At 64.4% G+C, this 111963-nt stretch carries 111 protein-coding genes and 1 tRNA gene (2 of these 112 only partly in view); 58 read left to right on the plus strand and 54 right to left on the minus strand.

Annotated features, from left to right (window positions below; all coding sequences use genetic code 11):
* From gcvT to trxC, 5 genes are all read left to right on the plus strand, one after another.
* Positions 1 to 875: the 3' portion of a glycine cleavage system aminomethyltransferase GcvT gene (gcvT, locus tag D1012_RS01655; RefSeq protein ID WP_118149586.1), read on the plus strand. 262 nt of this gene lie to the left of the window's left edge; the window shows 875 of its 1137 coding nt (coding positions 263-1137); its start codon lies off the left edge, out of view; it ends in the stop codon at positions 873 to 875.
* Positions 876 to 884: 9 nt separating this feature from the next.
* Entirely contained in the window at positions 885 to 1244 is a 360-nt protein-coding gene (gene gcvH / locus D1012_RS01660; RefSeq protein WP_118149587.1) for a glycine cleavage system protein GcvH, read from the plus strand.
* A gap of 76 nt (positions 1245 to 1320) precedes the next feature.
* The gene (gcvP, locus tag D1012_RS01665; protein ID WP_118149588.1) at positions 1321 to 4161 is read left to right on the plus strand and encodes an aminomethyl-transferring glycine dehydrogenase; all 2841 of its coding nucleotides are present in this window, start codon (positions 1321 to 1323) and stop codon (positions 4159 to 4161) included.
* A gap of 112 nt (positions 4162 to 4273) precedes the next feature.
* Complete coding sequence (locus D1012_RS01670; RefSeq protein ID WP_118149589.1) at positions 4274 to 4591, plus strand: DUF3775 domain-containing protein; 318 nt, start codon at positions 4274 to 4276, stop codon at positions 4589 to 4591.
* A gap of 59 nt (positions 4592 to 4650) precedes the next feature.
* Positions 4651 to 5112, plus strand: coding sequence for a thioredoxin TrxC (gene trxC, locus D1012_RS01675; protein WP_118149590.1), 462 nt, complete (start codon positions 4651 to 4653; stop codon positions 5110 to 5112).
* Positions 5113 to 5160: 48 nt separating this feature from the next.
* On the opposite strand, the gene D1012_RS22310 is transcribed toward trxC, so the two are convergent.
* The 4 genes from D1012_RS22310 to D1012_RS01690 all read right to left on the minus strand — a co-directional run bounded on the left by D1012_RS22310 (position 5161) and on the right by D1012_RS01690 (position 8545).
* A complete protein-coding gene (locus tag D1012_RS22310) occupies positions 5161 to 5595 on the minus strand; it encodes a hypothetical protein (RefSeq protein ID WP_147335606.1) in 435 nt (144 codons plus the stop codon).
* Positions 5596 to 5668: 73 nt separating this feature from the next.
* The gene (locus D1012_RS01680; RefSeq protein WP_118149591.1) at positions 5669 to 6484 is read right to left on the minus strand and encodes a metallophosphoesterase family protein; all 816 of its coding nucleotides are present in this window, start codon (positions 6482 to 6484) and stop codon (positions 5669 to 5671) included.
* Positions 6485 to 7390, minus strand: a complete 906-nt coding sequence (locus D1012_RS01685; RefSeq protein ID WP_118149592.1) for a diacylglycerol/lipid kinase family protein — start codon at positions 7388 to 7390, stop codon at positions 6485 to 6487. It abuts the gene before it with no gap.
* 36 nt (positions 7391 to 7426) lie between these two features.
* The gene (locus tag D1012_RS01690; RefSeq protein WP_118149593.1) at positions 7427 to 8545 is read right to left on the minus strand and encodes a zinc-binding metallopeptidase family protein; all 1119 of its coding nucleotides are present in this window, start codon (positions 8543 to 8545) and stop codon (positions 7427 to 7429) included.
* 231 nt (positions 8546 to 8776) lie between these two features.
* Between D1012_RS01690 and D1012_RS01695 the strand changes: the two genes are divergently transcribed.
* Positions 8777 to 8941 carry a CTP synthetase gene (locus D1012_RS01695; RefSeq protein ID WP_435530887.1) on the plus strand — a complete coding sequence of 55 codons (165 nt, stop codon included), beginning with the start codon at positions 8777 to 8779 and terminating at the stop codon, positions 8939 to 8941.
* Positions 8942 to 8951: 10 nt separating this feature from the next.
* On the opposite strand, the gene D1012_RS01700 is transcribed toward D1012_RS01695, so the two are convergent.
* Positions 8952 to 9725 (minus strand): alpha/beta fold hydrolase, encoded by a 774-nt coding sequence (locus D1012_RS01700; RefSeq protein WP_118149594.1) that lies wholly within the window; start codon positions 9723 to 9725, stop codon positions 8952 to 8954.
* A gap of 90 nt (positions 9726 to 9815) precedes the next feature.
* On the opposite strand from D1012_RS01700, the gene D1012_RS01705 reads away from it, so the two are divergent.
* Positions 9816 to 10187, plus strand: a complete 372-nt coding sequence (locus D1012_RS01705; protein WP_233516985.1) for a hypothetical protein — start codon at positions 9816 to 9818, stop codon at positions 10185 to 10187.
* Here D1012_RS01705 and D1012_RS01710 read toward each other — a convergent pair.
* Positions 10131 to 11039, minus strand: coding sequence for a DUF817 domain-containing protein (locus D1012_RS01710; protein ID WP_118149596.1), 909 nt, complete (start codon positions 11037 to 11039; stop codon positions 10131 to 10133). The genes D1012_RS01705 and D1012_RS01710 overlap by 57 nt on opposite strands.
* Before the next feature lie 76 nt (positions 11040 to 11115).
* A complete protein-coding gene (gene glyA / locus D1012_RS01715; RefSeq protein ID WP_118150019.1) occupies positions 11116 to 12411 on the minus strand; it encodes a serine hydroxymethyltransferase in 1296 nt (431 codons plus the stop codon).
* Positions 12412 to 12893: 482 nt separating this feature from the next.
* Here glyA and D1012_RS01720 point away from each other — a divergent pair, with 482 nt between their 5' ends.
* Positions 12894 to 13658, plus strand: a complete 765-nt coding sequence (locus tag D1012_RS01720) for an NAD kinase (RefSeq protein WP_118149597.1) — start codon at positions 12894 to 12896, stop codon at positions 13656 to 13658.
* A gap of 28 nt (positions 13659 to 13686) precedes the next feature.
* On the opposite strand, the gene D1012_RS01725 is transcribed toward D1012_RS01720, so the two are convergent.
* The 6 genes from D1012_RS01725 to D1012_RS01755 all read right to left on the minus strand — a co-directional run bounded on the left by D1012_RS01725 (position 13687) and on the right by D1012_RS01755 (position 21346).
* Entirely contained in the window at positions 13687 to 15087 is a 1401-nt protein-coding gene (locus D1012_RS01725; RefSeq protein WP_118149598.1) for a sigma-54-dependent transcriptional regulator, read from the minus strand.
* On the minus strand, positions 15084 to 15599 hold the full coding sequence (locus D1012_RS01730; protein ID WP_118149599.1) for a hypothetical protein: 516 nt from the start codon (positions 15597 to 15599) through the stop codon (positions 15084 to 15086). Before D1012_RS01730 ends, D1012_RS01725 begins: the two co-directional genes overlap by 4 nt.
* Before the next feature lie 94 nt (positions 15600 to 15693).
* On the minus strand, positions 15694 to 17586 hold the full coding sequence (locus D1012_RS01735; protein ID WP_118149600.1) for a propionyl-CoA synthetase: 1893 nt from the start codon (positions 17584 to 17586) through the stop codon (positions 15694 to 15696).
* Positions 17587 to 17912: 326 nt separating this feature from the next.
* The gene (locus D1012_RS01745; protein WP_118149602.1) at positions 17913 to 18413 is read right to left on the minus strand and encodes a GNAT family N-acetyltransferase; all 501 of its coding nucleotides are present in this window, start codon (positions 18411 to 18413) and stop codon (positions 17913 to 17915) included.
* Between the two features lies 1 nt (position 18414).
* Entirely contained in the window at positions 18415 to 18678 is a 264-nt protein-coding gene (locus tag D1012_RS01750) for a YjhX family toxin (RefSeq protein ID WP_118149603.1), read from the minus strand.
* Positions 18679 to 19066: 388 nt separating this feature from the next.
* A complete protein-coding gene (locus tag D1012_RS01755) occupies positions 19067 to 21346 on the minus strand; it encodes an NADP-dependent malic enzyme (protein ID WP_118149604.1) in 2280 nt (759 codons plus the stop codon).
* A 139-nt stretch (positions 21347 to 21485) separates the two neighbouring features.
* On the opposite strand from D1012_RS01755, the gene D1012_RS01760 reads away from it, so the two are divergent.
* From D1012_RS01760 to D1012_RS01790, 7 genes are all read left to right on the plus strand, one after another.
* Complete coding sequence (locus D1012_RS01760) at positions 21486 to 22571, plus strand: cupin domain-containing protein (RefSeq protein WP_118149605.1); 1086 nt, start codon at positions 21486 to 21488, stop codon at positions 22569 to 22571.
* A 65-nt stretch (positions 22572 to 22636) separates the two neighbouring features.
* Positions 22637 to 23029, plus strand: coding sequence for a cytidine deaminase (locus D1012_RS01765; protein WP_118149606.1), 393 nt, complete (start codon positions 22637 to 22639; stop codon positions 23027 to 23029).
* Positions 23029 to 24336, plus strand: coding sequence for a thymidine phosphorylase (locus tag D1012_RS01770; protein ID WP_118149607.1), 1308 nt, complete (start codon positions 23029 to 23031; stop codon positions 24334 to 24336). Before D1012_RS01765 ends, D1012_RS01770 begins: the two co-directional genes overlap by 1 nt.
* The gene (locus tag D1012_RS01775) at positions 24336 to 25532 is read left to right on the plus strand and encodes a phosphopentomutase (protein WP_118149608.1); all 1197 of its coding nucleotides are present in this window, start codon (positions 24336 to 24338) and stop codon (positions 25530 to 25532) included. Before D1012_RS01770 ends, D1012_RS01775 begins: the two co-directional genes overlap by 1 nt.
* Positions 25529 to 26500, plus strand: a complete 972-nt coding sequence (locus D1012_RS01780) for an adenosine deaminase (protein ID WP_435530888.1) — start codon at positions 25529 to 25531, stop codon at positions 26498 to 26500. Before D1012_RS01775 ends, D1012_RS01780 begins: the two co-directional genes overlap by 4 nt.
* 2 nt (positions 26501 to 26502) lie before the next feature.
* On the plus strand, positions 26503 to 27135 hold the full coding sequence (gene upp / locus D1012_RS01785; protein ID WP_118149609.1) for a uracil phosphoribosyltransferase: 633 nt from the start codon (positions 26503 to 26505) through the stop codon (positions 27133 to 27135).
* 67 nt (positions 27136 to 27202) lie between these two features.
* The gene (locus tag D1012_RS01790) at positions 27203 to 28423 is read left to right on the plus strand and encodes an SPOR domain-containing protein (protein ID WP_158569160.1); all 1221 of its coding nucleotides are present in this window, start codon (positions 27203 to 27205) and stop codon (positions 28421 to 28423) included.
* Between the two features lie 56 nt (positions 28424 to 28479).
* On the opposite strand, the gene D1012_RS01795 is transcribed toward D1012_RS01790, so the two are convergent.
* Entirely contained in the window at positions 28480 to 29526 is a 1047-nt protein-coding gene (locus D1012_RS01795) for a M48 family metalloprotease (protein ID WP_233516986.1), read from the minus strand.
* Positions 29527 to 29684: 158 nt separating this feature from the next.
* Here D1012_RS01795 and D1012_RS01800 point away from each other — a divergent pair, with 158 nt between their 5' ends.
* The gene (locus D1012_RS01800) at positions 29685 to 30623 is read left to right on the plus strand and encodes a DMT family transporter (RefSeq protein WP_118149611.1); all 939 of its coding nucleotides are present in this window, start codon (positions 29685 to 29687) and stop codon (positions 30621 to 30623) included.
* A gap of 20 nt (positions 30624 to 30643) precedes the next feature.
* On the opposite strand, the gene D1012_RS01805 is transcribed toward D1012_RS01800, so the two are convergent.
* The gene (locus D1012_RS01805) at positions 30644 to 31222 is read right to left on the minus strand and encodes a thymidine kinase (protein WP_118149612.1); all 579 of its coding nucleotides are present in this window, start codon (positions 31220 to 31222) and stop codon (positions 30644 to 30646) included.
* A 339-nt stretch (positions 31223 to 31561) separates the two neighbouring features.
* On the opposite strand from D1012_RS01805, the gene D1012_RS01810 reads away from it, so the two are divergent.
* Positions 31562 to 32014 carry a hypothetical protein gene (locus tag D1012_RS01810; protein ID WP_118149613.1) on the plus strand — a complete coding sequence of 151 codons (453 nt, stop codon included), beginning with the start codon at positions 31562 to 31564 and terminating at the stop codon, positions 32012 to 32014.
* Here D1012_RS01810 and D1012_RS01815 read toward each other — a convergent pair.
* Positions 32007 to 33350, minus strand: a complete 1344-nt coding sequence (locus D1012_RS01815) for a DEAD/DEAH box helicase (protein ID WP_118149614.1) — start codon at positions 33348 to 33350, stop codon at positions 32007 to 32009. The two genes, D1012_RS01810 and D1012_RS01815, sit on opposite strands and share 8 nt — an antisense overlap.
* Positions 33351 to 33789: 439 nt before the next feature.
* On the opposite strand from D1012_RS01815, the gene D1012_RS01820 reads away from it, so the two are divergent.
* Positions 33790 to 34776: a serine hydrolase domain-containing protein gene (locus tag D1012_RS01820; protein ID WP_118149615.1), complete on the plus strand. Its 987-nt coding sequence runs from the start codon at positions 33790 to 33792 to the stop codon at positions 34774 to 34776.
* A gap of 49 nt (positions 34777 to 34825) precedes the next feature.
* Here D1012_RS01820 and D1012_RS01825 read toward each other — a convergent pair whose 3' ends face one another.
* Complete coding sequence (locus D1012_RS01825; protein ID WP_118149616.1) at positions 34826 to 35410, minus strand: c-type cytochrome; 585 nt, start codon at positions 35408 to 35410, stop codon at positions 34826 to 34828.
* Positions 35407 to 36669, minus strand: a complete 1263-nt coding sequence (locus D1012_RS01830; RefSeq protein WP_118149617.1) for a PQQ-dependent sugar dehydrogenase — start codon at positions 36667 to 36669, stop codon at positions 35407 to 35409. The genes D1012_RS01825 and D1012_RS01830 overlap by 4 nt, the downstream gene beginning before the upstream one ends.
* A gap of 305 nt (positions 36670 to 36974) precedes the next feature.
* Here D1012_RS01830 and D1012_RS01835 point away from each other — a divergent pair, with 305 nt between their 5' ends.
* The 7 genes from D1012_RS01835 (at position 36975) to D1012_RS01860 (ending at position 44039) form a co-directional block, all read left to right on the plus strand.
* A complete protein-coding gene (locus D1012_RS01835) occupies positions 36975 to 38507 on the plus strand; it encodes an acyl-CoA carboxylase subunit beta (RefSeq protein ID WP_118149618.1) in 1533 nt (510 codons plus the stop codon).
* Between the two features lie 83 nt (positions 38508 to 38590).
* Positions 38591 to 38998 (plus strand): DUF6497 family protein, encoded by a 408-nt coding sequence (locus D1012_RS01840; protein ID WP_233516987.1) that lies wholly within the window; start codon positions 38591 to 38593, stop codon positions 38996 to 38998.
* A gap of 211 nt (positions 38999 to 39209) precedes the next feature.
* Positions 39210 to 39350 carry a hypothetical protein gene (locus tag D1012_RS22770; RefSeq protein ID WP_199489424.1) on the plus strand — a complete coding sequence of 47 codons (141 nt, stop codon included), beginning with the start codon at positions 39210 to 39212 and terminating at the stop codon, positions 39348 to 39350.
* A gap of 252 nt (positions 39351 to 39602) precedes the next feature.
* A complete protein-coding gene (locus D1012_RS01845; RefSeq protein ID WP_118149619.1) occupies positions 39603 to 40001 on the plus strand; it encodes a hypothetical protein in 399 nt (132 codons plus the stop codon).
* A 319-nt stretch (positions 40002 to 40320) separates the two neighbouring features.
* Entirely contained in the window at positions 40321 to 40563 is a 243-nt protein-coding gene (locus tag D1012_RS01850) for a YMGG-like glycine zipper-containing protein (RefSeq protein ID WP_118149620.1), read from the plus strand.
* Between the two features lie 153 nt (positions 40564 to 40716).
* Complete coding sequence (locus D1012_RS01855; protein WP_118149621.1) at positions 40717 to 42717, plus strand: acetyl-CoA carboxylase biotin carboxylase subunit; 2001 nt, start codon at positions 40717 to 40719, stop codon at positions 42715 to 42717.
* 98 nt (positions 42718 to 42815) lie between these two features.
* Entirely contained in the window at positions 42816 to 44039 is a 1224-nt protein-coding gene (locus D1012_RS01860) for a Y-family DNA polymerase (RefSeq protein ID WP_118149622.1), read from the plus strand.
* Positions 44040 to 44044: 5 nt separating this feature from the next.
* Here the strand turns inward: D1012_RS01860 and D1012_RS01865 are convergent, their stop codons facing one another.
* Positions 44045 to 44536: a DUF4174 domain-containing protein gene (locus tag D1012_RS01865; RefSeq protein WP_118150023.1), complete on the minus strand. Its 492-nt coding sequence runs from the start codon at positions 44534 to 44536 to the stop codon at positions 44045 to 44047.
* Positions 44537 to 44618: 82 nt separating this feature from the next.
* Here D1012_RS01865 and scpA point away from each other — a divergent pair, with 82 nt between their 5' ends.
* Positions 44619 to 46748: a methylmalonyl-CoA mutase gene (gene scpA / locus D1012_RS01870; protein WP_118149623.1), complete on the plus strand. Its 2130-nt coding sequence runs from the start codon at positions 44619 to 44621 to the stop codon at positions 46746 to 46748.
* 143 nt (positions 46749 to 46891) lie between these two features.
* On the opposite strand, the gene D1012_RS01875 is transcribed toward scpA, so the two are convergent.
* The 9 genes from D1012_RS01875 to D1012_RS01915 form a co-directional block, all read right to left on the minus strand.
* On the minus strand, positions 46892 to 47245 hold the full coding sequence (locus tag D1012_RS01875) for an AAA+ family ATPase (RefSeq protein WP_118149624.1): 354 nt from the start codon (positions 47243 to 47245) through the stop codon (positions 46892 to 46894).
* A 24-nt stretch (positions 47246 to 47269) separates the two neighbouring features.
* Positions 47270 to 48403 carry an endonuclease/exonuclease/phosphatase family protein gene (locus D1012_RS01880; RefSeq protein ID WP_435530889.1) on the minus strand — a complete coding sequence of 378 codons (1134 nt, stop codon included), beginning with the start codon at positions 48401 to 48403 and terminating at the stop codon, positions 47270 to 47272.
* Positions 48370 to 49086: a molecular chaperone DjiA gene (locus D1012_RS01885; RefSeq protein WP_118149625.1), complete on the minus strand. Its 717-nt coding sequence runs from the start codon at positions 49084 to 49086 to the stop codon at positions 48370 to 48372. Before D1012_RS01885 ends, D1012_RS01880 begins: the two co-directional genes overlap by 34 nt.
* A gap of 31 nt (positions 49087 to 49117) precedes the next feature.
* Complete coding sequence (locus D1012_RS01890) at positions 49118 to 49603, minus strand: GNAT family N-acetyltransferase (protein ID WP_118149626.1); 486 nt, start codon at positions 49601 to 49603, stop codon at positions 49118 to 49120.
* The gene (locus D1012_RS01895; RefSeq protein WP_118149627.1) at positions 49600 to 50205 is read right to left on the minus strand and encodes a VOC family protein; all 606 of its coding nucleotides are present in this window, start codon (positions 50203 to 50205) and stop codon (positions 49600 to 49602) included. Before D1012_RS01895 ends, D1012_RS01890 begins: the two co-directional genes overlap by 4 nt.
* Positions 50192 to 51769: a Ppx/GppA family phosphatase gene (locus D1012_RS01900; RefSeq protein WP_118149628.1), complete on the minus strand. Its 1578-nt coding sequence runs from the start codon at positions 51767 to 51769 to the stop codon at positions 50192 to 50194. Before D1012_RS01900 ends, D1012_RS01895 begins: the two co-directional genes overlap by 14 nt.
* Positions 51770 to 51895: 126 nt before the next feature.
* Entirely contained in the window at positions 51896 to 54070 is a 2175-nt protein-coding gene (locus D1012_RS01905; RefSeq protein WP_118149629.1) for an RNA degradosome polyphosphate kinase, read from the minus strand.
* A gap of 46 nt (positions 54071 to 54116) precedes the next feature.
* Complete coding sequence (locus D1012_RS01910; protein ID WP_118149630.1) at positions 54117 to 54794, minus strand: P-loop NTPase family protein; 678 nt, start codon at positions 54792 to 54794, stop codon at positions 54117 to 54119.
* Positions 54791 to 55906, minus strand: a complete 1116-nt coding sequence (locus tag D1012_RS01915; protein WP_118149631.1) for an AI-2E family transporter — start codon at positions 55904 to 55906, stop codon at positions 54791 to 54793. The genes D1012_RS01910 and D1012_RS01915 overlap by 4 nt, the downstream gene beginning before the upstream one ends.
* 543 nt (positions 55907 to 56449) lie before the next feature.
* Here D1012_RS01915 and D1012_RS23140 point away from each other — a divergent pair.
* Positions 56450 to 56584: a hypothetical protein gene (locus tag D1012_RS23140; RefSeq protein WP_267897815.1), complete on the plus strand. Its 135-nt coding sequence runs from the start codon at positions 56450 to 56452 to the stop codon at positions 56582 to 56584.
* A 113-nt stretch (positions 56585 to 56697) separates the two neighbouring features.
* On the opposite strand, the gene D1012_RS01920 is transcribed toward D1012_RS23140, so the two are convergent.
* From D1012_RS01920 to parE, 10 genes are all read right to left on the minus strand, one after another.
* Positions 56698 to 57111, minus strand: coding sequence for a c-type cytochrome (locus tag D1012_RS01920; protein ID WP_118149632.1), 414 nt, complete (start codon positions 57109 to 57111; stop codon positions 56698 to 56700).
* Between the two features lie 72 nt (positions 57112 to 57183).
* The gene (locus D1012_RS01925) at positions 57184 to 57873 is read right to left on the minus strand and encodes an ABC transporter ATP-binding protein (RefSeq protein ID WP_118149633.1); all 690 of its coding nucleotides are present in this window, start codon (positions 57871 to 57873) and stop codon (positions 57184 to 57186) included.
* Positions 57866 to 59149 carry a lipoprotein-releasing ABC transporter permease subunit gene (locus D1012_RS01930; protein ID WP_118149634.1) on the minus strand — a complete coding sequence of 428 codons (1284 nt, stop codon included), beginning with the start codon at positions 59147 to 59149 and terminating at the stop codon, positions 57866 to 57868. Before D1012_RS01930 ends, D1012_RS01925 begins: the two co-directional genes overlap by 8 nt.
* A gap of 97 nt (positions 59150 to 59246) precedes the next feature.
* Positions 59247 to 59909 (minus strand): PAQR family membrane homeostasis protein TrhA, encoded by a 663-nt coding sequence (gene trhA / locus D1012_RS01935; RefSeq protein WP_118149635.1) that lies wholly within the window; start codon positions 59907 to 59909, stop codon positions 59247 to 59249.
* Between the two features lie 115 nt (positions 59910 to 60024).
* Complete coding sequence (locus D1012_RS01940) at positions 60025 to 60978, minus strand: WcbI family polysaccharide biosynthesis putative acetyltransferase (RefSeq protein WP_147335607.1); 954 nt, start codon at positions 60976 to 60978, stop codon at positions 60025 to 60027.
* Positions 60979 to 61023: 45 nt separating this feature from the next.
* Positions 61024 to 62364 carry a proline--tRNA ligase gene (proS, locus tag D1012_RS01945; RefSeq protein WP_118149637.1) on the minus strand — a complete coding sequence of 447 codons (1341 nt, stop codon included), beginning with the start codon at positions 62362 to 62364 and terminating at the stop codon, positions 61024 to 61026.
* A gap of 202 nt (positions 62365 to 62566) precedes the next feature.
* Positions 62567 to 63364, minus strand: coding sequence for a hypothetical protein (locus tag D1012_RS22315; RefSeq protein WP_147335608.1), 798 nt, complete (start codon positions 63362 to 63364; stop codon positions 62567 to 62569).
* Between the two features lie 76 nt (positions 63365 to 63440).
* Positions 63441 to 63734 carry a helix-turn-helix domain-containing protein gene (locus tag D1012_RS01950; RefSeq protein WP_118149638.1) on the minus strand — a complete coding sequence of 98 codons (294 nt, stop codon included), beginning with the start codon at positions 63732 to 63734 and terminating at the stop codon, positions 63441 to 63443.
* Entirely contained in the window at positions 63731 to 64066 is a 336-nt protein-coding gene (locus D1012_RS01955; RefSeq protein ID WP_118149639.1) for a type II toxin-antitoxin system RelE/ParE family toxin, read from the minus strand. Before D1012_RS01955 ends, D1012_RS01950 begins: the two co-directional genes overlap by 4 nt.
* A gap of 39 nt (positions 64067 to 64105) precedes the next feature.
* Entirely contained in the window at positions 64106 to 66061 is a 1956-nt protein-coding gene (gene parE, locus D1012_RS01960) for a DNA topoisomerase IV subunit B (RefSeq protein WP_118149640.1), read from the minus strand.
* 152 nt (positions 66062 to 66213) lie between these two features.
* Between parE and D1012_RS01965 the strand changes: the two genes are divergently transcribed.
* A complete protein-coding gene (locus D1012_RS01965; RefSeq protein ID WP_118149641.1) occupies positions 66214 to 67110 on the plus strand; it encodes an NAD-dependent epimerase/dehydratase family protein in 897 nt (298 codons plus the stop codon).
* 172 nt (positions 67111 to 67282) lie between these two features.
* Here D1012_RS01965 and D1012_RS22320 read toward each other — a convergent pair whose 3' ends face one another.
* The gene (locus D1012_RS22320; RefSeq protein WP_147335609.1) at positions 67283 to 67939 is read right to left on the minus strand and encodes a glutathione S-transferase family protein; all 657 of its coding nucleotides are present in this window, start codon (positions 67937 to 67939) and stop codon (positions 67283 to 67285) included.
* A gap of 159 nt (positions 67940 to 68098) precedes the next feature.
* Between D1012_RS22320 and D1012_RS22325 the strand changes: the two genes are divergently transcribed.
* The 6 genes from D1012_RS22325 (at position 68099) to D1012_RS01995 (ending at position 73555) form a co-directional block, all read left to right on the plus strand.
* A complete protein-coding gene (locus D1012_RS22325) occupies positions 68099 to 68752 on the plus strand; it encodes a DUF1007 family protein (protein WP_158569162.1) in 654 nt (217 codons plus the stop codon).
* On the plus strand, positions 68740 to 69672 hold the full coding sequence (locus D1012_RS01975; protein ID WP_233516988.1) for a nickel/cobalt transporter: 933 nt from the start codon (positions 68740 to 68742) through the stop codon (positions 69670 to 69672). The genes D1012_RS22325 and D1012_RS01975 overlap by 13 nt, the downstream gene beginning before the upstream one ends.
* A gap of 39 nt (positions 69673 to 69711) precedes the next feature.
* Entirely contained in the window at positions 69712 to 71088 is a 1377-nt protein-coding gene (locus D1012_RS01980) for an MATE family efflux transporter (protein ID WP_118149643.1), read from the plus strand.
* 137 nt (positions 71089 to 71225) lie between these two features.
* The gene (gene hisD, locus D1012_RS01985) at positions 71226 to 72527 is read left to right on the plus strand and encodes a histidinol dehydrogenase (protein WP_118149644.1); all 1302 of its coding nucleotides are present in this window, start codon (positions 71226 to 71228) and stop codon (positions 72525 to 72527) included.
* 75 nt (positions 72528 to 72602) lie between these two features.
* Positions 72603 to 73082 carry a UPF0262 family protein gene (locus D1012_RS01990; protein ID WP_118149645.1) on the plus strand — a complete coding sequence of 160 codons (480 nt, stop codon included), beginning with the start codon at positions 72603 to 72605 and terminating at the stop codon, positions 73080 to 73082.
* Between the two features lie 5 nt (positions 73083 to 73087).
* The gene (locus tag D1012_RS01995) at positions 73088 to 73555 is read left to right on the plus strand and encodes an arsenate-mycothiol transferase ArsC (RefSeq protein WP_118149646.1); all 468 of its coding nucleotides are present in this window, start codon (positions 73088 to 73090) and stop codon (positions 73553 to 73555) included.
* A gap of 10 nt (positions 73556 to 73565) precedes the next feature.
* Here the strand turns inward: D1012_RS01995 and D1012_RS02000 are convergent, their stop codons facing one another.
* Positions 73566 to 73970, minus strand: coding sequence for a winged helix-turn-helix transcriptional regulator (locus tag D1012_RS02000; protein WP_118149647.1), 405 nt, complete (start codon positions 73968 to 73970; stop codon positions 73566 to 73568).
* Positions 73971 to 74061: 91 nt separating this feature from the next.
* Here D1012_RS02000 and D1012_RS02005 point away from each other — a divergent pair, with 91 nt between their 5' ends.
* The 9 genes from D1012_RS02005 to D1012_RS02045 all read left to right on the plus strand — a co-directional run bounded on the left by D1012_RS02005 (position 74062) and on the right by D1012_RS02045 (position 79297).
* Complete coding sequence (locus D1012_RS02005; protein WP_118149648.1) at positions 74062 to 74904, plus strand: SDR family oxidoreductase; 843 nt, start codon at positions 74062 to 74064, stop codon at positions 74902 to 74904.
* A 161-nt stretch (positions 74905 to 75065) separates the two neighbouring features.
* A complete protein-coding gene (locus tag D1012_RS02010; RefSeq protein WP_118149649.1) occupies positions 75066 to 75476 on the plus strand; it encodes a ketosteroid isomerase-related protein in 411 nt (136 codons plus the stop codon).
* On the plus strand, positions 75473 to 76081 hold the full coding sequence (locus D1012_RS02015) for a GNAT family N-acetyltransferase (RefSeq protein ID WP_233516990.1): 609 nt from the start codon (positions 75473 to 75475) through the stop codon (positions 76079 to 76081). The genes D1012_RS02010 and D1012_RS02015 overlap by 4 nt, the downstream gene beginning before the upstream one ends.
* The gene (locus D1012_RS02020; RefSeq protein WP_118149650.1) at positions 76078 to 76947 is read left to right on the plus strand and encodes a carbon-nitrogen hydrolase family protein; all 870 of its coding nucleotides are present in this window, start codon (positions 76078 to 76080) and stop codon (positions 76945 to 76947) included. Before D1012_RS02015 ends, D1012_RS02020 begins: the two co-directional genes overlap by 4 nt.
* A gap of 153 nt (positions 76948 to 77100) precedes the next feature.
* A complete protein-coding gene (infA, locus tag D1012_RS02025; RefSeq protein WP_054005112.1) occupies positions 77101 to 77319 on the plus strand; it encodes a translation initiation factor IF-1 in 219 nt (72 codons plus the stop codon).
* The gene (locus D1012_RS02030) at positions 77320 to 77895 is read left to right on the plus strand and encodes a Maf family protein (protein WP_118149651.1); all 576 of its coding nucleotides are present in this window, start codon (positions 77320 to 77322) and stop codon (positions 77893 to 77895) included.
* A complete protein-coding gene (locus tag D1012_RS02035) occupies positions 77892 to 78941 on the plus strand; it encodes a ribonuclease E/G (protein ID WP_118149652.1) in 1050 nt (349 codons plus the stop codon). The genes D1012_RS02030 and D1012_RS02035 overlap by 4 nt, the downstream gene beginning before the upstream one ends.
* Positions 78938 to 79117 carry a DNA gyrase inhibitor YacG gene (locus tag D1012_RS02040; protein WP_118149653.1) on the plus strand — a complete coding sequence of 60 codons (180 nt, stop codon included), beginning with the start codon at positions 78938 to 78940 and terminating at the stop codon, positions 79115 to 79117. Before D1012_RS02035 ends, D1012_RS02040 begins: the two co-directional genes overlap by 4 nt.
* A gap of 104 nt (positions 79118 to 79221) precedes the next feature.
* Positions 79222 to 79297 (plus strand) — tRNA-Phe (locus D1012_RS02045).
* Positions 79298 to 79450: 153 nt separating this feature from the next.
* On the opposite strand, the gene polA is transcribed toward D1012_RS02045, so the two are convergent.
* On the minus strand, positions 79451 to 82261 hold the full coding sequence (gene polA, locus D1012_RS02050; protein ID WP_118149654.1) for a DNA polymerase I: 2811 nt from the start codon (positions 82259 to 82261) through the stop codon (positions 79451 to 79453).
* Between the two features lie 39 nt (positions 82262 to 82300).
* Here polA and D1012_RS02055 point away from each other — a divergent pair, with 39 nt between their 5' ends.
* Positions 82301 to 82774 carry a hypothetical protein gene (locus D1012_RS02055; RefSeq protein ID WP_118149655.1) on the plus strand — a complete coding sequence of 158 codons (474 nt, stop codon included), beginning with the start codon at positions 82301 to 82303 and terminating at the stop codon, positions 82772 to 82774.
* Between the two features lie 235 nt (positions 82775 to 83009).
* Complete coding sequence (locus tag D1012_RS02060; RefSeq protein WP_118149656.1) at positions 83010 to 83486, plus strand: GNAT family N-acetyltransferase; 477 nt, start codon at positions 83010 to 83012, stop codon at positions 83484 to 83486.
* Positions 83487 to 83495: 9 nt separating this feature from the next.
* Here D1012_RS02060 and D1012_RS02065 read toward each other — a convergent pair whose 3' ends face one another.
* The 4 genes from D1012_RS02065 to D1012_RS02080 all read right to left on the minus strand — a co-directional run bounded on the left by D1012_RS02065 (position 83496) and on the right by D1012_RS02080 (position 86007).
* Complete coding sequence (locus D1012_RS02065; RefSeq protein WP_118149657.1) at positions 83496 to 83681, minus strand: zinc-finger domain-containing protein; 186 nt, start codon at positions 83679 to 83681, stop codon at positions 83496 to 83498.
* 177 nt (positions 83682 to 83858) lie between these two features.
* Positions 83859 to 84635: a hydroxypyruvate isomerase family protein gene (locus tag D1012_RS02070; RefSeq protein WP_118149658.1), complete on the minus strand. Its 777-nt coding sequence runs from the start codon at positions 84633 to 84635 to the stop codon at positions 83859 to 83861.
* Positions 84636 to 85223 carry a DUF1285 domain-containing protein gene (locus D1012_RS02075; RefSeq protein ID WP_118149659.1) on the minus strand — a complete coding sequence of 196 codons (588 nt, stop codon included), beginning with the start codon at positions 85221 to 85223 and terminating at the stop codon, positions 84636 to 84638.
* A gap of 139 nt (positions 85224 to 85362) precedes the next feature.
* Entirely contained in the window at positions 85363 to 86007 is a 645-nt protein-coding gene (locus D1012_RS02080) for a GntR family transcriptional regulator (protein ID WP_118149660.1), read from the minus strand.
* Between the two features lie 230 nt (positions 86008 to 86237).
* On the opposite strand from D1012_RS02080, the gene rsgA reads away from it, so the two are divergent.
* The 6 genes from rsgA (at position 86238) to D1012_RS02110 (ending at position 93270) form a co-directional block, all read left to right on the plus strand.
* Positions 86238 to 87272 carry a ribosome small subunit-dependent GTPase A gene (rsgA, locus tag D1012_RS02085; RefSeq protein WP_118149661.1) on the plus strand — a complete coding sequence of 345 codons (1035 nt, stop codon included), beginning with the start codon at positions 86238 to 86240 and terminating at the stop codon, positions 87270 to 87272.
* A gap of 102 nt (positions 87273 to 87374) precedes the next feature.
* Positions 87375 to 87851, plus strand: a complete 477-nt coding sequence (locus D1012_RS02090; protein ID WP_118149662.1) for a formate dehydrogenase subunit gamma — start codon at positions 87375 to 87377, stop codon at positions 87849 to 87851.
* Complete coding sequence (locus D1012_RS02095) at positions 87848 to 89365, plus strand: formate dehydrogenase beta subunit (protein WP_118149663.1); 1518 nt, start codon at positions 87848 to 87850, stop codon at positions 89363 to 89365. The genes D1012_RS02090 and D1012_RS02095 overlap by 4 nt, the downstream gene beginning before the upstream one ends.
* Entirely contained in the window at positions 89362 to 92241 is a 2880-nt protein-coding gene (gene fdhF / locus D1012_RS02100) for a formate dehydrogenase subunit alpha (protein WP_118149664.1), read from the plus strand. The genes D1012_RS02095 and fdhF overlap by 4 nt, the downstream gene beginning before the upstream one ends.
* Before the next feature lie 2 nt (positions 92242 to 92243).
* On the plus strand, positions 92244 to 93062 hold the full coding sequence (gene fdhD, locus D1012_RS02105; RefSeq protein WP_435530890.1) for a formate dehydrogenase accessory sulfurtransferase FdhD: 819 nt from the start codon (positions 92244 to 92246) through the stop codon (positions 93060 to 93062).
* The gene (locus D1012_RS02110) at positions 93052 to 93270 is read left to right on the plus strand and encodes a formate dehydrogenase subunit delta (protein ID WP_118149665.1); all 219 of its coding nucleotides are present in this window, start codon (positions 93052 to 93054) and stop codon (positions 93268 to 93270) included. Before fdhD ends, D1012_RS02110 begins: the two co-directional genes overlap by 11 nt.
* 29 nt (positions 93271 to 93299) lie before the next feature.
* On the opposite strand, the gene D1012_RS02115 is transcribed toward D1012_RS02110, so the two are convergent.
* Positions 93300 to 95153, minus strand: a complete 1854-nt coding sequence (locus D1012_RS02115) for a sigma-54-dependent Fis family transcriptional regulator (protein ID WP_118149666.1) — start codon at positions 95151 to 95153, stop codon at positions 93300 to 93302.
* A 229-nt stretch (positions 95154 to 95382) separates the two neighbouring features.
* On the opposite strand from D1012_RS02115, the gene D1012_RS02120 reads away from it, so the two are divergent.
* Positions 95383 to 96453, plus strand: a complete 1071-nt coding sequence (locus D1012_RS02120; protein WP_118149667.1) for a 2,3-butanediol dehydrogenase — start codon at positions 95383 to 95385, stop codon at positions 96451 to 96453.
* A gap of 54 nt (positions 96454 to 96507) precedes the next feature.
* Positions 96508 to 98307 (plus strand): flavin-containing monooxygenase, encoded by a 1800-nt coding sequence (locus D1012_RS02125; protein WP_118149668.1) that lies wholly within the window; start codon positions 96508 to 96510, stop codon positions 98305 to 98307.
* Between the two features lie 45 nt (positions 98308 to 98352).
* Here D1012_RS02125 and D1012_RS02130 read toward each other — a convergent pair whose 3' ends face one another.
* Positions 98353 to 99885, minus strand: coding sequence for an MFS transporter (locus D1012_RS02130; protein WP_118149669.1), 1533 nt, complete (start codon positions 99883 to 99885; stop codon positions 98353 to 98355).
* Between the two features lie 92 nt (positions 99886 to 99977).
* Here D1012_RS02130 and D1012_RS02135 point away from each other — a divergent pair, with 92 nt between their 5' ends.
* Complete coding sequence (locus D1012_RS02135) at positions 99978 to 100511, plus strand: TetR/AcrR family transcriptional regulator (RefSeq protein ID WP_118149670.1); 534 nt, start codon at positions 99978 to 99980, stop codon at positions 100509 to 100511.
* 187 nt (positions 100512 to 100698) lie between these two features.
* Here D1012_RS02135 and carB read toward each other — a convergent pair whose 3' ends face one another.
* Positions 100699 to 104082 (minus strand): carbamoyl-phosphate synthase large subunit, encoded by a 3384-nt coding sequence (carB, locus tag D1012_RS02140; protein WP_118150028.1) that lies wholly within the window; start codon positions 104080 to 104082, stop codon positions 100699 to 100701.
* A 363-nt stretch (positions 104083 to 104445) separates the two neighbouring features.
* Here carB and D1012_RS02145 point away from each other — a divergent pair, with 363 nt between their 5' ends.
* The 3 genes from D1012_RS02145 to D1012_RS02155 all read left to right on the plus strand — a co-directional run bounded on the left by D1012_RS02145 (position 104446) and on the right by D1012_RS02155 (position 107130).
* On the plus strand, positions 104446 to 105585 hold the full coding sequence (locus D1012_RS02145) for an aminodeoxychorismate synthase component I (protein WP_118149671.1): 1140 nt from the start codon (positions 104446 to 104448) through the stop codon (positions 105583 to 105585).
* Complete coding sequence (locus D1012_RS02150; RefSeq protein ID WP_199489425.1) at positions 105543 to 106154, plus strand: aminotransferase class IV family protein; 612 nt, start codon at positions 105543 to 105545, stop codon at positions 106152 to 106154. Before D1012_RS02145 ends, D1012_RS02150 begins: the two co-directional genes overlap by 43 nt.
* 124 nt (positions 106155 to 106278) lie before the next feature.
* Positions 106279 to 107130 carry a DMT family transporter gene (locus tag D1012_RS02155; protein WP_354002023.1) on the plus strand — a complete coding sequence of 284 codons (852 nt, stop codon included), beginning with the start codon at positions 106279 to 106281 and terminating at the stop codon, positions 107128 to 107130.
* Here the strand turns inward: D1012_RS02155 and D1012_RS02160 are convergent.
* Genes D1012_RS02160 through mce form a run of 3 tightly spaced genes read right to left on the minus strand, consistent with a single transcriptional unit; the run spans position 107106 to position 108270 of the window.
* Positions 107106 to 107588, minus strand: coding sequence for a GNAT family N-acetyltransferase (locus tag D1012_RS02160; RefSeq protein ID WP_118149673.1), 483 nt, complete (start codon positions 107586 to 107588; stop codon positions 107106 to 107108). The genes D1012_RS02155 and D1012_RS02160 overlap by 25 nt on opposite strands.
* Positions 107585 to 107869 (minus strand): DUF1467 family protein, encoded by a 285-nt coding sequence (locus tag D1012_RS02165; RefSeq protein ID WP_118149674.1) that lies wholly within the window; start codon positions 107867 to 107869, stop codon positions 107585 to 107587. Before D1012_RS02165 ends, D1012_RS02160 begins: the two co-directional genes overlap by 4 nt.
* Complete coding sequence (mce, locus tag D1012_RS02170; RefSeq protein ID WP_118149675.1) at positions 107866 to 108270, minus strand: methylmalonyl-CoA epimerase; 405 nt, start codon at positions 108268 to 108270, stop codon at positions 107866 to 107868. Before mce ends, D1012_RS02165 begins: the two co-directional genes overlap by 4 nt.
* A gap of 187 nt (positions 108271 to 108457) precedes the next feature.
* On the opposite strand from mce, the gene D1012_RS02175 reads away from it, so the two are divergent.
* Positions 108458 to 109183, plus strand: coding sequence for a response regulator (locus D1012_RS02175; protein ID WP_118150030.1), 726 nt, complete (start codon positions 108458 to 108460; stop codon positions 109181 to 109183).
* Between the two features lie 8 nt (positions 109184 to 109191).
* Here D1012_RS02175 and D1012_RS02180 read toward each other — a convergent pair whose 3' ends face one another.
* The 3 genes from D1012_RS02180 to D1012_RS02190 form a co-directional block, all read right to left on the minus strand.
* On the minus strand, positions 109192 to 109908 hold the full coding sequence (locus D1012_RS02180; RefSeq protein WP_118149676.1) for a GNAT family N-acetyltransferase: 717 nt from the start codon (positions 109906 to 109908) through the stop codon (positions 109192 to 109194).
* Positions 109909 to 109998: 90 nt separating this feature from the next.
* Positions 109999 to 111204 carry a DUF1501 domain-containing protein gene (locus tag D1012_RS02185; protein ID WP_118149677.1) on the minus strand — a complete coding sequence of 402 codons (1206 nt, stop codon included), beginning with the start codon at positions 111202 to 111204 and terminating at the stop codon, positions 109999 to 110001.
* Between the two features lie 6 nt (positions 111205 to 111210).
* Positions 111211 to 111963, minus strand: partial view of a DUF1800 domain-containing protein gene (locus tag D1012_RS02190; RefSeq protein ID WP_118149678.1) — the 3' portion only. 609 nt of this gene lie beyond the right edge of the window; 753 of the gene's 1362 nt are visible here — the last part of the coding sequence; its start codon lies beyond the right edge, outside the window — the gene reads right to left on this strand; the stop codon is at positions 111211 to 111213.

A 111963-nucleotide genomic window follows, 5' to 3' on the forward strand; every position in this document is an offset into this window, starting at 1 on the left:
GGCTGGCCGAGGGGCGGCAGCGCTATGGCCTGTTCACCAATGAGACCGGCGGCATATCGGATGACCTGATGTTTGCCAACCGGGGCGATCATCTGTTTGTCGTGGTCAACGCCGCCTGCAAGGAGGCGGATGTTGCCCATATGCAGGCGCATCTGTCGGCGGTGGCAACGGTCGAGCATATCACCGACCGCGCGTTGCTGGCATTGCAGGGGCCGCGGGCCGAGGCGGCTCTGGCCGCATGGGTGCCCGGCGTGACCGAGATGCGCTTCATGGATGTGCGGGTGTTTGACACGCTTTATGGCCCGATGTGGGTCAGCCGGTCCGGCTATACCGGCGAGGACGGGTTCGAGATTTCGGTGCCGGAAGCCGGGGCCGAAGACCTTGCCCGCTCGCTTCTGGCGGTCAATGGGGTGATGCCCATCGGCCTTGGCGCGCGCGACAGCCTGCGGCTGGAGGCGGGGCTGTGCCTCTATGGCCATGACATCGACACCACGACGACGCCAGTGGAAGCGGGCCTGACCTGGGCGATCCAGAAGGTGCGCCGCACGGGCGGGGCGCGCGCTGGTGGCTTCCCCGGTGCCGACCGTATCCTGCGCGAACTGACGGAGGGGCCGGAACGTCTGCGCGTCGGCCTGTTGCCGCAGACCCGCGCGCCGATGCGCGAGGGCACGCAGCTTTTTGATCAGGGTGGCACGCCGCTGGGCGAGGTCACCTCGGGCGGCTTTGGCCCTTCGGTTCAGGCCCCCGTCGCCATGGGCTATGTCGCCGCCAGCCACGCCACCCCCGGCACGCTGCTGGAGGGCGAGGTGCGCGGCAAGCGCCTGCCCGTCACCGTGGCCCCGCTTCCCTTCCATCCCACCACCTACAAACGCTGAGGCACTGCGATGAAATACACCAAGGAACACGAATGGATGCGCGTCGAGGGCGATCTGGTCGTCGTCGGCATCACCGAACACGCTGCCACCCAACTGGGCGATGTCGTGTTCGTGGAACTGCCCGAAACCGAGACGATGGTCGCCGAGGGCGATGAGGTCTGCGTGATCGAAAGCGTCAAGGCAGCAAGCGACATTCTGGCCCCGCTGGATGGCGAGATTGTCGAGGTCAACACCAAGCTGGTGGATAAACCGGCACTGGTGAACGAAGACCCGACCGGCGAGGCGTGGTTCTTCAAGATGAAGATCGACGATCTGTCGGCGCTGGATGACTACATGGACGAAGACGAATACGCCGATTTCATCGGCTAACCCTTCCCCCCGCTTTGAGAACAGACGGTGGGCGCAGCCACGCGCCCGCCCAAGCGCTGACAGTCGCAGGCAAGCCATGACCTATACCCCCGTCGCCTATAATCCGTATGATTTCGCCAACCGCCGCCACATCGGCCCGTCGCCCGCCGAGATGGAGGCGATGCTGCAGGTGGTGGGCGTGCCCACGCTGGACGCGCTGATTGACGAGACCGTGCCAAAGTCGATCCGCCAGAACACGCCCCTGAGCTGGGCCCCGCTGGCCGAGCATGAGCTGCTGGACAAGATGCGTCAGGTCGGCAAGCGCAACACGGTGATGACCAGCCTGATCGGGCAGGGCTATTACGGCACGGTGACGCCGCCCGCGATCCAGCGCAACATTCTGGAAAACCCGGCGTGGTACACCGCCTATACCCCCTATCAGCCCGAAATCGCCCAGGGCCGGCTGGAGGCTTTGCTGAATTATCAGACCATGGTGGCCGATCTGACCGGGCTGCCGGTCGCCAATGCGTCCTTGCTGGACGAGGCAACAGCGGCGGCCGAGGCGATGACCATGGCCGAACGCAGCGCCAAGTCAAAGGCCAAGGCGTTCTTTGTCGACCGCAACTGCCATCCGCAGACCATCGGCGTGATCCAGACCCGCGCCGCGCCCCTGGGGATCGAGGTGATCATCGGCGACCCGGCCAAGCTGGACCCCGCTGCAGTGTTCGCCGCGATCTTCCAGTATCCCGGCACCTATGGCCATGTGACCGACTTCACCGACCAGATTACCGCGCTGCACGCTGCCAAAGCCCTGGCCATCGTGGCGACCGATCTGCTGGCGCTGTGCATGTTGAAAGAACCGGGCGCGATGGGGGCCGATATTGCCGTCGGCTCGGCGCAGCGCTTTGGCGTGCCGATGGGCTATGGCGGCCCACATGCCGCCTTCATGTCCTGCCGCGACGATCTGAAACGCTCGATGCCGGGGCGCATCGTCGGCGTGTCCATCGATTCGCGCGGCAACACGGCCTACCGGCTGTCGCTGCAAACCCGTGAGCAACACATCCGCCGCGAGAAAGCCACGTCGAACGTCTGCACCGCGCAGGCGCTGCTGGCGGTGATGGCCAGCATGTATGCCGTGTTCCACGGCCCGCTGGGCCTGCGCGCCATTGCCGAACGCGTGCATTTCGGGGCCAACCGTCTGGCCCGCGCATTGCAGGCGGCCGGGGCCAAAGTCTCGCCCGCCGCCTTCTTTGACACCATCACGGTCGAGGTGGGCGTCGGCCAGACCGGCATCCTCGCCGCTGCCCGGCACGAGGGGCTGAACTTCCGCAAGATCGGCACCGACCGTGTGGGCATCGCGCTGGACGAGACCACGGACGAACGGGTGCTGGCCCGCATCCTGCGCGCCTTTGGCATCGAAGGTGCGCCCCCGCACCGCGCACAACTGGGCTTCCCCGAAGACATGGTGCGCACGACCGAGTATCTGACCCACCCGGTGTTCCACATGAACCGGGCCGAGTCGGAAATGATGCGCTACATGCGCCGCCTGTCCGACCGCGATCTGGCACTCGACCGCGCGATGATCCCGCTCGGCTCCTGCACGATGAAGCTGAACGCAGCGGCAGAGATGATGCCGATCACCTGGCCCGAATTCGGGTCATTGCACCCCTTTGCCCCCGCCGATCAGGCGCTGGGCTACAAGGAGGCGATTGACGATCTGTCGGCCAAGCTGTGCGAGATCACCGGCTATGACGCAATGTCGATGCAGCCCAATTCCGGCGCGCAGGGCGAATATGCCGGGCTCTTGACGATCCAAGCCTATCACAAATCGCGCGGCGATACCCAGCGCACGGTCTGCCTGATCCCGACCTCGGCGCATGGCACCAACCCGGCAAGCGCGCAGATGGTGGGCATGCAGGTGGTGGTGGTGAAAACCGCGCCCAACGGCGATATTGATGTCGAGGATTTCCGCGCCAAAGCCGCTGCCGCAGGCGACCGGCTGGCGGCCTGCATGATCACCTATCCCTCTACCCATGGTGTGTTTGAAGAAACCGTGCGCGAGGTCTGCCAGATCACCCATGATCACGGCGGGCAGGTCTATATTGACGGCGCGAACATGAACGCGCTGGTCGGTCTGGTGAAACCGGGCAAGATCGGCGGCGATGTCAGCCACCTGAACCTGCACAAGACCTTTGCCATCCCGCATGGCGGCGGCGGTCCGGGCATGGGGCCGATTGGCGTCGGCGCGCATCTGGCGCCGTTCCTGCCGGGGCATAATGAGCTGGGCGGAGGCGAAGGCCCCGTCAGCGCAGCCCCCTATGGCTCCGCCTCTATCCTGCTGATTTCATGGGCCTATTGCCTGATGATGGGCGGTGAGGGGCTGACGCAGGCGACGCGTGTGGCGATCCTGAACGCCAATTACATCGCCGCACGTCTGGCGGGCAGCTATCCCATCCTGTTCATGGGCAACAAGGGCCGGGTGGCGCATGAGTGCATCCTCGACACCCGCGCCTTTGCCGATGTGGGCGTGACCGTCGATGACATTGCCAAGCGCTTGATCGACAACGGTTTTCACGCGCCGACCATGAGCTGGCCGGTGTCAGGCACGCTGATGGTGGAGCCAACCGAGAGCGAGACCAAGGCCGAGATCGACCGCTTCATCACAGCGCTGCTCGCCATCCGCGAAGAAATCCGCGCGGTGGAAAAGGGCGAGATCAGCGCGGAAGACAGCCCGCTGCGCCACGCGCCCCACACGGTCAACGACCTCGTCGCCGACTGGGACCGCAAGTACACGCGTGAGGCCGGATGCTTCCCGCCGGGGGCGTTCCGGGTCGACAAATACTGGCCCCCGGTGGGCCGCGTTGACAACGTTTACGGCGACCGCAACCTGATCTGTACCTGCCCGCCGGTCGAAAGCTACGCCGACGCGGCGGAGTGACACAGCTTTGCCCCGCGCCTGACTGGCGCGGGGCACTTTCCGGGGCGCCACCTCACCTCAGCCTTGCACCCAAAGCCACAACAGCGCAGCATGGGGGACAGGGGGAAAGACCATGCCAGACATCAGCACATCCAAAGTCGTTCAGATCATCTTTCAGCACCGCGAAGGCCCTGTTGCCGCCGCCGAGCTTTATGCGTTTATCGAAAACCTGAACGAGGATGAAAAGGCCCACCTGACCGCCATCGCCTGGGTCGGGCGCGGCGCGTTTGAACCCGAAGACTATGCCGAGGCCCTGACCACCGCCTATACCCAGGCCACCACCCCGACTGCCGATTACCTGACCGGCATGCCGCATCTGGCGGAGAACCTTGAGGCCGGGCTGGAGGCGATGGGGATTGATGTGACGGGTGAGGAAGAAGATCTGCTCTGACCCCTTGCAGTCGCGGGTCAGCGGACAAATGTATTCAGTATGATGAATATGGGGCCGACATGACCGCCAACACCGCGACCAAGGACAGCCTGAAACTCACCTGCACCACCTGCGGCCAGATCAACCGCATCCCCGCCACACGCGCCGGAGACCGCCCCAAATGCGGCAGCTGCGGTGATGTGCTGGTGTCGGACAAGGTGGCGGAACTTGACGCCACCAGCCACGACAAGGCCACCCGCAATGACGACCTGCCCCTGCTGGTCGATTACTGGGCCCCATGGTGCGGTCCCTGCCGGATGATGGCCCCGGAGTTTGCCAAAGCCGCCAAGGCGCTTGCACCCCGCGCCCGGCTGGTCAAGCTCAACACCGAAGATCACCCCGCCGTCTCCCAACGCGCCGGCATCCGCGGCATCCCGGCGCTGATCCTGTATCACCGGGGGAGGGAGGTTGGCCGGTTGGCCGGGGCGAGGCCCGCGGCAGAGATTGTGGCGTTTGTGCAGGGGAATGTGGGGAAGGGGTGAGATGATTCGAGTGTCTGCTTTGCGGACGGAGCTGCCGTTGCTGCACCCTCACGGACGGCGAATTGCCCTGCGTCTTAATCTTCCGAGGTGGTCAAGCTCCATCACACGGCGGGCCGGAACACCTTGAAAGTCGGTTTCTGTAATCCGCCCCGTGTTATCCTCAACAACCAGTGTAAATTCTTGCGTGATCGGGGTCGTGTGGAAATGAGCCAAAGCTCTTCGGCAGTCGCTTCGTGCCAATCCCTTCGCGCTGCAGAGGCGGTCAAACTCTTTGGGAATGCGTAGGACAGCGGATGCAACATCAGTAGATGGCGTTCCCGTGACTACCCTGCCGTTCAACAGATCGACGGTCAGAACCCCGTCTTCAGAACGCATCGCATCTTCATAGATCCGCAGATCGTAGAAACCCGTCAATAGACTGACACCGCAAGCCAAGGAGTCTGCAATGCTGTGGGCAACGGACCTGAGTTGACCGTGTTTCATAGGCCTCCCTCCGCTTCTCTTGAGACAATATCCGTTGAATGATCGTCCGCAAAGGGCTCAAAGCGACAAGCCTCTAAATCTCCCCCTCTCTCCCCCACCCCACATCCGCGTTATCCTGCTGATACCGCGTCACATTGTCGGATGTATAGTCCAGCGTATCCCCCACCGTCCGCCACCGCGTTACCGTGACCAGACCCTGATCGAAGTCGATCACGTTCAGGTCGTTGTCCTCGCCGCGCAGGCGGGAGGACAGGGTGGTGCCGGCCTGGACGCAGAGCATGGACCGCGCGCCTTTGTGCAGGGCAAAGGGCGCGGCGGCCCAGAGGTGGAGGTGGCCGCTGAGGATCACATCGGCCCCGGCGCGGGCGAGGGCCTCGGGCCCGGCATCGGCCCCGCGCATCGGGGTCTTGCCGGTCGCGGGGGGCGTGGTCAGTGGATGGTGCAGGGCCACCACGCGCAGCTGGCCGGGACGGGCGCGGGCGAAGGTATCTGCCACCCGGCGCAAGGACGCTTTGCGCAACACCCCGCGTTGCCAGGCATAGGGGTCGGTCGTGTTGAGCCCCACCACCAGCAGATCATCCGCGTCCACCACAGGCTCCAGCACTTCCGCTACAGCCTTGCGATAGCCCCGGAACGGCCACAGCAGCCGTGCCAGCGGGTTGTAGAGCGGCACATCGTGATTGCCCGGCACACAGAGCACCGGCGCGGGCAGCGCCGCGATCAGCTCCGCCGCCGCCGCCCATTGCGCGGGCAGGGCGCGTTGGGTCAGATCACCCGAGATCACTACCACATCGGGCTGCAAGCGCTGCGCCAGTGCGATCAGCGGGGCCACCAGCCCCGCGCGCTCGGTGCCGAAATGCAGGTCCGACAAATGCAGCAGACGCCCCATCTAGCTGGTCCCCGCCACCGGCACGATCACCGTCAGCACATCGGGAAGGCGGCGAAAGGCAAAGGGGGCGGCCATCGTTTCGCGCTCGCCATCGCGTGCAATGGTGCGGCGGCGGGCGCGGGTCTCAATCTCGACCGCAGCGGCACCAATCAGGGTAAAGTCGCGGTAGGGCCGCGCCATCCGCACCGCAATGCGCAGGGCAAAGCCCAACAGCTGCCAGCGCCGCAGCTCGGGCGCGATATAGACCGCCAGCTTGCCCGCCCGGATCAGATCGACCCCCTCTTGCATGCCATATTCCTCCAGCTGATAGGCGTTCTGCGCAATGAACACCATCGGCGAGTGCCGCACCTGCACCACGCCGTCAACGGTCAGGGTCATCCGGCTGGGGCGATTATAGGTTGCCAGCACCCGCAGCCCCGACCAATAGGCGGCCCAGCGCGACCGGCCCCATTTGGCATAGGCCGCCTCGCGTTGTTCCAGCAGCGCCGGGTACAGCCCTAGACTGGCGTTGTTCAGAAACAGCTTGCCGTTGACCTCCCCCGCCGCCACCGGAATCTCCGACCCGGCCAGAAGCTGCGCCATCGCCGCTTCGGGGTCATTCTCCAGCCCCAGAGAGCGCGCGAAAAAGTTGAATGTGCCGAGCGGCAGAATGCCAAGCGCGATCCCGGACCCCGCCAGCTCGGTCGCGACGCTGCAGATCGTGCCATCACCGCCCGCCGCGATCACGGTGGCAAAGCCATCTGCCCGCGCCTCTTGCGCCGCCGCCGGGATCAGCGCGCCCTTGCGGATCAGCCGCACCTCGTGCTTCAGCCCCGCCGCGCGCAGCGGTTCGGTCAGCTGCGCGATCCGCGCGCCGGATTTCCGCCCTGACCCGGCATTGGCCAGCACACAGATCGGTTCACGCATGGGGAGACTGCTCCTGCCGGCACCATGCCGCCCGGATCAAACGGGTGAGGTTGTCTTTGGTTCCGTCTCACCGCAGTGCGACACCAGATCATGCACAAAGCGCAGCTTGGTCTGCACATCGGCAGGCAACGAGAACGGGTACAGATCAGTCTGCCCCATCGACCGGTTCAGACTATTCAAAGCCAGCGTCAGCGGCACCCATGTTGCGATCAGCTCTGCCGCAGTCGGAGTGCGGTAAGGGTCGGACTCGACATGTGCCGCCAATGTGCTGCCCGCATCCACCCGCAGACCCAACGCCCCCGCCGTTTCCAGCGTGTCGACCATATGCAGATAATGCGCCCAGGTTTCCGCCCAGTCTTCCCATGGGTGCATCGTGGCATAGGCCGAGACAAAGCGGTTTTCCCAGCCTTCGGGCGCGCCGGACTCGTAATGGCGCTGCATCGCTTCGGCATAATCGGCGCGTTCGTCGCCGAACAGGGTGCGGTACGCCTCCAGTGCGGCGGGGTTGTCGCGCACCAGAATATCCCAGTAGTAATGTCCGACCTCATGCCGGAAATGGCCCAGCAGGGTGCGGTAGGCCTCGCCCATCTGGCTGCGGCGTTCTTCGCGGGCGGCGTCGTCGGCTTCGATCAGGGCGATGGTGATGACCCCGTCGGAATGGCCGGTCAGCACCGGGTCGGGGCTGCCCGGATCATCGGCCAGAAAGTCGAACACCAAGGGTTCGGGGTGGCCCGAGTCGGGCAGCGGGCGTGGCAGGTTCAGGCGCAGTACGGAATAGACCAGCCGCCGCTTGGCCGCCTCGATCCGGGTCCACAGCGCCACATGGTCCGGCGTTGACAGATCGGGCACGGTGCGGTTGTGCTGGCAGGCCAGACAATAGCCCGCCGTGCCGGTGCCATCGCCCTCGGCGCTGCGGTGCATCCAGTTGCAGGCGCTGCGCTCCCAATTGCGGCAAAACCGCAAGGGGCCGGGGTCTGGCACGGCGGCATTCATGCCATGGGTGCCGGGCAGAGCGTTCCAGACCGGCCCGTCGGGGGCGACGGCGATCATCCGGTCTTCGTCTGGCAGATAGCCCAGCATGCTGCCGCATTTCAGACAGACGGTGTTTTCAAAATACAGGATCTGACCACAGCACTGGCATTGAAAAAGCTTCATAGCGAAAGATGTCCCCGGACATATGGATCAGGCCACGGCAGGCCACGCGGGGCAAATCCTTGCCCCACGCCACATGCCGCCCCGCTGCACCAACCCTGCCGGGGGCGTCCGGTTCCGTCCCTCACCGCGCACAGAACACTGCGTTGCTTGATCTCGGTCAAGGCCGCGCCGTTTCGTCCCTGCTATACTTCTGAAAACGCGCAAGGAATGGAGACAGCGATGACCCGGCTGATGGCAGTTCTTTTTTCGATCATCTCCACCTCCCTGATGGGGATCGGGGTGATCGTGGCCCTGACCACGGGCAATGATACCCTGCAACCGATCCTGATCGGTGCTGCGGTCGGATTTCTGGCCGCGATCCCGGTCAGCTGGTATATCGCCAAGCAACTGGTGTGAGCCGGAACGCTCAGGCGGTCAGGAACACCCGCACCGTTTCTTCAAATTCACGCGGCTTTTCGGCGTGCAGCCAATGGCCGGTGTCGGGGATTTTGGCAAAGCGGGCGGCGGGAAACAGCGCGCGGATGGCATCGCGGTACTCGGGTTTGACATAGGGGCTGTCGGCCCCGGTCAGAAACAGCGCCGGGCCGTCGAATGACCCTTCGGTGCCGGGCCAGCCGACGATCTTGCTCATCTCGGCCTCCAGCACATTCAGGTTCAGCCGCCAGCGTGGCCCCCCCGCCGCCTTCAGGTCCAGCGATTGCAGGAAAAACGCCCGCAGGCTGGCATCCTCCACCGTTTCCACCAGCCGCCGGTCAGCCTCGCCGCGCGTGGTGATGCCGGTCAGGTCCAGCGCCCGCATGGCTTGCGCATGGTGCGACTGGTCATGGCTGTAGGCCACGGGGGCAATGTCGGCCACCACAAGCCGCCGGATCAGCGCGCCATGGGTCAGCGCCAGATGCATCGCCGCCTTGCCGCCCATCGAATGGCCCAGCAGATCGACCCGGCCGCCCAGTGTGGCGATCACCTCTGCCAGATCCGCCGCCATCTCGGGGTAGCCATGCACCGGCAGATGCGGGCTGTCGCCATGGTTGCGCATATCTACCGCCACCACATCGCGCACATCGGCCAGCCGTCGCGCGATCACGCCCCAGTTGCGGGCCGAGCCATACAGGCCATGGACAATGACCAGCGGAAGGACATCCGAAGGGGTGGCGGCGGGGTGATGGATCGTGGCAAGCATGTCACCTCTTTACCGCCAGTTCACCTTCCCTGCCAGAGCAGTTGAGGATTTTGCCGCGCGCGCCTAGTGTGCGCCAAAAGGGTCAGGGTCATGAGCGCAGTCACAATTCAGCAAATGGCCGACCGGGTTGCCGGTCTGATGGAAGAGCGTCTTGGCATCCGCGGCAATGGCCTGTCGGAAAAGCTGCGGCGGGGCAGGGGCGCACTGCCGCGCGGGGTGCGGGCGGCGGCGCGGGAACTGGCCGATTTCGCCGAAAAGTCCAAAAACCCCAAGTTGCTGGTGCAGATCGACCAAGGCCGCGTTGCCGCCTGCTATGACATTTGCCTGCGCCATCTGTCAGCGCAGCGTGCAGGCTCTGCCCTGATGCGGTCGGCGGCGCGCATCACCGCAACCGTGGTTCTGGGGTTATTGCTGGTGGGTGGCGTTGTGCTGCTGGTGCAGCGGCTGCAGGGCCGGATCTGACCCTGCCTGCGCTGTCAGCGGGGCGCGGTGCAGTGCCGACCGGACCACCACGGTCACGGTGACAAAGGCCACATACAGCAGCAGATACCACGACCCCAGCTTGCCAAAGCTGACCCATTGCCCCGGCAACTGCCCGGAATACAGCCAGGTGCCGGTGGCGGTGCCGACGTTTTCCGCCACCCACAGCGCCACGCTGGACAGAAAGGCCGCCACCGGCAGCGGCATCCACCAGTCGCGGTCAGAGATGCGGAACCAGATCCGGGTGCGGGCAAACAGGATCAGCGTGGCGGCAAACAGCGCCAGCCGGATGTCGGGCAGAAAATGGTGCGCGAAAAAGTTGACGTAGATCGCCACGCCCAGCACCATCGTCGCCCAGTACGGCGGATAGGGGGCGAACCGCATGTCGAAAATGCGGATCACCCGCGCCATGTAGCTGCCGACGCTCGCGTACATGAACCCCGAAAACAGCGGCACGCCCATCACCATGAACAACCCCGGCTCGGGATAGGCCCATGACCCGGCATGCACCTTGAACCACTCCATCGCGGTGCCGGTCAGGTGAAACAGCGCGATCACCCGCGCCTCTTCCCAGCTTTCCAACCGCAGCCACAGGAATGCCGCCTGCGTGGCGATGGCAAACAGGAACAGCGCGTCATAGCGGTGCAGCGGCCAGTCTGACTGCCAGATCATCTTGGTGCCGATGATCGCCAGCAACAAGAGCCCGCCAAACAGACAGGCCCAGCCCTGTTTCAGCACGAACATCACCAGCTCGGCCAGCGCAAACGGCAGCCGCCCCCGCGCCCAATCGCCAAGCCGCCGTTCCAGACTGCGGGTGCTTTGCAGTTCAATCATGCCAATGTTCCGAAAGTGAAAGGGCGCGGGGTTTAGCCCGCGCCCTATACCCGTCAATGTTGCAAAGTCACAAGTCTTACAGCTCGGGGTAAATCGGGAACCGCTTGCACAGCGCCTCGACCTCGGCTTTCACCCGCTCTTCCACCGCCGCGTTGCCCTCTTCGCCATTGGCGGCCAGCCCGTCTACCACTTCGGTGATCCAGCGACCGATCTGGCGGAACTCTTCCTCGCCAAAGCCGCGCGTCGTGCCCGCCGGGGTGCCCAGACGCACGCCGCTAGTGATGGTCGGCTTTTCGGTGTCAAACGGAATGCCGTTCTTGTTGCAGGTGATATGCGCCCGGCCCAGAGCCTTTTCGGTCGCATTGCCCTTCACGCCCTTGGGGCGCAGGTCCACCAGCATCAGATGGCTGTCGGTGCCGCCGGTCACGATGTCCAGACCACCCTTCATCAGCTGATCCGCCAGCGCCTGCGCATTCTTGATCACCTGCGCCTGATAGGTCTTGAACTCCGGCCGCAGCGCCTCGCCAAAGGCGACCGCTTTGGCGGCGATCACATGCATCAGCGGCCCGCCCTGAATGCCGGGGAAGATTGCCGAGTTGATCTTTTTCGACAGCGCCTCGTCATTGGTCAGGATCATGCCGCCACGTGGCCCGCGCAGGGTCTTGTGGGTGGTCGTGGTCGCGACATGCGCATGTGGGAAGGGCGAGGGGTACAGACCCGCCGCCACCAGCCCGGCGAAATGCGCCATATCGACCAGCAGATAGGCCCCGATGGAATCCGCAATCTCGCGCATCCGGGCAAAGTCGATGATGCGCGGAATGGCCGAGCCGCCCGCGATGATCATCTTCGGTTTGTGTTCTGCCGCCAGTTCCGCCAGCTGGTCATAGTCCAGCAAAAGATCCTGCTTGCGCACGCCGTATTGCACGGCGTTGAACCATTTGCCCGACTGGTTGGGGGCCGCGCCATGGGTCAGGTGGCCGCCAGCATCCAACGACATGCCCAGAATTGTATCACCCGGCTGCAGAAGCGCCTGAAACACGCCCTGGTTGGCCTGAGACCCGGAATTGGGCTGCACATTGGCGAACTCACAGCCAAACAGCTGCCGCGCGCGGTCAATCGCCAGATTTTCTGCAATATCGACATATTGGCAGCCGCCGTAATAGCGCTTGCCCGGATAGCCTTCGGCATATTTGTTGGTCATCACCGAGCCTTGCGCCTCCATCACGGCGCGGCTCACGATGTTTTCGCTGGCAATCAGTTCGATCTCATGGCGCTGACGGCCCAGCTCTTGCGTGATCGAGCCAAACAGCTCGGGGTCGCGTGAGGCCAGAGTTTCGGTGAAAAAGCCGTTGTCACGGTGCGGGGCGTTCATGGGCGTCTCCTGCCAGATCCGGGGGTCGGGATAGCGCCCATTTAGACCAAGCCCCGCCTCCGGGAAAGGGAGGAAAACGACGCATCCCCGGATCAGCGCGAAATTTGCGGGCATAAAGGTGACGCGAGGTCGCTTGTGCGGGCCTGGGCGGTCACATCATGACTTTCATCCGGTGTGCCGAAGGGCGTCTGGCGGACGCGCCCTGTTCCAACCGCGCCCCCCACCCCATCCCTCCCCACAAGGGGGAGGGGGCCGCGTGGCACCCGCCTTGCGTCCGATCTGTAAAGACCGCCACCTGCCCCAGTGCCTCCCTCCCCCCTTGTGGGGGAGGGCTGGGGTGGGGGGGCGCTGCCGCCACGCGCCAAATTCAGCAGAGTCTGGCGCCGGACAGGTCTTGTTTGTGCATCTGCGCCTCTCAACGCGCAGCAAGGCTTGAGTTCCCGCGCCCGGCCCGTCAAGACTGTGCCCAAGGGAGAACCGCCTTGCCCACATCCAGAATTGCCTTTCGCGCCAGTGCCACCCCCGCCGCCCAGCTGGCCCTGTCCGAGCTGACGGCGCGGCATGGGCAGACCCCGCTGGGGCGGGCCACTGTGGTCGTGGCCCTCGGTGGCGACGGGTTCATGCTGCAAACCCTGCATGATACCCAAAGCGCGGGTCTGCCGGTTTACGGCATGAACTGCGGCACCGTTGGCTTTCTGATGAACGCGTTCGACGCCGACGGGCTGGCCGAACGGCTGGCACTGGCCGAAGAAACCGTGATCAACCCGCTGCACATGCGCGCCACCACCGCAACGGGCCGCGTGGTCGAAGCTTTGGCGATCAACGAGGTGTCGATGCTGCGGGCAGGGCCACAGGCGGCCAAGCTGGCGATTTATGTCGATGGCAAGCTGCGGCTGGAAGAGCTGGTCTGTGACGGCGCTTTGCTGTGCACGCCTGCCGGGTCCACCGCCTATAACTATTCCGCCCATGGTCCGATCCTGCCGATCGGCTCCGATGTGCTGGCGCTGACGGCTGTTGCGGCGTTTCGCCCCCGCCGCTGGCGTGGGGCCTTGCTGCCGAAAACCGCCGTGGTGCGGATCGAGGTGCGCGATGCCGAAAAGCGCCCGGTGATGGCCGATGCCGATGGCCGGTCGGTGCGCGATGTGATCTCGGTCGAAATCCGATCTGACCCGACGATCTGCCACCACGTCCTGTTCGACCCCGGCCATGGTCTGGAAGAGCGTCTGCTGGTCGAGCAATTCGCCTGACGCAACCGGGCCGCTGCGGCCCGCAGCGTCAGAGCTGCGGCTTGAGGCCCCAGCCCTCCAGCTTGCGATAGATTGTGGAGGGTGACAGTTCCAGCACCCGCGCTGCCTTTGGCACCGACCCGCCGTTGCGGGCGATGGTTTCCTCGATCACCAGCCGTTCGATTTCGGCCATGCTGCGCCCGATCAGGCTGTCCAGACCGCCAGTGGCATCAGGCTTGGGCGCAGCACCGGTCACCGGCTCTGCGCGCTGCAACGAGTCGGGCAGCATCGCCAGCGTGACCCGCCCGCCCGGATGCAGCACGACGATGTTGCGGATCACGTTCAGCACCTGCCGCACATTTCCCGGCCAGCTGAGCCTGCGGAACAGATCCAGCACCTCGGGGTCAAACCCGTCAAACTGTCGCCCCTCTTCCCGGGCAAAGCGCTCCAGCGCGATTTCGGCAATCTCTACCACGTCCTCGCCCCGGTCACGCAGCGCCGGCATGTGAACCGGCACCACAAACAGCCGGTAATACAGATCCTCGCGGAACTCACCCCGGCGCACCGCTTCGGCGGGGTCGCGGTTGGTGGCGCAGACGATGCGCACATTCACCTTGCGTGGCCGAACCGCCCCCACCGGCTGCACCGTCGAGGTCTGCAGGAACCGGAGCAGCTTTGTCTGCAACGCCGGGGCCATTTCGCAGATCTCGTCCAGAAACAGCGTGCCGCCATCCGCCGCCGCCGCCGCGCCCTGCTTGTCGGAAATCGCGCCGGTAAAGCTGCCCTTCATATGGCCGAACACTTCCGACTCCAGCAGATCCTGCGGGATTGCACCGCAGTTCAGCGCGATGAACGGCCCGCCCGCACGCGGACTCCCCGCATGTACCGCGACCGCGCACAGCTCTTTGCCGGTGCCGCTTTCGCCGGTGATGAACACCGTGGCCATCGACCCCGCCACCGAACGGATTGTCGTCTGCACCCGGCGCATCGCGGCGGAAGAGCCGATGAACACCTCGGCCACCACGTCTGGTTCCGCCGTCACCGCCCGCTTTTGCGCTGGTTTGGGTAAAGTCCCCGTCGCGCCACTGGCATTGGCCACCGCCCCCAGAAACCGCACCTCGTCAAACGGCTTGACCAGAAAGTCATGCGCCCCGGCCCGCATCGCCTCGACCGCGCGGTTGATGCTGGCATTTGCGGTGATCACGATCACCCGCGTTTCGGGCCGCAGCGCCAGCATTTCGCGCATCACCGCCAGCCCGTCCCGATCTGGCAGCATCAGGTCCAGCAGCACCGTCACCGCGCCGGTTTCCTGAAACAGGCGCATTCCCTCGGCGGCATTTGAGGCCGCCTGCACCGTATGCCCCGCCGTTTGCAGCACAGAGCGATAGACCATCTGCAAAGACGGCGTATCCTCGATCAGCAGCAAGGGTGAGGGCACCGGCCCGGTCATTTTCCAGCCGCCCTGCCGCTGTCCGCCGCTTCGACAAACCGGATCAGCCCGTCCAGCCCGGCCAGTATCCCCGGTCCCAGCGCCCGCACCCGGATCGCATCCGCCTCATGCGCCGCCAGATTCAGCGCCTGTGACGCCTGTTCCAGCCCGCGCGCGCCCGCCGATCCGGCCAGCGCCACCAGCACATGGGTCTGTGCCCTGATCCCGGCCCAGTTGGCCCCGTCCAGGGCCGCCGCCAACGCCAGCCGCACCGCCCGAAGATCCGCCGCCATCTGCGCCACCAGTTCGGGCGCCACCTCCGGCCCTGCCATCGCCATCAGCGCATCAAAAACGCTGCGGTCAACCGCGCCGCTGTACAGGCTTTCCAGCGCCGACAGCGCCATCTGCGCCTCGGCCAGCGCCATCCGCGCCGGAGCCGGCAGCGTCGATCCGGCAAGACGGGTCAGGGCAGCACGCAAAGCCTGAAGCTGTGGCGTCGGATCGGGAAGGGGCGCGGCAAACGGGTCAACCATAACGCGAGTCTATCTTAACGAATGCGCCAGTCCAATGGCTTTCGGGTCACAAGCTTTGCCGCGCCGCAGTTGGCCTCCCCAAACCACCCCCGACTCAGCCCTTTGCCAGACCAATCCCCTGCAAGACCGCCGTGATCTCGTCCAGAATCGCCGGATCATCAATGGTGGCGGGCATTTTCCACGGCTTGCCATCGGCGATGTTCACCATGGTCGCGCGCAGGATCTTGCCCGAGCGGGTCTTTGGCAACCGCTCCACCACCACGGCGCGCTTGAAATCGGCGACCGGGCCGATCTTGTCGCGCATCAGCCGCACACATTCGGCCACCACATCGGCAGGGGCGCGGTCAACGCCTTTGTTCAGGCACAGGAACCCAAGCGGCGATTGCCCCTTCAGCGCATCCGCGACCCCGATCACCGCGCATTCGGCCACATCCTTGTGCCCGGCCAGCACTTCTTCCATCGCGCCGGTGCTCAGCCGGTGCCCGGCGACGTTGATCACGTCATCGGTGCGCGCCATGATATACAGATAGCCATCCGCATCGACATAGCCCGCATCGCCGGTCTCGTAACAGCCGGGGAAATGCGACAGGTACGATTTCACGAACCGCTCTTCGGCATTCCACAGCGTCGGCAGCGTGCCCGGCGGCAGCGGCAGCTTGATCGCGATGGCCCCCAAAGTGCCGGGCGACACCTCATGCCCGCCCTCATCCAGCACCCGCACGTCAAAGCCGGGCATCGCAACCGCCGGGCTGCCGATCTTCATCGGCAACAGCCCAAGGCCCAAGGGGTTGGCCGCAATGGCAAATCCGGTCTCGGTCTGCCACCAGTGGTCGATCACCGGCACATTCAGATGCCGCCCGGCCCACTGCACGGTATCCGGGTCGGCCCGTTCGCCCGCCAGAAACAACGCCTGCATGCTGGAGGTGTCGTAATCCGCCATCAACAGCCCCTCCGGGTCATCGCGTTTGATCGCGCGCAGCGCGGTGGGGGCGGTAAAGAAGGTCTTGACCTTGTGCTCTTCGATCACCCGCCAGAACGTGCCCGCATCCGGCGTGCCCACCGGCTTGCCTTCAAACACCACCGTGGTGCAGCCCGCAATCAGCGGCGCGTAGCAGATGTAACTGTGCCCCACGACCCAGCCCACATCCGACGCCGCCCAGAACACATCGCCCACGCCGCAATTGTAGATCGCGCGCATGGTCCAGTTCAGCGCCACCAGATGCCCGGCGGTCGGCCGCACCACGCCCTTGGGTGCGCCGGTTGTGCCGGAAGTATAGAGGATATAGGCCGGGTGATTGCCCTCGACCGGCACGCAGTCTGCTGGCTCGACGCCGTACTGGAAGGTGTGCCAGGCCAGATCGCGCCCGTCGATCAGCTTCGCCACTTCCTGCTCGCGCTGAAAGATCACGCAGAATTCCGGCTTGTGGGTCGCCATCTCGATCGCGCCATCCAGCAGCGGCTTGTAATGCACCACGCGCGCCGGTTCGACGCCACAGCTGGCCGCGATAATGGCCTTGGGTTTGCAATCATCAATCCGCACCGCCAGTTCGGCCGCCGCAAAACCGCCGAACACCACCGAATGGATCGCCCCCAGCCGGGCGCAGGCCAGCATCGCCTCCAGCGCCTCGGGCACCATCGGCATATAGATGATCACCCGGTCGCCCTTGGTCACGCCATGGGCTTTCAGCGCTCCGGCCAGCCGCGACACCCGGTCCAGAAGCTCGGCATAGGTGATCACATGCTTGGTGCCGGTCACCGGGCTGTCATGGATGATGGCAGGCTGCTTGCCACGCCCGGCCAGCACATGCCGGTCCACCGCGTTCCAGCAGGTGTTGACCGTGCCGTCGGTAAACCACTCATACAGCGGCGCGCGGTCGTCGTTGAGGGCACGGGTCGGCTTGCGGACCCAGTCAATCGCCCCCGCAGCCTCCATCCAGAAGACCTCGGGGTTGGCCTGCCATTTAGCATAGATATCGGAATAACCCATCCTGCGCGCCTCCTCCCAACGCTTGCACGTTTGTTACGGCATCGCTGGCCGAACGCGCAACGATGTTACCGCCGGACAGGACGGGGTTGCGACATTATGTTTGCAGAAATGCGTCTGTTTTGGGTGCAAATTTTTGCAAACTTGGCTGCTTTGGTAATGATATCGATGATACTGGACAGCTTTGCAAAGTTTGCTTGGATGTGCGTGCGAATCTTTTGCCCAAGCGTTCTGCGCAGCGAATGCAAGAATGCAGGCTGTTGCGATGATGCGCCCGAAGGCCGGATAGCCTGGGCCGCACTGACAAGCTGTGCGGCCCAAGGCTTCTTTTACCGGTGTTGATCCAGACCGAAGGCGGCGTGATGGATCACTTCGCCTTTCGGTTCTGTCGCGTCGAACGGCAAGGCCAGAACGACCTCTGGCGGACACCCTTCGACTTTCAGGCCGGGGAATGTTCTGAAGCCGAACCGATGGTAATACCGGGGAGAGCCTATCAGGACTGCGCCCCGGCATGTCGCTTTCAAGCGACGGATGGCCTCGACCATAAGGGCGCTGCCTATCCCCTGACGGTGTCGCGACGGCAGAACCGCAAGTGGCCCGATCAGGCCCCAGCCGCCCTGCGCCCCGATCCGGGCCTCCGAGGCTGCGAGATAGCCGATCACCTCTCCCCTGTCATCGGCCACGAGCGACAGGGTCAGGGCATCCTCTGCCCGCAGCCAGTCAACGATGCGCGCCTCGGTTCCCGTGGCCTGCTTCAGCAGCCGCATGGCCTTGGTCACAGTGGCACGGATCGCGGGAATGTCACCGGCGATTTCATTTCGGATCAGCATGTTATGCTCCTTGATTGTCAAGTTGCGCGCGGACAGAGATGCGCCCGCGTTTCGAGATGCGATAGGGATTGCCGGAATGGGATTCGATCAGCCGTTTGCGCCGCAATCTGTTAAAGATCGTCAGGTCAAAATCGGAAAGGATCATCCCTTCGCGCGTGACGCAGGTGACCGAGGTGACTTTGGACCCGTGTTCCCGCTCGTGCAGGATCAGGCCACCCAGAGCCAGAACGTGCAACGCACGTTGTTCAAGTCTTGAGATGTTCATGGAAGTCTCTTGTGAAAGACGTGATAAAACGCCCGGGCGCAACTGCGCCAGGCGGCTCAGGTATCACGAGGCTCTCTGCGTCTCAGAGAGCCTTATTACACAAGCTCTGACATCCAATCTCCGTTGACAGAAAGGCGCACACTGTCGCCTCTCACACGAGAAGATAGGGAATGCACGCATTGGTGGCAACCCCGGCAGACTGGCCGCCGTCGCCAAAGATCGGTGATAATTAGAGTTTATTGCGCCACACCGGGTTAAAGCGATTTGCGCTGAAAGACCCGGTGAGAGGCTGGTTTTGCGGCTCAAAGGTTAAGAAATCGTAAAATCCAACAGGTCAACCCATTGATTCAAAACACTTCCCCCTGCTGTAACACAGGGGGAAGCCCTATCACCCGTAATGCGCCACCGGCGTGCCCGCGATGGCCGAGACGTTCAGCAGGCCCCGCGCCGTGATTGACGGGGTCACGATATGGGCCTTGTTGCCCATCCCCATCAGGATCGGCCCGACCTCCAGCCCGCCGGCCTTCATTTTCAGGATGTTGCGCACCCCTGACGCCGCATCCGCGCTGGCAAAGACCAGCACGTTGGCCGCCCCCTCGAACCGCGAGCCCGGCAGCAACCGGTCCCGCAGGGCCTGATCCAGCGCCGAGTCGACGTTCATCTCGCCCTCATAGGCAAAGTCCGGCTCGCGCGCGTCCAGCAGTTCCAGCGCCGCCCGCATCCGCTGCGCCTTTTCATTCTCCATGTTCCCGAACTGGCTCTGCGTGCACAGCGCCACCTTGGGTTTCAGGCCAAAGCGCCGCACATGCCGCGCCGCGCCCAGCACGGTCTGCATGATCTGCTCCGGCGTCGGCTCGGCATTGACATGGGTGTCGGCGATGAACAGCGGCCCGTCTTCGAGGATCATCATCGACAGCGCCCCCACCGGCTGCAGCCCGCCGCGCGCCAGCACCTGCCGGACATAGCCCAGATGCCACAGATACTGCCCGAAGGTGCCGCAGATCAGGCTGTCGGCCTCGCCACGATGCACCATCACCGCCGCAATCGCGGTGGTATTGGTCCGCATGATCGCGCGGGCAATATCGGGCGACACCCCGCGCCGCGCCATCAGCTCGGCATAGGTGCCCCAGTAATCGCGGTAGCGCGGGTCGTTTTCCGGGTTCACCAGATGGAAATCCTTGCCCGGCCGGATCGGCAGACCGGCGCGCTCACAGCGCGCCTCGACCACTTCGGGGCGGCCGATCAGGATCGGCCGGTCGGTGGTCTCCTCCAGCATCGCATTGGCGGTGCGCAGCACCCGTTCATCTTCGCCCTCGGCAAAGACGATGGTGCGCTCGGCCTGACGCGCCGCCTCGAACACCGGGCGCATCAGCATGGCGGATTTGAACACCGAGCCGTCGAGTCTGGTCTTGTAAGCCTCAAGGTTTTCCAGCGGGCGGGTGGCGACGCCGGTTTCCATCGCGGCGCGGGCCACGGCACTGGCGACCACGCCCATCAGGCGCGGGTCGAACGGCTTGGGGATCAGGTAATCTGCGCCGAACGACATCGTCTCGCCGGTATAGGCCGCCGCTGCCTCGGCGCTGGTGGTGGCGCGGGCAAGAGCGGCGATGCCTTCGATACAGGCGATCTTCATCTCGTCGTTGATCGTGGTCGCCCCCACATCCAGCGCGCCGCGGAAGATGAAGGGGAAGCACAGCACGTTGTTGACCTGATTGGGAAAGTCGGATCGCCCGGTCGCGATGATCGCACCGGGGGCCACCGCGCGCGCGAGGTCAGGCTGGATTTCCGGGTTCGGGTTGGCAAGCGCAAAGATGATCGGGTTCGGGGCCATCCGGGCGACCATGTCTTGCGTCAGAACGCCGGGGCCGGACAGGCCAAGGAACATGTCGGCCCCTGCAATCACATCGCCAAGCGAGGCGGGGCTGGTGCCTTGGGCAAACGCCGCTTTCTGCGGGGTCATCTGGGCCGTGCGCCCGGTATAGACCAGACCTTCGAGATCGCAGAGCCAGATGTTCTCGCGCCGCACCCCCAGTTTGACCAGCATCTCAAGACAGGCGATTCCGGCCGCGCCGCCGCCGGTCGAGACGATCTTGATTTGATCAAAGCTCTTGCCCGCAATGATCATCGCGTTGGTGGCCGCTGCCCCCACCACGATGGCGGTGCCGTGCTGGTCGTCGTGAAACACCGGAATGCTCATCCGCTCACGGCACAACCGTTCAACGATGAAACAATCAGGGGCCTTGATGTCTTCGAGGTTGATCGCGCCAAAGGTCGGCTCCAGCGCGCAGACGATATCGGCCAGCTTTTCGGGGTCGGACTCGTTCACCTCGATGTCGAAACAGTCGATGTTGGCGAATTTCTTGAACAGGACCGCCTTGCCCTCCATCACGGGTTTGGAAGCCAAAGCACCAATGTTTCCAAGGCCCAGCACGGCGGTGCCGTTCGACACCACGGCCACAAGGTTGCCGCGAGAGGTGTAGCGTGACGCGGTGGACGGGTCGGCCTTGATCTCAAGGCAGGCTTCGGCCACGCCGGGAGAATAGGCGCGGGACAGGTCGCGGCCATTGGCCAGTGGCTTGGTCGCGCGGATCTCCAGCTTTCCCGGCTTGGGAAATTCGTGATAATCCAGCGCCGCCTGACGGGCGTTGTCCTGACGCACTTCTTCCATTTTCGCCTCCCGAAAAATTTGGTTTAGCCTTAAACCATTTATTCTGATCCGCCAACCGGATGATAGCGCCACCAGCAGCGTAGCGGCTTGCAAATTTTGCATCCCCGGCTCAGCATGGCCGCAAAGACAGGGAAAATCCATGCCAGAGACGCGCGCTGAAATCCGTCTGCCGACCCAAGAACTGCGCAATGACCTGCCATTCTTTACAAAGGTGCTGGGGATGCGGCTGGATATGATCTATCCCGCCGATGACCCGAGTGTGGCGGTGCTGTCAGGCCATGGGCTGCGCCTGCGTATCCAGAAGGGGGCGCAAGAGCCGCCGGGCACGCTGCGCATTCTGACCGAAGACCCCGATGGCTTTGCCGGGGGGCAGCGCAGCCTGACCGCGCCGAATGGCACCCGGATCGAGATTGATGATCTGAACCCGCCGCTGGTTTTGCCGCAGACCGAGCATGCCTTTGTCGTGCGCCGTCTGGCCGATCAGGCCCCGTGGGTCATTGGCCGCGCCGGGATGCACTACCGCGATCTGGTGCCCAGCCGGTTGGGCGGCGCGATGATCGCCAGCCATATCCGCATTCCCGATGGCGGCCCGGTGCCCGATATGGTGCATTTCCACCGCGTCGGGTTCCAGCTGATCTTTTGCATCAAGGGCTGGGTGGATGTGCTGTATGAAGATCAGGGCGGGCCGATCCGGCTGCAGGCGGGCGATTGCTTTATCCAGCCGCCGGAAATCCGCCACCGGGTGCTGGAGGCCAGCGACGGGATCGAGGTGATCGAGATCGGCGTGCCCGCGGAGCATGTGACCGAGATCGACCACGAGATGACCTTGCCCACCCCGTATCTGCGCCCTGACCGCGAGTGGCAAGGCCAGCGGTTTGTGTTCAACCAAGGCTCGGAGGGGGCGTTTGCGCCCTGTCGCCTGCCGGGGTTTGTGGCGCGGGATACCACGATCAACGCCAACACCAAGGGCGTGGCAAGCGTCATGGTGCTGCGGCCCGATGGCTCTGCCGCGCCGTGGAGCCGCCATGAGGGCGATATCCTGTTCACCTTTGTCATGTCCGGCGAAATGACGCTGGAGGGCGAGGGCAAAGCGCCGTTCCGCTTGTCGCCGGGCGATGCCTTTGTCATTCCGCCGGGGCTTGCCACACGCTATGCTGATCCGACACCGGATCTGGAACTGCTGGAGGTATCGCTGCCGGGCAATCCCGCCACCTCCCTTTTGTGACCCTTGCGCTTTGGGCGGCATACGCTCACAATTCCCGACCAATTGGTCAAGAACCGAGGCCCAAGATGTCCCTTTTGCAAGCTGCCACTGATGTTCGCCTGCGCGCCTATGCGCCCTATTCGCGGTTTCTGGTTGGGGCGGCGCTGCGCAGCACCTCTGGCGCGGTTTATGTGGGCTGCAACGTCGAAAACGTGGCCTATCCCGAGGGCACCTGTGCCGAGGCCGGGGCGATTGCCGCGATGATTGCCGGGGGGGATACCCGGATTGCCGAGGTGTTCGTGATCGCCGACAGCCCCGATCCGGTGCCGCCCTGCGGCGGGTGCCGGCAAAAGATCGCGGAATTTGCCGATGCGGGGGTCAAGGTCACGCTTTGCACCACCGATGGCACACAGCGCACGCTGACGGTCGGTGAATTGCTGCCCGGTGTGTTCACCGCCGCCCACATGGACCGCGCCTGATGGACGCGCGCAGCATCATCGCGCAAGTGCGGGATGGGGCGACGCCCTCGGCCGATGCGCTGTCGTGGTTTGCCCACGGGCTGGCCTCGGGCGCGGTGACAGATGCGCAGGCCGGGGCCTTTGCCATGGCGGTGCTGCTGCGCGGGCTGTCGGACGAGGGGCGGGTGGCGCTGACGCGGGGGATGCGCGACTCTGGTCGGGTGATGGAATGGGATCTGCCGGGCCCGGTGCTGGACAAGCATTCGACTGGCGGAATAGGCGATTGCGTGTCGCTGCTGCTGGCCCCGGCGCTGGCGGTGTGCGGGGCCTATGTGCCGATGATCTCGGGCCGGGGCTTGGGCCATACCGGCGGCACGCTCGACAAGCTGGAAGCGATCCCCGGATTCCGCACCGGGTTGAGTGAGGATCAGTTCCGCAGCCAGATGGGCCGGGTGCATTGTGCCATTGTGGCGGCCAGTGCCGACCTCGCCCCCGCTGACAAACGGCTGTATGCGATCCGCGACATCAGCGGCACGGTCGAAAGCATCGACCTTATCACCGCCTCAATCCTGTCGAAAAAGCTGGCGGCGGGACTGGAAGGGCTGGTGCTGGATGTCAAATGCGGCTCGGGCGCGTTCATGAAAACACCCGAGCGGGCCGAGGCTTTGGCCCGCGCGCTGGTCAGCACCGCGCAGGGCGCGGGCTGCATGACCACCGCGCTGATCACCGACATGTCGCAGCCTCTCGCCACGGCGGCGGGCAATGCGCTGGAGGTGATCGAGGTGATGGAGACGCTGACCGGCACCTCGGTCAATGCGGCACTGTGGGATCTGACCTGCGCTTTGGGTGGCGAGGCTTTGGCGCTTGGCGGGTTGGTGGCGGATGCCGACGACGGGGCGGCGCGCATTGCGCAGGCGCTGGAGTCGGGGGCTGCGGCCGAGGCGTTTGGCCGGATGGTCGCGGCACAGGGCGGGCCGGCCGATTTCGTCGAACGCTGGCCCGACCGTCTGCCCGCAGCGCCCGTGGTGCGCGAGGTGCCGGCGCTGGATGACGGCTTTATCGCGCATATTGATGGCGAGGCTTTGGGTCATGCCGTGGTGCATCTGGGCGGCGGGCGGCTGCGTGAGGGCGACCGGATTCATCCGGCGGTGGGTCTGTCCGACCTGATCGGTCTGGGCGAGGAGATCGGGGCGGGGGTGCCGCTTGCCATGGTCCATGCCGCGACCGAGGATGCGGCAGAGGCGGCGATCCGGGCGGTGCAGGCGGCGTATCGTGTGGGAACCTCGGTGCTGGACGAAGGCCCGCTTGTCTTGAAAAGGATCAGCTGATGGCGAGGGCGTTTCTTGTGGTGCTGGATTCCGTCGGCTGCGGTGGCGCGCCGGATGCGGCGGATTTTGGTGACGCCGGGGCGAACACGCTGGCCCATATCGCGCAGGCCTGTGCGGCGGGCCGGGCCGAGGTGGGCCGCAGCGGGGCGCTCAGGATGCCCAACCTTGACCGGCTGGGGCTGGGGGCCGCGATCCGGCTGGCTTCCGGCGTTGATGCGCCGGGCCTTGGGGTCACGCCCGCCGGGCTGTGGGGGGCTGCGACCGAAGTGTCGCGCGGCAAGGATACACCCTCGGGTCATTGGGAGCTGGCAGGCGTGCCGGTGCCTTGGGACTGGACCTATTTTCCAACGACCGAACCGGCGTTCCCGCCGGATCTGGTGGCCGAGGTCTGCCGTCTGGCCGGGACTGACGGCATCTTGGGCAACTGCCACGCCTCGGGCGTGCCGATCATCGCGGCGCATTGTGAAGAGCATCTGCAGACCGGCTGGCCGATCTGCTACACGTCAGCAGACTCGGTATTTCAGATCGCCGCGCATGAAGAAGCGTTCGGGCTGGACCGGCTGCTGAACCTCTGCGCCGATCTGGCCCCGACCTTGCATGCAAGACGGGTCGGCCGGGTCATCGCGCGCCCCTTTACCGGCAGCTGCGGTGATTTCAAACGTACCGCGAACCGCAGGGATTATGCCATTGCCCCGCCTGCGCCGACGCTGCTGGACTGGGTGGCAGGGCAGGGGCGGATGACCCATGCCATTGGCAAGATCGGTGACATCTTTTCGATGAAAGGCGTCGGCAAGCTGCATAAGGGCAGATCCGATGCTGACCTTTTCGAACATCTTGTCCGGCTGGGGCACGAGGCGGAGGCCGGTTCGTTGACCTTTGCCAACTTTGTCGAGTTTGACAGCCTGTATGGCCATCCGCGCGATGTGGCGGGCTACGCCCGCGCGCTGGAAGGGTTTGATGCAAACCTACCCCGGTTTCTGGCCACCCTGCGCCCCGAGGATCTGGCGATCTTTACCGCCGATCACGGCAATGACCCCACCTTTCCCGGCACCGAGCACACGCGTGAGCGGGTGCCGGTGATCGGCACCGGCCTTGGGCTGCGGCCCATCGGCCTGTGCGCCTTTGCCGATGTAGGGGCCAGTGTCGCGGCCCATCTCGGCGTTCCCTCTTTCAGCCCCGGAGTATCCTTTCTGTGACCCCTAAAATCGAGCTTCACCTGCATCTGGAGGGGGCAGCCCCCCCTGCGTTCATCCGGGGATTGGCCAAGGAAAAGCGGCTGGATATCGCGGGCATTTTCGACGCGCGCGGGCATTATCAGTACAAGGATTTCTGGGATTTCCTGAAGGTCTATGAGGCCGCCACCAGCGTGCTGAAATCGCCCGAAGATTACGCCCGCCTGACCCTTGCTGTGCTGGAGGAAAGTGCCGCCAGCGGGGTGGTGTATTCCGAAACCTTCCTCAGCCCGGATTTCTGCGGCGGTCGTGACATTGGCGCCTGGCGCGAATATCTGCACGCGATCCGCGAGGCGGCGGATCAGGCTGAGCGTACGATGGGCATCACCCTGCGCGGCATCATTACCTGCATCCGGCATTTCGGCCCGGAAAAGGCGCGCGAGGTTGCGCGCTGTGCCGCCGATACGGCGGGCGACTGGATTGTGGGCTTTGGCATCGCGGGTGATGAGAAGGTGTTGACGCCAAAGGATTATCTGTGGTCATTCGACTGCGCGCGCGAGGCGGGGCTGCGCTTGACCGCGCATGCGGGCGAATGGGGCGGGCCGCAATCGGTGCGCGATGCGGTCAACGATCTGGGCGTGGAGCGGATCGGGCATGGCGTGCGCGCGATTGAAGATCTGGCGCTGGTGGATGAGCTGGCCGAGCGTGGCATCGTGCTGGAGGTCTGCCCCGGATCGAACGTGGCGCTTGGGCTGTACCCCGACTGGCGCAGCCACCCCATCGGCCAGCTCTATGACCGGGGTGTCAAGGTCACGGTCAGCACCGATGATCCGCCGTTTTTCCACACCACCATGACGCGCGAGTTCGACGAGCTGAACCGGGCGTTTGACTGGGATGACGGGGTTTTTGCGAATCTGAACCGCACTGCGCTTGACGCGGCTTTCTGCGATGCCGATACACGCGCACGCATCGGCAAACTTCTGGAGACCTGATCATGCTGGACCATCTGACCGTCGTTTCGCACCCGCTGGTCCAGCACAAGCTGACCCTGATGCGGGAAAAGGACACCTCTACCGCGTCCTTCCGCCAGCTTTTGCGCGAGATTTCGCTGCTGCTGGCCTATGAGGTGACGCGCGAGTTGCCGATGACCACCAAGCGGATCGAAACCCCGCTGGAGCCGATGGATGCGCCGGTGATCGAGGGCAAGAAACTGGCGCTGATCTCGATCCTGCGGGCGGGCAACGGGCTGCTGGATGGCATTCTGGAGCTGATCCCGGCGGCGCGGGTCGGCTTTGTCGGTCTCTACCGTGATCCCGAAACGCTGCAGCCGGTACAATATTATTTCAAGGTGCCGACGCAGCTGGAAGACCGGGTGTGCATCGTGGTTGATCCGATGCTGGCCACTGGCAATTCATCGGTGGCGGCGGTGCAGTTGCTGAAAGACAATGGTGCAAAGAACCTGCGTTTTCTGTGCCTGCTGGCCGCGCCCGAAGGGATCAGGCGGATGCAAGAGGCACATCCCGATGTTCCGATTGTGACAGCTTCGGTCGATAGCCATTTGAATGATCACGGTTATATCGTTCCGGGGCTAGGGGATGCGGGTGACCGGATGTTTGGCACAAAATAGCGGGTTAATCCCTTTACTCGGAAACAATATTATTCCAGTATCCCCCATACGCTACTTGGGGGTAGTCATGGTGTTGAAGTTGGTTTCGGCTGCCGTTCTGGCGGTCGTGGCCGGGTTGAGTGTTGCCAATGCTCAGTCGGCCGGTGATTTTGGTGGCCCGCGTGAGCAGCCGCCTGCGTCCTTTACAGGACAGCAATATGTTGACAGCCGGGGTTGTGTTTTCCTGCGCGCCGGGCTTGGCGGTCGCACCAACTGGGTGCCGCGTGTCAGCCGAAATCGTGCGCCGCTGTGTGGCTATCCGCCCACCTTTGGCAACAATCAGGTGGCCATTGCCGAACCGCCACGGGCGGCTCCGGCCCCTGTGGCGCGCGCGCCTGAACCGGTAGTGACGGGGCGGCGGCCGATGGATACCGTGGCCAGCATCACCACGCCGCCGCGCATCCGCAGCATTCAGGCCCCGCAAGGCGTGGCTCCGTCAACCTATGTGCCCGCGCCGGTCGCCGTGCCTGCCCCGCGCGTGGTGGTGCAGCAACCGAAGCCCGAGGCGCAGCGCCGTCAACCGGCGGAACGGGTGGCGACAACTGCGGGCTCTGGCAAGATCGGCTGCTACACCGATGCGCCGGTGGCCGAACGGTTCCGGCTGCAGAACGGCGGCAGCGTGGTGATGTGTACCCGTGGCGATGGTGACATCGCCCATGCCCGCGCGCCGCGCTTGCTGGCAGGTGCGGCTGCCGTTGCTCCCTCCGGCTATCTGGAAGGGCCAGATCCGGCCGCAGGTATCGGCACCCGGCAAAAGCAGCGCGTGACTGCCTCGTCGCAGGGGCAGCAGGTTGTGCCAAAGGGGTACAAACCGGCGTTCAAGGATGACCGCCTGAACCCCAACCGTGCCAAAGGCACCCAGCAAGGCTGGGACCAGCAGGATCAGGTCTGGACCCGTGATGTGCCGGCCCGTCTTGTCGCCGATGCGGCAAGGGAAAAGGGCAAAACGGTTGTGGTCCGCAAGGTCTATACCTCGACCAAATCAGAAGCGGCTGTGCCGAAAGCCGCATCGCAGCAGGGCACGGGCCGCAGCTATGTGCAGGTCGGCACCTTTGGCCAGCCTGCGAATGCCGAAGGGGCGTCGTCGCGGCTGTCGGGTTTGGGTCTGCCGGTTGCCCGGTCAAAGATTTCGAAAAACGGCAAGCCGTTGCAGATCGTGCTCGCGGGACCGTTCGGATCGCGGTCTGAGGCGCAGGCGGCGCTGTCTGCCGCCCGCCGTGCGGGATTTGGCGATGCGTTCATCCGCTGACGCCTGAGCCGAAGTAAACTGACAAAGGCCCCCGACATCCGGTGTCGGGGGCCTTTTCAGTTTGTGGTACAGATGTCTTGCAGGCTGACCCAATCGCCGTCTGCCATCAACGGCTCGGGCACGAGGCCGCCCAGCGGGTCTGCCTCGATCAACGCGATGGTGGCTTCGCCGCTGGGGTCGATGGCATAGGCATAGGGGGCAGAGGACAGCCCCGCCGCCTTGAACCTAGCCAGCGCCACGTCGTCGGGCACGGCGAGGCCCTTCCTTTGCAGCAGCACTTCGCCATAGCCCGCCACTGCCGAATCCGGCAGGATGCCAGAGGTCAGGAGCCGAAAGGTTGCCGTCAGCCCGGCGTGTTTCAGCACTGGCAGGATCGGGTCTTGCGCCTCGGCGCGCAGCCGCTCCATCAGGGCAAGCCCGGCCAGTGCCTCCGGCCCGCCCTCATCTTCGACAAAACGGCGGGCGATCAGGATTGTGCCACCCGGCAGATGGGCAGACCCTGACAGACCTTCGCGCAGGATCAGGATTTGCGCCCGGTGCGGGCCGAACAGCTTGTCGCCAAGCGCAGTCAGGGCAAAGCTGCCCAAGGGCGTGGTGCAGGCCGATCCGGTCAGCCGCTGCACATCGGCCAAGGCGGCCTGCCCAATCGCCGCCCGCGTCGCTGCGGGCAGTACCGATGCGGTGTGTCTGACCAGCGCATCCGGCAGCCAGAACGCCGCCAGCGCCAGCACCAGCAGGGTGCCGCCGCCCAACAACCCGCCGCGCAACCGCCCCGGCTTTGGCCGCTGCCCGGCCAGCGCGCTGCGCACGGTTTCCAGCGCGGCGATCATGTCGCGGTCGTCCAGTTCCAGCGTCTCGATCGCCTCGGTTCCGGGGGCGAACAGCGCCGGTAGCTCGCCCGGATTCAGTCGCTCGATCGCGGGCAGGGACCAGTGGCTGAGCGCGGATTCGCTTTTGGGATCAGACAGAACCAGCGTCGCCTCGCGAAACGCCACGATGACTTCGCGCCGCTGCGATGTGGGCGTGTCACGCCACAGCCCACCGCTTTCCAGCCGGGTATATTGTTTCAGTGCCGTCATGGCGCGCGGAGACTTGCCTGTCATGGGGTTGACACTAGACCAAGCCTGTTCGGGCCACAATCACCCGCACTGTGTTCCCCCCCATTCCCTGCGCCCGCCCGGAAAGGTCTGCGGGTGTCGTTTTCCGACGCGCAGGCCATCGCCGGGCAGGCTTCAACAGAGAAAAGACAAAGGAATACCCCATGCCCGTCGCACATCAGGACCGTACACTTGCCGCCGCCGGGATGATCTGCGGCTATGCGATGCTGATCGGCTACACCGACAATTACGTGCGGGTGATCGCGCAAGAGCATGGGCTGTGGCAGTTTCATTTTACCCGGACTGTGATGGCGCTGGCGCTGCTTGGCCTGCTGGTGCCGCTGCTGGGCTTGCGTCTGCGCCCGGTCAATCTGCGGGCGGTGGTGGCGCGCAGTCTGATCCATGGGCTGGCCATGGTGATCTACTTCGGCGCATTGGCGTTTCTTCCGGTTGCCATTGTCGCGGCGGGCCTGTTCACCGCGCCGATTTTTGTGCTGCTGATTTCGCGCTTTGCCTATGGCCATGCCATTGGCCCGGTGCGGATTCTGGCGGTGGCTGTCGGTTTTGTCGGTGTGCTGCTGGTGCTGGGGCCAGAGGCGGTATCGGGGGCCTCTGCCGCCGCTGTCCTGCCGGTGTTGGCGGGGGCGCTTTATGCGCTGGGGAATGTGGCGACCCGCGAATGGTGCCCGGAGGAAAGTGCCGAGACGCTGCTGGCCGGGTTCTTTGCCACGCTGGGACTGTTCGGTGCGCTCGGGATGGTTTTGCTGACGCTTGCCCCGTTGGTGGCTCCGGTCGGGCCGGATGGCTTTCTGATGCGGGGCTGGGTAATGCCAAACGGGCCCTTCCTGCTGTGGACCTTTGTGCAGGCGGCGGGGTCATTGTTGGGGGTAGGAATGATGATCCGGGCCTATCAGATCACCGATGCGGGCCGGGCCTCGGTGATTGAATATGTCATCCTGCCCGCCTCGGCGTTCTGGTCCTGGACGTTGTGGGGCGAGCTGCTGGCGCCGATGGCGGTCGGGGGGATGGTGTTGATCGTGGCGGCGGGCAGCATGATCGCGCTGCGGGCGGGGGCGGGCGAACCTGTCGCGCCGCAAGCCTGACGGCTTTTGTTGCTGGAGGGTCAGTCGCCGACCGCCTCGCGCCAATGCCTGCGGCACAGGCTGACATAGGTTTCATTCCCGCCGATCACCACCTGATCGCCGTCGCGCAACGCCCGGCCATCCGGGCCCTTGCGCACGACCATCGTGGCTTTCTTGCCGCAATGGCAGATCGTGCGGACCTCACGCATTTCATCCGCCCAGGCCAGCAATGCCGCCGAACCGGGAAACAGCTGGCCCTGAAAATCGACGCGCAGGCCATAGCACATCACTGGCACCGACAGATCATCGACCGCGCAGGCCAGTTGCCAGACCTGCTCTTTCGACAGGAACTGCGCCTCGTCGATGAACACGCAAGACACCGGGCCAAGGGCTATGCGCGCCTTCAGCTTGGCATACATATCCTCATCAGGGGCAAAGGTATCCGCCGGATCGCCGATGCCGATGCGGCTGGCAATCCGCCCTTCACCGGCGCGGTTGTCGAATTGCGCGGTGATCAGATAGGTTTCCATCCCGCGCTCCCGATAGTTGTGCGCGGCCTGCAGCAGCAGGGTCGATTTCCCTGCGTTCATGGTGGAATAATTGAAATACAGCTTTGCCATGGCAGAGCACCTATCCGATTCCGGCAGCAGCCTGCAAGCGATCAGGGCGGATTTCGGACGGGCCGGAAACCTGTTGGCGGGGGCCGCAGCGGGCCGTCATCGTCACACACCAAGACACACTGATACCAATGACGGGCCCGCCGCACGGCCATACGAACCATCCCTTACAGGGACCAAAGCACGGCGGACCCCCACCAAAGCCGATGCTGGGGACATCGACCACTCACTACTGTTCCGGAAAACACCCGGAACACCTTTATCTATGACAATCACTTGCCGTATCATGAATGGGAAAAGATTGAGTGATTTCCCCGAGGTGCGGGATCAAGGAGTATGTGAATGTCGGTCGAGACCTATCTGAAAAAGCACAGCGAAGCATTGGTCAAGGATGTCGGGATCGAGGCCGCCTGCAAGCTGACAGGCAAATCCAAGGCCACGCTGGGGCGCTATTATTCGGATCAGGTTGAACATGACGACCGTTTCATGCCGATCGACGTTGTGGCGCAGCTGGAATCCGCCTCGCGGTTTCCGCATGTCACCTCGGCTTTGGCCGATCTGCGCGGCATCACGCTGTCTTATGACGCGGACAAGCGCAATGCGACCTCAAAGGGGGTCAATCAGGATGTTGTGGTGCTCGCGCAGCGCTTTGCCATGTTGATGAGCGAGTATAACACCGCCATCAGCGACGGTGTCATAACGGTCAATGAGGCAAAGCGGATGCTGCGCGAAACGCTGGCGATTCAACAGGTGCTGCTCGACATGAAGCTGCACCTGGAGAACGGGGTCAGCTAGTCCGGCGCTGCCCTGCGGGCTTGCCACCCTCGGCGCGGCGGGGGACGTTGCCACCACCCATCGGCTTGGGTTTGGCAGCGGGACGCGCCTGCTGCGGTTTTCCACCGGCAGCTGGCTTGCCACCCTGCGGGCGACCGCCTTGCGGACGGGCCGGGCGTTGGCCCCGGTTCTGGCCGGGTTTGGGGGCGGCTGCCACCATATCGGCGGACCACGGCGCGCCACCCAGGATCGGCAGCGGCTTTTTCAGCAGCTTTTCAATCGCCTGCAATTCGCCCATCTCTGCGGGGGCGCAGAAGCTGACCGACGTGCCCTCAGCCCCGGCGCGCGCGGTGCGGCCGATGCGGTGGACATAGTTTTCCGGCACGTTCGGCATGTCGAAGTTATAGACGTGACGGACGGTCGGAATATCAATGCCCCGCGCCGCGACATCGGTGGCCACCAGCACATCAAGCTCGCCATTGCGGAACTCGGTCAGGGTGCGGTCACGTTGGGACTGCGACTTGTTGCCGTGAATCGAGCCTGCCTTGAAGCCCCAGCCTGCCAGCAGCTTCATCAGCTTTTCCGAGCCATGCTTGGTGCGGCCAAAGACCAGCGCCTGTTCGGTCGGGTGTTTTTTCAGGTAGTCTTCCAGCACGCGGGCCTTGTCGCCGTTGGGCAGGAAGTGCACGCCTTGCGTCACCTTGTCGGCGGTTTTGCCGGCGGTGGTGACCTGAACCCGGACCGGGTCGCGCAGATAGGTGTCGGCGATTTCCGAGATATCCTTGGGCATCGTGGCCGAGAACAGCATGGTCTGGCGTTTCAGCGGGATATGCTTGGCGATTTTCCGCAGGGAATGGATGAAGCCCATGTCGAGCATGTGATCCGCCTCGTCCAGCACCAGATAGGCGCACTGGTCCAGCTTGACATCGCCACGTTCCAGCAGGTCGATCAGGCGGCCGGGGGTGGCGACCAGAACGTCGCTGCCCTTGGACAGGGCCTGTGCCTGACGGAACAGCGATGCGCCGCCGACCACCATGGTCACCTTGACCGGCGTGCCTTTGGTAAAGACTTCAAGGTTGTCCTTGATCTGCAGCGTCAGCTCCCGCGTGGGCGCAAGGATCAGGGCGCGCACGTTTTTCGGTGCCGGTGGGTGGCCGATGTCGAGCAGGCGGTGCAAGAGCGGCAGGCCAAAGGCCGCCGTTTTGCCGGTGCCGGTCTGGGCCAGACCCATCAGGTCGCGGCCCGCCATGATATAGGGGATCGCCTGCGCCTGAATCGGCGTCGGGGTCTGAAGATTGGTTTTCTCAAGCGCCTTGAGAAGTTTCGGGCTGAGCCCGAGGTCTGCAAAAGTGGTCATTGGGTCGTTCCATCAAACAAAAAGCAGGCGGTCCTCGTCCCCCAACAACTTGAGAGACCGTGCGCGCCGTCGGCGCCCCTGCGTGATGGTGGGAACCTGTATCCGGGCCTTTCGGTGCTCACGCGGCACGGGCTTCGGATAGGGGGGAAATGAGGGTTTTCGGGGGGGATGTCAAGGGGGAGGCAGGTGCCCACTGTGTTGCAGCGTTAGAGGTTGTATAAATTCAATGGGTTACAATTCGAGATTCAGATTTTGTTAAGAATTGCGCCACGGCCCCGCCTGTGATCCGGCGCGAGGCATGATCGACAGGTCGCGTGAGAGCCGAGGCCATCGCTGCCTCGTGATCGGTTGTGTTCTGTATTCACCGCCTGATCCGTTTCACAAGGCGCTGTGTCAGCTATGCTGTTGCATGGTCAGCGATATATCCTGCAGAGGTAAGATGCTTTCACGCCGTCAGTTTTCCGCAGCTTTGGCCGGGGCGCTTTGCTGCCCCCCGGTCGTGCAAGCGCAAGCGTTGCCCATCGACACCCTGCGCGATGCCGCGCTTGGTCTGCCGCAGTTGCATGCCATTCTGGTGCAGCGGGGCGACGAGCGGTTGCTGGCCGAGGCCCCGCGGGGCCGGGGGCTGGAGGCGGCTGCAAACATCAAATCCTGCTCCAAGAGCCTTTTGGCGCTGATTCTGGGCACCGCCATTGCGCGGGGTGAAATTGTCGGGCTGTCCGCGCGTCTGGGTGAAGTCGCGCCGCAGCTGATCCCCGGCGATGCGACAGAGGGGGTGGCCGATCTGACCATGGCCGATCTGGTCACCCTGCGCGCGGGGCTGGAGGGCACGTCGGGCGCGAAGTACGGCACCTGGGTCAATTCACGCAACTGGATCGCCTATGCGCTGCGCCAATCCCGGATCGCGCCCAACGGCGGGCGGATGATCTATTCGACCGGGACCACCCATGTTCTGGGGGCCGCAATTGCGGTGGCGACCGGCAAAGACCTGCGGCAACTGGCGCGGGAGCGGTTGGGTCGGCCGCTTGGCATTGATGTGGCGTCCTGGACCCGTGATCCGCAGGGCTATTACTTTGGCGGCAACGAGATGGCCCTGACGCCAGAGGCGATGCTGCGCGTTGCGGTGATGCTGCGCGATGGCGGGAGCTATGGCGGGACGCAGGTGGTTGATCAGGAGTGGGTTGAGGCATCGCGAGTGCCGCAAACAACGTCCCCCTATTCCGGGCTGGACTATGGCCTTGGCTGGTTTCTGAGTACGACCGGATGGGTCATCGCCCGTGGCTATGGCGGCCAGATCATCGCGGCGCATTCCGAGCGCGCGCTTGCCGTGGCGATCACTTCCGATCCGACACAAATCGCCCGGTCCGGTGGCTATTTCGGCGATCTGATGCGGCTTCTTGACGGCCCCATTCTGGGCCTGAGCTGAACCAGAAAAGGCACCTGTCGCAACCTGAGCACCGAGCGAGGCGTGCTGTCTAGTCAGAAGGCACGATCTCCAGTACAACTTTTGAATACCAGTCTGCGACTTCTCGGATATCTGCATCCGTCATTTCCGATGCGATCTCGGACATGATGTCATGTTGCCGTTTGCCAAGGCGAAACGCTTTCAACTGGGTATCAACATAGATGTTCACCTCGCCCGCAAGGTTGGGCGCATCGAGCAAAACGGATATCCCGTCAGCGCCGTGACACGAAACACAGGCCGCCGGAGCATCTGCCTCGTTGACACCGGCCGGCAGCGTCGCGACCGCGGTAAAAGAGGCGTACCATGCTGCAACGTCAGAGATCTGCTGCGCCGAGAGCGTGGCTGTCACGACGGACATCATCTCGTGCTGGCGTGCGCCGGTCTTGAAGGCCATGAGCTGCCCTTCAAGATACTCTTTCGGTTCCCCGCCGATATGCGGAGCAATGGGGATCTGTGCAAAGCCGTCGATGCCGTGGCACGTCCGGCACATGTTGGCGATCTTCCGCCCTGCCTCCGGATCCCCGGCAAGACTGGGCTGTGCGAAGCCCCCGGCGAGCATAAGCCCGCCGAGAACCATGGCAATTGCGCGGCTCATTCGGCCGGCTTCGGGTTATAGGCTATCCGCCAGATCGCTCCGGCAAAGTCGTCAGACACCAGCATCGACCCATCCGGCAGAAACTCGATGTCCATGGGACGACCGCGATACTCGCCGGTTTCCTCATTCAGCCAGCCGTCGGCAAAGACCTCGGCACCGACCGCGTCGCCGTTTTCGTCAAGCGCCGTGAACATCACCCTGGCACCAACCGGAACCGTTCTGTTCCACGATCCGTGCTGCGCCCAGAATATCCCGCCGTGATACTTGTCGGGGAAAGACTTGCCTTGATAGAACCGCATACCAAGATCTGCGGCATGTGCTTCCAGTTCAAGCTGGGGTTCGACGAATGTCACCCCCTCGGGACGTGGAACGTTCTTGTAATCGGGAATCTCGACACGCGAGTTGGTCCATGGAAAGCCAAAGTGCTGGCCCGCCTCCGTTTGCCGGTTCAACTCCCCCGGTGGGATGTCGTCACCCAACCCGTCAACCTGATTGTCGGTCCACCACAGCTCACCCGTGGCCGGGTTGAAATCCTGACCAACAGAGTTGCGCACCCCTCGGGTATAGACCTCGCGGCCTGTGCCGTCGGTGTTGATGCGGATAATTCCGCCGATGCCCAGCTCATCGTAAAGCTCAAGTTTTTCACGCGGCTGGACGTTATGCGGCTGACCCAACGAGATGTAGAGCTTGCCATCCGGACCCACGTCGCACACCCGCGCGGTGTGGTTGAAGCTCTCTTCCTCCGCAGGGATCAGCTCGCCCTGCGGCACGACAACACCTACGGCGATGTCAGGCCCTTCGAAGAAGAATTCTGCGGCGGGAAAAACAAGAACCCGGTTTCGTTCAGCGATATACAGGAACCCGTCGCGCGAAAAGCAGGGACCGTTCGGAATGTCAAAAGTGATTGAGGGCGCAAAATCCTTTACCTCATCCGCAATCCGGTCGCGGTCCCGGTCCACGATTGACCAGACCTTGTCTTTGCGCGTTCCCGCAAAGAGCACGGTGCCCTGCGGCGCCATGGCCATGGAGCGCGCGTCCGGCACAACCGCATAAAGGCTTACATCGAAGCCTTCCGGAACATTGATGTATTGCACGATATCGCGCAGCGCCGCCCCTTTTGCCCCGTCCTGTTCGACAAAGGTAAAGGTCGCGCCAGTTTTTTGCATGCTGGTCAGCTTGTCCAGGTTTTCCTGAGCAAAGACCGGGCCGGAAAGTATGGTGCCAAGCAGCAGTCCTTTCAGGACTTGCATATGTGTCATCTGATCCTCCCTTAGGGTGAATGGAGTGACACAGCCTCCCACTGCCAACGCCGCTCCATCGCTGAATATGACCATCACATGGTGATTCTGGTCAAGATACTTTACCAATACTCTTGTTTAGCGGCGCTTCTCGCTGGGTCCGACCTTCAGCCGGACTCTCCAAAAGCCTGCATAACCACAGAGAGTATGCAAATTTGCAATTTGCGATCCGTTACTAAAAAATGCTATGCAAATTTTCTCAAATCCACTTTGCACCTGCAGCAACGCCTCCTATGGTGCGGCAAATCCGCAGGGGAGTCGGCGCGATGAAAGACATTCTGGCACAGCTTGAAAGCCGTCGTGAAACTGCCCGCGCAGGCGGGGGGCAGCGGCGGGTCGATGCCCAGCATGCCAAGGGCAAGCTGACCGCCCGCGAGCGGATCGAGCTTTTGCTCGATGAGGGCAGCTTTGAAGAATTCGACATGTTTGTCACCCATCGCTGCACCGATTTCGGGATGGAGGAGGAGCGCCCCGCCGGGGATGGGGTGGTCACCGGCTGGGGCACCATCAATGGCCGTCAGGTCTATGTGTTTTCGCAGGATTTCACGGTGATGGGCGGCTCTGTCAGCGAAACCCATGGCGCAAAGATCTGCAAGATCATGGATATGGCGATCCAGAACGGTGCGCCGGTGATCGGCATCAACGATTCCGGCGGCGCGCGCATTCAGGAAGGTGTCGCCAGCCTTGCCGCCTATGGCGAGGTGTTTCAGCGCAATATCATGGCGTCGGGCGTGGTGCCGCAGATCAGCCTGATCATGGGCCCCTGCGCCGGGGGGGCAGTCTATTCGCCCGCCATGACCGATTTCATCTTTATGGTCAAAGACTCCAGCTACATGTTCGTGACCGGCCCCGATGTGGTGAAAACGGTGACCAACGAGGTGGTGACCGCCGAAGAGCTGGGCGGTGCCGTGACCCATACCCGGAAGTCATCGGTCGCCGATGGGGCGTTTGAGAATGATGTCGAGGCCTTGGCCGAGACCCGCCGCCTGATCGACTTTCTGCCGCTGAACAACCGGGAAAAAGCGCCGGTGCGGCCGTTCTTTGACGATCCGGCCCGCGTGGACAAAAGCCTGGATACGCTGGTGCCTGACAATCCAAATCAGCCCTATGACATGAAGGAGCTGATCACCAAGATTGCGGACGAGGGCGATTTCTTTGAAATTCAGGCCGCCTTTGCCGCCAATATCATCACCGGTTTCATCCGGCTGGAGGGGCAGTCGGTGGGCGTGGTTGCCAACCAGCCCACGGTGCTGGCGGGGTGTCTGGACATCGACGCCAGCCGCAAGGCCGCGCGCTTTGTGCGGTTCTGCGATGCGTTCGAAATCCCGATCCTGACGCTGGTGGATGTGCCCGGTTTTCTGCCCGGCACCGGCCAGGAATATGGCGGCGTGATCAAGCACGGCGCGAAACTGCTGTTTGCCTATGGCGAGGCGACGGTGCCGAAAGTCACTGTTCTGACACGGAAAACCTATGGCGGGGCCTATGTCGTGATGGCCTCCAAGCACTTGCAGGCCGATTTCAACTATGCCTGGCCGACTGCCGAAGTGGCGGTGATGGGGGCCAGGGGCGCGGTTGAAATTCTGTACCGCAGCGAGTTGGGCGACAAGGACAAGATCGCCGCCCGCGTCAAGGATTATGAGGACCGGTTCGCCAATCCCTTTGTCGCCGCCGAAAAGGGCTTTATCGACGAGGTGATCATGCCCTCTTCTACCCGTCGCCGCGTCTGCCGGGCCTTTGCGTCCCTGCGCACGAAGAAGTTGGCGAACCCGTGGAAAAAGCACGATAACATCCCTCTCTGAACGCAGCAGGACAAAGAGGGTGTATCCATGGCAATCATCAGCAGGGCAGGGGCCGCGTGCAGCCGGCGACAGCGGGGCCGGTCATGACCGATCCCGTTGCCGACGAACTGCCCGACCATCACGAGGCCGCCCATGTGCTTCCGGGCGACGAGACGCTGATCCCGGTGCCCTCGGGCCAGCCGGTGATGTTGCAGGATGTGATCTGGAACGTGCCCGGCCCGGAGGGGCTGGCGGTGCGGTTTCGCTTTGTCGCGCCGCAGATCGCGCGCGACTCTGCGGCCACAGCCTACGAGGCGGCGGCAGAGGACATGATGCACCTGTGCCAGACCTATGCGCTGCCCCGGCTGACCGAGTTTGGCCCGCAGCCCACCCAGATCATCGTCTCGATGTCGGATCAGCCGGTGCCGTTTGGCGAATCCATGCCAGAGGCAACCCAGTTTTTCGAGGCGTTCAGCTATCAGGATGGCATCTGCATGTGGGAGATTTTCTGATGCTCCCACCAGATATGGTTGTCCGCATCGGCGCCGCCCGCCACCCTGATGTAGCAGAGTCACAGGCGGCAAACTTGGCAAACATTCCATGTCAAACACAGCGGCAATCCGCTAGTGTAACCGCAGGCCGAACCCAAGCGGCCTTTGCCTCGCATGAAGGGTGTGCTATCGGACATTCCGAAGCAACCTTCCAAGAATATAGGAGTAGAGGATGTCGAAGAGCACGAAAACTTTGCTGGCCCTGTGCATGGTCGCCTTTGTGGCTGCCTGCGCCGGAACCAAACAAGCTGAAGTCGTTTATGTGGACGAACCGGTTTCGGTCGAACCCACCTACACCGGCAAGTACAAATAAGTCGGTCGGGCGGGCTGGCGGATCTGATCCGCACCAACCCGCCCCATCACCCCCCACGCGCCCGCGCGCGCACTGCATCCTTCGCGCCCACCCTGCGCCGCTGGCCCCCGATGCAAAAACACCCCACCTCTCAGCGCTGACCTGCCTCCGCCGGTATGACCGTACGGCGGCGTATTCAATTATGCCCTCGCCCCTTGGCCTTGGGCCCCTAGATGCCTATTGCTGTGCCCATCCATCCTCAGGGGGCACATCATGCTGAAACACCGCGGCTTTCCGGGCCGCCTTCCGGGCACCGATTTTCAATTCACCATCCGCCGCGCCAATAAAAAGGACGGCCCGGCCAAGCTGATCAAGCGCGAACGCTACCGCGACCGCAAGCTGGCCGACCGCAAGGCCGATGAGGGTTTCATGGCCGCGATCTGGCAATGTTTTGGCGAAGAGCCGTTCGAGCGGGGTAATCTGGACGCTGGCCGCCTGTCCTGGCTGTTCGGCCGTGAGGTCATTGCCGCCGAAGATCCGTTTGACCCGGAAAGCTATGACGCCCTTCTGCGCGTCAATGTAAAAATCGCGCAAGTCTCGTTCCCGGCCATCTTCGCCGCCGATGCCGAAGAAGTGATCTGGGACGATGAAGACGATGGGGATGACGACTGATGCGCGCTCTTCCGCCGACCCGTTCGCCGCTCTGGCAAACACCCGCGCATCTGGCACGGGACGGCGGAATTGCGTTTGATTTCAACGCAAACAGCTCACACCTTGGGTTGTATCCGGTCCGGGCTCCTCATCCCCGGTCCGGGGACCATGGGACGTCCCTTTCCCTTGCCTTGCGGTCCGGTCTCTTTGGGTCCGGGCCGCACTTTTGTCGGTGGCAAAGCCTCGCCGATGGCGGGCGTTCCGGAAAATTCCCCTTTTCCACGGCCATGGATGGAGTAGAGTCAGGCGTAATAAAAACCCTGACACGAGGCAGTCAAACATGGTCACGAAACACATCCTTATCGCATCGGCTCTTGCCCTCTCGCTCGCTGGCTGTGTCCAGGGCGGCGGCTACGGCAATTCGGCCCCGCTCAACAGCGCAGCGGTCCGCACCGTTGGTGGTGCTGCAACCGGCGCGCTCATTGCAGGCGCAACCGGCGGCTCCAAAACTCAGGGCGCGCTCATCGGCGCTGTTGCGGGCGGCGTGTCCTGCGGCATCCCGGGCCTGCCAAACTGCTACTGATCTGCCCGCCGCCACCGCGCGGCGCAGCCTTAGTGCAGATCGCCTGATCATAGATCATTCGAAAACAGGGTCTTTCAGCCATACCGGCTGGGAGGCCCTTTTCATTTGCGGCGCAGGGTCCGGCCCGACTCTGCCCGAGGGGAGAGAGAGCCGATGTTCAAGAAAATCCTGATCGCCAACCGGGGCGAAATCGCCTGCCGTGTGATCAAGTCTGCCAAGAAGATGGGAATCAAGACTGTCGCCGTCTATTCCGACGCCGACCGCAACGCGCTGCACGTCCGCATGGCGGACGAAGCGGTTCACATCGGCCCATCTCCGGCAAACCAGTCATACATCGTCATCGACAAGATCCTTGACGCCGTCCGCCAGACCGGGGCCGAGGCGGTGCATCCGGGCTATGGCTTTTTGTCGGAAAACATGAACTTTGCGGCGGCCTTGGAGCGGGAAGGTGTGGTTTTCATCGGTCCGCCATCCCCCGCAATCGAGGCGATGGGCGACAAGATCACTTCCAAGAAGCTGGCGATGGCGGCAGGGGTTTCGACCGTGCCCGGCTATATGGGCCTGATCGCCGATGGCGACGAGGCGATCAAGATCTCGGGCGAAATCGGCTATCCGGTGATGATCAAGGCCTCTGCCGGGGGCGGCGGCAAGGGTATGCGCATCGCTTGGAGTGAATCCGAGGTCCGCGAAGGCTTTCAATCGTCAAAGAACGAGGCTGCCAGCAGCTTTGGCGACGACCGCATCTTTATCGAGAAATTCGTCACCCAGCCCCGCCATATCGAAATTCAGGTGCTGGCCGATCAGCACGGCAACACCGTCTATCTGCACGAACGCGAATGCAGCATCCAACGCCGCAACCAGAAGGTCATCGAAGAGGCGCCGTCGCCGTTCCTTGATGAGGCCACCCGCAAGGCCATGGGCGAACAGGCCTGCGCGCTTGCCCGTGCGGTCGGCTACACCTCGGCGGGCACGGTGGAATTCATCGTCGACGGCAACCGCAACTTCTACTTCCTTGAAATGAACACAAGGTTGCAGGTCGAACACCCGGTGACCGAACTGATCACCGGGGTAGATCTGGTGGAACAGATGATCCGCGTGGCAGCGGGCGAGCCGCTGCCGTTCCGTCAGGAAGACCTGAAAATCAACGGCTGGGCGATGGAATCGCGGCTTTATGCCGAAGACCCCTACCGCAACTTCCTGCCCTCCATCGGCCGCCTGACCCGCTATCGCCCGCCGGTCGAGGGCAAGACCGCCACCGGCATCGTGCGCAACGATACCGGCGTGTTTGAAGGCGGCGAGATCAGCATGTTCTACGACCCGATGATCGCCAAGCTCTGCACCTGGGGCCCGACCCGCGCGGCAGCGATCGAGGAAATGCGGCTGGCACTGGACACGTTCGAGGTCGAAGGCATCGGCCACAACCTGCCATTCTGCTCGGCGGTGATGGATCATCCGCGATTCACCTCTGGCAACATCACCACCGCCTTCATCGCCGAAGAATTCCCCGAGGGTTTTCAGGGCGTGACGCTGGATACGCAGATGCTGCGTCAGGTCGCCGCCGCCTGTGCCGCGATGAACCGCGTCGCCGAAATCCGCCGTACGAAAATTTCGGGCACGATGGACAATCATCAGCGCCGCGTCGGCGACCCGTGGGTGGTCAGCCTGCAGGGCACCCAGTACGCTGTCACCGTCGCCGCCGATAAATCCGGCTCGACCGTGACCTTTGACGATGGTGCCAGCCTGCGCGTGGCCTCGGACTGGACGCCGGGCGACAGCCTGGCCCGGCTGCGGGTGGATGGCACGCCGGTTGTGCTCAAGGTCGGCAAGATCCCGATGGGGTTCCGCATCCGCCTGCGCGGGGCTGATGTAAAGGTGCTGGTGCAATCGCCGCGCCAGGCCGAGCTATACGCCCTGATGCCGGAAAAACTGCCGCCCGATACGTCGAAATACCTGCTGTGCCCGATGCCCGGCCTGATCGTCAAAATCACCGTGGCCGAAGGCGACGAAGTGCAGGAAGGCCAGCCATTGGCCACGGTCGAGGCGATGAAGATGGAAAACATCCTCAAGGCCGAGCGCAAAGGCGTGGTCAAAAAGATCACAGCCAGTGCGGGCAGCAGCCTGAAAGTGGACGAAGTGATCATGGAGTTTGAATAAGGTGCCGGCGGGCGCAGTGACATACAGGCTTTGGTCTGGCTTTATGTTCCCATTTTGTTCTAATCTGGGGGTGCAAACCCAACCCGAGTCGCCTCCTTATGTCAGTGCGTGTGTCCACCCTGTTCTTCGACATGAACAGCTTTTACGCCTCGGTCGCTCAGGCCGAGGAACCGGCGCTGATGGGGCGGCCGGTGGGGGTGCTGACGACCGATGCACCGGGGGCGGCCTGTATTGCTGCCAGCATAGACGCCAAACGTTGCGGCGTGCGCATGGGCACCCGCCAGGACGAGGCGCGCCAGCTTTGCCCCGGCATCGTGTTCCGCCCGGTCAAACACGATGTTTGCGTGACCTATCATCACGCCATCCTGCAGGCGGTGGATACGGTGATCCCGATCGATCGGGTCTGGTCGATCGACGAATGCTCGTGCCGTCTGACCGGCTCTCAGCAGCAGTTGGACCGCGCCTTGCAGATAGGTCGCGATCTGCAACAGGCGGTGCTGCATCAGGTCAGCCCGGCGTTGCGTTGTTCGGTGGGGCTGGCTCCCACCCGGCTGCTGGCCAAGCTGGCAGCGGGTCTGGAAAAGCCGGGCGGTCTGCACTGGCTGGTGCCAGAGGTGCTGCCCGACCGCATCGCGCATCTGGCGCTGGACGATCTGCCGGGCGTCTCCTGGCGGATGAAAACCCGGCTGGAGGCTGCGGGCGTCATGGATGTGGCCACGCTTTACGCCCTGCCCCCCAAACGCGCGCGGGCGATCTGGGGCAATGTGCAGGGCGAGCGGTTTGTCCGCGAGCTGCGCGGCGAGCTGGTGATCTGGCCGGACACGCACCGCGACATGATCGGCCATGGTCAGGTGCTGTCAGGCCCGAACAAAACGCCCGAGGGGGCGCGGCTGGTCGCGCGGCGGCTGCTGGTCAAGGCGGCATCGCGTCTGCGGCGCGAGGGGTTTCACGCCCGCAGCCTGCATCTGGGGGTGAAATGTGCGGTCGCGGGCCATATCGGCCATGGCGGAGAGATCCAGACCACGCAGGACACATTCTTTCTGCTGTCGGTTCTGGCGCGCTACTGGGCCGCGCTGCCGCCCCACCGGGCGCTGTCGGTCTCGGTGACGCTTGGCGGGCTGATCCCCGATACCGAGGTCAGCCGCGATCTGTTCCCGCCGCTGGCAGACCGTCTTGCGGTCTGTTCCGTGGTCGATGGGCTAAATCAGCGTTTCGGGCAGGATACGGTTCGCTTTGGTCAGTTGCCGCCCTATCACGTACCCTATACCGGGGCCAAGATTGCCTTTGGCCGCATTCCCACCGCGCAGGATTTCCGCGAATAGCGCGGTCAGCGCCGCCCGGCTGGATTGCGCTCCAGTATTTCCTGGCGGCGCAGCGGGAATTTGTCGATGGCGGCGGTGATCTCACGGACCTCCCACGGCAGCGGCTTGCGGATCACCGGGCGCAGATCCTTGTCCATCAGCACAAGGCTGAACCCGCGCGGGCGCAGCTTCATCCGCCACTCGCCCCGCGCCTCGGGGTCGGTATCGGTGATCAGCACCACATCGCGCAGCTGCAGAGCGGGCAGGTCACGCTGCAACAGCTCCATCTGACGAATGAAATTCGGGTCGGCGGGGCTGTCACCAAACACGACAACCGGGCGGAATTCAAACATGAGATCGGCAAACACCACATCGGCCGCATTGCGCGGCCCATACGCCTCGGCCACCTCTTCGGCCATGGTTTCGACCTGACCTGACGGATCAATCGCCGCCGCTTCCTGAGCGGTGGCAACAAATGGCAGCAATGCTGCAAGACCAAGAGTATAAAGCGGTTTCATGCGGCTCCCTTTGATCAGAACATAGGGCGGCGCGGCGGGAAACCCAAGAGCAGATGCCAAGAGCATATGACGGAGAACACCGATGACCGACGCGCTGAACCACTGGACCGCCCTCGCCACCAAAGAGCTGAAGGGCAAAGACCCCGAAAGCCTGATCTGGAACACGCTGGAGGGCATTCCGGTCAAGCCGCTGTATACCGCCGCAGATACGGCAAGCCTGCCCCATATGGGCGGCGTGCCGGGGGCCGCACCGTTCACGCGCGGGGTCAAGGCCACGATGTACGCGGGCCGCCCCTGGACCATCCGGCAATACGCGGGCTTTTCCACCGCCGAGGAGTCGAACAACTTTTACCGCAAGGCGCTTGCGGCCGGTCAGCAAGGCGTGTCGGTCGCTTTTGATCTGGCCACCCACCGCGGCTACGACAGCGACCACCCTCGCGTGGTGGGCGATGTCGGCAAGGCGGGCGTGGCGATCGACTCGGTCGAGGATATGAAAATCCTGTTCGACGGCATCCCGCTGGAAAAAGTCAGCGTTTCCATGACGATGAATGGCGCTGTGATCCCGATTCTGGCGAATTTCATTGTGACGGGTGAAGAGCAGGGGGTGGATCGCAGCCTGCTGTCGGGCACCATTCAGAACGATATTCTGAAGGAATTCATGGTCCGCAACACCTATGTCTACCCGCCCGAACCCTCGATGCGGATCATCGCGGACATCATCGAATACACCTCCGAACACATGCCAAAGTTCAACTCGATTTCGATTTCCGGCTATCACATGCAGGAGGCCGGGGCCAATCTGGTGCAGGAGCTGGCCTTTACGCTCGCCGATGGCCGCGAATATGTGCGCACCGCGATTGCGCGCGGCATGGATGTGGATGCGTTCGCGGGCCGCTTGTCGTTCTTCTTTGCCATCGGCATGAACTTCTTCATGGAGGCGGCCAAACTCCGCGCCGCCCGGCTGCTGTGGCACCGGATCATGTCCGATTTTTCTGCGAAAAATCCAGTGTCGCTCATGCTGCGCACGCATTGCCAGACTTCCGGCGTCAGCTTGCAAGAGGCGGACCCCTACAACAACGTGATCCGCACCGCCTATGAGGCGATGTCGGCGGTGCTGGGTGGCACCCAAAGCCTGCACACCAATGCGCTGGATGAGGCGATTGCCCTGCCCACCGAATTTTCGGCCCGCATTGCCCGCAACACCCAGCTGATTCTGCAGGAGGAAACCGGCATCACCCATGTCGTCGACCCGCTGGCGGGCAGCTACTATGTCGAGACGCTGACGCATCAGCTGGCGACCGAGGCGTGGAAGCTGATCGAGGAAGTCGAAGCGATGGGCGGCATGACCAAGGCGGTCGCCACCGGGATGCCGAAACTGCGGATCGAGGAATCCGCGGCCCGGCGTCAGGCGGCGATTGACCGGGGCGAAGATGTGATCGTCGGCGTCAACAAATACCGCAAACCGAGCGAAGACCCGATCGACATTCTGGATATCGACAACGTTGCCGTGCGCGAAAGCCAGATCGCCCGGCTGAAAACCACCCGCGCCAACCGGGACGAGGCGGCGTGTCAGGCGGCATTGGCCGAACTGACACGCCGTGCGGGCGAAGGCGGCAATCTGCTGGATGCCGCCGTCACCGCCGCCCGCGCCCGCGCCACCGTAGGGGAGATTTCAGACGCCATGGAAACCGTCTTTGGCCGCCACCGCGCGGAAGTCAAAACCCTCGCCGGGGTGTATGGCGCTGCCTATGAGGGCGATGCCGGGTTTGAGGCGATTCAGGCCGATGTCGAAGCCTTTGCCACCGAAGAGGGCCGCCGCCCGCGCATGCTGGTGGTGAAGATGGGGCAGGATGGCCATGACCGTGGCGCCAAGGTCATCGCGACCGCCTTTGCCGATATCGGTTTTGACGTCGATGTCGGCCCGCTGTTCCAGACCCCGGAAGAGGCCGCGCAGGATGCCATCGACAATGACGTGCATGTCATCGGCATCTCGTCCCAGGCCGCCGGGCACAAGACCCTGGCGCCGAAACTGGTGCAGGCGTTGCAGGCGGCAGGGGCGGGCGACATTCTGGTGATCTGCGGCGGCGTGATCCCGCAGCAGGATTACCAGTTCCTTTATGACAACGGCGTCAAGGCGATCTTTGGTCCCGGCACCAACATTCCCAGCGCCGCCAAGGACATCCTGACCCTGATTCGCCAGACCCGGCGCTGATCCTGCACCCGCGCGCGCCGGTCTGGCCGGGGGAGCGCTCCGCGCGGGAGTATTTGGCAAGCAGCAATGCACAATCGCGCGCTATGGATTGCTGCTTTGAAAATACTCCGGGGGGCGGCGAAGCCGGGGGGCTGGCCCCCCTCTTACAGCTCGATTTCCCCCTCGGGGATCGGCAGGGGTTTTGGCGCATCCTTGCGGCGCGGGATCAGGATATCGCCATTGTCGAGCAGGCGAGGCGCATCGTAATTGCGGATGTCGTCAATCAGCACCATCAGCTTTTCCAGCGCCGGTTCCATCTCGGAAAGCGCCTTGCCCATCTCGTTCAGTGCCGGTTCCATTTCGCGCATGAGGCCGCGGAACAGCAGTTTTGCGCCCTCTTGCATCAGATCAAAGCCTTTTTCCTCCTCAGCCTGCGGGGCGGGCGGGGTCTGGGGGGCCGCAGGCGAGGCTGCGATCAGCAGGAGGGGCAGGGTGAGGGCAAGGCAAACGCGTTTCATATGGCTGAGTATGCCGCTGCTTTGTCAGGTGGGCAAATCACGTCTTGTGGCAGAAGCCGCGCGCGCGCCGGGGCCGGTCAGGGCAAGGTCGATGGTCACCGGGAAGTGGTCTGACGCCTGCAACAGCGCCTCGTGCAACTCGGGGGTGTTCAGACAGGCTGGGTCGTTCCACGGGTGCCAGATCCGCCAGGCCGGGTGGCGGGCCGCCAGCCGTGGCGAGACCATGATGAAATCCAGCAGCGCCTCGAAATAGCGCTGTTGCGGGTTCAGCCAGAACCGCGCCGTGGTCGGGGTCAGGTTCATCCGCCCGGCTTGCGCCATTGCGGCATGTGGATCATACATCCGTGCCTCGGGCGGCACGTCGAGGCCGAGCACGATTTCGACCCCGGAATGGCCGAACAGCTTTTCATATTCGTCCAGCCCCGGACCATCGTTGAAATCGCCCATCACCAGCAGGTCATGGCCGCGTGCCAGATGCCAGTCGACCCGGGCGCGCAGCCAGATGCATTCGGCCAGCTGCTTGCGACGGTTTTCAATCGAGAGGCGGGTGATGGCTTCGGGGGTGCGCGCGCCATGTGGCGCTTTCGACTTTGCATGCACCCCGATCAGCCGCAGCCTGCGCCCCGCAGCCGTCACGACCGCCAGTTCCAGCGGCGGTTTGGAAAACCGGATCAGGTCGGGCGTGGCATCGGTGTCGATGTCATAGCGAAAGGTACCGTCAAAGCGCGGGGCGTCGCGGCTGCCTTTTTTGCCCACCGGCGCGCCGATGGGGTCATGCCGGGGCGTCAGACGGTCGGGGTCATAAAGCAGGGTGATTTCCTGCTCGGTTTCCGACATGAAGCCGGTGATGGCGCGGCGGGTGCGCAGGCCGAAGGTCTGGGCGAACGTCTCCAGCGCGCGGGTGGAGCTGCGTTTCGAGCCGGTATCGGGCGCCTCGATCACCATGACCGCATCGGCATCCATCGCGGAAAACACGATCCCCAGCGCGCCCGCCTGTGTCGCGCGGCTGATCTGGTGCCGGGCCGAGGGCTCACCGTCGGCCAGCAACCGCCCGTCATCGTCAAACAGCGCGTTGAACCATTCGACGTTGTAGGTGGCGATGCGCAGCCGTTCGGGCGCGGTCATCAGGCCGCCCGCCGCCCCGAGATTTCCTCCCATGCGGCATTGATTGCAATCAGGCGGCGTTCGGCCAGCTTCACCGCCTCGGCTGGCACACCGCGTGCGATCATCGAATCGGGGTGGCTGTCCTTGACCGCCTGCCGCCAGGCAAGGCGCACCTGATCCAGCGGCGCGTTGGCGGCGACGCCCAGCACGTCATAGGGATCGCGCGGCGCACCTTCGACAAAGCGGGCGCGCAGGGTGGCGTAGCAGCGGTCATCCAGACCAAAGATCCGCGCCACCTCGCGCAGGAACGCATCTTCGGCGGGGTGGAAATCGCCATCGGCCATGGCGATGTGGAACAAGCCTTCCAGCAGGTCGATCAGCACATTGCGGTCATCGGCACACAGCGCCTGTCCCTCGGCACGGAACATCGCCGCCACCTTGCGGGCATAGGCATCAAACCCCGCCACATCCTGCCGTGCCAGATTGAACACGCGGGCCGCATTGGCGGCCTCTTCATCGGGGATCGCAAAAATGCGCCGGAAGGTCGCCACCTCATGCCGCGACACCTGGCCGTCGGCCTTGGCCATCTTTGCCCCCAGCGCGATCACGGCAATGGTAAAGCCCACCGACTTTTCCGGGGTCGATTGCACCCCGCGCAGGCGGTCAAACACCACCGACAACCCTTCGCCAGTGGCGAGGGCGGATAGCGCGTCAGCGATGCGGGTCCAGATCGACATGGGCGCAGGATAGCGCGCGCCGCGCGCCTTGTCAGGAGAGGATTTTCTGCATCAGCACAAGATCCATCCAGCGGCCGAATTTCCGCCCGACCTGCGGCATCACGCCGACCTCGGTATAGCCCATTTTCGAGTGAAACACGCGGCCACCCGCGTTTTCTCCGGTCACTGCAGCAATCATCACATGTGCGCCAGCGCGTGTTGCATGCGCCTCGACCGCTGCCATTAAGGCACGGCCAAGGCCAAGGCCACCCGCGTCTGGGGCAAGCTGGATCGTGTGTTCCATCGCATGGGCATAGCCGATGCCGCTGCGGAACTGGTCATAGGTGGCAAAGCCGCAGACGCGGCCCGCCTCTTCGGCCACCACAAAACAGCGCTGCGCCAGCCGGGTGGTGATGGTGCAGCCCACCTCGTCCAGCGATTTTTCGGTGGCGTTGAAGGTGATCGCACTGGCGCGGATGTAGTGGTTCCAGATCAACGCGACCGCTGCCGCATCCGCCACCGTTGCCGCGCGGATCATGCCAGCACACGCCGCCCGTGGGGCGTGTCGATCTCGGCCCGCAGCGCGAGAGGCCCCGGCTCGATCACCAGACGCGGATCGGACAGGTCGGCCAGTGCCGCGCGCAAAGCCGTAGCCTCGGGATGGGTCACCACCAGCCGGGCCAGCCGCGCGCCGGTATCGGGCAGGCGCGTCACCGGATGCGGCCCTTGCCACTGGATCAGCGCTGGATGTGCGCCATCAAACGGCAGCCGCCCGTCCCCCGGCACTGCCATCCGCCAGCGCAGATCGCCGCGCGCCAGATCCACCGGCACGCCCACGCCCTCTGGGGCCTGCGCCACAGCCGCATCCAGATCATCGCAGGCGGCAACCCAGTTGGTCAGCCGGGGCGCACCCGCAAACTCATCCAGCGCGAACCAGCGCGGCCAGGCCGGGGCAGCGGCCTGCGGGTCGATCGCAATCACTTCAAGATACAGATCGCCCAGCCGCAACAGCCGGTTATGGGTGCCCATATGGGCATGTGTGCCACCGGCAACCAGCGGCAGGCCAAGCGCGGCCTCGACCACCGCAGCCCCGTCATCCAACGCGGTGCAGCTCACCGCCAGATGGTCAATCTTCAGCATCGTCATCGCCGGGTTGCACCACCCGCCCCTTGGCCCGCAGCGCCTGTGTTAGTGAGGAAAACCTTGCCCGCGCCACTTCGCCATAGAGGCCCACCCCCAACTCGGTCAGCTGCAGATCCAGCAGGCGCTTTTTCGGCTTCCACACCAGTTGCCCGGCTTGTGACGGGTCACCCGCCGCAAACATCGCGCCAAAGCGCATCGCCTTGCCCAGCACCTCGGCTTCCTGAATCTCATCCTCGGACAACAGCCGGAACAGCGGCTCCAGCCGGGTGCCGGATCGGCTGTTCTTGTAGCGGTGCAGCAGCGACAGGCCCAGAAACACCCGCCCCGGATGGTCAAGCCCGCCCAGGTTGGCCCGCGTCGCATTGTCGAAACACACATCGGCGCGGTAATCGGGGTGCGCCCGCCAGGTGGTGTCATGCAACAGGCAGGCCGCCTTTATCAGCCGCAGCCGCTCGGGCGGGCGGCCCTTGAACAGCGGCAACAGGAACTCGTACAGCTTTTTGCCCGACCCCGGCAGCCGCGCGCCGGTTTGTTCGGCCGCCCGTGCCGCCTCGATCAGCGGGTCGCGTGCCCGCAATTTGTCCGGCATCTGTTCGTACAGCAGCCCTTCGCGGATGCCATAGGACGAGATGTCGATCTCGGATGGCTTGAACACCCGGATCAGCTCGCGCAGCACCTCGCAGGCCAGCGGCACCAGTTCCATCCGCTCGACACTTGTGCCGGTGCGGCCGCGCAGCATCGACAGATCCGCGCCTTCCAGCCAGTCCAGCGTGTCCAGCGCCGATTTCACCGGCATCCGGTATTCATGCAGCACGGTCAGCGGATAATTCCGCCGCTCCATATCCAGCCGCGCGATCACCCGCCACGAGCCGCCAACCATGTAAAACCGCTCGCCCTCGGTCTTGATCTTGCCTTGGGCGCGGGTCAGCACCCGGTGGATCAGCGCCCGGCGCTGCTCGGGTCCGCCCTCGACCTGTTGCAGCCGGAACGGGCCCAGCTGGGTTGACACGCGGGTGCCGACCTTGCCATCGCCGACCCTTGCCAGCTCCATCGAGTTGCCGCCGATGTCGCAGACCACGCCCTTGGCCTCGGGCCAGCCCAGCAGCACACCCTGCGCCGAAAGCCGCGCCTCTTCATCTCCGTCGATCACATGCAGCCGCAACCCGGTTTCTTCCAGCACCTGCGCGGTAAACTCTGGCCCGTCTGCCGCCTCCCGCGTGGCGGCGGTCGCCACCACACTCAGCGGTGCCGCGCCCATCCCGCCTGCCAGCAGCGAAAACCGCTTCAGCGCGGCCAGCGCCCGCCGCTTGCCTTCGGGGTTCAGCATCCCGGTTTCGCCCAGACCCTTGCCCAGACCGCACAGGATTTTCTCGTTGTAGAAATAGGCGGGCGACCGCGCCGCCCCGTCAAACACCACCAGCCGGACCGAGTTTGACCCCACATCCACGACGCCGACCCGGCTCAGGGCGCGGACGGATGAATCTTCAAACAGCGGCCGGCCAAAAGGGCTGAACTCATCCTCATCTGCGTCGGCAGTGGTCTGGTTGTGGTCGCTGGTCATAGAGTCCCCAGTGCAATGTAAGCCAGACCTTGGCGCAAGGTCCGGTGCGGCGTCAAGCAAAGCTACGCCTTGTGGTTGAGTGCAGTGGTCAGGATGCAATGCTCAGTTAATTCCATCCCATACCCGCTAGTCCTTTAACGCGGCCAGCTTCGGCACATCCTTTGCGCCGGCGGTGCCTCGGCCTGACAAAGACGGGTTTTCCATGAAAAATGTATGACAGGCGAACAGCTTGCCATCTTTGGGCTGCAATTCGCGCTCGGTGCTGCCATCGGCGGTCAGCACCCAGGATTGCGCCTCATCGGCCAGATTGGCGGCCATGATCTGGCTGACGATCTGTGCCTTGACCGTGTCATTATGCACCTCGACCAGCGTTTCCACCCGCCGGGTCAGATTGCGCCCCATCCAGTCCGCGCTGGAAAAGAACACCCGCGCCTGACGGCTTGGCAGGCCATGGCCTGACCCGAAACAGACGATCCGGCTGTGTTCCAGAAACCGCCCGACAATGGATTTGACGCGGATATTCTCGCTCAACCCCTTGATGCCGGGCCGCAATCCGCAGATGCCACGAATGACCAGACTGATCTTTACCCCGGCCTGCGACGCGGCATACAGCGCGTCGATCACCTCGGGCTCGATGATGCTGTTCATCTTGGCCCAGATCTCTGCCGGGCGGCCTGCGCGGGCATGATCCGCCTCGGCGGCGATCAGCTCCAGCAGGCGCGGTTTCAGGCTGATCGGGGAAATCGCCAGATTTTCCAGCCCCTCGGGCTGAACATAGCCCGACAGATAGTTGAACACCTTGGTCGCATCACGACCAAGGGCCGGGTCGCAGGTGAAAAACGACAGGTCGGTGTATATCCGCGCGGTGATCGGGTGATAGTTGCCGGTGCCGTAATGGGTATAGGTCACCAGATTGTCGCCTTCGCGCCGGACCACGGTGCTGATCTTGGCATGGGTCTTGTAGTGGATGAACCCATACACCACATGCGCCCCCGCCCGTTCCAGCCGTCGGCTCTGGCGGATGTTCGCGGCCTCATCAAACCGCGCTTTCAGCTCGACCAGTGCGGTGACCGATTTCCCCGCCTCCGCCGCTTCGCACAGCGCGCCCACGATCGGGCTGTCCCAGCTGGTGCGGTACAGCGTCTGCTTGATCGCCAGCACGTTGGGGTCGCGCGCCGCCTGTTCCAGAAACCGGATCACCAGATCAAACGTCTCATAGGGGTGATGCAGCAGAATGTCTTTCTGCTTGATCGCGGCAAACAGATCGCCCTCATGGTCCTGCACACGCTCCGGCACCCGTGGAGCAAACGGCGGCCACAAGAGGTCAGGGCGGCTCGAAAGCACCAGCTCTTTCAGGTCGGCAATCCCCAGCAGCCCCTTGACCTCGACCACCTCCGACTCGGTGACCGCCAGCTCTTCCATGATCAGCGCGCGCAGCTCGGCCGGTGCCCCTGCCGTCATCTTCAGCCGGATCACCTCGCCCCGCCGCCGCCGCTTCAGCGCGGTCTCGAACTCGCGCACCAGATCTTCGGCCTCATCCTCGACCTCCAGATCGCTGTCGCGCAGCACCCGGAACGCGCAATGCCCCCGGTCGGTATAGCCGGGGAACAGCATGTTCAGATGCAAGAGCAGCAATTCTTCGAGCGGCAGGAACCGATGCACCCCCGGTTTGCCCGGCAAGGGCACAAAGCGCGAAATCTGCTGCGGAATCGGCAACAGCGCCTTGAGCGTGCGGTGGTCCGACAACCGCTCCAGTTGCAAGGCCAACGAAAACCCGGTGTTGGGAATGAACGGAAACGGATGCGCCGGGTCAATTGCCAGCGGCGACAGCACCGGAAACACCTTGTGCAGAAAATGCTCCTCCAGATGCCGCAGATCCGCCGCCGTCAGCTTGGACCGGGTGACAATGCTGATCCCCTCGGCCTCCATCTCGCGCTTCAGGCCGTTCAGCACGGTCTGCTGGTGCTGCATCAGCTTGCGCGCATCGGCATGGATCAGCACCAGCTGTTCAGCCGGGGTGCGCCCGTCTTCGGAAAACCCGGCCTTTCCGGCCCGCACCAGCGCGCGCAGACCCGCCACCCGCACGGTGAAAAACTCATCCAGATTGGTGGCCGAAATCGACAGGAACCGCAGCCGCTCCAGCAGCGGCACATTGGGATTGGCCGCCTCGTCCAGCACCCGCCGGTTAAACGCCAGCCAGCTCAGCTCACGGTTAAAGAAACGCCCCGGCCCGGTGACCTCTGCCTCGGGCAGGGTAACGGGTGCGGGGAAGGGCGCTTTGAGGAAATCTGCCTGTGTCATGACTGGGGCTTATGCTTCAAAAATCTTACACTTTCATGACACTGTCTCATTCCGCCTCATCCCTGTCCAGCAACCCCTGCGCCGTCGCTCGGGTGATCGGCTTGCCCTGCGCCAGGGCGCGTGCATCCATCGCCGCGACCAGTTCGCGCGCCGCGTCGATCGAGCGTTCCATCCGCGCCACCAGCCAGGGGATCAGCGCCGGGGGCACCACGGTCTGGCGGTCGGCGAACAGCTTGACCAGCACCGCCGACAGCAGCGCATCATCGGGCGGCTCCAGCCGCGCCACCGATGCCGCATCCATCCGGCTTTTCAGATCGGGCAGGCGCAGGCCCCAGTCCCGCGCCGGGCCGCGCGCCGTCAACAGCAAAGACCCGCGCGGCACCACCAGATTGTGCAGGTGAAACAGCGCGGTTTCGGCCTCGGGCGTTCCCGCCACCGCGTCTGCATCCTCGACCGCCACCGCACCGCTTTCGGCCAGCACCAGCAGATCCGCCCCGGCCAGATCGGCCCCGGCAACGATCACCGCGCCCGCCGTCGCGGCCCACAGATGCGTCAGATGGGTCTTGCCCGCGCCCGGCGGCCCGACCAGCAGCATCTTTCCGCCCGGCCAACCCCGCCACGCCTCGACCGCCGCCAAAGCATGCGCATTGGTGGCGGAGGCAAAGAAATCTTCCCGCCGATAGGCCGCCTGAACCGGCAGATCAAATGCCAGTTGCCGGATCACACCACATCCTTTTCATGTTCATGTGCCACAGGTGTTGGAGCGGGCGGTGCCGGCGGCACGCTGTCTACCCCACGATACAACACTGAAGCCTGATACTGGCTGATCGCAAATCGCATCAGCACCCCCAAAGACGCCGCCACCGGCACCGCAATCAGCATCCCGGCAAAGCCCAGCAGCGCGCCAAAGGCTGACAGGGCCAGCAACAGCCAGACCGGATGCAGCCCGACCGAACTGCCCACAAGTTTGGGCGTCAGCACATTGCCTTCGATGAACTGGCCAAAGGCAAAAATCGCCGCCACAATGCCGATTGCCACCCAGTCGCCCCAGAACTGGAACAGCGCCAGACCAATCGCCAAAATCCCGCCGATGATCGCGCCGACATAAGGGATGAACGTCACCGCCCCGGCAATCGCCCCGACCACAAGGCCGAATTGCAACCCGGCAAGCATCAGCGCGACCGAATAATACGCCCCCAAAATCAGACAGACCGTCAGCTGCCCGCGCACAAAGCCCGCGAGCACGTCATCAATCTCCCCCGCCAGCCGCCGTACCGTGGCCACATGATCCCGTGGGATCATCGCATCCACCCGCGCCACCATCTTGTCCCAGTCCAGCAGCAGATAGAACGCGACCACCGGCACCACGACGATAAAGATCACCGCAGAAATCACCGACATCGCCGAGGAGACGATCCCCTGGGCCAGATCGCCGCCCTTTGACTGGATGAAATCGCCGATATCCGCGAGGGTCTTGCGCATGATGCTGGTCTCATCCGACAACTCGGGAAACCGCTCGGTCAGAAAGGTCTGCAGATTGCGGGAAATCTCGGGGGCTGCGTTCACCAGGGCACTGGTCTGCTGGATCAGTGTCGGAATCACCGCCAGAACCAGCAGAACCACCACCAGAAACATCAGCAGGGTAATCAGTGCTGTCGCTGCCACCCGGCTCATCCCGGCCCGTTGCAGCCGGTCGGCAACCGGGTCAAGGAAATACGCGATCGCCCCGCCCACAAGGAACGGCACCAGCACATCTCCCATCAGATACATCAGCAGCAGGAACATCACGCCCGCAACGCCCCAGTATTTCGCCTGCTGTGCCATCGGAAGTGCCATCGTGCCCGCCCCTGCCTGTCTGATCGGCCTTCATCCGCCCGGCCTTGGTATTGGCCCTGATATTGCTGCTGAAAGGGCCATGTGCAAGCCCACATGGTCTGAAAGACCGGTCGCAGCCCCCCTCCCTCTCCCTCCCCCACAAGGGGGGAGGGAAGCGCCTGTGCTGCAAACGCAGGGTTTTGTGCCGATCCGGGGCAGGGCCTGTGACCTGTGCAGGCGCGTAGCCTGCGCCGCACGCGGCCAGCCGCAGCTTCCCGCCCTCCGCCAAATGCGCCTCCCCTCCCCCTCGTGGGGAGGGGATGGGGGAGGGGGGCACGTCGCTTGCCACCGGGACAGGGCCTGCCGCCGCCGCGTCCCAAACACCGCACTTGCGATTCGGCGGGCAAAGGCCCATCTATCGCTGACAGGCTCCGCCCCCCACGCCATGCGTGGGACCGCCCCTGATGCTTTCCGGCCCCTGTGCTGACCGCGTGTCAGTGCCGCCGGTGGCAGCGATCCCTCCGGCATGGGCCGGGGTGGAACTCCGGCACAAGGGAACAGGCCATGTCCAAAGAAAAGAACCGCGGCAACAAAGAGACCAAGAAGCCCAAGAAAGAGGTCGTCAAGGTTCTGGCCACCGCCAATGCGGGCCTGAGCAAGGATGGCACCACCATCGCGGGCAAAAAAATCAAGCAATAACGGCGGGGGGCACCCCGCCACATACCCCGCCATTTGTTAAAAATCGGTAAAAATCCCAGTGTAAGCCATTGTAATCAAGTGATATCAATGGCTGTAACACAGTGGGCAGTCCGTCAGCGAACCTGAATCGCCTGCAGATGCTCGGCAATCTGGACCAGCCGCGCCGGCGTGGGCGACATGATCCCGTCCCCCCCGTCATAGGGCATCAGATCGCTGTCCAGCAGCGGGCCGAAATTCGGCATCACAGCACCGCCCTTGCCCCCGGTATAGCCCCAGATCTTGGCCATCACCTTGGTCGTCGGAAAGGTTCCGCCATTCCGCCGCGCCAGTCGGGTCAGATCCGGCGGCCGCCGTGTCAGAGTGCCCGCCATCTCGCCGTCGCCCGTGCCGGAAAGCCCGTGGCACCCGGCACAGAAATCGGCAAAATCCTGCGCCCCGGTCGGCATCTCCTTGGGTGCCTTCGCAATCACGCAGGCCCCCAAAGCAAGGGCCGCGAACAGGGATATGATGGGCAATGGCTGTGCCATGGCGGCCTCCTTCTTGGTTTGGATCAGGGTGACAGGGCCGCAGGCCGGGCACAAGGGCTTCAGGCGGCGGGCTCAGGCGACGCGGCCCTGATCCAGCCGCACGATCCGGTCCATCCGGGCCGCCAGCTCCATGTTATGCGTGGCGATCAGCGCCGCCAGCCCGGTCGCGCGGACCAGATCCATCAGCGCGGCAAACACCTGATCCGAGGTGGCCGGATCAAGGTTCCCGGTTGGCTCGTCCGCCAGCAGCAGGCGCGGCGCATTCGCCATCGCCCGGCAGAACGCCACCCGCTGCTGCTCGCCCCCGGACAGCGCGGCGGGGCGGTGATCGGCGCGCGGCCCCACGCCCACACGGGTCAGCAGATCCATCGCCCGCGCCTTGGCCGTCGCCTCATCCGCGCCATTGGCCAGTTGCGGGATGACGATATTTTCCAGCGCCGAGAACTCCGGCAGCAGGTGGTGGAACTGGTAGATAAAGCCCACATCCGCGCGCCGCACTTCGGTCCGCGCCTTGTCGGACAGCCCGTTCATGTCGCGCCCGTTCAGCCGGACCTGGCCGGTGTCGGGCGTATCGAGCAGCCCCGCGATATGCAGCAGCGTCGATTTCCCCGCCCCCGAGGGCGCGACCAGAGCCACCACCTCGCCCGGCTTCACCGACAGCGTGGCCCCGCGCAGCACCATCACTTCGGAGGGTTTGCCCTTGTTATAGGTCTTTTCGATTCCCGAAAGGTCCAGCGCCAGATCCTGTGACTGATCACTCATAGCGCAAGGCCTCCACCGGGTTCATCCGGGCGGCGCGGCGGGCCGGAAAGATCGTGACGATAAACGACAGCCCCAGCGACAGCGACACCGCCGACAGCACATCGGCCCATTGCAGCTTGGCCGGCAGCGCGTAGATCCCCCTGATCGACGGATCCCAAACCCCCCCGCCAGCAAGATAGTTCACCGCCGAGAACACCGGGTCGATATAGAGCGCGAACAGGCAGCCCAGAGCCACGCCCAGCACCGTGCCGACAATGCCGGTAAAGGCCCCGCACATGAAGAAAATCCGCAATACCGCGCCTTCGGTCAGCCCGATCGTACGCAAAATGCCGATGTCCCGGCCCTTGTTCTTCACCAGCATGATCAGGCCGGAGATGATGTTCATCGTGGCGATCAGCACCAGAATCGACAGGATCACGAACATGATGTTGTCCTCGACATCCAGCGCCCTCAGGAACGCACCAGAGGAGTCACGCCATGTCCACAGGATCGCGTCATCACCGCCCGCCTGTAGCAGGGGGGCGGCATAGCGGTCGATGTCATCGGGGCGATCCACCATCACCTCGAACTCATCCGCCATGCCTTCGCGGTTGAAATAGCTCTGCGCCTCGGCGAACGGCATATAAAGCCGTGTCTTGTCAATGTCATAGCGCCCGGCGGTAAAGATATAGACCACCTCATAGGCGTTCACCCGAGGGCTGCTACCAAAGGCAGTCTTGACCCCGTCGGGCGAGATTACGCGCAGCCGGTCGCCCACGGTGACCCCCAGTTCGCGCGCCAGAACCGAGCCGATGGCTACACCTTCATCAAACCGGTCAATGTCGCCATAGGCATCCGCGCCAAGGCCGACACGGGGAATGGATTTCAGGTCATCTGCGGACAGCCCATACACCTCGGCCCCGTTGGTGCCCTGCTGGCTGGAAACCATGACCTGACCGCGGATCATCGGCGCGGCGCGCGTTACGCCGGGCACGGCGGCAAGGGTCGCTGCCCGCGCCTCATAATCCGGAAAGCCCTTGATCAAGTTGCCATATTCATCGGCCCGCCCCGCCGAATAGATCGTGACATGGGCGTTGGCTCCCAGAATGGTGTCAACAAACTCCGCCCTGAACCCGGCCCGCACCGCCAGCGTGGCGATCAGCGCAAACACCGCCAGCGTGATGCCGATCAGGCTGATCCAGGTCATCACACTGACCCCGCCTTCGGCGCGTTTGGCGCGCAGGTAGCGCCAGGCGATCATCCGTTCAAAGCGGGAAAAGGGGGCTGTCTGGGGCATGTCTGCTCTTTATGTCTTTTGGGCGGACAGTGTCGGTTGCTGCCTGTCGCGTCAAGACGTGGCGGGCCGGAGCACCGTCACTTCGGCGGGATCACCCTTAGCCAACCGCGATGGCGATGGCCGCAAAGTGCAATCCGGCGGCTATCGCCACGCACAGATGCCAGATCGCGTTGTGAAACCGCAGGCGGTGCCATTTGTAAAACGCGACCCCGCCGGCATAGGTGAGGCCGCCCAGCACGATCAGCCACAGCGATACACCCGGCAGCGCCTCGCGCGCCGGGCCGACCGCCAGCACACCCATCCAGCCAAGCGCGATATAGGTGACCACTGACAGCCGGTCATAGCGACCCGGCAGCGCCAGCTTGACCACCACCCCCAGAACCGCCCCGGCCCAGACCACCGCGCCCAGAACCCAGACCATCAGGCCGGGTTCGAACTGCGCCAGAATGGCGGTGTAGGTGCCTGCAATCATGACGTAGATCGCCGAATGATCAAACCGGCGCAGCATCCATTTCAGCGCCGAGGGCGGGGCCATGTTATAGGCCAGTGAAAAGCCGAACATCAGAAAAAACCCGGCCGCATAGACCGCAAGCGCCACAAACAGGCCAAAGTCAGCCCGCGCCAGCACATGATAGAGCAGCGCCGAAAACGCCATGACCCCGGCGATCAGCGCAACGCCGTGCACAACGCCGTCAGCCACCAGCTCTCCGACGCTGAAAGGGCGCTTATTCAGTCGCGGATGGTCGGCAGGCAGGGTCATGGCAGCTCTTTCAGGGACAAATGGATGATGCCCTTGCAGAGCCTGCCGTCAATCGCCAAACACATTGACGTTGCGTTCCGGCAGCATTTGTCAGGCCGGACGGGCGGGGATGCGGTCAGTTGCGTCCGGCCATTGACCGCACCGCCCTGCGCAGCCGGGCCATGGGGCGGAACGCCTCCCGATAGGTGTTGAGCGCCATCTTGAAGTAGAGCTGGTCGGCATGATGGGCCTGCACAGCTTCGACCCCGCGTGTCGCGTAAAACTCCAGATAGGCGGTGATCACGTCCTGAAACGGAATGGGTCTGGCATCGACCAAGGCAACCCCCGGGTCATCTTCAAACCGCAACTGGCCTGCCTGCTTGACCCAGGTCTTGACCGGCAAGCCAAAGTGACAATTCCCCGGATGATTGCGCACGAGGTTCAGATCAAGGTCGTCCAGATCAAATCGGCGCGAAAACCGGCGGCAGAGTTCCAGATACGGCGCGGTTTTCGGGTGCGACTTTTCATAATGCAGGGCGGTGTCGCGCCAGTTGTCGGCATAGAAATCAGACATCGGCACCTCGACGCCCGCCTCTGTCTCACGCTGTCTGATCTGGCCGACCGACCATGCGACGCGCGCCTCGATCTGCGCAGGTGTCAGGACCGGAATGTCGTGAAAGGCGGTCAGCGTTTGTGCGGGAGAAAGCCCCGCGCAATAGGCGGCGGCAAAGCTCACGTCTTCTTCCCAGAACTGAAACGGAAAATCCGGGGCTTTCCAGGTGTTGAACACGGTGCCCGGCAACAGCGCATCAAAGTGCAGGGCCGGAAATACCTCGATCCGCTTTCCCTGCCGCTGGCGCAGCGATGCCAGCGTGCAGCTCTCGACCTTCGCGTTCACGATTGGCTGGGTGAGGATGACCTCGGCCTGCTCGATCAGGCTTTCCACCCAACCGGCCTGGTCGGCGGCCAGTTTATGAACCTGAAGATCGCCGATCGGCTCATAGGTGCTCGCAAAGCGACGCGAGGCGGCGCGTAGGAAAGCGTGGTGAAGCAGGGGGCCCTGACAATTCGAAATCACCAAGAGTTTCAATGCGGGCCCCCTGCAGCTTATGTCACGCCTGACCTCATACCTGTGTCAGCGATGTGCCGCATAGATCTGCACGATGCGATCCACTGCAGCTTCGGCCGAGATCTCTTCGGACTCGCCGCTGCGGCGGCTGGTCAGTTCCACCACCCCGTTTGCCAGCCCGCGCGGGCCGACGGTGATGCGCCAGGGCAGGCCGATCAGGTCCATGGTGGCGAATTTGGCGCCCGCGCGTTCCTCGCGGTCGTCATACAACGCCTCCAGCCCCTTGGCTTTCAGCGCCTTGTACAGCCCCTCGCAGGCCAGATCGGTGCTGGCGTCGCCCTGTTTGAGGTTCACGATCCCGACCGGGAACGGCGTGACCCCTTCGGGCCAGATGATGCCCTTGTCATCATGGCTCGCCTCGATGATCGCGCCCAGCAGGCGTGACACCCCGATGCCGTGCGACCCCATCTCGACCGGCACTTTCGACCCGTCGGGCGTGACCACGGTGGCCCCCATCGACTCGGAATACTTGGTCCCGAAGTAAAAGATCTGGCCAACCTCGATGCCCCGGCCCACCTTGCGGCGCTCTTCCGGGATCTGGTCGAACAGGGCGGCGTCGTGGGTCTCGTCGGTGCGGGCGTAGAGGGTGGTGAATTCCTTGCAGATGCCCGCCACCTCGTCGCGGTTGTCGAAATCGACCTCGCGCTCGCCCAGTTTCAGGTCGGTGACGGCGGAATCATAGAACACCTCCGACTCGCCGGTGCTGGCGAGCACCAGGAATTCATGGGTGTTATCGCCGCCGATCGGGCCGGAGGCCGCGCGCATCGGGATGGCGGTCAGGCCCATGCGTTCATAGGTGCGCAGATAGCTGACCATGTGGCGGTTATAGGCGTGCAGCGCCGCGTCCTTGTCGATGTCGAAGTTATAGCCGTCCTTCATCAGGAACTCACGCCCGCGCATCACGCCGAACCTTGGCCGCATCTCGTCGCGGAACTTCCACTGGATGTGATACAGGGTCATCGGCAGGTCTTTGTAGCTGCCGACATGGGCGCGGAAGATGTCGGTGATCATCTCTTCGTTGGTGGGGCCGTAGAGCATGTCGCGGTCGTGGCGGTCCTTGATGCGCAGCATTTCCTGGCCGTAGTCATCATAGCGGCCGCTCTCGCGCCACAGGTCGGCGGGCTGCAGGGTGGGCATCAGCAGGGGGATGTGACCGGCGCGGGCCTGTTCCTCATGCACGATCTGCTCGATCCGCTTCAGCACCCGGTAGCCAAGCGGCAGCCAGGAATAGATGCCCGCCGCCTGCTGTTTGATCATGCCCGCCCGCAGCATGTAGCGGTGGCTGACGATCTGGGCCTCGGAGGGGTTTTCCTTGAGGACGGGGAGGAAGTATCGGGAGAGACGCATGAGGGGCGGCCTATCGCTAAAGGGGGTCGGAAGGTTCCTAGCCGCTTCGCGGGGGTCAGGCAAGGCTGCTGAGGCTTCCCCCTGTGTTACAAGGAGGCGGAGTGTTTGAAATCAAGGGGTTAGGGGTGCGGGATTCAGGAGTTGTTAAGGTTTGGGGGAGGGCGGGGTGAACCCCGCCCTACTTCGAAAACAGTGATTGCTCTCAATCTCCAAAATATGAAGAACTGAAAGCAACTAGTGCTTGAGCCATGGTCGCACATGCGATCACTAAAGTTAGATTTCGTATCCATTTATTATAGGATAACTGGTCGTTGTGTCTTCGATCATCTTCAATGTGCGAAGCTATCGATGCAATAGACTTTCCTTTAACCGTGAGTTGGTCTTGATGTTGGTCAAGGTCTCCGGATGCTATAAGTGAATCAATTACAAGGTCAAGCTTTGTAATTATTTCGGATATTTTAGGGTGCTCCCAAACGTTGTCAGTGTACAACAGGCTAACTACATCGAGACGATCTATTCGTACTTGGTCAAAAGCTGGCGCAACTTCTTTTGATCCTCTGCGAATATGCTCATCAACAAGAGCTTGCAAGACGTCGTGTCTATTCTCTCTCAATTTTAACGAGCGAATGAATTTCTGCTTTTGAAACCTCATGATTAAGTCGTGTCGAAGATGAAAAAATGAAAAAGTTCCCCAAAAATACTCTAGCGCACTTCCATATCTAATTTCTGTGTCATGATACCAATGCCGAATCATTAAGTGAGTTCCATTTGTCAGCTTGAACGGAATGGAGCATTGATATCTGGCCGAAGGTTCATAAATGCGAAGGGCAGAGTAAAATTTTTCGTTAACCTCTGTAATGCGATACTCATTTTGTTTGTCATTGGAAAAGCTTACCAAAACTGCTTTAACATCTAGATCCTTATCCGTCGATGAAATCCAGTCATTAGCTGGCTTCTTGAGGGCATGCTTGACGGCGCATCTATTGAAATGCTCAATCACAAATCCAACTCCCCTACAAACCATGCATTCTCCTGAGTACGCTGAAACCGCAGTTTCGGCTTCTTGCTCATCACTCCTATACCAACACCCTCTGCACAATTCCCGGCTCCTTATCTATGAGCGCCAGCAATACCCGTGCCGGGCCGTCCGGGGTGCGGCGATTGTGTTCCCAGTTCAGTAGGGTGGCTTTCTTGACGCCGATGGAGCGGGCGAAATCTGCCTGGCTGAGGCCGGTCCGGGCGCGGATCGCGCGGACATCTGGGGTGGGCACCTCGATGTGATGGACAATTGCGCCGGTGTCTTCGCCCTGTGCGAAGGCGATGGCCTCAAGGAGGCCCCGTTCGATCCGCTTGAAAGCTTCGCTTGTCATATCCGCCTTCCGTAATGGGCGGCGAGCAGGTCGCCGAGTTTCAACAGAGTTGCAAGTTCCGGGGCCGACAGGTTGGCCTTTTCGTTCTTGGCAAAGACCGCCACCAGAATCACCGGGCCGGTGCTGCGGCGGTAGAAATGGATGGTTCGAAATCCGCCGCTTTTTCCCCCGCCAGCCCTGCCGAAACGCAGTTTCCGAAGGCCACCACCCAAGGACACGCCCGCCTCGGGGTTTGCGGCGAGGGTGTCGACCAGTTCAGCACGTTCGGCCTGGGTCATAACGCCTTTAGCCTGACGCAGAAATTCGTCCAGTTCCACAACCGTGGTCAGCATGTATGTGCCATTGGCGTATATGTCAATGGCGCACAGCCCTCACACATCCAACTCCTCCACAAACCGGGCATTCTCCTGAATATACTGATACCGCAGTTCCGGTTTTTTCCCCATCAGCCGCTCGACCAGATCGCCGGTCATGCCGGGTTCGTCTTCGTCGATGCTGACGCGGATCAGTTTGCGCGAGGCGGGGTCCATGGTGGTTTCTTTCAGGTCTTTGGCGTCCATCTCGCCCAGACCCTTGAAGCGTTGCACGTCGATTTTGCCTTTGCCGCCAAGGCCTTTGGCGAGCCAGAGGTCTTTTTCGGCGTCATCGGAGACATACATCCGGCGCGCGCCTTGCGTCAGGCGGTAGAGCGGCGGGCAGGCGAGGTAGAGGTGGCCCTTGTCGATGAGCGGGCGCATCTGGGTGAAGAAGAACGTCATCAGCAGGCTGGCGATATGGGCGCCGTCAACATCGGCGTCGGTCATGATGATGATCTTGTCATAGCGCAGATCATCGACGTTGAACTTGGTGCCCATCGAGACGCCAAGGGCTTCGCAGATATCGCGGATTTCCGAGTTGTCGTGCAGCTTGGCCGAGGCCGCGCCCAGCACGTTGAGGATCTTGCCCTTGAGCGGCAACAGCGCCTGCGTCTCGCGTGAGCGCGCGCCTTTGGCAGAGCCGCCCGCCGAGTCGCCCTCGACGATGAACAGCTCGGTGCCCTCGCGGTTTTTCGCGGTGCAATCGGTGAGCTTGCCGGGCAGGCGCAGTTTCTTGGTCGCGGATTTGCGGGCGGTTTCCTTCTCCATCCGGCGGCGCAGGCGTTCTTCGGCGCGCAGGATCAGGAAATCGAGGATGGAGCCGGCGGATTTGGGGTCGGCGGCGAGCCAGGTGTCGAAATGGTCACGCACTGCCAGTTCGACATAGCGGGCGGCCTCTTCGGTGGCCAAGCGGTCCTTGGTCTGGCCGACGAATTGCGGCTCGCGGATGAAGCAGGAGACGAGGGCGCAGCCGCCGGTCAGGAGGTCGTCGCGGGTGATCTGCTCGGCCTTGCGGTTTTTCACCCGCTCGCCATAGGCGCGGATGCCCTTGAGGATGGCGGCCCAGAAGCCGGATTCGTGGGTGCCGCCCTCGGGGGTGGGGACGGTGTTACAGTAGGACTGGATGAAGCCGTCGCGCGCGGGCGTCCAGTTGATCGCCCATTCGACGGAGCCGGGGACGTTGAATTTCTCGGTGAACGGGACTTTGCCGGCAAAGGGGCGCTCGGCATAGGTGGTGGATTTGGCCAGCGTGTCGGTGAGGTAATCGGCAAGGCCGCCGGGGAAGTGGAAGATCGCCTCCAGCGGGGTTTCGCCATCATTGACGGCGGTTTTCCAGCGGATTTCCACGCCCGAGAACAGGTAAGCCTTTGACCGCGCGGCCTTTAGCATGCGGGCGGGTTTCAGGGTGAGGCTGCCGAAGATCTCGGGGTCGGGGTGAAAGGTGACGGTGGTGCCGCGCCGGTTGGGGGCGGGGCCGACCTTTGCGACCGGGCCTTGCGGGATGCCGCGCGAGAACTCCTGCACGTAAAGCTCGCGGTTGCGGGCGACCTCGACCCGCATGTGATCGGAGAGCGCGTTGACGACCGAGGCCCCGACACCGTGCAGGCCGCCGGAGGTGGCATAGGCGTCGCCGCCGAACTTGCCGCCCGCGTGCAGGGTGCAGAGGATCACCTCCAGCGCGGATTTGCCGGGGAATTTCGGGTGCGGGTCGACCGGGATGCCGCGACCGTTGTCGCGGATGGTGACGGTGTTGCCGTCATGCAGCTCGATCTCGATGCGGGTGGCGTGACCAGCCACCGCTTCGTCCATCGCGTTGTCGAGGATCTCGGCCACCAGATGGTGCAGCGCGCGCTCATCCGTGCCGCCGATGTACATGCCCGGCCGTTTGCGCACCGGCTCCAGCCCTTCGAGCACCTCGATCGAGGAGGCGTCATAGGTGGGGGTCGCGGCGGACAGAAGGTCATTGGCCATGGCATGCTCGATTCTTGTTCTGGGTCAGGGCTGGCCGCATTAGATCACCAGCAGGGCGCGGGGCGCAAGATGTGGGGGCGCAAGATGTAGGGGCATTGCGGGGACAGGCCCCGCGCCCTAGGTTCGGGAAAGCAAATTTGGAGGATCGGACGATGCGGGTATTTTTCACGGGCGGCTCTGGCAAGGCGGGGAAACATGTGATCCCGTATCTGGTGGGGCAGGGACACCGGGTGCTGAACTTTGACCGGGTGCCGCTGGGCGGGGCGGGGGTGCATGACCTGTTGGGCGATGTCACCGACGCGGGGCAGGTGTACTCGGCGATGCACAGCCATGCCGGTTATGACGAGCTGGAGACGGGGCAGGGGGCAAAGGCGTTTGACGCGGTGGTGCATTTCGCGGCGGTGCCCCGCATGATGATGTGCCCGGATACCGAGACCTGGCGGGTGAATGTGGTGGGCACCTATAACGTGATCGAAGCGGCGGTGAAGCTGGGCATCCGCAAGGTGATCGTCGCCTCAAGCGAGACCACCTATGGCATCTGCTTTGCCGATGGCGTCACCGACCCGCATTCCCTGCCGCTGACCGAAGACTACGACATCGATCCGATGGACACCTACGGCACCTCAAAAAAGGTCAACGAGGTCACCGCGCGCAGTTTCGCGCAGCGCTCGGGGGCGGACATCTACGCCCTGCGGATCGGCAATGTGGTGGAGCCGCAGGAATATGAAACGCTGTTCCCGCAGTATTTCGCCAATCCGCAGCTGCGGCGCAGGAATGCGTTCAACTATGTCGACGCCCGCGATCTGGGGCAGATCGTGGATCTGTGCCTGAGAAAGGACGGGTTGGGCTATCAGGTGTTCAACGCCTGCAACTCGACCAATGGCATGAACATCCCCAATGCCGAGCTGCTGGCGCGGTTCTTTCCCGATGTGCCGGTGACCGAAGAGCTGGGCCCGTGGGACAGCCTGATGTCGAACCGCAAGATCCGTGATGTGCTGGGGTTCAGGGACGCCCATGACTGGCGCGGCATCCTGCCTGACCACGGCTGATCTGAAGGAGCGGCTGCGCCGCGCGGTTTTTATCTCGTCGCGCGGCTGCGCCGCGTCTCCTTGGGTGTGCGCTCCGCGCGGGAGTATTTTAGAAGCAGCAATCCTTCCTTATTCTTTGGATTGCTGCTTTGGAAATACTCCGGGGGGAGGCGAAGCCGGGGGGCTGGCCCCCCTACTCGGGTTCCGCTGCGCGCTTTGCCCAGACGGTCTGGAACGCCGGGCGGCTTTGGGCAGCGGTCAGCCAGCGGGCGACGTTGGGGAAGCTGTCGAGCAGCGGGCTGTGGCTTTGGGCGTAGCGCAGGCATTCGGCGACCATGATATCGGCGACGGTGAAGCGGGTCAGGAGCCAGTCCTGCGGTGCCAGATGCGCCTCCAGCCGGGCGAGTGGGCGCTTGAGCTTTTCGGCGGCGACGCGGATGATGCCTTGCCCGGTCGCGGTATCGGCCTGTCCGTCGCGCAGTGTGTAGAGGATTTCGATGGCAGCGGGTTCGACGGCGGTGGCGGCGAACAGCGCCCATTGTTCCATCAGGGAGGATTCGTCATCCGAGGTCGGGCCAAGGCTGCCGCCGTATTTGCGGGCGATGTGCAGGCAGATGGCGAGGGATTCGGTCAGCAGCAATGCGCCGTCACGCATGGCAGGGACCTGGCCCAGCGGGTTGATGGCAAGGTAGTCCGGCATGGCGGTGTTCAGCGCCGCGCTGGCGGCTGTGCTGTCGGTCAGCCGGTAGGCCTGAATCACCGGGATATGGGTGAAGGGGGCTTTGCATTCCTCCAGCACCCAGAGCGGGCGGATCGCGCGGGATCGGTAAACGCCGTAGATGGTCAGCATCGGGGTTGGTCCTTTTGTGGGTACGGGAATAGCAGCATGATGCGTCGGGACGGGCAAGGGCCGATCGCTGGCGGACCTGTCCGGCGCACCGGCAAATCTGCGCTGACACCCGGTTTGTGGGCATGGCGGCTGCATGTGCTTTGGGCTAATCTGTGCCGGATGAAAAAACTGTTGGCGGCGATTGTTGGTCTGGTCCTGTCTGTCCCGGTCGGGGCGGCGGCGCATCCGCATGTGTTCATTGATGCGACCATCGAGGTGATTTTTGATGCGACGGGCCGGGCCGAAGCTTTGCGGATTGGCTGGACCTATGATTCTCTGTTTTCCATGACTTACGTGGCCGAGATGGGGCTGGACCCGGATTTTGACGGGGTGCTGACGGCGGAGGAAGAGGCGTCGCTGGCGGGGTTTGACATGGATTGGCATGAAGATTTTGCCGGAGACACCTACGCTTTGCTTGGTGAGGTGCCGGTGGGTCTGTCCGCGCCGCTGGAGCCTACGGCGGCGTACCGGGACGGCTCTCTGGTATCCACCCATCTGCGACGGTTGTCGGCGCCGGTGGCACCGCTGGGCGCGGATCTGGTGGTGCAGGTTTATGATCCGTCGTTCTATACGTCTTATCTGATTGCGCAGACTCCGGTGTTGACCGGGGGAGAGGGCTGCCGGGTACAGGTCTATGAGCCGGACCGCGCGGCGGCGGATGCGCGGCTGGAGGCGGCGATGCAGGAGTTGGCGGGCAGTGCGGACGCCGAGACCGAGTTTCCGGCGATCGGGGCCGCCTATGCCGAGGAGGCGCGGATTGCATGCGGGCCATGACCGGGGTGTGGCGGGGGCTGGCGCTGGTCGGGCTGGGGATTGCGCTGCTGTTGGCGGTGCTTTGGGTCAGTGGCGTGACCGAGCCTTTGGCGGCTTGGGCGGCGGGGCAGCAGCGCGCGGTGCAGGAGGCGCTGGCGCAAGCGGTGCGCGCGCTGCGCGGCGGTCAGCCGGGGGCGTGGTCGGCGTTGCTGGCGGTGTGTTTCGCCTATGGCTTTTTCCATGCGGTCGGGCCGGGGCATGGCAAGGCGGTGATCGGCGGCTATGGCATGGCGCGGCGGGTGCGGTTGCCGGTGCTGGCGGGCCTGGCGCTGGCCTCGTCGCTGGCGCAGGCGGCGGTGGCGGTGGTGTTGGTGGCGGGCGGTGCGTATGTGCTTGGCTGGACCCGGCCGCAGATGGAGGACTTTGCCGGGACCGCGATGATGCCGGTGTCGCATGGGCTGATTGCGGGGTTGGGGTTGTGGCTGGTGTGGCGCGGGGCGCGCGGACTGGCGGCGCGGCGCGCAGAGGGGGCGGTGGGGCATGATCATCATGGCCACCACCACCATCATCAGGATGAGGCCTGCGGCTGCGGCCATGCGCACGGGCCGAGCGTGGAGCAGGTGGCGCAGGTCACCAGTGCCCGCGATGCGGCGGTGCTGATCGGGGCGATTGCGCTGCGGCCCTGTTCGGGGGCGTTGTTCCTGTTGATCCTGACCTTTGCCATGGGCATCGGCTGGGCCGGGGTGGCGGGGACTTTTGCCATGGGGCTGGGCACGGCGGCGGTGACGGTGATGGTGGCGGGGCTGGCGTTCTGGGCGCGGGAGGGGGCTCTGGCCGCCCTGCCCGGCGCGGGGCTGGCGCGGTTTTTGCCGGGGGTGGAACTGGCGGCCGGGGCGGTGATTGCGGCGGTGTCGCTGATGTTGCTGGCCGGGTCGCTCTGACCCTTGCCTGCGGCAGATGGTCGTCGTATCGGTTTGCCTATGAATTCAGCAGTTGTCCCCCCGCCCGCATCGCAATCTGCGGCAGATCATGTCCGCGCCACGCTGGCGCTGGGCCTGCCGCTGATCGGCAGCCATGTCGCGCAGTTTGGTCTGCATGTGACCGACACCATCATGCTGGGCTGGTATGGCGTGGTGCCGCTGGCGGCGGGCGTGCTGGGCGCGTCGAGCTTTTTCGTGATGTTCATCCTTGGGTCCGGCTTTGCCAAGGCCGTGATGCCGATGGTGGCCAATGCGCAGGCGCAGGGCGATGAGGTGCAGGTGCGCCGGGTCGCGCGGATGGGGCTGTGGCTGTCGATCCTGTTCGGGGTGCTGATCTATCCGGTGTTCTGGGGATCGGAGGCGATCTTGCTGGCGCTGGGGCAGGCCGAGGATGTGGCGGCGCTGGCGCAGGATTATCTGCGGGTTGTGGGCCTGGGAATGATCCCGGCGCTGCTGGTGATGGTGCTGAAAAGCTATCTGTCGGCCCTGGAGCGCACGCAGGTTGTGCTGTGGATCACGGTGGCGGCGGTGCCGTTGAACGTGGCGATCAACTGGGCGCTGATTTTTGGCAACTGGGGCGCGCCGGAGCTTGGGGTGATGGGCGCGGCAGTGGCGACGCTGACCATCCAGATCCTGTCGCTGCTGTTCTTGTGCCTTTACGCGGCGCTGCTGCCGTCGCTGCGGCGCTATCAGCTGTTCATCCGGTTCTGGCGGCCGGACTGGGGCGCGTTTACTGCCGTGTTCCGCTTGGGCTGGCCGATGGGGCTGACCGGGCTGGCCGAGAGTGGTTTGTTTCAGGCGAGTGCCTTGATGATGGGCTGGATCGGCACGGTGGAGCTGGCCGCACATGGCATTGCGCTGGAGATCACGGCGCTGACCTTTATGGTGCATGTCGGCCTGTCCAACGCGGTGACGGTGCGCACCGGGCGCTTTGCCGGGGCCCGCAATTATGACGCGATGCGGCTGGGGGCCAAGGTGGCCATCGGGCTGTCGCTGGCGGTGGCGGGGCTGACCATGGTGCTGTTTCTGAGCCTGCCCGAGCCGATGATCTCGCTGTTCATCGACCCGGCGGAACCGGCGCGGGGCACGATTCTGGCGGTGGGGGCGGCGCTGCTGGCCTGTGCCGCGCTGTTCCAGCTGGCGGATTCGATGCAGGTGATGGCGCTGGGCCTGCTGGCCGGGGTGCAGGATACGCGGGTGCCGATGATCTATGCCGCGATCAGCTATTGGCTGATCGGGATGCCGGCGAGCTATATTCTGGCGTTTCCGCTGGGCTTTGGCGCGGTCGGGTTGTGGCTGGGGCTGGTGGTGGGGCTGGCCTGTGCGGCGGTGAGCCTGATGGCGCGGTTCTGGGCGCGACTGCCTGCGGCGGTGTGATTGGGGGAGCGTCGAGGGGGGCGCTGCCCCCCGCCTGCGGCCCCCCCGGAGTATTTGCAAAGCAGCAATTGCAAGGGATGGGTTGAGGCGGGAGCGGGCGCGCGCTATCTGGGGCGGGTTCTGCAAGGAGAGCTGCCATGCCTGTGTTTCTGACCTCTGAGGATGCGGATTTCGAAGCGCGGTTTGCGGCGCTGTTGGGTATGAAGCGCGAAGAGGCGGAAGATGTGGATCAGGTCGTGGCCGGGATCATCGCCGATGTGCGGACCCGTGGCGACACGGCGGTGCTGGAGCTGACGGCACGGTTTGACCGGCTGGAGCTGACGGCGGCGGGGATGGCGTTTTCGGACGCGGAGATTGCGGCGGAGATTGCAAAGGTCTCGGCCGAGGACCGGGCGGCGCTGGAGCTGGCGGCGGAGCGGATCCGGGCCTACCATGAGCGGCAGCGCCCCGAAGATGCCAGCTGGACCGATGCAGCGGGGGCGCAGCTGGGCTGGCGCTGGACGCCGGTTTCGGCGGCGGGGCTCTATGTGCCGGGGGGGCTGGCGTCTTATCCGTCATCGGTGCTGATGAATGCGATCCCGGCCAAGGTGGCGGGGGTGTCGCGTCTGGTGGTGACCTGCCCGACGCCGGGTGGCGTGGTCAATCCGCTGGTTCTGCTGGCGGCGCAGATTGCCGGGGTGGATGAGGTGTACCGGATCGGCGGCGCGCAGGCGATTGCAGCGCTCGCCTATGGCACGGCGACGATTGCGCCGGTCGACAAGATCACCGGGCCGGGCAATGCCTTTGTCGCGGCGGCCAAGCGGCGGGTGTTTGGCCGGGTCGGGATCGACATGATCGCGGGGCCGTCGGAGATTCTGGTGATTGCCGATGCCGGGAATGACCCGGACTGGATCGCGCTGGACCTGCTGAGCCAGGCGGAGCATGACCAGAGCGCGCAGGCCATCCTGATCACCACCGATGCCGGCCTGGCTCAGGCGGTGGTGGCGGCGGTCGAGGCGCGGTTGCAGACGCTGGAGCGGCGCGAGATTGCCGGGGCATCGTGGCGCGACAATGGCGCGGTGATCGTGGTGGCGGATCTGGCGCAGGCGGCGGCGCTGGCCAACCGGATCGCGCCCGAGCATCTGGAGATCATGGTGGAGGACGCCGAAGCGCTGGCAGCAGCGATCCCGCATGCCGGGGCGATATTTCTGGGGCCGTGGACGCCGGAGGCGATCGGCGATTATGTCGGCGGGCCGAACCATGTGCTGCCGACTGCGCGCTCGGCACGGTTCTCATCCGGGCTGAATGTGCTCGATTTCATGAAGCGCACCACGATGGCGCGGATGACGCCCGAGGCGTTGAAAGCCATCGGCCCCAGCGCCGAGCGGCTGGCAATCAGCGAAAGCCTTGAGGCGCATGGGCTGAGCGTGCGGGCGCGATTGGACCGGCTGAATGGGTGAGGCGCAAGGGCTAACCTCTTGCGCCACGCGCGGCAGTCGGGCATCACCTGTGCATAGCCGCGTAAGGTCCAGCTCATGACGAACCGCATCTGCCATATCGAAATCGACGACAAGGGCCTTGCCCGCCCGACGGCGGAGATCGAGCAGGAGCGCCGGGTGGCGATCTTTGATCTGCTGGAGGAAAACAGCTTTGGCCTGCCCGCGCGCGAAGGGCGGCCGGTGCCGCCGGGGCCGTACCGGGTGGCATTGGCGATCCGCGAGGGGCGGCTGGTGTTCGACATAGGCTCGGAGGCGGGCGAGACGGTGGGGGCGTTTCATCTGTCGCTGGGGCCGTTCCGGCAGGTGGTGAAGGATTACTTCCAGATCTGTGAGAGCTATTTCGAGGCGGTCAAACGGCTGCCCCCCAGCCAGATCGAGGCGATCGACATGGCCCGGCGCGGCATCCACAATGAGGGCGCGCGAGTGTTGCAGGAACGGCTGGAGGGCAAGGCCGAGGTGGATACCGATACGGCGCGGCGGCTGTTCACCCTGATCTGCGTTCTGCACTGGGGGTAGGCGTTTTGGGTGATTTCCCCCATTCGGTGCTGTTTTGTTGCGACCATAATGCTGTGCGCTCGCCGATGGCTGAAGCGATGATGAAAAAGTTCTATGGTCAGCGGGCCTATGTGCAATCTGCCGGGGTCCGCAATGACATGGAGGTGGACGGGTTTTCGGTCGCTGTCTGTCAGGAACTGGGGATCGAGCTGGCCCGGCACCGCAGCCGCAGCTTTGAAGAGATGAAGGAATGGGGCGATGATCTGTCGCAGTTCGACCTGATCATCGCGCTGTCGCCGGCCAGCCAGCGCATGGCGCTGGAGCTGACCCGGCATTTCCATCTGGATATCGAGTATTGGCCGATTCTGGACCCGACGGGTCTAGGCGAATCGCGTGAGCACAAGCTGTCGGCCTATCGGCAGGCGCGCGACCAGATCCGCGACCGGATGATCGCGCGGTTTGGCACTCCGACCGCCGGTGAGGCGGGGGAGTAGGCGGCCGCGGTCAGGCGGTCAGTTCCGGCGCTACAGGTGCCTGCGGCGCGCAGATCCGGGGCAGATTACCCTCGATCCAGGCGGTCAGGGCGATGACATGCGCCGCCGCCTCGACCCCCAGCGGGGTCAGGCTGTAACTGACATGCGGCGGCACCACATCACGCGCGACCCGCAGCACAAATCCATCCGCCTCCAGCTGTTGCAGGGTCTGCGCCAGCATCCGCTCACTGACGCCGGTGATGCGGCGGCGCAATTGGGCAAAGCGGTGCGGGCCGGTGGCGAGCGTGACCATCACCAAAGTACCCCATTTGCTGGTCAGGTGCTGCAGAATGGCGCGCGATGGGCAGTCGGCGGCCAGAACATTGCCCCGGTCCCAGTGGTCCACCAGATCATGTGCTGTCTTGGAAAGGGTCATGTGCGCCTCTGCGGTATACTAACAAAAATGTAGGTACTTCCGTTTCGGAAGTAAAGCCCATACCTCTCTGGTATCAGCACAGGAGAGACCCATGACCACCATCGCCCTTACCGGAGCCACCGGCCAGCTCGGCCGCCTTGCGATCAAAGCCCTTGTCGCGCGCGGGGCGACCCCCATCGCGCTTGCCCGCAGCCCGGACAAGGCGGCAGATCTTGGCGTAGACGTGCGGGCCTTTGACTACACCGCCCCTGATGCGGCGGCGCTTGCGGGCGTGGAGGTGCTGGTGCTGATCTCGTCGAATGATTTCAACGACCGCGCCGGACAGCATGCCAATGTGATCGCGGCGGCCAAAGCGGCGGGCGTGGGCCGGGTGGTCTATACTTCGCTGCTCAAGGGTGATGGCTCGCCGATGCTGCTGGCGCAGGATCACATCGCGACCGAAGCGGCGCTGAAAGCGTCGGGCCTGACCTACACCATCCTGCGTAATGGCTGGTATCTGGAGAACCTGACCGGATCTGTGGGCGCGGCCCTGGCGCATGGCGCGGTGATCGGCGCTGCCGAAGACGGATTGTTCTCTGCCGCTGCCCGCGCTGATTTTGCCGAAGCCATAGCGGTGACCGCAGCAACATCCGGTCACGAGAACGCAGTCTATGAGCTGGCGGGCGACACTGCCTTTACCATGGCCGAGTTCGCTGCCGAACTTGGCCGTCAGTCTGGCAAAGCCCTGCGCTATGACAGCTTGCCCGAGGCAACCTATGCCGGCATCCTGACCGGCTTTGGCCTGCCCGAAGGCTTTGCCCGCATCTTGGCCGACAGCGACGCCCATGCCGCCAAGGGTGCCTTGCACGATGACAGCCGCACGCTGTCGCACCTGATCGGCCGCCCGACCACACCGATGGCAGAGGCGATCCGGCAGGCGCTGGCAAGCCTCTGATATTTGCTGCTTTCCAAATACTCCGGGGTTGCCCATTTGTTTCGCCATCGATTCGAGAAACAAATGGGCTGGGGGGCTGGCCCCCACTCCTCCGCCTGCCAAAAGGGCCTAGCCATCCGGATGAATGCCGCTATCGTGCGGTCAAAACCCCGGAGCCTTTCATGTCCAGATCAGACGCCGAAACCACCCTTGCCGCCTATTACGCCGCCTTCAATGCGGGTGATCCCGCCGGAATGCTGGCGCTGGTGACCGATGATGTCGAGCATCGGGTGAATGAGGGGGGCATCCGGCACGGGCGCGCAAAGTTTGCGGAATTCTGTGCCCATATGGGCGTCAGCTACCGTGAAGAGCTGCGGGATCTGGTGATCTTTGCCAATGACGATGGCACGCGCGGGGCGGCGGAGTTTACCGTGCATGGCGAATACTTGCAGACCGATCCGGGTCTGCCAGAGGCGCGGGGGCAGCGCTATGTGCTGCCTGCCGGGGCGTTTTTTGATCTGCAAGGCGGCCGGATTGCCCGGATCACCACGTTTTACAACCTGTCGGATTGGGTCGCGATGGTGTCGGCGTGAGTCGCGACGGGCTGACGGACGGGGTTTCGGTGCGCGCCTTGCAGGGCGCGGAGCTGGAACCGCATCTGGATGCGGTGGCGGGGCTCAGGATCGCGGTGTTCCGCGACTGGCCCTATCTGTACGACGGCACGCTGGAGTATGAGCGCGAATATCTGCAGACCTATCGCGACTCGTCCCAAGCCCTGCTGGTGGGGGCGTTTGATGGTGAGCGGCTGATCGGGGCCTCGACCTCGACCCCGATGGAGGATCACGCCGAAGAATTTGCCGCGCCGCTTGGCGGGGTGGGGGTGCCGTTGGGCGCGATCCTCTACGGGGCCGAATCGGTGCTGCTGCCCGAATATCGCGGGCTTGGGCTGGGGCACCGGTTCTTTGACCTGCGCGAAGATCATGCCCGGGCCTTGGGGCGCAGTCATGTCGCGTTTTGTTCGGTGCAGCGCCCCGAGGATCACCCGGCGCGGCCCGCGACCTACCGGACCAATGATGCGTTCTGGCAGGGCCGGGGCTATGCGCCGCTGCCCGGTGTGAAGGCTGAATTTTCATGGCTGGATGTCGGTGACACCGCCGAGAGCAAGAAACCCCTGCAATTCTGGATGCGCGCCCTATGACCGATTTCACCCTCGCCGCTGCGGCCTATGATCTCACCTGGTTCGACCATTTCGATGACCACTCGGCCAAGCTGGCCGCCTGGGTGGCCGAGGCTGCCGGGCAGGGGGCAAAGCTGCTGGTGTTCCCCGAATATGGCTCAATGGAGCTGGCCAGTCTGGGCGGGCGCGCGGTGGCGGCGGATCTGGAGGCCGGGTTGCACGAGGTGGCGCGGCATGGGGCTGCCACCGATGCGCTGCACCTGGAACTGGCGCGGGCCCATGATTGCCTGATCCTTGGCGCGTCGCGGCCGTTTTTTACCGGCAAGCGCCCGGTGAACCGCGCCACTTTGTATGGGCCGGATGGCATCATCGGCCATCAGGACAAGCAGATCATGACAAGGTTCGAGCGGGAAGAGTGGGATGTGGTGGCGGGGCAGGGGCTGACCCCTTTGGACACCGATCTGGGCCGGATCGGGGTGATCATCTGCTATGACAGTGAATTCCCGCTGCTGGGGCGGCATCTGGTCGATCAGGGGGCCGAGATATTGCTGGCCCCGTCCTGCACCGAGACGCTGGCCGGGTTTTCCCGCGTGCGGATCGGATCAATGGCGCGGGCGCTGGAAAATCAATGCGTTGTCGCCCATGCGCCGACCGTCGGGCCTTGCGATTTCTGCCCGGCGGTGGATGCCAATACCGGCTCGGCGTCGATCTATGGCCCGCCCGACACCGGCTTTCCCCCCACCGGCATTCTGGCCGAGACCGCGCTGAACGTGCCGGGCTGGGCAGTGGCAGAGGTGAGCCTGGAGGCGATCCGCCATGTCCGCCGCGACGGGCGGGTGCTGAACCATCTGCATTGGGCAGAGCAGGCGGCGCGCACCGCGGAGTGAAGCAGGCTGCTCCTCCCAGCCGCGCGCGGAGAGGGCCGTCAGGGCCGCTGAGTGGGCCGGGGCGGAGAATCCTCTTGAAAACCCGGAAAATCAGGCGCATATGCGCGGCACATGGCCTGCGGTTCCCGCGGGCTCATATTTATTGGAGTGACCATGGCCAAGGAAGACATTCTCGAATTCCCCGGTGTCGTCAAGGAACTCCTGCCGAATGCGACATTCAAGGTTGAACTCGACAATGGCCATGAATTGATCGCAGTGATGGCAGGCAAGATGCGCAAGAACCGCATCCGCGTTCTGGCTGGCGACAAGGTGCAGGTGGAAATGACCCCGTATGACCTGTCAAAGGGCCGTATCAATTACCGCTTCAAGTAAATGCGGCTGATCCTGGGGTCCGCCAGCCCGCGCCGGAAAGAGCTTCTGGCGCAGCTCGGGCTGACGCCTGATGCCGTGCTCCCCCCCGACATCAATGAAGATCCGCAGGCCCGCGAACTGCCGCGACCCTATTGCGCGCGGATCGCGCGTGAAAAGGTGCTGGCGGTGAAGGCCGGGCCGGAAGATGTGGTGCTGTGCGCCGATACCACGGTGGCGCTTGGCCGCCGTATCTTGGGCAAGCCCGCCAATGCAGGCGAGGCGGCGGCGTTCCTGACGCTGCTGGGCGGGCGGCGGCATGAGGTGATCACCGCCGTTGCCGTGCGCCGGGGCGACCGCATTCTGACCCGTGAGTCGGTGAGCACGGTCAAGATGAAACGGCTGTCGGATGCCGAGCTGAACACCTACCTTGCGTCAAATGACTGGCAGGGCAAGGCGGGCGGCTATGGCATTCAGGGGCTGGCGGGCGCGCTGATCCCGTGGATTCAGGGCAGCTTTACCGGGATCATGGGCTTGCCCGTGGCGGAAACCGCAGTTTTGCTGGAGGCCATCGGCTATCCGGTCTGGAGGCAGGCATGAAGGGTCGCGTGGTTATCGTCGACGAGATCGACGGGCGGCAGGTGGCGGCGCTGGTGGTGGACGGGCGGCTGGAAGAGCTGTCGGTGGACCCAGACGGCGATGCGGTGTTGCCGGGTGCGATCTACCGCGCCATTGCGGATCGTCCGGTCAAGGGGCAGGGCGGGATTTTCGTCAAACTGCCCGAAGGCTCGGGCTTTCTGCGCCAGATCAGCGGCATTGCCCCCGGTCAACGGCTGCTGGTGCAGGTCAGCGGGCCGGCGGAACCCGGTAAAGCGATTCCGGTCACGGCGCGGCTGCTGTTCAAGTCGCGCTTTGCCATCATCACCCCTGATGCGCCGGGGCTGAACATCAGCCGCCGGATTCGGGATGAAGACGCGCGGGCCGATCTGGCCGAGATCGCCACAGCAGGCATGGCGGGTGCAGCGGAAACGCTGGGGCTGATCCTGCGCTCGGCCTGCGACGGGGCGGAGCCGGAGGCGATTGCCGAAGACATCGCCGCGATGCGCGGTCTGGCCGAGGCGGTGCTGGTCGACACCAAGGGCGACGCCGAACTGCTGGTCGATGGCGCGGGAGCGCATGACATCGCGTTCCGCGACTGGCTGGACCCGGAGCCGGATGAGGCGGTGATGGAGCCGGGCGGCTTTGCCGAGCATGGCGTCGATGCGATGGTCGCCGACCTACTCACCCCGCGCGTTGATCTGGTGGGCGGTGGTCACATGATGATCGAGCCGACCCGTGCGCTGGTGGCGGTGGATGTGAACACCGGGCCGGATACCAGCCCGGCGGCCAGTCTGAAGGTGAATATCGCCGCCGCCCGTGATCTGCCGCGCCAGTTGCGGCTGCGCGGGCTTGGCGGGCAGGTGGTGGTCGATTTTGCGCCGATGTCAAAGAAAGACCGCGCCATTCTGGATCAGGTGATCAAGGCCGCGTTCAAGGGCGACGGCGAGGCCAATCTGGCGGGCTGGACCACGCTGGGCCTGTATGAGCTGACCCGCAAGCGCGACCGTCTGCCGCTGGCCGAGGTGGCGGGGGGGCTGTTCGCATGAGCTGCCCGATCTGCAAGAAAGACACCGATCCGAAGTATCGCCCGTTCTGCTCGCGCCGCTGTGCCGATGTGGATCTGGGCCGCTGGCTGACCGAAAGCTACGCGATTCCCGCGCCGGAAGGCGAGGAAGAGACCCCGCCAGAGCTGGACGACGAGGATCGCAAGCCGCGGCATTGAACAGGGATCTGACGGGATGGCAAAAAGGCGAAAAAGCCTCTGGACAGCCCCGCCGCCCTGACGTATCACCCGCCAACCAAGCGGCAACGTCGCAAAGGTCCGGTGCCCGGATAGCTCAGTTGGTAGAGCAGCGGATTGAAAATCCGCGTGTCGGCGGTTCAAATCCGTCTCCGGGCACCATTTATATCCCATATTATCTGAGTGTCCGGCTGTGTGCCGTGCTGATCGTCGCGCCGTCTGGCGTGTTGGTGGCAAGCATGTCGCAATACCAGACAGCGACCTGTGGTCACTGTCTGGCATCTTTGGCAAAGCCCCGTTTTACCCGGGCGGGGATCAGTGGGCCGCGGCCCAGTTGAGGCCCTGACCTGCCTCGACCGTCAGGGGCACCTTGAGGGTCAGGACCGGGTGATGGGCGTTTTCCATCACGGCTTTGGCGATGCGGGTCAGCTCGGCTGCGTCCTCCTCTGCCACGTCGAACAGCAGTTCGTCATGAACCTGCAGCAGCATCTTGGCATCCAGATGGGTGATCGCGTCGGGCATGCGGATCATGGCGCGGCGGATCACATCGGCGGCGGTGCCCTGAATCGGCGCATTGATGGCGGCGCGCTTGGCAAAACCAGCGGTGGGGCCTTTTGCGTTGATTTCCGGCGTATGAATTTTGCGACCAAACAGGGTCTGCACATAGCCTGAACCTTGCGCAAACTTGACAGTTTCCGACATGTATTCCTTGATGCCTGGAAAACGCTCAAAATAGCGGTCGATGAAGCCCTGCGCCTCGGCGCGCGGGATGCGCAGGTTGCGGGCGAGGCCAAAGCCCGAGATGCCGTAGATCACGCCAAAGTTGATCGCCTTGGCGCGGCGGCGGATGTCGGGGGTCATCTGATCCAGCGGCACGCTGAACATCTCCGACGCGGTCAGCGCGTGGATGTCGATGCCATCGCGGAACGCCTGTTGCAGCGACGGGATGTCGGCGACATGGGCGAGGATGCGCAGTTCAATCTGGCTGTAGTCGAGCGAGACCAGCACCCGGCCCGCAGGCGCGACAAAGGCCTCGCGGATGCGGCGGCCCTCTTCGGTGCGGATCGGGATGTTCTGCAGGTTGGGATCGGTCGAGGACAGCCGCCCGGTGACCGCGCCGACCAGCGAATACGAGGTATGGACCCGCCCGGTTTCCGGGTTGATGTGGTCTTGCAGCGCATCGGTATAGGTCGATTTGAGCTTTGCCAGCTGCCGCCAGTCCAGCACGCGGGCGGCGAGTTGCGCGCCTTGCGGATAGGTATCTTCCAGCGTCGTGATATCCTCCAGCACATCGGCCCCGGTGGCATAGGCCCCGGTTTTGCCCTTGGTGCCGCCGGGCAGGCCGAGGCGGTCAAACAGCACCTCGCCCAGTTGCTTGGGGGAGCCTACGTTGAACCTGTCACCGGCGAGGGTCTGGATCTCATCCTCCAGCCCGGCCATTTTCTGCGCGAATGCGTTGGACATGCGCGACAGCGTATCGCGGTCGACCTGAATGCCGTGCATCTCCATCCGGGCCAGCACCGGCACCAGTGGGCGTTCCAGCGTTTCGTAAACGGTGGTGACCTTTGCGCGGTGCAGGTTGGGCTGAAAGCTTTGCCACAGGCGCAGGGTCACATCGGCATCTTCGGCGGCGTATTTCACCGCATCGTCAATCGCCACCCGGTCAAAGGTGATCGCTGATTTGCCGGACCCCAGCAGCGGCTTGATCGGGATCGGGGTATGGCCGAGATAGGTTTCCGACAGCGTGTCCATGCCGTGATTGTGCAGCCCGGCATACATGGCCGAGGACATCAGCATGGTGTCTTCGATCGGGGCGACCGTCACGCCGATGCGGGCGAAAATCTTCCAGTCGTATTTCATGTTCTGGCCGATCTTGAGGATCGCCGGGTCTTCGAGGATGGGTTTCAGCACCGCCAGCACATCATCAAGCGCCAGTTGCCCCGGCACCAGATCGGTGGAGCCGAACAGGTCACCGCCGCCCTGTTTGTGACCGATGGGGATATAGCAGGCGCGGCCCGGATCGACGGCGAGGGAAATGCCGACCAGTTCGGCGCGCATCTCGTCCAGACTGGTGGTTTCGGTATCAACAGCGACATGGCCGATCTCGCGGATGCGGTCGGCCCAGGCGTGCAGGGCGGGCAGGTCGCTGACGCGCGCGTAAGTGCTGTGGTCAAAGGGGAGGCGTTCTGGGGCGGCGGCCTTTGGTTCCGGTGTTTCGGCCACGGCGGGCGCCTCGACCTGCAACCGGTCCGAAACGCGGCGGGTCAGGGTGCGGAACTCCATCTCTTGCAGAAATCCGAGCAGCGCTTCGGGTTCGGGTTCCAGCACGGACAGATCGGCGATGGTGAAGTCCAGCGGCACATGCGCATCCAGCGACACAAGGCGTTTGGAAATGCGGATCAGCTCGGCGTTATTGATCAGCGCTTCGCGGCGTTTGGGCTGCTTGATTTCAACCGCGCGGTCGAGCAGGGTTTCCAGATCGCCATATTCGTTGATCAAAAGGGCTGCGGTTTTCAGCCCGATGCCCGGAGCGCCCGGCACGTTGTCGACCGAATCGCCGGCAAGCGCCTGCACATCGACCACGCGTTCCGGGCCGACGCCGAATTTCTCGATCACCTCGTCGCGGTCGATGGTCTTGTCCTTCATCGGGTCGCGCATCCGCACGCCGTTGCCGACCAACTGCATCAGATCCTTGTCCGAGGAGATGATGGTGCAAGCCCCGCCTGCCTCGACCGCTTGCCGGGCGAGGGTGGCGATGATGTCATCCGCCTCGAAGCCGTCAATCTCGATACAGGCGACGTTAAAGGCGCGGGTGGCGGCGCGGGTCAGGGGGAATTGCGGGCGCAGGTCTTCGGGCAGCTCGGGGCGGTTGGCCTTGTAAAGCGGATAGATGTCGTTTCGGAAGGTTTTGGATGAGAAGTCGAAGATCACCGCGATATGGGTCGGCACCTCGCGGCCCGATTTGGTCAGCTCGCCCCACAGGATGTTGCAGAACCCGGCAACAGCCCCCACCGGCAGACCGTCGGATTTGCGCGTCAGCGGTGGCAGCGCGTGATAGGCGCGGAAGATATAGGCCGAGCCGTCGATCAGATGCAGGTGGTGCCCCTTGCCGAAACTGTCGCTCATCGCCAAACTCCTTGCCGTGTATCTGGGGTCTGTCTTGCCATGTTCCTGCGTCTGCTGCCACCCTTGCTTGTCGCGGCCAACCCGGTCTTTGTCAGCCCGGTGTTTGCGGAAGCCGATCTGTGCCCGCTGACGGATGACGGGTCAAACTGTGTGCGGATCCTTGCTTGTATCGGCGAACAGGGGCGCTGGTTTCATGGCCGCGCCTTTGGCCGGGGCGAGGGCACGCTGGCGGGGGTGATGAATGACGGGGTGCAATGCGTGGGCGACTGGACCAGCCGGAACGCCTTTGGCACCGGGCAGGCCACTGTGGCCTGTGACGACGGGATGAGCGCGACGGTGATCTATTTCTATCAGGATGAATACACCGGCACAGCGCTTGGCAAGGGGATCAGCAACCGGGAAGAGGTGGTGCAAAGCTGGTCGGGGCTGCATGTGCTGGATTATTTCCGCGACGGGAACCCGGCGGCAGAGGCGGTGATGAAATGTGGCAGTTTTGACATTCCGGTCAGCTGACAAAGAAACGTGAGGCGGGGCGTGACGCGCATCGGCTTGACGAAAGCGGCAAATCTCGGCAGGGTGCGCAGATGCTGCACCTGAATGCCATATCCAGCGCTCCGGCGTCGTTTTATTGGACCTGCGCCATATAGGCGGCAGGGCAGTTTCGTCTGAAACCCCCATCAGCCGCCCGCAAGGGTCAGGCCGATGAAAGGTTCCCCTCGCGGGCCCTTCGCGAGAGAGAGACCTGACCGTGATACCGAACCATCCCCCGATTGAGATCCGCCCGCTTGAGGCGGCACATCTGCCCGAAGTGCATCGCATGCTGATCGAGCTTGCCACCCATCATGGTGATGTGGCCACCATCACGCCGCCGGTGCTGCGGTCGCTGGTGCTGGATGCGCCTGATCTGCGCGGTCTGGTTGCGTTTCCGGCGGACCGTCCGTCCCGTCTTCCGGTCGGTTATGCGCTGCTGTCGCGGCGTACCGACCTGATCACCGGGCGGTCGGGCTATGACATAACGCATCTGTTTGTGCAGGATGTGTTTCGTGGCCGCGGCATCGGGCGGGCGCTGATCGCTGCGGCGCGGTGCCTTGCACTGGCAGAGGGCTGCACCCGGCTGACCATCGGCACGCATCCGGCAAATTCAGGGGCGGCGGCGGCCTACCGGGCGATGGGGCTGGCAGAGCGCCCGGCTCCGGGGCCGTCGTTTGCGGTGGCTTTGGGGTAAAGGCGCAGCTTAGTGATCGTCGTGAGCATGCTCACGGTCGATCACGTAGCGCTTGTCGCAATAGCCGCATTCGACATAGCCCAGATCCTGCGGGATCGTCAGCCAGACGCGGGGGTGACCCAAAGCGCCCTCGCCGCCGTCACAGGCGACTTTCCAGGTGGTAACGATCTGGGTTTCTGGCGCGTCGATGCTCATGGCTGGAATCCTGTGGCTTTGCTGCGCCCGCATCATACGGAAAACCGGGCTGTCGGCAAGGGTTGCGCGCAAGGCGCGCGGGCGGGGAAGGCGCGCGGGCGGGCAAGGGTTGCGCGCGAGGCGCGCGGGGGCATTAGGGTTGCGCGCGGGTGCGGCCCGGGGTGCCGCGCGCGCGTGTCAGTCGCCGATCGGGCGGTTGCGGGATTTGAGCGCCTGCAACCACATCAGCCCGTGCACCGTGGCGCGGGCCGGGCGGTACTCGCCGGAAACCCAGATCGTGCCGCCGGTGGCATCCAGCTCGCCACACAGGGCGGGCAGGTCAAAGCCGCCGCCGCCCGGTTCGTTGCGCGACGGAAAGCCTGCGATCTGCACATGGCTGACGCGGTGACGGTGTGCGGCCCAGACGGCACTGGCATTGCCGTGAATGCGAGCCGCGTGCCAGAGATCGAACTGCAGCCCGATCTGCGGCGCGTTCAGGTCTTCGAGTATGCGGGCGGCCTGATCGAAGTCGTTCAGGAAATAGCCCGGCATGTCATCGGGATTGATCGGCTCGACCGTCAGCTGCAGATCGGGAGCCTGCTGGACGGCCCATGTCAAGTTCTCACGGTAGACCTGTTCGGCCTGTGGGCCGCGTGCCACCCCGGCCATCACATGCAGCCGTTCGGCCCCCAGCCGGGTCGCCAGACTTGCGGCGCGCAGAAAGCCGGTGCGAAAGCGCTCTTCCTCGCCCGGGACGGCGGCAAAGCCACGGTCGCCCGCCGACCAGTTGCCGGGCGGGGTGTTGATCAGCGCCAGCGGCAGGCCGGACAGCGCCTTTTCCCACTCTGCCTCGGGGTGATCATAAGGAAACAGAATTTCGGCCCCGTCGAAGCCTGCCTGTGCGGCAAGCTCCGGTCGGTGCAGGCTGGGCACCTCGGTGAACAGCATCGTCAGGTTTGCGGCAAATCGGGGCATTCAGGGCAGGTCAGCCGATGGGATCATGGGAAAGAAAACTCCCGCAGACCAGACGCCGAACCAGGGGGTGCCGTCAACCTCTTCCTGCGTGCCAAGATCGACCAGACGGTAGAATGTCTTGCGGTCGATCAGCGCCTCCATCCCGGCGCGGATATGGATGTAGGGCGACGGCTCGCCGGTGTCCGGGTTCCGGACAACACGGATGGCATGGTCGGGACCGGCCACAGCCTCATCCCCGGTCTTTGTGGCAAAGGTCAGACGCTGCGTGGGGCCCGTGCCCTCGGCGGTGAAATCGGTGGCCAGAAACGGCGCGTCATCGACCTGAATGCCGAGCTTTTCCACCGGGGTCACCAGATAAAACCGGTCGCCTTCACGCTTCAGGATCGACGAGAACAGCTTGACCATCGGGGCGCGGCCAATCGGCGTGCCCTCGTGATACCAGGTGCCGTCGCGGGCGATGCGCATGTCCATCTCACCACAATAGGGCGGGTTCCACAGATGCACCGGGGGCAGCCCCTTTTTCGGCACAGCCGCAAGCGAGGCGGTCAGCCCGTCAACCGAGACGGCGGCGCGCGGTTCTTTCGACATCAGAAAAGACGTTCCTTTCACTGGACATCGGCTGTCGGGCGCGATGGCAGGCTAATGTAAGCCTGCCTTTGGCAATTTGCCACCATGTGTTTCCCCTTGCCGCCGCGCGGTGAGGACCGGGCAACGCGAAAGGCCCGGTTCAGACACCCCACCAGCGCAGGGTCTGTTTCAGATGGTGTTCTATAGTGGTTTCCGCAGCCTCGGGGTTGCCGCTTTCGATGGCGCTGATGATGGCCAGATGCTCCTCCATCGCGGGGATCACCCGGTCGGGCAGAAAGGTGCGGACATTCTGGATGATGGCGATCCGGTTGCGGTTCGCCTGATAGGCCCGGCGCAGGTAGATGTTGTCCAGCCCGGCGGCCATGAAATCATGCAGCGACAGGTCAGTGGCCAGGGCGCGGCGCGACAGGTCGGCCCCCGGCTGGCGGCGCGCCTCGTCCAGCAGGGCCTCATGCATCGCGCGCAGGTGGGTCAGGTCGGCGGGACCGGCAGCCAGCAGGCGGCGCACCCCTTCGCGGTCCAGCGTGGCGCGCATATCCATGCAGGCGCGGGTGGTGTCGGGGCCGGTTTCCATGATCATCACGCCGCGCTTTGGCAGGATCACCACCAGCGACTGTTCTTCGGCACGCTTTACCGCCTCTCGCGTCGCGGCGAGTGGAAAGCCCAGCAGCTCTGCCAGGGCCGGCATGGCGTGAAAGGCGCTGCTGCGCAGGGTTCCGGTCTGCAATGCAGCCAGCAGGGCCGCATAGGCCTGATCCGACTGAAGATCCTGTGACTGTTTCATGGCGGGTCTCTGCTTGGCTCGGCGCGGGTTTTGTCGTTGGGAAGGGCGTCGGGGCTGGTCAAGGTGTGGTGTCAATCTGATGTTCCAGCTGACATTTTACAAGCCGGAATGGCGCGGGCGGGTCAAAGCTTTGTCGTGGCGTGTGCTGCGGGACAGTCTGGCGGGAAAAATCTGCGGCTGTGGCGTGGCGAAGCCTTGCATCGGCCCCCCCACCCGCGCATGCAGGGGATATGACCGATGCACCTGATCAGACCCCGCTGCCGCTCGCGTCGCTTGGCTGGACGGCATTTTTCGACGACCAGCTGACCGAGGACGACCGAGCGTTGGAGCCGATGCGCGTGGCCACGGTCCACCGCGCCCGGATGAGCGCGCAATCGGTGCGCGGGCCAGTGCGGTTGCAGATCGCACCGCTGACCAATACCGCCGATTACGCGGTGGGGGATTGGGTTCTGGTGGCGCCGGACACCGGTTTGCTGACCCGCCGGCTGGAGCGCAAGACCCTGATCCAGCGCCGCACCGAAGGCGGGCGCGTGCCGCAGCTGATCGCGGCCAATGTCGATACACTGTTCATCGTGACCTCGTGCAATGACGATCTGAACCCGGCCCGGCTGGAGCGTTATCTGGCGCTGGCCAATGAGGTGGGCACGACCCCGGTGATCGTGCTGACCAAGGCCGATCAGGTGGCGGATACCGCGCCTTACATGGCTCAGGTCGCGGGTTTGCAACGCGATTTGCCGGTGGTGGCGTTGAATGCCAATGCCCCCGAGGCGGCGGAGCATCTGGCGCCATGGTGCGGCGAGGGGCAGACGGTGGCGCTGGTCGGCTCGTCCGGGGTGGGGAAATCGTCGCTGCTGAACACGCTGGCCGCCAAATCGGCGGAAGAGGCGCAGGCCACCGGCAGCATCCGTGAGGATGATGCCAAAGGGCGGCACACCACCACGTCGCGATCCTTGCATGGCATTCTGGGCGGGGCTTGGGTGATCGACACGCCGGGCATCCGCACCCTGCATGTCAGCGATATCTCGGTCGGGCTGGATGTGCTGTTTGCCGAGATTGCCGAACTTGCCCCCGGTTGCCGGTTCCGTGACTGCACCCATGCGCATGAGCCGGGATGCGCGGTGCAGGCGGCGGTGGCGGCAGGCACGCTGGACCCGGCCCGGCTGGAGCGCTGGCGCAAGCTGCTGGACGAGAACCGCAGCAACACGCCGGTGGCGACAGGGCCGCGTGGGAACAAGACCATGAAGGCTTTTGGCAAGCATCGCTGACCCGCTCTTGATAGGCGTTTCCTATCAAGCAACGGATTTGCGATATTGATTACCGATGCTACGGCGCGGTATCCTGAGGGCTGACGCCAGCAAAGGCCAGCCATGCCCCAAAGATTGCCCGCCCCCACCGAAATTGAGATCACAGCGCTGATAGACCGGCACCTGTCGCTGGAAGGGCCGCTGTTGCCGATCCTGCACGCGATACAGGAGCGGTTTGGCCATGTGCCCGCAAACGCCCAGCCGCTGATCGCGGCGGCGCTGAACATCAGCAAGGCCGAGGTGCATGGGGTGGTGTCTTTTTACCACGATTTCCGCGAGGTGCCTGCCGGGCGGCATGTGGTCAAGATCTGCCGGGCCGAGGCCTGTCAGGCGATGGGGGCGAATGCTTTGGCCGATGAGACCTTGGCGAAGCTGGGGATTGCGTGGCACGGCACCACGGCCAATGGCGCGGTGACGGTCGAGCCGGTCTATTGCCTTGGCCTGTGCGCCTGTGCCCCGGCGGCGATGGTGGATGACAGGGTCGTGGGCCGGGTGGACCGCGCCCGCATGACTGCGCTGCTGCGCGAGGTGGGGGCATGAAGATTTACGTTCCCATGGACAGCGCCGCAAAGGCGCTTGGCGCGGATGAGGTGGCGGCTGCGATTGTGGCCGAGGCCGCCCGCCGGGGGCTGGCGGTGGAACTGGTGCGCAACGGCACGCGCGGGATGGTCTGGCTGGAGCCTTTGGTCGAGGTCGAGACCGGCGACGGGCGGCTGGCGTTCGGGCCGGTCACGCCCGAAGATGTGCCCGCGCTGCTGGATGGCACGCTGCAAGGGCTGGGGCCGGTGGAGGGCATCCCGTTCTTTGCCCGTCAGACCCGGCTGACCTTTGCCCGCTGCGGCGTGACCGATCCGCTGAGCCTGCGCGACTATGAGGCGCATGGCGGGCTGGCGGGATTGCGCCGGGCGCTGGGGATGACAAGCGCCGAGATCGTGCAGGAAGTGACCGACAGCGGGTTGCGGGGCCGGGGTGGGGCGGGATTTCCCACCGGCATCAAGTGGAACACGGTGCTGGGGGCCGGGGCCGGGCAGAAATACATCGTCTGCAATGCCGATGAGGGCGACAGCGGCACCTTTGCCGACCGCATGATCATGGAGGGCGACCCGTTCACGCTGATCGAGGGCATGGTGATTGCCGGGGTCGGCGTCGGGGCCACGCGCGGCTTTGTATTTTTGCGCTCGGAATACCCGGATGCGATCAAGGTGATGGCCGCTGCGGTGCAGATCGCGCGGGATGCGGGTTTGCTGGGGCCGGATGTTCTGGGCTCGGGCCGGGCGTTTGACATTGAGGTGCGGGTTGGGGCCGGGGCCTATGTTTGCGGCGAGGAAACCTCGCTTTTGAACGCACTGGAGGGCAAGCGCGGTGTGGTGCGGGCCAAGCCGCCGCTGCCCGCGCTGGAGGGGTTTCTGGGCCGCCCGACGGTGGTGAACAACGTGATCTCGCTGGCGACGGTGCCGGTGATCTTCGAAAAGGGCGCGGCCCATTACGCTGATTTCGGTCTGGGCCGGTCGCGGGGCACGGTGACCTTGCAGATCGCCGGGAATGTGGCGCGGGGTGGTCTGTTCGAGACCGCATTCGGCATGAGTCTGGGCGAGTTGGTGATGGATGTGGCGGGCGGCACCGCCACGGGTCGCCCGGTCAAGGCGGTGCAGGTGGGTGGACCGCTGGGGGCCTATATGCCGGTGTCGAAATTCGACACGGCGCTGGGGTATGAGGATTTTGACGCAGCGGGTGGGCTGATCGGCCATGCCGGGCTGGTGGTGTTTGACGACACGACCGACATGCTGGGCATGGCACGCTTTGCGATGGAGTTCTGCGCGGTGGAATCCTGTTGCAAATGCACGCCGTGCCGTGTCGGCGCGGTTCGCGGGGTCGAAACCATCGACCGGATCGCGCGCGGCGATGCGGCGGCGGTCCCGATCCTGACCGATCTGTGCGAGACGATGAAGCTGGGCTCGCTCTGCGCGCTTGGCGGGTTCACGCCGTTTCCGGTGCTGTCGGCGCTGACCCATTTCCCCGATGACTTTGCCACCCGGAAAGAGGCAGCGGAATGAAAGACTTCATCCTCCCCAACGACCGCGACATGGGTACGCCTGCGAAAATGGGCCCGCCGGTCACGCTGCTGATTGACGGGTTCGAGGTGACGGTGCCCGAAGGCACCTCGGTGATGCGCGCCGCTGCCGAGGCGGGCATTCAGGTGCCAAAGCTTTGCGCGACCGACAGCGTGGAGGCGTTCGGTTCCTGCCGGTTGTGCGTGGTGGAAATCGAGGGGCGGCGTGGCACGCCAGCATCTTGCACCACGCCGGTCGCGCCCGGCATGGTGGTCCGCACCCAGTCTGACACGGTGCGCAAGATCCGCCGGGGGGTGATGGAGCTGTATATCTCGGACCATCCGCTGGATTGTCTGACCTGTGCCGCCAATGGCGATTGCGAATTGCAGGATATGGCGGGGGCGGTCGGCCTGCGCGATGTGCGCTATCAGCCGGAGAAAACTCATTTCCAACCGCGCAACACCAGCGGTGAGGTCAATCCGCAGTTCATCCCCAAGGACACTTCGAACCCGTATTTCACCTATGATCCCGCCAAATGCATCGTCTGCTCGCGCTGCGTGCGGGCCTGCGAAGAGGTGCAGGGCACCTTTGCGCTGACGATTGAGGGGCGCGGCTTTGACAGCCGGGTGTCGTTTGGGGCGAAGACCGACACGGCCATGGAGTCCGATTGCGTCAGCTGCGGGGCCTGTGTGCAGGCCTGCCCGACCGCGACCTTGCAGGAAAAATCGGTGATCGAGTTGGGGACGCCGCAGAAATCGGTGATCACCACTTGCGCTTATTGCGGGGTCGGCTGCTCGTTCAAGGCCGAGCTGAATGGCGACCAATTGGTGCGGATGGTGCCCTACAAGCATGGCAAGGCCAACCGGGGCCATTCTTGCGTCAAGGGTCGGTTTGCCTATGGCTATGCCACGCACCAAGACCGCATCCTGAAACCGATGATCCGTGACCGGATCGACCAGCCGTGGCAAGAGGTCAGCTGGGACGCGGCGTTGCGCTTTGCCGCCGACCGGATGCGCGGCTTGCAGGAAAAATACGGCCGCCGTTCGATTGGCGTCATCACCTCCAGCCGCTGCACCAACGAGGAAACCTATCTGGTGCAGAAACTGGCGCGGGGGGTGTTCATGAACAACAACACCGATACCTGCGCCCGTGTCTGCCATTCGCCGACCGGCTATGGTCTGGGCCAGACCTTTGGCACCAGTGCCGGGACGCAGGATTTTGACAGCGTGGAGCATACCGATGTGGTGATCGTGATCGGGGCCAACCCGACCGATGGCCACCCGGTCTTTGCCTCACGGCTGAAAAAGCGGCTGCGGGCCGGGGCTAGGCTGATCGTGATCGACCCGCGCCGGATTGATCTGGTGAAATCGGCGCATATCAAGGCGGCATATCACCTGCCGCTGCGGCCCGGGACCAATGTCGCCGTGGTTTCGGCGCTGTCGCATGTGATCGTGACCGAAGGGCTGATGGATGAGGCCTTCATCCGCGAACGCTGTGACTGGGATGAGTTTCAGGACTACGCCGCCTTTATCGCGGACCCGCGCCATTCGCCGGAGGCGAATGAGATGCTGACCGGCGTGCCAGCCGCCGATCTGCGCGCGGCGGCGCGGTTGTTTGCCACCGGCGGCAATGGGGCGATCTATTATGGGCTCGGCGTGACCGAGCATTCGCAGGGTTCGACCACGGTGATTGCGATAGCCAATCTGGCGATGCTGACCGGCAATGTCGGCCGCAAAGGGGTGGGCGTGAACCCGCTGCGCGGCCAGAACAATGTGCAGGGGTCGTGCGACATGGGATCCTTCCCGCATGAGCTGCCCGGCTATCGCCATGTGAAGGGCGCAGAGGTGCGCGCGGTGTTCGAGGAAGCCTGGGGCGTGACCATCGACCCCGAACCCGGCCTGCGCATTCCCAACATGCTGGATGCGGCGGTGGAGGGCACGTTCAAGGGCCTGTATTGTCAGGGCGAGGATATCCTGCAATCCGACCCCGATACCAAACATGTGGCGGCGGGTCTGGCGGCGATGGACTGCGTGATCGTGCATGATCTGTTCCTGAACGAGACCGCGAATTACGCCCATGTGTTCCTGCCGGGTTCGACTTTTCTGGAAAAGGACGGCACCTTTACCAATGCCGAGCGCCGCATCAACCGGGTGCGCCGGGTGATGGCGCCGCGCAACGGCTATGCCGATTGGGAGGTGACCCAACTGCTGGCCCGCGCCATGGGGGCGGATTGGCACTATACCCATCCGTCACAGATCATGGATGAAATCGCGCTGACCACGCCCAGCTTTGCCGGGGTGAATTATGCGGTGCTGGAGGAAAAGGGCTCGGTCCAGTGGCCCTGCAATGCGGCCAACCCCGAAGGCACGCCGCTGATGCATGTCGATGGCTTTGTGCGCGGCAAGGGGCGGTTCATCGTGACCGAATATGTCGCCACCGAAGAACGCACCGGCCCGCGCTTTCCGCTGTTGCTGACCACCGGGCGGATTCTGTCGCAGTACAATGTCGGCGCGCAGACCCGGCGCACGGCGAATGTGGCCTGGCATGATCAGGATGTGCTGGAAATCCACCCGCATGATGCGGAACTGCGCGGGGTGAATGACGGCGATTTCGTGCGTCTCGCCTCGCGGTCGGGCGATACCACGCTGCGGGCCACGATCACCGACCGGGTGTCGCCGGGGGTGGTTTACACCACCTTCCACCATCCCGACACGCAGGCCAATGTGATCACCACCGACTTTTCGGACTGGGCGACGAACTGTCCGGAATACAAGGTGACAGCGGTGCAGGTGTCGCCGTCAAACGGGCCATCGGACTGGCAGGAAGGCTATAATGCGCAGGCGGCTCTGGCGCGGCGCATCCTGCCTGCGGCGGAATAGCCGTGCTGCCCGCCACACAAAGCCTGCGCGGGCTGTCGGTGCAGGGCGACGCCCTGCGCGAAGTCACGCGCTGCCTGCCCGAAGAGATGCCCGTGGCGCTGGTGTTCAATGGCACCACGGCGGCGGTGATGATGGCCTCGCCCGTGGCGTTGCAGGACTTTGCCTTTGGCTTTGCGCTGACCGAGGGGTTCATAGACCGGCTGGATCAGGTTCTGTCGTTCGAGATCGTCCCGCACGCGGCGGGGGCAGAGGCGCGGTTCTGGATCGCCGAGGATCAGGCGCGGGCGATTCAGGTGCGCAGGCGCAACATGCTGGGGCCGGTTGGCTGCGGTCTGTGCGGGATCGACAGTCTGGAACAGGCGATCCGCCCTTTGCCGGTGCTGACGGCTGACGGACCCCGGCTGTCGCGGCACGAGGTGGCGCAGGCAACCGATCGGTTGCGGGATCACCAACCGCTGCACGACCAGACCCATGCGGTGCATGCGGCAGGGTTTCTGCTGCCGGGGCGGGGCATCGTGCTGGCGCGCGAAGATGTCGGGCGGCACAATGCGCTGGACAAGCTGATCGGTGCGATGGCCCGCGACGGGTTTGAGGCCGGGGCGGGGGCGATTGTGCTGACCTCGCGCGTGTCGGTCGAGATGGTGCAGAAAACGGTGATGGCCGGGTGCCCGGTGCTGATCGCCGTTTCTGCGCCGACCGCCCATGCCCTGCGGCTCGCGATGGCCGCGAACCTGACCCTTGTCGCCTTTGCGCGGGGGGGCGGGTTTGATGTCTATGCCCATCCCACCCGACTTCAGACCGGAGCCTCTGATGCAGCCTGAAAAGATGGTCATGATGGCCAACCAGATCGCCACGTTTTTCCAGACCCAGCCGGATGAAGACCGGGCGGGCAAGGTGGCCGCGCATATCAATGATTTCTGGGAACCGCGGATGCGGATCAAGCTGCTGGATCATGCCGCAGCGGGGGGTGAGGGACTTTCACCGCTGGCGCTGGAGGCCTGCCGCCACATCCGCGCGCCGGTGGCCTGAGCGGCGCAGCGCCGCTGATGCGCACGTCATCAGCGCCGTTTGCCAAGGCCCATTCGGCGCATCCGCCGGTGAATCGTGGTGCGGTCAACGCCCATACGTCGGGCGCATTCCGAGATATTGCCGCCGGTTTCGTGCAGGATCTGTGCCAGCAGCGACACGCTTTCCTTGCCCGACCCCGGTGAAGGTGCCGTCATCAGGGGCAGGTCTGCGAGTTCCAGCCGGGGTTGGGGCAGGGTGGCGGCCAGGGTTTCGGCCAGCCGTGCCAGTTCGCGCAGGTTTCCGGGCCAGGCATAGGCGGCCAGCCGCGCGGGCACCTCGGGCGCAAGCAGGACCAGCTGGCCAAAGGCCTGCGCCAGCATCCGGTCGAGCAGCCAGAACAGATCGCGGCGGTCGTGCAGGGCGGGCAGGTGCAGCGTGGCCCCGGCCAGACTGTGATAGAGATCGCGGCGGAACTGCCCCGCCTCGACCGCGCGCGACAGATCTCCCTGCGCCGTCGCAATCAGCCGCAGGCCGGGGGTAATGGGGCGCAGCCCGCCCACCGGCAGATAGCTGCCCTCGGATGCCAGTTGCAGCAGCCGCGCTTGCAGGCGCAGGGGCAATTCCTCGACCTTGTCCAGCACGAGCGTGCCGCGCGCGGCGCGGTCCAGCAGGCCCGGCGTGTGGCGGCGGCCGTCGATGCGGCCAAAGATCATCGGCTCATCCGCATCCGACAGGCCCGCGCAATGCAGTACGGTCGCCGTGCCATTGCGCGCGGCGGCGTGGATGGCGCGGGCAAGGGTCAGCTTGCCGGTGCCGGTCGCGCCCTCGATCAGCAGCGGCAGCGTTCGGCTGGCGAGTGCTGCGGCCCGGCGCAACACCTGCGCCATCGCCGGATCATCGCCCGCAAGGTCGCGCAGGACAGCGGGGATATGGGGCACAGCGGCGGGGGTGTTGCGGGGCAGGGCGCGGCGTGGCTCAATCGCGTGGGCGAACAGGCGATGGCCGTCGCGGGTTTCGATAAAGCGTTCGGCGGCGGGGCGTTGCCGGGTCAGATCATCCAGCCGGTCCAGCCGCACATTCAGAAAATCCGACAGCTTGCGCCCGATCAGCTGATCCGGCGCGCGCCAGTCTGCACCCCCCGCCCGGGCCATCAGCCGGGCCGCGCCATGGGTCATGCCGATCACCCGGCCCGCGCCATCAAGCGAGATCGCGGCCTCGGGGTCAACATCCAGAAAGTCCGGGCTGCCCGACAGGCGCAGCACCCATTCGCGGCGCGACTCTGCCATCAGGTGCGCCATCTCGATCCGCCGCACCGACTGGCGCACAAGGTTCAGCGCAAGGCTCTGGCTGGCCCTTGGCCGGGGGGAGGACAAGAGCGAGATATCCAGCACAGCTGTCAACTGCCCGCCGGAATCGTAAATCGGCGCGGCGGTGCAGGACAGGCCGCCATGGGTGACATCGAAATGATCGTCCTGATGGATGATCAGGGGCTCGCCGGTCTCGATACAGGCCCCCAGCGCGCAGGTGCCCGCCCGCGCCTCGGACCATTCCGCACCCATGTACAGGCCCGAGCGGCGCAGCGCCGATTTCTGCGCCTCATCCCCCAGATACTCCACCGTTACCCCCGTGCGATCTGCCAGCAGCAGCACATAGTTCTGCCCGGCGACCAGCGCATAGAGGTTCTCGATCCCCGAGCGGGCGATGGCGATCAGCTCTTCGCTGCGCTGCCGGTGCTGGCGCAACTCGGCATCGGGCAGGATATAGGCCTCGGCCCGTGTCGCGGGGTCCAGCCTGTGCTTTTCCAGACAGCGCAGCCAGCTTTGCACCACCACCGGGTCGCGGGCGGCGCGCGCCCCCTGCGAGACGGCCTCGATCTCGCGGATGTGGTGCAGGTCTGCGTTCATCGTGTCCCCCTTTCGGGATAGGGCGGATGGCATAGCCTAACAGTATCGCGGGGCGGGTGGGAATGGCACTTGAGTCGCATGGCCTGTGGCACGCTGCCGCCACAGATGCCACAGGTTGCGCCACAGTCTGACGGTCTAAGGCATTGAAAAGGTTAGATTGGCCTAATTCGGTTTGGTGGTGTGTGGCACAGCCCTAGCGTGAGGCAGACCAAACCGGGAGGAAATCCACATGAAGGCCCTTCGCTTTCACGCCGCAAAAGACCTGCGCCTTGACGATATTGACGCGTTGCCTGTCCCTGGACCGGGGCAGGTGACGATCCGCAACCGCTTTGTCGGCATCTGCGGCACCGATCTGCACGAATATTCCTATGGGCCGATCTTTATTCCCAAAGAGCCGCATGCCTTTACCGGCGCGCAGGGGCCGCAGGTGCTGGGCCATGAGTTCGGCGGTGTGGTGACCGCTGTGGGTGAAGGCGTGACCCATGTGGTCGCTGGCGACCGGGTGTCGGTGCAGCCGCTGATCATGCCGCGCTCGGGCGATTACTTTGCCGACCGCGGGCTGTTCCACCTGAGCCCCGATCTGGCGCTTGCGGGGCTGAGCTGGCTGTCGGGTGGCATGGCCGAGGCGGCGCTGCTGAACGATTACAACGTGGTGCGAATCCCCGACAGCCTGACCGATGAAGAGGCGGCGCTGGTCGAGCCGACTGCGGTGGCGGTCTATGCCTGCGACCGCGGTGGCGTTGTGGCGGGCAACAGCGTTTTGGTGACCGGGGCCGGGCCGATCGGCATGCTGACCTTGCTTGCGGCCAAGGCGTTTGGTGCCACGACGCTGTTCGTGTCGGACCTGAACGACACCCGGCTGGAGATTGCGCAGCGCATTCTGCCCGGCGTCATCACCCTGAACCCCAAACGCGACGACATCGGCGCGCGCATCCGGGCCGCGACCGAAGGCGGGGTCGGCTGTGATGTGGCGCTGGAATGTGTCGGCAATGAAAAGGCGCTTGGCAGCTGTCTGGATGCGGTGCGCAAACAGGGCGTCATCGTGCAGGTCGGCCTGCATCCGGGCAACAGCGGGCTGGACTGGTTTACCGTCACCTTCAAGGATGTCGATGTGCGCGGATCCTGGGCGTACCCGACACATCTGTGGCCGAGGGTGATTGACCTGATCGCGACCGGCGCCATCCCGGCCAGCAAGGTGGTGACCAAAAAGATCCGGCTGGAGGAGGCGGTGGCTGAAGGGTTCGACACCCTGCTCGACCCGGCGGGCACGCATCTGAAGATCCTGATTGATCTGACCTGACACCACGTGCCGCCTTGGGAGGGGCGGTGCCATTTACACCAAGGGAGGACTACCATGCTTGATACCACCCATCCGCAACTGGCGGCGCTGGTTGCGGATCTGGAACGCGCGCTGATTGCGCAGGATGCCGACGCGGTTGCCGCGCTGTTTGCAACCGACAGCTACTGGCGCGACCTTGCGGCCTTTACCTGGAACCTGAACACCAGTGAGGGCGCGGCGCAGATCCGCGCGATGGCGGCAGCGCAGCTGGCGCAGATCGCGCCAAAGGCGCTGACGCTGGACCCGGCCGAGACGGTGACCGAGGCTGACGGGGTGGCCGAGGGCTGGCTGGTGCTGGAAACCGCTGCGGGGCGCGGTGTCGGGCATATCCGGATGAAAGATGGCCGGATCTGGACCCTGCTGACCACGCTGCACGAGCTGAAAGGTCATGAGGAACCGCGCAAGCTGCGCCGTCCGATGGGGGCCGAGCATGGCCATGACCCGAACCGCAAGACCTGGAAGGAAAAGCGCGAAGACGAGGCCCGCCGTCTGGGCTATGAGGATCAGCCCTATGTGCTGGTGATCGGGGGCGGTCAGGGCGGCATCGCGCTTGGCGCGCGTCTGCGCCAGCTGGGCGTGCCGACGATCATCGTTGACAAGCACGAACGCCCCGGCGACCAGTGGCGCAAGCGCTACAAGTCGCTCTGCCTGCATGATCCGGTCTGGTATGACCACCTGCCCTATATCCCGTTTCCCGACAACTGGCCGGTGTTTGCCCCCAAGGACAAGGTGGGCGACTGGCTGGAGATGTATACCAAGGTGATGGAGCTGAACTACTGGTCCTCGACCACGGCGAAATCCGCGCAGTATGATGAGACCAAGGGCGAGTGGACCGTGGTCGTTGACCGAAACGGCGAAGAGGTGACGCTGCACCCGAAACAGCTGGTGCTGGCCACCGGCATGTCGGGCAAGGCCAATGTGCCGGTGATCCCCGGTCAGGATGTGTTTCGGGGCGAGCAGCAGCATTCCAGCCAGCACCCCGGCCCGGATGCCTACAAGGGCAAAAAGGTGGTGGTGATCGGTGCCAACAACTCGGCGCATGACATCTGCGCGGCGCTTTGGGAACAGGGCGCCGATGTGACGATGGTGCAGCGCTCCTCGACCCATATCGTCAAATCCGACAGTCTGATGGAGGTGTGCCTGAGCGGGCTTTATTCCGAACAGGCGGTCGCCAATGGCATCACCCATGACAAGGCCGACATGATCTTTGCCTCGGTGCCCTACAAGATCATGGCCAGCTTTCATGTGCCGCAATACGACGAGATCAAGCGCCGCGATGCCGCGTTCTATGCGGCGCTGGAAAAGGCGGGTTTCCTGCTCGATTTCGGGGATGATGACTCAGGGCTGTTCATGAAATACCTGCGGCGGGGGTCGGGCTATTACATCGACGTCGGCGCCTGTGATCTGGTGATCGACGGCTCGATCAAGCTGCAATCGGGCAAGGGCATCAGCCATCTGTCCGAAACCGCTGTGGTGCTGGACGACGGCACCGAACTGCCCGCCGATCTGGTGGTCTATGCCACCGGCTATGGCTCGATGAACGGATGGGCGGCGGATCTGATCAGCCCCGAAGTTGCGGACAAGGTTGGCAAATGCTGGGGGCTGGGGTCAGAGACCACCAAAGACCCCGGCCCATGGGAAGGCGAGCAGCGCAATATGTGGAAACCCACGATGCAGCCCGGCCTGTGGTTCCATGGCGGCAACCTGCACCAGTCACGGCACTACTCGCGCTATCTGGCGCTACAGCTCAAGGCCCGGCAGGCGGGGCTTGAGACGCCGGTCTGGGGTCTGCACCCGCCGCATCACCTGAGCTGACAGGACAGGCAGACGCCGCGACCGGGTGCCGGTCGCGGCGATGTGCTAGTGGTCGCTGCCGGTGTTGCGATAGCTGGCCAGCAGGAAGAACACGACAATCGACAAGCCCCCGATCAGCCCGGCGGCGGTGGTCAGCAGCACGGCATGCGTGGTCGAAAACGCCTCTTTGCCCGCCGCGATCAGTGCCGCTGCCGGAGCTTCGGCCAGTTGCTGCGCCACCAGATAGCTGTCGCCGATCGACCGCGCCGCCTGCACCGCCAGTTCGGGCGACAGACCCTCGGGCAGCGTGATGGTGCGGCCAAAGATGCCCGACATGAACACTCCGAACAAGGTGATCCCCAACCCGGTGCCCAGCTCATAGCTCGTTGCCTCCAGTGAGCCTGCGGCCCCGCCTTTGCTGGCCTCGACCGAGCCCATGATCGCGATGGACGAGGCGGTGAGCCCGATACTGAGTGTCAGGCCAAGTACGGCCAGAAAGACCGGCACCATCACCCCCGGCTGATGAAAGTCACGGAAGGCAAGCCCCGCCAAAGCGCCCGCCGATATCAGCAGCGACAGGCTGGCAACATGGCGCAGGCCGAATATCGTGGTCAGCTTGCCCGCGACCGGGCCGCCAACCGCCGCCGCCGCCATGATCGGGATCATGAAAATGCCCGCCTGCAACGGGGACTTGCCCAGCACATATTGCAGCTCTTGCGCCAGCGTCAGTTCAACCCCGGCCAAAGCGCCGGTCGCCACGATTGCCATGATCATCCCCGCCACGATGGCCGGATGCGAGAACAGCGACAGATCCAGCATCGGTGTGGCCGAGCGCAGCTGCTTGCGGCCAAACAGCACCAGCATGACAAGGCCAAAGCCCAGAACCAGCGCCACCACGGTCAGAGGCTGGGTGCCGCCGAACCCGGCCTTGATGCCGTAAACCACCGAGATCATGCCCAGAATGAGCAGGATCGCCTGACCAATCGGCCATGCGCCCGGCGTCACCGCTTCGACGCGCGGCAACAGAAAATAGCAGGCCGGGGCAACCACCAGCATCACCGGCACGTTGATCAGAAACACCGAGCCCCACCAGAAATGCTCCAGCAACGCGCCGCCGACCAGCGGCCCGATGGCCGCGCCCGCCGCACCGACCATACCCCACAGGCCAAGCGCCATCGCCCGTTCAGACTCGTCTTCAAACGTCCGCCGGATGATGCCGAGCACGCAGGGCATGATCATCGCGCCGCCGACCGCCAGCAGCACCCGTGCGGCGATCAACATCGCAGGATTGGGGGCAAAGGCGGCCAGACTGGACGCGATGCCAAATACCACAAGCCCGGTCAGCAGTATGCGCCGGTTGCCCACCCGGTCGGCCAGCGTGCCCATCGGCACCAGCAGCCCCGCCATCAGCAGCGGATAGATGTCGATGATCCACAGCACCTCGGTATTGGTGGCGCCAAGGGCCTGTGTCAGCGTCGGCACCGCGACATGCAGGATGGTCATATCCAGCACCACCGGCAAAAACGCCAGCATGACCGCAACCAGTACCAGCCAGCGTTTCGGGTCGGCAGCATGAGTAGAAACAGAAGACACAGACATGGTTCACCTTAGAAGTCATTGCGTCTGTCCATGTAAATACATACGTATGGATTTCAATCGCAAAGTTTTATGACAGGGCACAGACCAGACTCATGGGCAGAAAACCAACCATCACCCGCGACAGCCTTTTGGATGTGGCCGAAGACATCGTCCGCACAGAGGGCGCAAAAGCGCTGACCATCGGGGCGTTGGCCAGTGCCGCAGGTATCTCAAAGGGGGGGGTGCAGTATTCGTTTGCCTCAAAGGATGATCTGGTGCGGGCGCTGATCGAGCGTTGGACACAGCAGTTTGACGCGCTGCTGGAAACCGATGAGTCGCTTGATGCGCCCGCTCTGGTCCGGCAATACATTCAAGCGATGCGGGCGTCGCAGCAGGCGATGAATGCCAAGATGGCCGGGCTGATGATCGGCTATATCGAAGACCCGGAAAACCTGCGCGAAACCCGCCGTTGGTATCACGCAATTTTCGACCGCCTCGGCGCGGCCACCCCCGAGGCTCAGGCTGCCCGTGTGGCGTTTCTGGCGGTCGAGGGGTTGTTCTTGCTCCGGATCGTCGGCATCGACGAGGATGGAAGCTGGGCAGGTTTCGTCGATGATGTCGAGGCGGTTCTGGCCCGCCTGACCTGACTGTTATGGCTGTGCGCCGAACCGGAGTGCCCTCGCCTGGCACTCTGCTGGCAGAGCGCAAAGCGATGCAGGGTTTGCACACCGGGCCAAAGCAACACCCGGCCCGTGCAGTTATACCGCGGCATGGCCGGGTCGGTCACGATCAGACACGCCATCGTGATGCAAGGCGGGGTGACCCCGCCCTGCATCAGCCTTGCAACGTCCGCACGCCATACCCCTCACCCCGGGCCTTCATCGCGGCCACGGCGGCGATGCTTGCGGCTGCGGTGGTGAAGTAGGGGATCTTGTCCATCAAGGCCACGCGGCGGATGTCGCGGCTGTCGTTGATGGCCTGGGTGCCTTCGGTGGTGTTCAGGACCAGCGCGATGTCATTGTTTTTCAGGCGGTCCACGATGTTGGGGCGGCCCTCGTAGACTTTGGCGACGGGGGTTGTGGCGACGCTGACGCTGGCCAGCCAGCTGGCGGTGCCTTTGGTGGCGACAATCTCAAACCCCATCGACACGAGGTCGCGGGCGGCGGAGGCGAGGGCTTCGCTCTTGTCCATGTCCTTGACCGACAGGAAGACGCGGCCGGATTCGGGAAGGATGGTGCCTGCGCCCATTTGCGCCTTCAAAAAGGCCAGCGCAAAGGTGCGGTCCCAGCCCATGACCTCGCCGGTGGAGCGCATTTCAGGCCCGAGGACGGGGTCGACGCCGGGGAAGCGGGCGAAGGGGAGTACCGCCTCTTTCACGCTGAACCACGGGGTGATCGGGTCGGCGAGGGTGAAGGGGTTGGCGAGCGGCAGGGCGGTGTCGGGGCCGACGCCGGAGGCGTAGGGCGTGCGCAGCGGGAAGTTCGACATCGGCTCACCGGCCATCAGGCGGGCGGCAATGGCGGCGATGGCGGAGTCGGTGGCTTTGGCGACGAAAGGCACCGTGCGGGAGGCGCGCGGGTTGACTTCGAGGACGTAGATGGTGCCGTCCTTGATCGCGAATTGCACGTTCATCAACCCGACCACGTTGAGGGCGCGGGCCATGGCGATGGTCTGGGTCTTGAGTTCTTCGATGGTGTCAGCCGACAGCGAGTGCGGCGGCAGGCAGCAGGCGGAGTCGCCGGAATGCACGCCGGCCTCTTCGATATGCTCCATGATGCCCGCAACATGGACGTTCTGGCCGTCTGACAGGGCGTCAACGTCGACCTCGATAGCGCCGGAGAGGTAGCTGTCGAGCAGGACCGGGTTGTTGCCGGAGACCTGCACGGCTTCGCGGATGTAGCGCTCCAGCTGGGCGTCGTCGCGGATGATTTCCATCGCGCGGCCACCCAGCACGAAGGAGGGGCGGATGACGAGGGGATAGCCGACCTGTTTGGCGACGGCGAAGGCCTCATCCCGGCTGCGCGCAGTGCCGTTGACGGGTTGTTTCAGGTTCAGGGTGTTCAGCAGTTGCTGGAAGCGCTCGCGGTCTTCGGCAAGGTCGATGGCATCGGGGGTGGTGCCGAGGATGGGGATACCTTCGTTGGCGAGGGCTTGGGCCAGTTTCAGCGGGGTCTGGCCGCCGAATTGCACGATCACGCCATGCAAGGTGCCGTTGTCCTGCTCCACCCGCAGGATTTCGAGGACATGTTCCAGCGTGAGTGGCTCGAAATACAGCCGGTCGGAAGTGTCGTAATCGGTCGAGACGGTTTCGGGGTTGCAGTTGACCATGATGGTTTCATAGCCCGCGTCGGTGAGGGCGTAGCAGGCGTGGCAGCAACAGTAGTCGAACTCGATCCCCTGACCGATGCGGTTTGGGCCACCACCAAGGATGACGACTTTCTTGGCGGCTGACGGGCGGGCTTCACATTCGACATCGCCCATAACGGGGGATTCGTAGGTGGAGTACATATAGGGGGTTTGCGCCTCGAACTCGGCGGCGCAGGTGTCGATGCGTTTGAAAACGGCGGTGACGCCGAGGTTGCGGCGGGCGCGACGGACTTGGGCCTCATCCCGGCCTGTCAGGGTGGCGAGGCGGGCGTCGGTGAAGCCCATCATTTTCAGCTTGCGCAGGCCGGTGGCGTCGAGCGGCAGGCCGTCGTGGCGGATTGTTGCTTCGGCGTCGATGATTTCGCGGATACGGGCGAGGAACCACGGGTCAAAGGAGGTGATGGCGTTGATCTGGTCGTCGGTGAAGCCGTCGCGCATGGCTTGGGCGATGACGCGCAGGCGGTCGGGGGTTTGCAAGGACAGCGCCTTGGAGATGGCGGCACGGGCGTCTGATGACAGCGCCCCCCCACCCCGGCCCTCCCCCACGAGGGGGGAGGGAGGCGCCAGTCCGGGAATGGCGATCTCGTCAAAGCCGGTCAGGCCGGTTTCCAATGAGGCGAGGGCCTTTTGCATCGACTCGTGGATGGTGCGGCCGATGGCCATCACTTCGCCCACCGATTTCATTGCGGTGGTGAGGTTGTTCTCGCTGCCGGGGAATTTCTCGAAGGCGAAGCGCGGGATTTTGGTGACCACGTAGTCGATGGACGGCTCGAAGCTGGCTGGCGTCACTTTGGTGATGTCATTGTCGAGCTCGTCCAGCGTGTAGCCGACGGCGAGTTTCGCGGCGATCTTGGCGATGGGGAAGCCAGTGGCTTTGGACGCGAGGGCCGAGGAGCGCGAGACCCGCGGGTTCATTTCGATCACCACCATGCGGCCATCGGCGGGGTTGATCGCCCATTGCACGTTCGATCCGCCGGTTTCGACCCCGATCTCGCGCAGCACGGCGATGGAGCCGTTGCGCATGATCTGGTATTCCTTATCCGTCAGGGTCAGCGCCGGGGCGACGGTGATCGAGTCGCCGGTGTGCACGCCCATGGGGTCGATGTTTTCGATGGCGCAGACGATGATGGCGTTGTCGGCGGTGTCGCGGACCACTTCCATCTCGAACTCTTTCCAGCCGAGCAGGGATTCGTCGACGAGGATCTGCGCCATGGGTGACGCTTCAAGGCCGCTCCGGCAGATCGCCTCATAATCGTCGCGGTTGTAGGCCACGCCGCCGCCGGTGCCGCCAAGGGTAAAGGCGGGGCGGATGATGGCGGGCAGGCCGACGTAGTCGAGGGTATCAATCGCCTCACGGATCGCGGCGTTGATGTCGTATTTGCCGTTGGGCAGTTTCGGGGCGGCGATGATGGTGGCCTTGGGGTTTTCCAGCCCGATCCGGTCCATCGCTTCGCGGAACAGTTTGCGATCTTCTGCCATCTCGATGGCTTCGCGCTTGGCCCCGATCAGCTCGACGTTGAACTTTTCCAATATTCCCAGATCAGCGAGCGCCAGCGCGGTGTTCAGCCCGGTCTGGCCGCCCATGGTGGGCAGCAAAGCGTCGGGGCGTTCTTTCTCGATGATCTTGGCCACCACTTCGGGCGTGATCGGCTCGATATAGGTCGCATCGGCAAGGCCCGGATCGGTCATGATCGTGGCGGGGTTGGAGTTCACCAGAATGACGCGGTAGCCTTCTTCGCGCAAAGCCTTGCAGGCCTGAGCGCCGGAGTAGTCGAATTCGCAGGCCTGACCGATGACAATGGGGCCTGCACCGATGATCATGATGGATTTGATGTCGGTTCTTTTCGGCATATTGGTGGCCCCTGTCCATGGCTGATCGCGGCCCACGGTGACACCGGGTCGCGGATTCGTGCAGTCTTCGCAAATTGACGGGGGTTTAGGGGGTTGCGGGCCAAGGCGCAACCCTTTGCGAAAGGGTCGGTTGGGGGCGCGGTTTTCGGGGCATATGGGGTAGGGCGGGGTTCACCCCGCCATTGCCGGGCGACAGGCGGGGTGAACCCCGCCCTACCGGGGCCGCAAATGCGGCGATGACCGGGGCAGGGGGGGAGTGGCGGGGCCGGAATGCGTCGCTTGCCGCCTGTTCCGGCAGGGGGTTGCGTGCTAGAGGCTGGGGCTGGGGAACGGATTGATTTCGGGCGATGCCGGGGGATTTCGATGATTGTCATTGAACATGGGCCGGGCGGGCGGGCGGTTGCGTTTTCGCAGGCTGTGCGGGTGTTCGTGGCGCAGGAGGCGGATGACGTGGCGGACTGCCTTGCCGCTGCGGAAGCGGCGCGGGCGGCGGGTGCGTGGCTAGCCGGATATATCGCCTATGAGGCGGGGTATGCCTTGGAGCCGCGCTTGCGCGCGCAGATGCCCGAGGGGCGGCGCGGGCCGCTGGTCTGTCTGGCGGCATTTGACGGGCCGGAGGATGCAGGGGCTGCCCTGGCCGCTGCGGCGGAGCAGGGACGGGGGGTGCGGCTGGAGCCAATGGTGCCCGGTGTGACGCGTGACGCGTACGGGGCGGCGTTTGCGCGGGTGCAGGGCTATATTGTGGCGGGCGACTGCTATCAGATCAACCTGACCTTTCCGCTGGCCTCGCGCCTGCTGGGCGGCACGGCGCTGGGGCTGTATGGCGCACTGCGGGCCGGGCAGCCGGTGGGCTATGGGGCCTTTGTCGATCTGGGGGTGGGGCCGGTGATCGTCTCGCGCAGCCCGGAGCTGTTCTTTCGCGTCACGGGCGGGGTGATTGAGAGCCGCCCGATGAAAGGCACCGCGCCCCGGTCGGATGATCCGGTCGAGGATGCCGGGCTGGCGGCCGCGTTGCAGGCCAGCGAAAAGGATCGGGCCGAGAACCTGATGATCGTGGACCTTTTGCGCAACGACATTGCGCGGATGGCAGAGGTCGGCTCGGTCAAGGTGCCGGAGCTCTATGCGGTGGAGAGCTTTGCCACGGTGCATCAGATGAGTTCGCGCGTGCAGGGGCGGCTGTTGTCCGGCGCGGGTCTGCCGGGGCTGATGGCGGCGCTGTTCCCCTGCGGTTCGGTGACGGGGGCGCCGAAGATCCGCGCGATGGAGATCATCGCCGAGGTCGAGGCCGAGCCGCGCGGGGTTTATTGCGGGGCTGTGGGCTGGGCGGCACCTTCGGGGGATCAGGCTTGGTCGGTGGCGATCCGCACGGCGCGGGTCTGGCCGGATGGCGAGGTGCTGCTGAATGTTGGCGGCGGCGTGGTGTTTGATTCTACCGAAGCCGGGGAATGGGAGGAAGCACTGTGGAAAACACGCTTTGCTGTGGGGCTGACACGCCGGGGCTGAAGCTGATCGAGACGATGCTGTGGGACGGGGCCTGCGTGCCGCGCTGGCCGCTGCATGTCGCACGGCTGACGGCGGGTGCGGCGGCTTTGGGCTGGGCGGTGCCTTTGCTGGACGTGAGGGGTCCGGAGGGGCAGGCGGCGCGGCTGCGGCTGACGCTGGACCGGGCGGGGGCGGTTGAGCTTGAGGCGGGCGCGGTGCCTGCGCCGCTGATGCTCTGGCGGCTGGGGCTGGCGGCGGAGCGGTTGTGCTCGGGCGACCCGTGGCTGAGGGTGAAATCGACGCGGCGGGCTGTTTATGACCGGGCGCGGGCGGGGTTGCCTGCGGGCTTTGATGAGCTGGTGTTTCAGAACGAGCGGGGAGAGGTCTGTGACGGGACGATCACCACGCTGTTCTTTGATCGCGGCGCGGGGCTGCGGACGCCGCCCTTGGCCTGCGGGCTGTTGCCGGGGGTGTTGCGGGCGGAGCTGGCGTGTGTGGAGGAAGTGCTGCTGGCGGAGGATCTGCCACGGGTGCGGTTGTGGGTTGGGAATGCGCTGCGCGGGATGGCTGAGGCGGTGTGGGTTGGATAGGGCGGACGCCTCCGGCGGGAGTATTTGGTAAGCAGCAATCCGGGGGGCAGTCCGTGTGGCTGAGGTGATGTTGGGTGGATAGGGCGGGAGCCTCCGGCGGGAGTATTTCAGAAAGGTGCACGCCATGAGCGCGGTGCGGGTGTTTGGCTGGACGGCGCTGGCAATGGCGGCGTTTGCGGCCAATTCGGTGCTGAACCGGATGGCGGTGGGGGCGGGGTGGATTGATCCGCTTGGCTTTGCGGCGGTGCGCGTGGTGGCGGGGGCCTTGATGCTGGCGCTGCTGCTGGGCGTGCGCGGGGGCGTGGTCTGGCCGGGCACGCGCGGGCGGTTGGCCGGGGTGTCCGGGCTGGTGGTCTATCTGGTCGGATTCTCGGTTGCCTATCTGGCGCTGGGGGCCGGGATCGGCGCGCTGATCCTGTTCGGGGCGGTGCAGGTGACGATGTTTGGCGGTGCGGTGCTGTCGGGGGAGGTGGTGCCGGGGCGGCGCTGGCTGGGGGCGGGGCTGGCCTTTGCCGGGCTGGTGGGGCTGGTGGCCCCCGGTGGGGCAGAGGTGCCGGTGGCAGGGGCTGTGGCGATGGCTTGTGCGGGGATCGGCTGGGGCATCTATTCGCTGGCCGGGCGCGGGGCCAGCGATGCGCTGGCGGCGACGGCGTGGAATTTCGGGCTGGCGGTGCCGGTGGTGGTTGGGGTGGCGCTGATCTGGGGCGGGATGCGGGCGGAGGCGGCGGGCGTCTGGCTGGCCGTACTGTCGGGGGCGGTCACGAGTGGTCTGGGCTATGCGCTGTGGTATACGGTGTTACCCGGTCTGGGCGCGGCGCGGGCGGCGGTGGCGCAGCTGACGGTGCCGGTGCTGGCCGCGCTGGGCGGTGCTGTGGTGATCGGCGAGGCGGTGGGGGGACGGTTCTGGGTGGCCTCGGCGGTGATTTTGAGCGGCGTGGCGATTGCCAGTGCTCAGAGCGGTTTGACCAGGCGATGAAGCGTGTGGCCGTATTCGGTGTCGTCGCGGCTGATGCCGGTGGGCACAAAGCCCATGCGGGCCCAGAAGGCGGCACCGCGCGGGTTGGCCTGTAGAACGGCGAGATAGAGACTTGTCGCCTGAGCCGCGCGGCAGCGGTCTTCGATCTGGGCCAGAAAGCGCGCGCCATGGCCGTTGGAGCGGGTGTCGGGTGCCAGAATCATCAGGCCGAGGTAGGCGTCTGACGCGGTGGGAAAGCCGAAGAAGACTTCGGCCAGGCCGATAAGCCGGTCGCCCACAAACAGGCCGAGCCGCAAGGTGGCGGCGGAGTCGGAAGGCAGCGGCGCGCCGGTGAAGAAATCATCGACCTCTTCAAGGCCGGGGGCGCGGCCCTTCCACAGGTGGTAATAGTCCTGCGCCTCTGTCAGCAGGGCGGAAACGGCGGCGCGGTCGCCGGCCGGATCCAGCGCGCGGATCATGGGGTGGCGGTGACGGGCGGCATGCGGCCCATCCAGTCGAAATCGCGCACCGAGATGGTGCCAGAGGTGATGATGCCTGCCAGCAGCCCCCAGACGATGATCGCGAACAGCGTGGTGATCCTGGCCTTGCGCCCCACCATTTCATCGCGGGGCGCGCTGCGGGGGGTGCCGGGGACGACCGACCCGGCATCGCCTTGGGTGGTCAGGCGCAGCGGCAGCACGATGAAGAACACCATGAACCAGACAACGGCGAACAGAACGGCGGCGGCGGTGATGGTCATATCTGCTCCAGTTCGATCAGGCAGCCGTTGAAGTCTTTGGGGTGCAGAAACAGCACCGGCTTGCCATGCGCGCCGATTTTCGGCTCGCCCGTGCCCAGCACCCGCGCGCCCGACGCCTTGAGCGTGTCGCGCGCGGCGAGGATATCTTCGACCTCATAGCAGATGTGGTGAATGCCGCCTGCCGGGTTCTTGTCGAGAAAGCCCTGAATCGGGGAGTTTTCGCCCAGAGGATACAAAAGCTCGATCTTGGTGTTCGGCAGGTCGATGAACACCACGGTCACGCCATGGTCAGGTTCGTCCTGCGGCGGGCGCACGGCAGCGCCGAGCGTGCCGGCATATTGCGCGCTTGCAGCGACAAGGTCGGGCACGGCGATGGCGACATGGTTCAAGCGGCCGATCATGGGCATCTCCTTTGGGCAGGTCTTCGCGGTTATGGGCGGGGCGGCGGCATCAGGCAAGGGGCCGAACCGCCGCAGGGGGCATTTCCGCTGCGGCGGGGCCTGCTTTCAGGGCGGTTTTAACCGAATTTTAGCCGGTTTGGGTGTCTGATCGGGCTTGCCGCTGTTGGGGGCGGCTTTGGGGATCGCCATGCCTGTACCCGTCTCACCTGATGCTGCCGTGATGCCAACCTTTTTGCCGCGCGGCGTGGTCGCGCCGGAGGGGGGGGCGCTGCCCTTGTCCGGGGTGACGATTCTGCTGGTCGAAGACAGCCGCTTTGCCTCGGATGCGCTGCGCCTGATGTGCCAGCGGTCAGGTGCCCGATTGCGGCGGGCCCACTCGATGGCCAATGCGCAGGCGCATCTGCGCACCTATTGCCCGGATGTGGCGATCGTCGATCTGGGCCTGCCGGACGGGCGTGGCGACCGGCTGATCCGCGATCTGACGATCTCGCGGCGGGTGGCGGTGGTGTTGGGCCTTTCCGGTGACCCTGACGGCCGGGGATTGGCGTTGGCGGCGGGGGCAAAGGGATTTCTGGAAAAACCGTTGCAGGGTTTAGGCACGTTTCAGCGGGCGATCCTGCGCCATATGCCGGGGCGCTTTGCCCTGACGGCGCGCGATGATGAGGGGCCGGCGGATGCGGCGGTTGATCCGCTTGCGCTGCGCGATGATCTGGCGCATGCGGCGGCGCTGATGGCGCTGGCACCGGACGCGGCAGGCCGGGGCTATCTGGCGCGGTTTGTCGCCGGGGTCGCGCGCAGTGCCGGGGATGCCGATCTGGCCGAAGCGGCGGCGGCGGCGGCCCTGCGGGCCGAAGCGCTGCCGCAGTTGCACCGTCTGGTGCACCTGAGGTTGGGGCAGGGGGCACGGTTTTGACCGGCTGGTTACAGGCCCGGGTCCGAGGCTGCGCGCACCAGTTGCGACAGATCGGACAGGCGCTCGCGCTGCTGGCCGGTCGCATCAAAATTGGCGGGGGCAAGCCAGGCGGCAAACGCCTCGCGCAGCGCGGGCCATTCGCTGTCGATCACCGAAAACCAGGCGGTGTCGCGGTTGCGGCCCTTGCTGACGGTGTGGTTGCGAAATATGCCCTCATAGCTGAAGCCCAGCCGTTGCGCGGCACGGCGCGACGGCAGGTTCAGCGCGTTGCATTTCCATTCATAGCGGCGGTATCCGGCGCAGAACGCCCAGTCCATCATCAGAAACATCGCCTCGGTCGCGGCAGGCGTGCGTTGCAGCGCAGGCGACAGGCAGATATGGCCAACCTCGATGCTGCCCGAGTCTGGCGCGACGCGCAGATAAGAGGCGACCCCAACCGCATGGCCGGTGGTGGTTTCGGTGAGGGCAAAGAACACCGGGTCGTTGCGGCCCTGATGATCCTTGACCCAGCGGTGATAGGCCGAGGCCGAGGAGAACGGGCCATAGGGCAAGTAATCCCACAGCGCATCATGGCCGGAAAACGCGGCGAACAGGTCGGCCGCGTGATCATCGGCCTCCAGCGGGTCAAGCCGGATGTGTTTGCCCTGCAGCGTCAGGCCTGCGGGCGGATGGGGTGGCGGGGTCCAGTCTGCGAGCAGTTGTCCTTGTGGTGCCTGTCTGTGCATTGCCGCGTCCCTGTTGATCCTGCGCAGGTTATGTCCTGTCTGCAGGGCGGGGTGCAATGGGCATTGTTGCCGGACCTTGCGGGGGCTGGATCAGGCCAGCAAACCGGGGTCGCTCCCCATCGCCAGACCGGGAAAGACACTGGATTCAAGCAGGTTGCGGTCAAGACCATACATGCCGCGCATCGCCCAGGCCGCCCAGGCCCGCACATCGGACGTGGGCATCAGATCGCGGCGCTGATACAGCGCGGCCTCATCCAGCCCCGGCCACCGCCCCATGACCTGCCCACCCTTGAGCGCGCCACCTGCCATCAGCATTGCGCCGCCGGTGCCGTGGTCGGTGCCTCTGGTGCCGTTTTCGGCAACGGTACGACCGAATTCGGTCATCGCCAGCAGCAGCGTCTTACCCCAGATCTGCGGTCCGAGCTGATCTGCCAGCCGCAGCACCACCCGCTCCAGCCGCTGCAGCGGCAAGGTGCTACCGCCGGACTGGTTGCGGTGGGTGTCCCAACCATTGAGCGAAAAGGCGGCGATGCGGGTGTCGTCGCGCAACCGCTCGGCCGCGAAATCTGTCAGCCGGTCGGTTTCGGCCAACCGCCCCTTGTCGACGGTGGGCGGCGCCGCGCCGTTCATCCGGGCCAGATCCATGCGTTCGGTCAGAGACACGGCCTCGGTCGCGGCTTCGCGGAACAGCGCGTCATCGTGGTAAATGTGATCCAGCAGCAGACGGCTTTGCGGCGACAGATCCAGCCGCACATCGGGCTGCCAATTGCTGACCGGTGCCGGTCCCTGCAGCACCGGCGCCGAATCGGCCCCGATGGCAAAGGCGGTCTGCGACCGCAAGCCGGGGACCGCTTGCAGCATCCGGTTCAGCCAGCCATCGCGCACGGACCCGTCGGGCATATCCAGCCCGGTGCCGGCCTCCAGAATATCCTGGCCGTCGAAATGGCTGCGGTGATCGCGGTAGGGAGTCGAGGTGGCGTGGACAAACCCCAACTGACCCGCCTGCCACAGCGGCATCAGGCCCGCGAGCATGGGGTTAAGGCTAAAATACCCCGTAAGATCAGGGCCTTGGGGGGCAGAAAGCGTGGGGCGGTAACCGGCAAGCAGCGGATCGCCGGAGGGGCGCACCAGATCGAGCCCATCCATCCCGCCGCGCAGAATCACCACGACCAGCCGGTGATCGCCCAAGGGCGCGCTGCCATCGGACGCGGCCAGCGTCACGGTGGTCATCAACGGGTGCGCGGCGAGCGAACAGGCGGTGCCGGTCAGCCCTTTGAGAAACAGTCGGCGATCCATGGGCGGCTACCTTCGGTTGAATTCGGGGCTGGCCAGCACCAGACCGACAGCTTCGCGCGTGCTTTCCGACCGGGGCACCGCCCAGGCCAGACGCTCGCCCAGATGCGAGCCGAGGCTGCGGGTCATCAGTGTGGCAGGGTCAGGCAACGGGGTGACCAGTTGCTGCGGCATCTCCATCGCCCAGGTGATGCGCACGGCCATCGCCTCGGGCGTGATCCAGACCTCTGCCGCCTCGGGCCAGCCATCGGGACCGGGGGGGCGCTGCCAGGGCTGACCCATGGCAGCCATCGGCTGCAGGATGATCTGGCGGAACACGCCATCCGCCATCCGCATCACATCCGCCCCGTCGAGGCCAAGCGTGCGCAAGGCGGCGACTGTGAAATCAAAGGGTTGGCGTGCCTTTTCCTGCATCCGCGACCATGCCGCAGGCTGCGTCAGCAGCGATTCGGCGACCGCCAGCAGGTCGCCGCCAGAACTGCGCCAGGCGTCGGTCAGAGCCTGCACCAGATCGGGGCTGGGCTGGTCAGAGACGAAATGCACCGCCAGCTTGCGCGCCAGATGGGCGGCGGTGGCAGGGTGTTCGGCCAGATCATCCAGCGCTTTCAGCACAGTTGCCAGCGCGTCGCCCGCATAGGTGGTGCCCAGCACGGTTTCCGGCCCCGGCTCGGCGCGGCGGGCGTCAAACGTGGCGCCGGTCTTGTCAACGGTCAGGCCGGTCAGAAGCTCGGCCATTTGCGTGACATCTTCTTGCGTATAGCC

The organism is Pseudotabrizicola alkalilacus (assembly GCF_003443995.1).
Lineage (GTDB): Bacteria > Pseudomonadota > Alphaproteobacteria > Rhodobacterales > Rhodobacteraceae > Pseudotabrizicola > Pseudotabrizicola alkalilacus.

What these genes read in the sequence shown, in the direction of transcription:
- D1012_RS01900 (WP_118149628.1), bottom strand. Translation starts at nt 51,769, where the DNA reads ATGACCAGCGACCACAACCAGACCACTGCCGACGCAGATGAGGATGAG.
- D1012_RS01890 (WP_118149626.1), bottom strand. Translation starts at nt 49,603, where the DNA reads ATGATCCGCGCGGCAACGGTGGCGGATGCGGCAGCGGTCGCGTTGATC.
- D1012_RS02145 (WP_118149671.1), top strand. Translation starts at nt 104,446, where the DNA reads ATGATTGTCATTGAACATGGGCCGGGCGGGCGGGCGGTTGCGTTTTCG.
- glyA (WP_118150019.1), bottom strand. Translation starts at nt 12,411, where the DNA reads ATGAACGCCCCGCACCGTGACAACGGCTTTTTCACCGAAACTCTGGCC.
- D1012_RS02055 (WP_118149655.1), top strand. Translation starts at nt 82,301, where the DNA reads ATGTTCCTGCGTCTGCTGCCACCCTTGCTTGTCGCGGCCAACCCGGTC.
- D1012_RS01965 (WP_118149641.1), top strand. Translation starts at nt 66,214, where the DNA reads ATGCGGGTATTTTTCACGGGCGGCTCTGGCAAGGCGGGGAAACATGTG.
- D1012_RS02155 (WP_354002023.1), top strand. Translation starts at nt 106,279, where the DNA reads ATGAGCGCGGTGCGGGTGTTTGGCTGGACGGCGCTGGCAATGGCGGCG.
- D1012_RS01955 (WP_118149639.1), bottom strand. Translation starts at nt 64,066, where the DNA reads ATGCTGACCACGGTTGTGGAACTGGACGAATTTCTGCGTCAGGCTAAA.
- proS (WP_118149637.1), bottom strand. Translation starts at nt 62,364, where the DNA reads ATGCGTCTCTCCCGATACTTCCTCCCCGTCCTCAAGGAAAACCCCTCC.
- upp (WP_118149609.1), top strand. Translation starts at nt 26,503, where the DNA reads ATGCTGGACCATCTGACCGTCGTTTCGCACCCGCTGGTCCAGCACAAG.
- D1012_RS01950 (WP_118149638.1), bottom strand. Translation starts at nt 63,734, where the DNA reads ATGACAAGCGAAGCTTTCAAGCGGATCGAACGGGGCCTCCTTGAGGCC.
- D1012_RS02020 (WP_118149650.1), top strand. Translation starts at nt 76,078, where the DNA reads ATGACCGATTTCACCCTCGCCGCTGCGGCCTATGATCTCACCTGGTTC.
- D1012_RS01975 (WP_233516988.1), top strand. Translation starts at nt 68,740, where the DNA reads ATGCGGGCCATGACCGGGGTGTGGCGGGGGCTGGCGCTGGTCGGGCTG.
- D1012_RS02005 (WP_118149648.1), top strand. Translation starts at nt 74,062, where the DNA reads ATGACCACCATCGCCCTTACCGGAGCCACCGGCCAGCTCGGCCGCCTT.
- D1012_RS01760 (WP_118149605.1), top strand. Translation starts at nt 21,486, where the DNA reads ATGCCAGAGACGCGCGCTGAAATCCGTCTGCCGACCCAAGAACTGCGC.
- D1012_RS02175 (WP_118150030.1), top strand. Translation starts at nt 108,458, where the DNA reads ATGCCTGTACCCGTCTCACCTGATGCTGCCGTGATGCCAACCTTTTTG.
- D1012_RS02135 (WP_118149670.1), top strand. Translation starts at nt 99,978, where the DNA reads ATGGGCAGAAAACCAACCATCACCCGCGACAGCCTTTTGGATGTGGCC.
- D1012_RS01765 (WP_118149606.1), top strand. Translation starts at nt 22,637, where the DNA reads ATGTCCCTTTTGCAAGCTGCCACTGATGTTCGCCTGCGCGCCTATGCG.
- D1012_RS02090 (WP_118149662.1), top strand. Translation starts at nt 87,375, where the DNA reads ATGCCCCAAAGATTGCCCGCCCCCACCGAAATTGAGATCACAGCGCTG.
- D1012_RS01755 (WP_118149604.1), bottom strand. Translation starts at nt 21,346, where the DNA reads ATGGAAGAAGTGCGTCAGGACAACGCCCGTCAGGCGGCGCTGGATTAT.
- D1012_RS01980 (WP_118149643.1), top strand. Translation starts at nt 69,712, where the DNA reads ATGAATTCAGCAGTTGTCCCCCCGCCCGCATCGCAATCTGCGGCAGAT.
- D1012_RS01680 (WP_118149591.1), bottom strand. Translation starts at nt 6,484, where the DNA reads ATGGGGCGTCTGCTGCATTTGTCGGACCTGCATTTCGGCACCGAGCGC.
- D1012_RS01915 (WP_118149631.1), bottom strand. Translation starts at nt 55,906, where the DNA reads ATGGCACTTCCGATGGCACAGCAGGCGAAATACTGGGGCGTTGCGGGC.
- D1012_RS02095 (WP_118149663.1), top strand. Translation starts at nt 87,848, where the DNA reads ATGAAGATTTACGTTCCCATGGACAGCGCCGCAAAGGCGCTTGGCGCG.
- infA (WP_054005112.1), top strand. Translation starts at nt 77,101, where the DNA reads ATGGCCAAGGAAGACATTCTCGAATTCCCCGGTGTCGTCAAGGAACTC.
- scpA (WP_118149623.1), top strand. Translation starts at nt 44,619, where the DNA reads ATGACCGACGCGCTGAACCACTGGACCGCCCTCGCCACCAAAGAGCTG.
- D1012_RS02185 (WP_118149677.1), bottom strand. Translation starts at nt 111,204, where the DNA reads ATGGATCGCCGACTGTTTCTCAAAGGGCTGACCGGCACCGCCTGTTCG.
- D1012_RS01810 (WP_118149613.1), top strand. Translation starts at nt 31,562, where the DNA reads ATGTCGGTCGAGACCTATCTGAAAAAGCACAGCGAAGCATTGGTCAAG.
- D1012_RS22770 (WP_199489424.1), top strand. Translation starts at nt 39,210, where the DNA reads ATGTCGAAGAGCACGAAAACTTTGCTGGCCCTGTGCATGGTCGCCTTT.
- D1012_RS01795 (WP_233516986.1), bottom strand. Translation starts at nt 29,526, where the DNA reads ATGACAGGCAAGTCTCCGCGCGCCATGACGGCACTGAAACAATATACC.
- D1012_RS01735 (WP_118149600.1), bottom strand. Translation starts at nt 17,586, where the DNA reads ATGGGTTATTCCGATATCTATGCTAAATGGCAGGCCAACCCCGAGGTC.
- D1012_RS01820 (WP_118149615.1), top strand. Translation starts at nt 33,790, where the DNA reads ATGCTTTCACGCCGTCAGTTTTCCGCAGCTTTGGCCGGGGCGCTTTGC.
- D1012_RS01790 (WP_158569160.1), top strand. Translation starts at nt 27,203, where the DNA reads ATGGTGTTGAAGTTGGTTTCGGCTGCCGTTCTGGCGGTCGTGGCCGGG.
- D1012_RS02115 (WP_118149666.1), bottom strand. Translation starts at nt 95,153, where the DNA reads ATGAACGCAGACCTGCACCACATCCGCGAGATCGAGGCCGTCTCGCAG.
- trxC (WP_118149590.1), top strand. Translation starts at nt 4,651, where the DNA reads ATGACCGCCAACACCGCGACCAAGGACAGCCTGAAACTCACCTGCACC.
- D1012_RS01875 (WP_118149624.1), bottom strand. Translation starts at nt 47,245, where the DNA reads ATGAAACGCGTTTGCCTTGCCCTCACCCTGCCCCTCCTGCTGATCGCA.
- D1012_RS01905 (WP_118149629.1), bottom strand. Translation starts at nt 54,070, where the DNA reads ATGACACAGGCAGATTTCCTCAAAGCGCCCTTCCCCGCACCCGTTACC.
- D1012_RS01685 (WP_118149592.1), bottom strand. Translation starts at nt 7,390, where the DNA reads ATGCGTGAACCGATCTGTGTGCTGGCCAATGCCGGGTCAGGGCGGAAA.
- D1012_RS01860 (WP_118149622.1), top strand. Translation starts at nt 42,816, where the DNA reads ATGTCAGTGCGTGTGTCCACCCTGTTCTTCGACATGAACAGCTTTTAC.
- D1012_RS01750 (WP_118149603.1), bottom strand. Translation starts at nt 18,678, where the DNA reads ATGAACATCTCAAGACTTGAACAACGTGCGTTGCACGTTCTGGCTCTG.
- D1012_RS01840 (WP_233516987.1), top strand. Translation starts at nt 38,591, where the DNA reads ATGACCGATCCCGTTGCCGACGAACTGCCCGACCATCACGAGGCCGCC.
- D1012_RS01770 (WP_118149607.1), top strand. Translation starts at nt 23,029, where the DNA reads ATGGACGCGCGCAGCATCATCGCGCAAGTGCGGGATGGGGCGACGCCC.
- D1012_RS02075 (WP_118149659.1), bottom strand. Translation starts at nt 85,223, where the DNA reads ATGTCGAAAGAACCGCGCGCCGCCGTCTCGGTTGACGGGCTGACCGCC.
- D1012_RS01705 (WP_233516985.1), top strand. Translation starts at nt 9,816, where the DNA reads ATGAGCGCAGTCACAATTCAGCAAATGGCCGACCGGGTTGCCGGTCTG.
- D1012_RS02125 (WP_118149668.1), top strand. Translation starts at nt 96,508, where the DNA reads ATGCTTGATACCACCCATCCGCAACTGGCGGCGCTGGTTGCGGATCTG.
- D1012_RS01865 (WP_118150023.1), bottom strand. Translation starts at nt 44,536, where the DNA reads ATGAAACCGCTTTATACTCTTGGTCTTGCAGCATTGCTGCCATTTGTT.
- hisD (WP_118149644.1), top strand. Translation starts at nt 71,226, where the DNA reads ATGCCTGTGTTTCTGACCTCTGAGGATGCGGATTTCGAAGCGCGGTTT.
- D1012_RS02070 (WP_118149658.1), bottom strand. Translation starts at nt 84,635, where the DNA reads ATGCCCCGATTTGCCGCAAACCTGACGATGCTGTTCACCGAGGTGCCC.
- D1012_RS01925 (WP_118149633.1), bottom strand. Translation starts at nt 57,873, where the DNA reads ATGAGTGATCAGTCACAGGATCTGGCGCTGGACCTTTCGGGAATCGAA.
- D1012_RS02160 (WP_118149673.1), bottom strand. Translation starts at nt 107,588, where the DNA reads ATGATCCGCGCGCTGGATCCGGCCGGCGACCGCGCCGCCGTTTCCGCC.
- D1012_RS01825 (WP_118149616.1), bottom strand. Translation starts at nt 35,410, where the DNA reads ATGAGCCGCGCAATTGCCATGGTTCTCGGCGGGCTTATGCTCGCCGGG.
- D1012_RS02065 (WP_118149657.1), bottom strand. Translation starts at nt 83,681, where the DNA reads ATGAGCATCGACGCGCCAGAAACCCAGATCGTTACCACCTGGAAAGTC.
- D1012_RS01710 (WP_118149596.1), bottom strand. Translation starts at nt 11,039, where the DNA reads ATGATTGAACTGCAAAGCACCCGCAGTCTGGAACGGCGGCTTGGCGAT.
- D1012_RS01725 (WP_118149598.1), bottom strand. Translation starts at nt 15,087, where the DNA reads ATGACCGGGCCGGTGCCCTCACCCTTGCTGCTGATCGAGGATACGCCG.
- D1012_RS01745 (WP_118149602.1), bottom strand. Translation starts at nt 18,413, where the DNA reads ATGCTGATCCGAAATGAAATCGCCGGTGACATTCCCGCGATCCGTGCC.
- D1012_RS02040 (WP_118149653.1), top strand. Translation starts at nt 78,938, where the DNA reads ATGAGCTGCCCGATCTGCAAGAAAGACACCGATCCGAAGTATCGCCCG.
- D1012_RS01850 (WP_118149620.1), top strand. Translation starts at nt 40,321, where the DNA reads ATGGTCACGAAACACATCCTTATCGCATCGGCTCTTGCCCTCTCGCTC.
- D1012_RS02120 (WP_118149667.1), top strand. Translation starts at nt 95,383, where the DNA reads ATGAAGGCCCTTCGCTTTCACGCCGCAAAAGACCTGCGCCTTGACGAT.
- D1012_RS22310 (WP_147335606.1), bottom strand. Translation starts at nt 5,595, where the DNA reads ATGAAACACGGTCAACTCAGGTCCGTTGCCCACAGCATTGCAGACTCC.
- D1012_RS01775 (WP_118149608.1), top strand. Translation starts at nt 24,336, where the DNA reads ATGGCGAGGGCGTTTCTTGTGGTGCTGGATTCCGTCGGCTGCGGTGGC.
- mce (WP_118149675.1), bottom strand. Translation starts at nt 108,270, where the DNA reads ATGATCGGCCGCTTGAACCATGTCGCCATCGCCGTGCCCGACCTTGTC.
- D1012_RS02000 (WP_118149647.1), bottom strand. Translation starts at nt 73,970, where the DNA reads ATGACCCTTTCCAAGACAGCACATGATCTGGTGGACCACTGGGACCGG.
- D1012_RS01805 (WP_118149612.1), bottom strand. Translation starts at nt 31,222, where the DNA reads ATGGCAAAGCTGTATTTCAATTATTCCACCATGAACGCAGGGAAATCG.
- D1012_RS22320 (WP_147335609.1), bottom strand. Translation starts at nt 67,939, where the DNA reads ATGCTGACCATCTACGGCGTTTACCGATCCCGCGCGATCCGCCCGCTC.
- D1012_RS01990 (WP_118149645.1), top strand. Translation starts at nt 72,603, where the DNA reads ATGACGAACCGCATCTGCCATATCGAAATCGACGACAAGGGCCTTGCC.
- D1012_RS02180 (WP_118149676.1), bottom strand. Translation starts at nt 109,908, where the DNA reads ATGCACAGACAGGCACCACAAGGACAACTGCTCGCAGACTGGACCCCG.
- D1012_RS02080 (WP_118149660.1), bottom strand. Translation starts at nt 86,007, where the DNA reads ATGAAACAGTCACAGGATCTTCAGTCGGATCAGGCCTATGCGGCCCTG.
- D1012_RS02010 (WP_118149649.1), top strand. Translation starts at nt 75,066, where the DNA reads ATGTCCAGATCAGACGCCGAAACCACCCTTGCCGCCTATTACGCCGCC.
- D1012_RS01730 (WP_118149599.1), bottom strand. Translation starts at nt 15,599, where the DNA reads ATGGTTGACCCGTTTGCCGCGCCCCTTCCCGATCCGACGCCACAGCTT.
- D1012_RS02110 (WP_118149665.1), top strand. Translation starts at nt 93,052, where the DNA reads ATGCAGCCTGAAAAGATGGTCATGATGGCCAACCAGATCGCCACGTTT.
- D1012_RS01880 (WP_435530889.1), bottom strand. Translation starts at nt 48,403, where the DNA reads ATGGGAGGAAATCTCGGGGCGGCGGGCGGCCTGATGACCGCGCCCGAA.
- D1012_RS02130 (WP_118149669.1), bottom strand. Translation starts at nt 99,885, where the DNA reads ATGTCTGTGTCTTCTGTTTCTACTCATGCTGCCGACCCGAAACGCTGG.
- D1012_RS22325 (WP_158569162.1), top strand. Translation starts at nt 68,099, where the DNA reads ATGAAAAAACTGTTGGCGGCGATTGTTGGTCTGGTCCTGTCTGTCCCG.
- D1012_RS23140 (WP_267897815.1), top strand. Translation starts at nt 56,450, where the DNA reads ATGTCCAAAGAAAAGAACCGCGGCAACAAAGAGACCAAGAAGCCCAAG.
- carB (WP_118150028.1), bottom strand. Translation starts at nt 104,082, where the DNA reads ATGCCGAAAAGAACCGACATCAAATCCATCATGATCATCGGTGCAGGC.
- D1012_RS02035 (WP_118149652.1), top strand. Translation starts at nt 77,892, where the DNA reads ATGAAGGGTCGCGTGGTTATCGTCGACGAGATCGACGGGCGGCAGGTG.
- D1012_RS01800 (WP_118149611.1), top strand. Translation starts at nt 29,685, where the DNA reads ATGCCCGTCGCACATCAGGACCGTACACTTGCCGCCGCCGGGATGATC.
- D1012_RS02030 (WP_118149651.1), top strand. Translation starts at nt 77,320, where the DNA reads ATGCGGCTGATCCTGGGGTCCGCCAGCCCGCGCCGGAAAGAGCTTCTG.
- D1012_RS01700 (WP_118149594.1), bottom strand. Translation starts at nt 9,725, where the DNA reads ATGCTTGCCACGATCCATCACCCCGCCGCCACCCCTTCGGATGTCCTT.
- D1012_RS01670 (WP_118149589.1), top strand. Translation starts at nt 4,274, where the DNA reads ATGCCAGACATCAGCACATCCAAAGTCGTTCAGATCATCTTTCAGCAC.
- D1012_RS01830 (WP_118149617.1), bottom strand. Translation starts at nt 36,669, where the DNA reads ATGACACATATGCAAGTCCTGAAAGGACTGCTGCTTGGCACCATACTT.
- gcvP (WP_118149588.1), top strand. Translation starts at nt 1,321, where the DNA reads ATGACCTATACCCCCGTCGCCTATAATCCGTATGATTTCGCCAACCGC.
- D1012_RS01885 (WP_118149625.1), bottom strand. Translation starts at nt 49,086, where the DNA reads ATGTCGATCTGGACCCGCATCGCTGACGCGCTATCCGCCCTCGCCACT.
- D1012_RS01930 (WP_118149634.1), bottom strand. Translation starts at nt 59,149, where the DNA reads ATGCCCCAGACAGCCCCCTTTTCCCGCTTTGAACGGATGATCGCCTGG.
- D1012_RS01695 (WP_435530887.1), top strand. Translation starts at nt 8,777, where the DNA reads ATGGCAGTTCTTTTTTCGATCATCTCCACCTCCCTGATGGGGATCGGG.
- polA (WP_118149654.1), bottom strand. Translation starts at nt 82,261, where the DNA reads ATGAGCGACAGTTTCGGCAAGGGGCACCACCTGCATCTGATCGACGGC.
- D1012_RS01815 (WP_118149614.1), bottom strand. Translation starts at nt 33,350, where the DNA reads ATGACCACTTTTGCAGACCTCGGGCTCAGCCCGAAACTTCTCAAGGCG.
- rsgA (WP_118149661.1), top strand. Translation starts at nt 86,238, where the DNA reads ATGACCGATGCACCTGATCAGACCCCGCTGCCGCTCGCGTCGCTTGGC.
- D1012_RS02165 (WP_118149674.1), bottom strand. Translation starts at nt 107,869, where the DNA reads ATGACCATCACCGCCGCCGCCGTTCTGTTCGCCGTTGTCTGGTTCATG.
- D1012_RS01690 (WP_118149593.1), bottom strand. Translation starts at nt 8,545, where the DNA reads ATGAAGCTTTTTCAATGCCAGTGCTGTGGTCAGATCCTGTATTTTGAA.
- D1012_RS01835 (WP_118149618.1), top strand. Translation starts at nt 36,975, where the DNA reads ATGAAAGACATTCTGGCACAGCTTGAAAGCCGTCGTGAAACTGCCCGC.
- D1012_RS01895 (WP_118149627.1), bottom strand. Translation starts at nt 50,205, where the DNA reads ATGCTGAAGATTGACCATCTGGCGGTGAGCTGCACCGCGTTGGATGAC.
- D1012_RS01845 (WP_118149619.1), top strand. Translation starts at nt 39,603, where the DNA reads ATGCTGAAACACCGCGGCTTTCCGGGCCGCCTTCCGGGCACCGATTTT.
- fdhF (WP_118149664.1), top strand. Translation starts at nt 89,362, where the DNA reads ATGAAAGACTTCATCCTCCCCAACGACCGCGACATGGGTACGCCTGCG.
- D1012_RS01855 (WP_118149621.1), top strand. Translation starts at nt 40,717, where the DNA reads ATGTTCAAGAAAATCCTGATCGCCAACCGGGGCGAAATCGCCTGCCGT.
- trhA (WP_118149635.1), bottom strand. Translation starts at nt 59,909, where the DNA reads ATGACCCTGCCTGCCGACCATCCGCGACTGAATAAGCGCCCTTTCAGC.
- parE (WP_118149640.1), bottom strand. Translation starts at nt 66,061, where the DNA reads ATGGCCAATGACCTTCTGTCCGCCGCGACCCCCACCTATGACGCCTCC.
- D1012_RS01920 (WP_118149632.1), bottom strand. Translation starts at nt 57,111, where the DNA reads ATGGCACAGCCATTGCCCATCATATCCCTGTTCGCGGCCCTTGCTTTG.
- gcvH (WP_118149587.1), top strand. Translation starts at nt 885, where the DNA reads ATGAAATACACCAAGGAACACGAATGGATGCGCGTCGAGGGCGATCTG.